The organism is Leptospira haakeii (assembly GCF_002812045.1).
GTDB classification, from domain to species: Bacteria; Spirochaetota; Leptospiria; order Leptospirales; family Leptospiraceae; genus Leptospira_B; species Leptospira_B haakeii.
On sequence record NZ_NPEG01000005.1, the window covers coordinates 57,672 to 173,014 of the forward strand.

Below are 115,343 nucleotides of genomic sequence, written 5' to 3' on the forward strand. Positions count from 1 at the left end.
ACATCCTAGAATAATAATAAAAGATCTGCCCGTCATAACCTGCACCAAGGTTCCCCTCCTCTCCTAAGAATACAATCGCACCTGGAGGAGTTTGTTCTTTGTTTTGGTCTGCAAATTCTTTTCCAAAATTTACTTGGGAGCTTGGACTCCAAGAGTATTTTTTCCACACACAAAATGAGGAAAAGGAATATAGAACGATAAAAAAAACGGTAACTAGTTTAGGATTTCCTAAAACACTGATCCACTCTGCTTTTAGCTTATCATTCGGTAAAAATTTAGATAAGAATCGGAACATCTACTTTTCCGTTAATGTTTCTAAAATCCAATCAGCATACAGATCTGAGGATTTTTCGGAAGCCTGATAGGTCAAATGGTGAGGATCCAAGAAGGATTTTTTATCTTCAAAATCAAAAACTGCATTTTTAAAATGATATTTGGTTTTTCCTAAATTTTCCAAATAGGAAATATATCCTTTGTACCAAGGACTGGATTCATATACTTCTCTCTCAATAGGATTTTCGGGAGAATTTACCAGGACCACTTGAATTCCTTGTGATTCTAAATACTCAATTGCTTTTTTCAAATATTCCAATTCAGACCAAGTAAAAAATTTGGGAGAAGAAGCTAATTTGATCTTTGCCATTCTAAGAGTGACAAGCCTGGACATTTTGGAACTTTCTCCCTTGTATCCGTAGATCCTTTCCGTATAATCCTTTGAATAAATAGTATCATCCATTTTAGAAAGTCTAGAATCATCTAAACCTGGAATTCGAATATAAGAGATATGTTTTCTGATCTCGTTTCTGCAAAAGTTTTGAGAAAGTCGGATCCCATAAATTTCTTCTGTTCCAAAAATCCTGGAATCCACTTGTAAAGAAGAGATCTTTTTATCGGAAGCAATTCTGAGTTTAGTTCGATCGGATTTTTCCGGAACAGCGAATTTGATCGTATGCCAGCCAGATTTAGGGAAAGTTTTATCGAATAAGATCGGTTTACCTTCCCCCCAAATTTTTAAATTGGTATCTTTCTCTTGGAAGAACACGCTCTGTTCGAAAATCCCGTTTTTCAATTCACAATCGATTGAAAATTCAGGTTTGGCCCATCCTCTTAGATAGATACCTTCTTCTGGAATTATTCCAGTGTAATAATGGTAGGATCTTCCACTTCTGAGATGGTTTTCTATCCAAGCATCCATCGGATCATATAAAAAACTACGATATCGGATCACTAAGAACAAAGATCTGGAAAGAAGGGATAAAACCGCGGATTTGCCAGTTTTCAAAATATCCTGATACTTCTCTCTTAGATATTGGGCAGGATAGATCATCCTATTTTGGTGTCTTGTTTTTGCAGAAACATCATCCAATGCTTTTTCAGAATATTCTAAATTCTGAAAGCCAATGATGGACTTTTCTTGATAGAGAAGATTTTGTTTGTATTGAGCGAGTCTAGCTTCGCTTTCTTTTTCCGTGATCAGGAAATCCAATTGAAGATCTGCCGGATTTAGAACGAAAAATACAAGTTTGGGCTTTTTAGAAGCTATATCTTCCTTATAAAAATAAAAATCGGAAGGTGTCAAAGCAGGATGAGAATAAAATTCCGTACGAATTGATTTGTCTTTTAGTCTCTCATTCATTCTTTCAGGAAGAGAAGAATATAGCGCCACACTACTTCCAACAATCAGCGTACCTTTTTCGTTTTCTGAGAATTCGATCCTTCTTCTTTTTTCCAAAAAGTTGAACCAAGGGGAAGTATCCCATTCTAGCTCGTTCGGAAATCCAAAAAGTAAATTCTCCAGCACGATACGATCGATAAAGGAGAATAATGCGATAAATAGAATGCTTAAATATAGTATTTTAAATTTTAGTTTTTTTTGATTCATTTGGAGGAGGTATTACATTCGGAACAAATGCCGTATAAAATAATTTCATGAGAATCTAATGTAAATCCCTTAGGCAGATTTTCCATAGGGAAAGGACAGATCTCCACATCAAACACGCGGTCACAAACCTTACAGTGGAAATGGTGGTGATGATCCAGATGACTGATCTCGAAACGTGAAGATTCCCCAGGCAATTGAATCTCGTGGATCGAACCTGATTCCAGCAAATGGTTCACTGACCGATAAACGGTTGCGATCCCAATATTCTGTATGGATTTTTTGGAGATATCGTGGATTTCCTTTACCGAAAGAGGACCTTTCGCGTCACGGATGACTCTCAAGATCTCGCCCTTTTGCTTGGTGTTTCGAGAGGCGGATTTTTTATCTTCTTCCATTCAGATCGGCTTCGAATCTTATCCTGCTCCAAAAAGGAAGCATATGTCAACCCGATAAATCCGCTTTTAAAACGCTTGTAGGAGTCCCGACATACGAACCGAATTGTGTTTTCGAAATTCTGAATTCGAATTTTTGGTTTTCTTCTTTATTGAATCCAAATAGATTCGATCTAATGAGGAAAATTTTCCTAGTCCTCTTTTTCTTATTCGCCTGTTCTCAATCGAATCATCTTATCTCAGTAAGAAATTCCGAAGGTGAGATCTTAGGTAAATATCCTAAAGAAATTCGATGGTTGGGATTCGAAGATAATCCTACTTGGGAAGACCTGACTCCATTCTCTAGATTAGAGATCCTAGAATTAAATTCTAAAGATGTGAAGTCTCTAGAAGGTTTGCCTGATCTTCCTAAACTTAGATATATTCAGCTATCTGGATCTTCTGTAAAAGATCTTTCTCCTTTAAATCGTTTTACAAAGTTGGACAGTTTGGTGTTGAACCAAACAGAAATCGCAGACAAGGATCTGAAAAATTATTTGTATTGGAACAGGCTCACTCGAATAGAACTAACCGATTCTAAAATTTCTAATTTGGGATTTTTGGGACCGGGCTGCAGTGTGAGGCATTTGCAGCTAAAACATACTAAGATCACAGATCTTAGGCCTTTAGAGAATTGTTCAAAACTAATGGAATTATACCTGGGTGGTACCCAAATAAAGGATTTAAGTCCTCTATACGGTCTTACAAATCTGATCCATTTACAACTGGATGGTTCAGATGTATCTGCGAAAGAAATTTCTGATTTTAGAAAAGTCCAACCCTATGTAAAAATTATTCCTGGCCTGCGTAGGATCTTGAATTCGGAGAATGGATTAGATTAATCTATAGTCGCTTCGCTCCTGAAGCCCGCATAGCGGACTATAGGGCGAGAGGTTTTGCTTCTCCTGGATTTGTGTATAAAATCATATCTCCCGGTTCCGAACGACTAGACCTTTCAGTTTTGATCTCTCCAGTGGTCTCCACGGTTTTCAAAGTATTCAGTTCTGTTTTACTTCCATCTTGTTTTTCTAATATAGCTTTAGCGCCCTTTCTCACTCTGGAAAGACGAATCCCCCAAATACTTGTAATACTAGAATCCTTTTTAAGTATGATCGCAGAAATTTGGGAAATATTAGAAGATTTGGATTTTTTAAGTAGGATCCCCTCTTCTTCTCCTTCCGGGCCTGGAGTTAAACGGATATCTTCCGGACCTGATTTCCATATTAGAAATTCGAAATGATCACATTCGTAAGCTCTAGTTAAAGTCCAACGAGCTCCTGGATTTTTACTTGTGAACATCCTACAAAGTCTTGGACGAAATCTAAAAAATTTTCCGGACTCGTCTAAATTTAGTTTCCCCTCAAACCTTGTCTCTTCCCAATTTTTAGATTCACTTACTGTTAGTTGGCTGATCAACATTTCTTTTTTGTTGGAATGATTTAGATAAACCTGTCGGATATAAAACCCGGTTGGGATTTTTTTGATCTCGGAAAAATATTCTCCGCTATTCGGAATAGAATCGAATGCCGGAATTTGTGGACCTGAGATCGGATCTTTTTGTAAGGGAGAAGGACGAAATCCGCAATTATATCCTAACGAAATAATTACGATATATTGAAATTTTTTGGAAAAAAATTTCCAAATCTTCGGAACCTTTTTAGTCAATGATCCTTGCTCCCATTCGACCCTGAATAATTATTGACCTTAACAAAAAGGATCAAGGCGTAAAGCTAGTTTCCTTTTTCGGCAGGAAAGATCATGAAGGTTTCGACCGGAGACGGTTTTTGGAAGTCCCTTTGTATGCCAATAGGCAGATCTTTATATACGTTTGTACTTTCAGTTTGTTTGATATTCTTACTTTCTGACTGTATAGTTAGCAACGACGCACTTGGCACACAAGATAAAACAGAACCTAATATCAACGATCTACTTTCCTTAGCCAAAGTATCTAGTTCCTGCGGCGGCAATAATACATTCTGGATCCGTAATCTTGTAACAAATAGCTCCAACTGTGTACAAACGACTAAGGTTGCTTCTGGCACTCACGTTAATATCTATGTAACTAGCGGTTTAGAATCCTCTTTAGATTACCAATATATCTCCCAGGAATTCGATTCTAAAATTTATCCTAAATTAGGCGAAGCATTCGGATTTTCAGATGATCTGGACGGAGATGGAAAAGTTGCGGTAATCGTATCGGATATCCATGACGGAAGCCAAACAGGTTCTTCTTTTGTGGCAGGATTTTTCGATCCGGTGGATTATTTTCCGGATAATTCCGGTTATGCGGTCCGTTCTAATTATGCGAATATAGTGTATATGGACGGGGTGGAACTGGTTACAGTCCGTAACTCGGACCTTACCCAAGGAAAACCCGATACATTCTTAGCAACACTCGCCCACGAATACCAACATTTAATCCGATTCCAGTATGAAGCCAGGATCATGAGCCAAGGCGGAGGAAGAGACGAGGCTTGGATCAACGAAGGGACGAGCGAAGTAGCGGCAGATATCGCGGGTTATTCTCCTCAGATTAACAGGATCAATTGTTATAGAGGTAGGAATTCAAGCTCATGTTCCAGAGGTGTAAACGGAAATAGTATATTTGGAAGTTCTAAATTTAACTCACTTGTAGACTATGCATTCGCCTATTCCTTTATGAAATATTTATATATGATTTCAGGGAGTGATGCGGATTCCAGAAATTCATTTTTCAGAACCGGAGTCCAAGGTCCTAAGGGTTATAGAGCTTCGGATGCAACAGGATTATTCCATCTATTCAAAACAAACTCGGATAATTATCTAAATTCTTCTCAAGAAGTCAAAAATGCGCTCGGAACAGATGGCTCTGCTATCTTCATGAAAATTTATCCTGCATTCTTATGGCAATCCTTAGGAGATGTCTCTCCAGAGTTTGCGCAATCCGGAACGGATACAAACGGCGCTTCCGGGTTTTTACAAGATATCACTAAAACAATCCAATCTTTCCCTTTCCCTGCTGCGGGAACTGATGGGGATGTTCTCAGAAAATTATACGATCCACTCAGAATACCTGAGATCACTCCGTTAGGAGAATTAAATCCAGGGCAGATCCAATTCGTAAAAGCGGATCGTTCCAATGTCAATGCCATCGGAAGATTAGTATTATTAAAAAAGAATATAGAGGGGAGCCTATATTCTCTGCAGATCAATACAGAGATGAAAAGGACGGGGGATATTTCGATTTCTTTAGGAATTGCTGAAAATGACGACGAGGGTGGAGAAGAAGCAATCGTTCTTCCGGAATCTAATGATTCTCGTCCGATTTGCCCTCATGAATTTTTTAAACTCTCTCGGAATCGGACGAAACAGAAAATTTTTAGTGAATATAAAGGTCCGTAATCAAGGCATTCCGGAAAGAAGAGATTTAAATTCTCCCATTCTTTCTTCTGCAACTTTTTGTGCCGCTTCCATTGATTGGTTCACAGCCTGCTTTATACTTTTTTGAAGTAATTTTTTATCATTCTTAGCAAGTAAAGAATCTTCGATACGGATCTCTTGCACTGTTTGTTTACCATCGGTAATGCAGACCACTAATTCGTTCTTGGATTTTCCCTCGAAGGTTAAAGCCTCCAGTTCCTTCTCCAATTTTTTCATACGAACCCGCATCTGGTTCATTTGTTTTAGATTATCTAAACTTTTGCCGAACATCGAACACTCCCGGTCTTTCTTGATAGGATTTTCAGACCTGGAAGCTGAGCAAGAAATTAAACCAAGCTTGGTCCGGTTTCTCCCTCTCTCTCTGGCAGATCTCGGATTTGTTCCGAGCTTGGTTCCCAAGTAAATTGGTCGGGGATGAGTTCTCTTAAGACCGGTTCGTCGCTTAAAAAGCCTCCGGTCCTCACTGGGGCGATTCCCAAACTGACTAAAAATCCCATACTAGCAACCAAGGTTACCAGTAGAGAGGACTCAATATTGATGTTTGCCCCGCGTTTCATGACTGTATATAAAGTATCGGTCATTTCGGGGGAGACTGATTAGAGGAATTCTGAGAAAAAATCAGGCTTTTGAGCTATAATTGGTCTCACACAAAGGATGTGAAAGAACGGGAAGATATTGGAATCTGGTCTAAGCTCTCTGTGTGCTTCGTGCCTCTGTGCGAAACGTTCTTTTACAGCTTAATTTGCGCACGGAGACCACAAAGTTCACGGAGAATTTTAGTTTTCTTCCCCGTCTCGTTTGCGATCGATTCGTTCTTCTATGATTCTAAAAAGTGAGTCGTTCGGATATTTTCCTGATTTGGAGATCCTACCGGCTGGAACCCCGAAAATATCCGGGATCAGATCTTCTACATGTGAGCAGGAGAATATCTGGAAATTCCCCTTTTTCATACTTTCCCGGATCTCCCGTGGAAGATTCAGGTCCCTCATATTATCTTTAGGGATATAAATTTTGTATTTTTCACGAGTAGAACCAGTGAGCCGGATCACATCAAACCAGGCTTGGATCTTAGTATTTACTGAACCCACTGGAAGAATATCCCCATACTGGGAAAGAGCACCGGTCACTGCAATATTACAAGGTATCTCCAAACCGGAAAGTGCAGAAAGAAGTGCCAAAAGTTCCGCACAGCTTGCCGAGTCCCCATCAATTGGAGAGCTATTTTGTTCAAATAAAATAGAAGCATCCAAACCAAAAGATTGGGTATGGGAAAACATTCCTTTGATATAAGATTGAAGGATAAATACTCCCTTATCATGAAGACTGCCGGAAAGATTTACTTCTCTTTCTATATTGATTAGATTTCCGGAACCCAAAGAAACTCTGGCGGATACTTGGTTTACCTGTCCGAAATCCAAAAGAGATGACTGCAATAGAATTACAGAAAGTCCGTTGATCCGCCCTGTCTTTTTTCCTTTCAGTGGAACTGAGATAAGACCTTCCTTTATATTCTCGATATATTTTCTTTTATGGATAGCGGTTCTTTTTTGGATGAGTGAAGGGCCTGCTTCTATCTCTGCCCTTCCCACAGACTTCTTACCCTTATTATTAAATGCTAATACTTCTCTCACAAAGGAACGAAGTTCCGAAAGATGTAAAGAAAGTCTAGTCTGGCTATCGTTCCATCTGAGTGCAAGTTCCAGAAGTGAATCCAAAGCTGCTTGGTCCAAAGGAGGATACCCTGGCTTCTCCCAAGATTTAAGCAGTCCCGAAAAAACCGGAAGCCAAGATTTTTCTAAACTGATCTCGTAGGGCATATGGATCTTAAAATCAAAACTTCCGTAAAAGTCAGCGTCTATTTGGGAGATAGAATCCACTTCAGTTTCTTCTCCTACTAAAATAAGTCTGAATCTGGAATCTATACTTGGATGAAATCGATTGATATTAGTGGAATCGGATCCTTCCGGAAGAGAAAGAAAATCTATCTTACCGGTTAGAAGTACACCTTTCAGAAAATAATAAAGATCCGGGTCTTCTACAAATGGTTTGATCGGAAGAAGTAATAGTCCGCCGTTTGCTTCTGAAATTTTTCCAGGTCTATACTTGTTTTCAAAAGGAAAACCTGCCAGAGATAATAAAGTGGGATTTGGTTCTGCGACTACAGGCTGGTCTTTTACGATCTCTTCCAAATATTGCCCAAATTGTAGAAGGTTTGCTTCTATCTCTGGGCCGGTGATTAGAATATGTCGGAAGAGTCCCGGATTCCCCAAAGCTTGGCGGAACGTTCTCACCTCTTCCTTATGAAATACTAAAAAGTCTGGCAGTCCGTTCAATTTGGCCGGCTTTGCCGCTTTAAATCTGATTTCAGTTTGAGAAGGGAGAACCTTTTTTAACACCTTTCCCATTTTCCGTTTCGGCTTAGAATTCCTCAATTAAATAAGTAAGGATCAGATTTTTTCAGGATCCAAAATCAGCATGGAATCTCCGTAGGAAAAGAAACGAAACTTTTGTTCTACGGCGAATTTGTATGCATTCAGTATTTTTTCTTTTTCTGCAAACGCGCTTACTAATAAAAGTAAGCTACTTTGAGGAAGATGAAAATTAGTGATCAATCCTTCGCAGCTTAAAATAGAATCTTCCGGCTGTAAAAACAGTCTAGTTTTACCTTCTCCTGATTTGAAAGTTTTGGTTTTTGGATCATAAGCAGATTCCAAGGCTCTAAGTGTCGTAGTGCCTACAGAAATAATCCTTTTACCGTCCTTCTTAGCCGAATCCAAAATATTTTTAGTTTCAAGAGGAAGTTCGAATTCTTCTTCATGTAATTTCTTATTCGTGAAATGATCTTCGTTCAAGGACTGGAAAGTTCCATAACCAACTTTCAATTCTAGTTTTAAAAATTCTATGTTTCGATTTTTCAGTTCTTCTAAGAGTTCGGATGTGAAATGTAAACCCGCCGTAGGAGCTGCAACGGAACCTAAATTTTTAGAATACACAGTTTGGTAGCGAACATCATCTTCGGATGTACTTTCTCTTTTGAAATAAGGAGGGATCGGAGTACGGCCTATTATCTCAAATGAGTTTTCGTTGAGAGGGGTTTCGGCTTGAAAGAAGGTAAATTCTTCTTCTTTTCGTCCAACTGAAAAAAGGTATTTTCCGGTCTCCTCATCTGAAACTGTATCTCCTAACTTCAGTTTTTTGGAATTTCTAGTGAGAGTTTTCCAAACCCCAGGTTCGGTCTCGGAAAGAAACATTGCCTCATGTCTTCTTCCTGTTTTAGTAATTAGGAACACTCTTCGCTTGGAGACTCTAGTTGCATTCGCTACTAGTACATCTCCTTCTTTGAGATAGCCGAGTATCTTTGAAAACTCTGTTTCTTCTTTTAAGAAATTCTGGGTCCTTCCTAAAACAAGTAGCCTACTCTTATCTCTTTTAGCTGCAGGAAATTTCGCGATCTGGTCTTCGGGAAGTTCGAAATCAAAATCGGATAGATCTTGGAATTCCATTCTTCCAATGAATCCGATCCGAAGAATTCGGGAACCGATTTTTAATTTCTTGGCTTTTTCAGGCGGACAGAAAAGAGTACCTGAATGCGGATCGACCTCAAAAAATCCGGCCCTGTTTTAGTATTCTTTCTATTCTTAGCTTTTCTTTACGTAAACGGGTTCAGCCGCACGGACCAATCTTCCGATTTTTCGGACTATTATGAAGCCTCCCGTAACTTTAAACAAAGTAAGGACTTATATAGCCTAGACGCTCTGTCTGAAGTGGTTAAAGAATTTGAAAGCGGCAAATTAAAAATAGACCAAATATTCGATCCAGAAGTGTTCTTTAGGGTCAAAGCGAAAATAGAGAATGTAGGCTCTTACATTTATCCGCCAACTTTTGCATTCTTACTCATCCCGATTTCAGGTCTTCCTTTTGGAGTCGCCTCCGGGATATTTTTCACCGTCAATTTTATAGCTCTGATCTTAAGCCTCTTATTGATCGGAAAACTTTTAGGAAGAGAAAAATCTTTTCTATTCTTATCTGCGGTTTTACTTTTATCTCTTAGATTTGTAGAAAATCACCAAAACAATAACCAAGTGGGGTTCCTGCTCTTATTATTGATCTTGGTCTCCGTATCAGTAAAAAAAGATTGGCTGTCCGGACTTGTTTTAGCACTCGCAATCGTGATCAAGATCACTCCTGCTGCTTTCTTATTCTATTTCTTATACAAAAAAAGACCGATGGTGATCGTTTACACGATTATCTTTGCTTTAGGTTGGATCGCATTGCCAGCATTGTACAATCCAGAGTTTACTTGGAAGATGAACCAAACCTGGTACGATTTGGTTTTAGATAAATATCTAAAGTCTCCTGCTCTACGCGCTTGGAAGAATAACCAGAGTTTGAATTCCACCCTAGCTAAATACTTTTTATCATATTCCGATTTGCTAAATCAGGCAAGATTCGGAATGCCATTTATAACTTTAACTGTAAGTCAGGTTAAGATCATCTCGGCAACTTTAAGCTTAGGAATTGCGGGTCCTTATTTGTATAGAGTTTACAAAGGGGCTTCGGAAGGATTTGTTCTATCCGGGCTATTTTTCTTTTCTATAATTTTTAGCGGAATTTCCTGGATACATGCATTCGTTTTCTTATTATTCCCAACAGCATTTGTTCTCTCCAAACTTTGGCCGGAACAAGGGCAACCGCTACTTATCTGGGAAAAATGGAAATCAAAACTAATAGAATATAGATCTGCTACGATCTTTATTTCCATATCCATATTGGTATTACTCTTAAACAGAAGTTTTATAGGGAATATCGCGGAAGAAGTAATACTGATGTTCTCCTTCTTATTATATACCTCTTTAATACAATATGTATGCACTTTCTATTCGGATAGAACTAGTTAGTAATTTTGAACAATATGCTAAAAAAGGAAAATTTAAAATATAAGCCGAGAGTCGCCGTAGATGCGAGGCCGTTGTCTTACGGGATCACCGGAAATTCTAGATACCTTGCAGAAGTTTTAGAAAGACTTTTGCGCCCAGATTCTCCTTTAGAATATTATCTTTATTCAAATAAACCAATTCATCCGGTTTTTAATCATCTGATAGGACTCACTCCTACTTTTATCCCGAGTAAACTTCCGGGAGTTCTGTGGCTAAACTTTACCATACCGTCTTTGGTAAAAAAACATAGAATAGATCTGTTTTGGGGAACATTACAATTACTTCCGGCATTCGGATTAAAAATCCCTACTTTAGTAAATTATCATGATCTAAATTTTAAATCCGCACCTGAGACGATGACCACTGCAAATTATTGGCAGCATAAGATCATGTCACCGATCACTTTAAAAAAAGCGGATAAGGTTCTATGTCTTTCTCAGAATACAAAGAATGATATTCTGAACTTTTTACCCGAATTAGAACCAAAATTAGAAGTAGTATATCCGGGAGTCCAAGGTTTTGGATCTGTTTCTGCACCGGAAAAGACCCTGCCTAAAAATTTTTTATTCTCCGTCGGAACATTAGAACCCAGAAAAAATTTAAACACTCTTGTAGAAGCTTATCTTTCCTTAAAAAAAGAAGAACCGAACTTCCCCTATCCTCTCGTTCTTGCAGGAAGACTTGGTTGGAAATCAGAAGGTCTAACCGCTCTTTTAAAAGAAGGAGATTTGGAGAAGGACGGCGTGTATTTTATAGAAAATCCGGATGATTCTAAGCTGGGTTGGCTTTATAAAAATTGTTCTTATTTTATTTTCCCTTCTTTGCATGAAGGTTTTGGTTTACCTTTGTTGGAAGCCATTCGAGAAAACAAACCTTGTATCGTTTCGGATATTCCTGTATTTCACGAGGTTTTAGACGAGTTTACCGATTCTTTCGTTTCCCCTAAGAATTTAGAGGCTTGGAAAAACGCACTTTCCTTGACCGGCAAAAAAGGGATCTATGGCAGAAAGCCGAGTAGAAACGATTGGTCTTGGGATTCGACTGCAAAACTAGTCGAAAACTCACTCGTAGAACTTTGGAAATCCAGAAAGAAAAACTCCTAGGCCCTCAAAGTATGAACAAATCCGATATATCCAAATCCGTATGGTGGAATTGGGAGAACTCCGAACCTGAAATCAGATCCTCCAGGATCAAAAAAAGCACATTAAGGATTAATTATATACCTCCTTTCTTTGCAATCTTGGTTTACGGAATATTTTTATTTTATCTATTCCCTTTAAGGACTTTAGTTTCGACTTGGATTTTCAAATTTGTAGAACTACTACAAATTACCAAAGTGCTAAAACTTTCTCTTTTAACTGATAAAAGATTATACGATTATACTGCACTTTTTGTGATCTCTTATATCGCATTTGCTTTCTTTTTGGATCTGGTTCGTTTTTTGCGCAAAAATCTCTTCCAAACTTTCATTACGGAAGAAAATAGACTCGCAGTTACAAAATGGGGATTTTTAGGAAAAGAAACAATTCGTTGGAATCCAGATCAAACCGGTTTACAGATCCATCATAAATCAGGATGGTTTCGTTCACTCTTAGGTTTGGAAAAATTATCTTTTAGAATTCATCTTTCCGAAACCGAAAATTCAGTACTTGCGGAATCTCCTTATTTCTTTTCTAAAAGTAATCAAGATTTTTTATCTTCCGTATTTAGATCCGTTTAATGTTCAAACGTTCTCTAGAAAGCCTGGAGTTCCTTAAAAAAGCAGAGAATATATTTCGTTCTCCTTCTATTTGGGCAGGCTTTCTATTCCTGGTTTGTTTTACCGGAACATTATTTTTATTCGATCTTAGATTTTTATCCAGACATTACGATTGGGATTCGATCGTATACACTCATAATATAGTTACTAATAAATACTGGAAAGTATTCTTCAATCCTCATCATATCGGTTTCGAAAGTACGGGATTATTGTACTTAAAATTTTGGTATTGGTTTCATGGGCCTGACTCTGCAATGTTCGGACTCAGGCTTAGGGTTTTAGTAGTCGCATCCTTCTTCATTTTTATACTCATGCTCTCTTATTGGAGATTATATAAGGACATGGTTGGTGCGATTCTTTTAGGACTTGCAGTTCATTGTTCCCAAGGGTTTTGGTTTTATGCCCAACACAATGATACCCCATTAATTCATTCCTGTTTTACCACTGCACTGTTTTTACTCTGTGTTTGGAATTCCAAGAATGGTTGGTCTCCCGGAAAACTGTACATCGCAGGCTTTTTACAAGTTTGGAATGTTTACTACCACCAATCAGATACAATTTTTCTGACATTCGTGCCTATTTCCGTTCTTCTCGCGAATAAATGGAGAGGGAGAAGTTTCGAATATTCTTATAAACTAAAATTGATCTTCGTATATTTATTCTCAGTTATACTAATTCTTACACTCTCTTATTTGTATGTCGGATTTATACTTTTAGAAAGGAATTTAACCGCCCCAATCGAGAGCGAAAAAAATTTCGCGAACTGGTTATTCTTATATGCCTCTCAGGAAAAATGGGGAGCAGCTCCTGGTCCTAAAAATTATATCATGAATTTTTATAGAGGGATTGGAGATGCATTCCTAAATTTCGAAGGCGTGAAGAATGGACTCAGGATCAACGCAAACGATCTCATATCTCTCAAAAGTTTCCCTTATAATTTAAATCTAGGATTTTGGATCGGGATCTTATTTTTGGCATTCTTAAATTGGATCCGCCTTTGGAAGTCTTACAAAACAGAACTCATTCTTCTATTCTTTTGGCTCATCCCTTCTTTTGTATTCTACACTTGGTGGGAAGGTTATTTTTTCGAATTTTGGGTCTCTTCCGTGATAGGACTTCTGATCTTTGCCGCCTTAGTATTTCGTTCTTTAGAATTTGAGAACTTCAGATTTGGAATAAGATCCATCTCTCATATTATTTTTTTCTCGTATGTGAGCTTACTTTTTTTAGTTAATTTCACTTATTCTACTCTTCCTAGATCAGAAAGATCACACAAAAGTTTTATAGAAGGGATAGAAGATAAGTATGAGCATATTACTCCTGAACCGGTGTATCGAAACGAATAAATAAGTGCTTGTGGGTTTCTCTCAGTCCAAAAAACTGCACAGGAGTCGAGGATAAACGAACGAATGCTGTTCAATTCAGCCCATTTTCTCGTATTTTTGCCGATCGTTTTGATCCTAGCAAAAATCTTAAAAGGTACATACCAAAGAGTTTTCCTTCTTCTTGCCAGCCTCTACTTTTATAATGCTTGGCATCCCGCTTCTATAGTTTGCAACGATATCAGGACCTCTACATGGTACGAGAACTGGATCGATTTATCCTTCTGTAATTTTAATATTAACTTATACATTATCATTCTGATCGTTTCCATGATCGTGGATTACGTTGCAGGAAGAATAATGAGCAAAGAAGGAGTCTCTGAACAATTCAGAAGACTTTGTTTGATCGCTTCTTTGATCACAAATCTTGGTATCTTAGCTTATTTCAAATATACGAATTTCTTATTAGAAGTTTTTGCAGATCTATTCAACCAGATCTCCACAGGTGAGCCTCTTAAGATAGAACATCTAAAGATCATTCTACCTGTCGGTATTTCATTTTATACATTCCAGTCTATGAGTTATACCATAGATGTGTTTCGCAGGAACCTGGAAGCTCGTAAGTCCTTCTTGGATTTTGCACTTTATGTTTCCTTCTTCCCCCAATTGGTAGCAGGACCGATCGTTCGTGCTCATACTTTCTTCAGGGACTTAGATGATACTCCTAAGGTTACTGCAGAAGACGTGCAGATCGCCTTTGCTCAGATCTTAATGGGATTTACCAGAAAGATAGTATTCGCAGATAACTTAGCAAAGGTGGTAGACTTTACATTCAATAATTATAAAATTCTAAACCCTGCCGAGATCTGGGTGGGAGCAATGGCTTTTGGTTGGCAGATCTATTTCGACTTTGCAGGTTATACCGATATTGCGATAGGAACAGCAAGACTTTTCGGTTATAAATTCGATCCGAACTTCAATTTTCCGATGGTTGCCAGAAATATCGCAGACCATTGGTCTCGTTGGCATATCTCCTTCTCCACTTGGATCAGGGACTATATTTATATTCCTCTTGGCGGCTCTAGGGTAGGAGTTTTAAAAGGATACAGAAACCTTTTTATTACCTGGTTATTCGCAGGTATTTGGCACGGGGCAGCTTATCACTTCGTTTGTTGGGGGCTTTGGCAAGGTGTCATGTTAGGCATTCATAGAGAATATTCCAAAACCAAGATTGCCGCCTGGCTAAACGAAAAAGGTGGTTTGAGTTACGATATAGGTGCGAGAGTTTTCACTATGTTTTGCCTTTCCTTCGGATTCATTTTGTTCCGTGCGAAAACGATGCAGGCTTCCTGGGAAATGATGAAATCGCTTGTATTCGCCGTTCCTGGCGGGGTATATTCAGTCAAAACATTCGTAAATTATGATTACGGAATATTGCTCGTGATCTGTTTCATTCTTTCCTATTATTTCTCCCGAAACCCAATAGAAACAATTATTGAAAACAAGAGAAAGTTCGGGGTATTCGTTACAGCAAATCTATTTATCATTCTGTTCTTCGGAGCAGGAGGCCAAAACTTCCTGTATTTCGATTTCTGAGGCAAATATGAATCCATATATCAGTTTGATCCGTCAGAGAAGTTTTTGGATTCCAATTTTAGTATTGGCTTTATTCGATCTATGCCTACAAACAGGAGTTTATAGGCCTTATCTTAAAAAAGGATCTTTTGCGGCAAACGTTATCCGAAACACAGACTATGTTTTGGAGAAGAAGGCTGAATTCGAACCTACGATACTACTTCTTGGAACTTCTGTGGCTCACCAAGGGCTTTCTCTCAAAACTTTAAACGAAACTCTGGAACCTTATGGAGAAAAGATCCAATCCATCGCAATGGAAGGAACCGAGTTAGTGGTCCAAGACGCGCTTGTACGTAACCTTCTTCCCAAATTCCCCAAAGTACATACCGTTTTACATATACTCGAGATCTCTACGCCTTGGGTAGACCAGGCAGATCTACAAATCCATACTCTTGCGATGTTAGGAGAGTTGGATAGAAGGTTGGCATTCCCTTTAATCTACGAATTCAATTATAATGTGCGTTATGATGATCTTGGCTTTTTGGCATTCAAGAGTATCGCATACAGAAGAGATATCCGTGACTTTATTCTAGATCCTTCCAAACGACTCAAGGATATTGGCAGAAGAAAAAAAGAAGCCAAACTCACTCCTTGGCCTCATGAGAATACGAATCTTCCAAGTATAAGCATGTTCCCGGAAGTGAAAGATATCAAATCCTGTATGAAAATCACTAATCCCGGAAATGGTATCGCTGCTCCCGAAGGTTCGGATCAATTTCATAAAAAGGCGATTTGGGATACCTGCGCTTTAGGAGAAAGAACTCCAGTGAAAGTAGAAAAGACCAAAGAAGTGAAGAACTACTTTCATAGATTAAAAATCCTGCATAATGATATTCGCCAAGTTGGTTTGGAGAATGGACAAAAGATCAAGATCATAGGAGTGATCGCGCCTTATAGTGAGATCATTAAAAATTGGAGAAGTCCGGACAGAAATCGTATCTGGGAAGAAGAGATCCAAAAGATCGATCCGGCAACTCCTCTACTGGATTACCAAGCTAGCTTGGACGGGCAAAATAATGGGGATTATTATTACGATCTGATCCATTTGAATAAGGCCGGAATGGAAAAATTTTCCGCAATATTCGCAGCCGACTTACCTTCTATTCTCGGACTAAGCCGGAAATAAAGATGATCTTTACCTCCACTTTATTTTTTGTATTCTTCCTGATCGTTTATGTTCTGTACTGGTCCTGGGATAGCCGGAAATACAGAGAATGGATCCTATTAATTGCATCCTTAGTATTCTATGCTTCCTGGAATCCGCCCTTTCTTTTACATCTATTAGGAATCATATTCTTAAATTATCTTTTCCTAAAGCCGATTGCAAAAACAAAAAGCAAAAAACTTCTTACGATCATAGTCTTGATCGACCTGATCAATTTAGGAATATTCAAATATTTCTATTTTGTTTCGGACAATCTTTTCTACGTCACAAACTTATCCTTGTTTAATACAAGCACGTTCTCCTTTAGGATCATTCTTCCTTTAGCGATCAGCTTTTACACATTCCAGGTAATGGCATTCGTGATAGATGTGTATCGTGGTAAAATGGAAGAACTTCCTAATTTCTTCCATTTTACTTTGTTCTTATTATTTTTCCCTCAATTGGTTGCGGGACCTATCATGAGGGCTAAAGATTTTTTCCCTAGACTGGAAAATTTAAGAATTCATAAAACTGCAATTTTTACGGGACTATTCCTAATTGGGCTCGGCGCATGTAAGAAGATCTTAATTGCAGATAATTTGGGCGGTTTAATCGATCCTGTATTCTTAAGGCCTAGGGAATATGGAAGCGGCTCCTTACTCTTAGCTACAATCGGATTCACTTGGCAGGTATATTCGGACTTCTCCGGTTATACAGACGTAGCAAAAGGTTGTGCTTTATTATTTGGATTTAATATTCCAAGAAACTTCAACGCTCCATTCTTCAGTAAAAATATCCACGAGCTTTGGAGAAAATGGCATATCACCCTTGGAACCTGGCTTAAGGATTATATCTATATCCCTTTAGGCGGAAGTAGAGGCTCAGAGGCCAGAACGAATATCAACCAAACAATCACATTTGCTTTGGGTGGACTATGGCATGGAGCCAATTGGACTTTCTTAGCTTGGGGACTTTCTCATGGACTGTTCCTGTTTGTAGAAAGGACCTTTGAAAGAAAAGGAATCAGGACCCTACCGGAATCCGGAAAATTTTTCACGGGGATTCGGATCATTTGGACCTATACTTTATTTACCCTTGCAGGTGTGTTCTTCCGAACTATTAATATAAGCGATTCTTTTTACTTTTTCGAAAGTTGGTTCTATCATATTCGCCCGGAACAGGTAAATACTCTATCTTTCAATTTAGTAATTCCTTATATTATAGGTGGATTTATTTTCCATTCGGCGGAAGCTCCAGCGCGCTATCCTCTTTGGTTCCAAAGAAATAGAACCAAACTTTTACTTGCCTTCCTATTAATCGGAGCTTTGATTTTCGGGAATTACGCGGGCAAAGGGCAAGACTTCATTTACTTTGCATTTTAGATTATGAAAAGAATTCCTTTGTTATATCGCAAAATTCTTTGGATCCCTCTTGGGATCGCTGCCCTACTCCTAGTCTGGGACCGACTTCTTTCCTCGGAGAAAATCAGGCCTTATACGGAAACGGGAGCAGAATATTATTTTTATAATATGAAAGATAAGGTTCTTTCTACGATGAAGAAAGAAACCGATTCTAAAAAAGAAGATCAAAAGGTGCTTACGTTTTTCGGAACTTCCCATATGGGAGAATTCTCACTCGAAGAATTTGAAAAAGAAAGCCCGGGCCTAATCGTATACAACCTTTCGGGACCTTCCGCACCTTATTCTTTCCATAATTTCACTTTGGAAAAACTGCTTTCTAGGAAAATCCCTTTAGACTATGCAATTTTAGAATATTATCCCGACTCAGGAACGGACTTCGCAAATAGATATCCATTACGTTATTCTTATGATTTTCCGTTTTTCCTAAGATATTGGAATATATTCTCTACGAATGAATGGGATAGTTTTTTAAAAGCAAAAGTATTCCGAACTTCCGTATTTCCTCCAAGATTTAAAGAAGCTTTTTCTAGGATCAAAAATCCAAGTGAAGTACAACAACTTGTATTCATTCGAGATATTCTGATCAATGAATCTGATAAGTTTAAAGGTGGGATCCCGAACGGGCTTCTCGCCAACACCCCTGAAGATAAATTGGGATCGGAATCAGAGAGAATTTTTAACGAGTCTTATAAAAATTTCAAAAGTTCTAAAGTACAAGAATACTTTCTTAGGAATTTTTTAAATACTGCGAGAGAAAATCATATTAAAGTAGTTTTATGGACTCCTTTATTATATTCTACATTTTCTGAAAAAGTCAGATCGGCCCCATTCTTCCAAGAGTGGATTGATTTAAGAAATAAACTTATCCAAGAATACCCGGAAACTTTGGTACTAGATATGGAAGAATATCGTTCCAGAATGAAATGCCAAAAATTCATAGATCCGCATCATCTCAGTGGTGGATGTTATGCGGAGCCTACTAGATTTCTGGTGGAATTTTTGCAGGAAAAGGGAAATCTTCCTAAAAAGAAATGAACTTCGACGAGGCCCAAAAGACTGTAGACGATTGGATCAAAACCATCGGGGTTAAATATTTTTCTGAACTTACAAACCTAGCAATCCTAATGGAAGAAGTAGGAGAATTCTCCCGCTTGGTCGCAAGAAAATACGGTGATCAATCTTTCAAAAAGGGAGAAGATCCGGAAGGCCTATCCAAGGAACTAGGGGATATACTTTTTGTCCTAACCTGTTTGGCAAACCAAATGGGAATTTCAATGGAAGAAGCTTTTAAGGCCACCTTGGAAAAGAACACTACACGAGACAAGGATCGTCATAAGAACAATCCTAAGTTAAAAGATCCTTAATATTATTTCTGTCCCTGGACAGCAAGTTCCAGAGAAGAAGCCCCAGACCTAGTTAACAAATCTAATAATTTTACGATCTCTTCATAGTTTGCGGTTTTATCTGCGAAAAAACGGACTTCTTTTTCTTTCACAAGTCCATGCCTTAATTTCTCTTCTAAAACTGCTCTTTGGACTTTTTCTTCTCCGATCCGATAGGAACCGTCCGGTAGAAGTGCAAATTCCACTCTTTCACCTTTCGGATCTTCTCCCTGTCCTACTTTAGGAAGTTCCAATGGAATAGATCGGATCTCTTTTCGGAAGCTGACCGCTAACATCACGAAAACTAGAAGTATAAATACTACATCTATAAAACTGGTCAGGTCTATTCCTGGATCTTCTTCCTTTAAAATCGACTTTCTCATTTGTATTTATCTAGGAGGGATCTTTAACCAGGATAAGGCTTCTCTTTCCAAGTCCAATAATCTATGTTTTAAAAATTGGAATCCGAATAAGGAAGGAATGGCCACGAATAACCCTAAAATCGTAGTCACGAGTGCAAGTTTGATCCCGCCTGCGAATGCATCCAAACTAACTGTCCCTGCTTCTTGCAAAGAAGAGAATGCTTCGGAGATCCCGAGAACTGTTCCTAAAAGTCCAAGCATTGTAGAAATTCCTGCCAGATGTTTCATCCAGGAAAGTTTGGTCTCAATCGGAAATAATACTTCTGATAGTTTTTCTTCCCAGATGGAGGGATTGTTTTCAGCTAAGAAGTTTTGTTTTAAGGATTCTTTTCTTTTAGGAAGAATACTCCATACATGGATAAAGGTTCCGAGATTCCAAACGGAAAGAAAAATGATCAGGCTGGAAACCCAATCCAATCCTTGTAGAAAGCTTAGATCTTTCATCGTTTCTCCAAAATACGGGAACTTCTAGTTTCTGTCATCCGAACAAAAATCCAAATCGCTCTTGCGCCCTAGAGATTCGTCAAAATCCTAAGGGAAATGGCCTCTTTTCAAATGCCTTCTTCAGATACGAAGGCGGATTTCGTTCGAGTAAATTTCAACAGGATCGCTTCCAAGTACGATCGTTTCAACGATTGTAGTAGTTTTTTCTTACATAGATCTTGGAAGAATAAATTGGTCGAAGAGATCGAAGCTGAGACCAAAGGGCCAATTCGAGTTTTAGATCTATGTTGTGGAACTGGAGACATCTCTATTCGTCTAGAAAGGTCCCAAAGAGTGGAATCTTTACTGAGCTTGGACTTCTCCGAAAACATGTTAGAAGTCGCAAAGACTAGACTTGAAACACCGATCAACCAAGGCAGAGTAAAAATAGAATGGGGAGATGCCACCAATCTGTCTCAGATCAAAAGTGAAAGTCTGGACGCGGTCAGCATCGGTTTCGGTTTAAGAAATGTGAACGATCTAGACAAGGCTTTATCAGAAATTTATAGAGTACTTAAGCCAGGTGGAGTATTTGCAAACCTGGACGTAGGAAAGGTTAAAAATCCGTTTATAAAAGCATTCGCTGATTTTTATTTTTTCAGGATCGTTCCTCTTTTCGGTTATGTACTTTGGGGAGGCAAAAATGAGATGTTCGATTATTTACCGGTCTCTTCTCTTTATTACCCTGACCAAGAAGGTTTAAAATCCAAATTGGAACAAACAGGTTTTGAAAAAGTCAAATATACCAATTTTGTATTCGGGAATAGCGTTCTCCATATAGGAAAAAAACCTAATAGACCGTAGTACCAATCCTTTTCACCCCGTCTTCTAAGGTAAAGAGATTAGAGTGGGGAGACCCTTCATGAAAAAGTTCCTAGCCTTGGCGATGATTGCCGGGTTCGTTTATAACTGTGGCCATAAGAAAAATGGCTTATTACTACCGTTTTTTTTCTTAGGTAGCCAACACACCGCAACCGGAGGAGTTCCAGGAAACAGCGGTAGCCCTGGGGTAGTATTTGTTCCAGGAGATGGTTCCGGAAATCCTGTAACCCCACCTGCAGACAATACTAATAATGGCGGAGGTTCCACCACTACTCCATCGGATTCCAATTCTAATTCAGGAAGCGGAAGTTCAAATAGCGGATCCTCCGGTTCAAGCGGGTCTTCTGACCAAACTTCTTCCAATTCAAACGGTTCGAATACTTCAGATTCTTCTAATACATCTGGATCTTCTTCTTCCGGAAATTCAGGAAGTTCTAATGATTCCAATTCTGGATCTAGTTCTTCTCCTTCTGATACTGCAAGTGGAAGTAGTAACTCTGGGTCTTCTGATTCGGGTTCCAATTCGTCTTCTAACTCCAGTTCAGGAGATAATTCAGCTTCCAATAGCGATTCCGGTTCTGGTAGCTCATCCAGCGGTTCTTCAAGTTCTTCCGCTGGAGGAGATTCCAATGGATCCTCGAATACAGGAAACTCAGGATCTTCTTCTGATAATACGAATAATGGTTCTAATAGTGGATCGGGAGCTAACGATTCTTCGGGAACTCCTACTGTAGCTGTAGTAGTGGTAGAAGATCCGAAGGGAGATTCTACTTTTAACTATAATACTACGATCAATATTCCTCTGAACCTTACCGTATTGGATAAAAAGTCCAACGTGGTTTCTGGAGCTACTGTCCTAGTATATGATGAGAATAATAATATACTATTCCAAGGTGTTTCAGACTCTTCCGGAAAAGTAACCGGAACGCTGACTGTTCCGACTTCCGTTGGAAATATCACTATAGATATTTCGATCGGAGGAGAATCCATTTCTCAATTTATTAGTTTAGAATCTGTCCTTGGGATCAATAGAACGATCAGATATGAAGTCAATCTTCCAAGCACTCAGATTGTAGATACAGACGGAGATGGAATTCCTGACGAAACCGATATTTATCCGCATGATGCGACCCGTTCCACAGAAGTTTCTTATCCTGCTGAGGGAGTATTTACTGTTGCATTCGAGGATCTTTATCCTTCTCCAGGCGATGCAGACTTTAACGACTATGTAATCCAATTCAAAAATGAAGAAGATCTAAACTCTTCCGGAAAGATCGTAAGATTAAGAGGAATTTACCAACACGTAGCAAAAGGTGCCGGCTATAGACACCAATTGTATATTAAATTACCTGTTGATGTAGGAGCTTCTTTAACTTATAAACTTACTCAAGCAAATGGAAAAGTTGAGGTCGCGACTAATACTGTAAACGTTAGTGCTGCGAGCCTAAAATCAGGTTATCAGATCTTTGAAGATTCCAACAAAACCATTCGTGGACAGAACGCCCACCCTGGAGATGTATTCAAACCTGGATTTATCGCAACCGTGGAGATCGTTTTCAATGCTCCTGTAGAAAGGGCAAAATTGGGATCCTTCCCTTACGATCTGTTCGCGTATGTGATCAATACAAAACAAGAGATCCATTTCCCTGGATTGTATAAAAACAATAATGGAACGGATAAGTATTTGGACAATACTGGATTCCCTTGGGCGATCTTAGTGCCGGGCACTTGGAAATATCCTTACGAAAATTATGATATTAGAAAACCTTCCGAAACAGGATACTCTGAGTTCAACCTTTGGGTGTCTTCCGGAGGAAAAGAATACAAAACTTGGTACTATGATGTGACCAACGAATCAAAAGTATTCCCTGTTCCAAGTGATAGTAACTTACTAGGTTATCTGTTTCTTTCTGTTAAAAAATTCGCCATCTTCTATGCGCTGGGATTAGTCATCGCAGGCGGGATCGCGGTTTATTTCCTGAGAAAAAAACAAAGTTTAGTCGTGTAAAATACAAACACCCGCTTAACAAATATTGCGGATTGAAAGGCGTCGCTTAAAATTGTCGGGCGGCGCCTTTTTTATTTAAGCGAATGGAAAACTGGATCTTATTAGGCAAACCAATTTCTGCGATTCTCGCCGCATGGTTTTATTGGGACTTTTACCGTAAGACCTACTACTCCGGACAAGGAAGTACATTCACAACATTTGCGTTCTTTTATGGAATGATCGCGACTGGGATCGCTCTTGCTTGGGAAGTAGGAGTATTCGATCTATTCGAAAATTATTCCGCGTTCTCCAAGGCAATGCTTATAGGAGCAATCCCGGAAGAAACTTCCAAAGCTATCCTTATCTTTCTATTCTTAAAGCAGATGAAAAATTCCTCCAATCTTGCGGACGGATTGTATTTCGGTCTTACTTTAGGAGCTTCTTTCGGTTGTATAGAAAATGTATTCTATTCTTTTAGATTGGATTTCTGGCAAGGCCTGCTCAGATCCGGGACTTCTTTGCCGCTCCATACTTTTTCAGGAGGTATATTAGGATTTTTTATTTTAAAATTTCTTCAATCCAGGAAAGGGAATCTTTCCGGATTAGATCTGATCTCTGCATTCTCCTTTTTAATAATTCTTCACGGGTTTTATAACTTCTTACTGATACAAGGAGGATTGGGCACAGTTTATATTCCTTTAATTTTGGGACTCTCCTTTTTGACCTTAGAATTACTCGTGGTCCAAGCAGAAGTGACTCTTCCATTCGAGTTATTACAGGCAGAAAATCTATATGTCGATGATTATTCCATGATCCGTAAATTTTCCAGATATGATTCTTGGTTAAGAGCGGCCCAATCAAAAGAGAGTATAAAAGAAATCCCATTATTAAGAGATCTTTCTACGATTAGATCATTTATCTCAGTTTTACTTTTTGGAGTTCCTATCTTCTGTCTAAACTTCTATCTATTTGTCCCGGAATGGATCCCATTCTATTTAGCAAACATTAGTTCTTTAGAATTTATCACTCTATTCATGGAATACCCCGCTTGGCTTGGATTTTTATTCCTGCTTAGAGGTATGATCAACCCTTCTTTCTTCCGAGAGAGAATTTTAAAAATTCCATTATTCCTTTCCGTAAACTTGGGGCCGGAAGGAGACGAGGAACCGAGTCTTGCCTATTCACTTTCCAGAAAAGGTTTTTATTCACCGGTAATCCGAGAGCCGGAGCTAAATAAAGAAACCACAGTATCATTTTATATAGCTGGAAGAAATTTTGAGAAGATACCTGTTATTCCAGTCTGGAAAAATTTCAGACCAGAAGATCCAAATCATGAAAGTGGTGCGCTGTATAGATTCCCTAAAATCCCCTGGGGACTTTTAACCTGGAGATGGTTTATTCGGATAAAACAACAGTATAGAAACACATTAGATGCGTTTTCCGGGATAAAAACTTAAAACTGCAGAAAGAACGGAAAGATAATCCGAATAATCCCGAAATACATGTTGGATCTTCTGCTTTTTCCATTCCGAAAGAAGTTCGTGATCTTCCGTAATACCTATAAATTCGAGACCTAAGTTTCGAGCTGTCTTGGAATCCCATATTCCGTCACCGAAACAAATTGTTTTGGAAAATTGTTTAGAATATTTCTTACTGGATTCTTCTATTGCGGACTGAACGATGGATTCTCTCTCATAAAAGGAAGATGCAGTTGCAAGAGGAGCATCCAATGGGAGATCACAATCTTTTAATTTTAAGAATGCAGGTTCGTAAAAAGATCCGGTTGCATAAGCAAAAGGGATCTCTTCCGATCTTAGTTTTTCTAAAAAAACTCTCGCTCCTGAAATTTCCGAAATTCTGTTTTGAAATTTCTTTTTTATGTTTCGGGCTAATTCTTCTTCGAATTTTTTAGAGATCTCATCAGTCCAATCATCTCTGAAAGAGGTATAAATCTCTTTGAATATATTCGAATCCGTATGATGTTTATATTCTTTCACTTCCTGACTTAAGCCAGGAAGTTCAAAAGAAATCAGGACCTCATGAAAAGCCTTTCTGTGTAAAGTGACAGTGTCGGTTAAGGTTCCGTCTATATCAAATACGACTAAGACAGACATTCTATAATTCTAACGAATCCGATTTAAACCGTCAAAATCATCCGTCCCGATATAGAACTCGGACGGACCGGCTTGGTACCAAGAAATCCTCATCACCTTCGCAGTTAAAGTTTTGGCTCCTGCAGGAACTCCTAAATCTACTTGGTTTACTGTAGTATTTAAAGGAGTACTTCTGGATTGTAATTCCACTCCATTCTGATCAGAGAAGATCCAACGAATATATACCGGCTTTCCTGCCTTGGGAGCCTCGTCCAAAGTAATTCGAAAACTGATATTTCCTTTATCGCCCAATATCCAAGAAGTCCCGGAACGGAAAGAATGATATCTTCCCCCTGCCTTCTCTTGGAATTTTGTCTTTGCGGAAAGTTGGTAGGTCTTTCTTTCTTCGTATCTGAATTCGGGCCCTTGTAATTGAGAAGATTGTCGGATGAACGCTTTCGCAGTTAATCCTAAACCGAATAATAAACAAACTAGATTGAATGCAGGCACCATCCACCATTTAGGCAGGGTTCGGGTAGAAGGTCCCGAGGCGCTTAATAACCATATTAAAAGAAAACCTAATATACCTGCACCGCTTGTCCAAGGCTCATAGAAAGTGACTGGAAAGAATAGAAGCGGTAAAAACCAATAAGAAGTTCTGGTAAATGACTCCAAACCAATCCAAACAAAGAACAGAAGAAAGAATAAGATCCCACCTTCTGAAAGTAAGAATACCCAAGAAGTTAATGCAAAGTCCTGGGTTCCGTTTGGAGGATAAGCCCCTCTAGGCCCGGATTCGATCCAATGAAGTGCAAATCCGCCGAATCCCTGCCCGAATACTGGAGCTTCTTTAAACCAATTCCATGCGGACAAGGTTTGGACCCATCCATCCTTCCAGAAAATTTCCAACATTTTGGAGAATGTTTTTCCCTTAGTCCATGCGTTAGACGTATCCTCTCTGATTAATTGCCAAGGAGTGAAGGACCAATCCATCCCACCTATAAAGAATACTCCAGCCAAAACGGAGATTGTTCCAAGCACAACAAATGGAATAAAAGAATATTTCCAGATCGGATTTCTAAATCCTCTTTGGTAAGTAAGCCCGATCACTAATGTAGTTTGGAAAATAATCAGAAGCCAATAGCCAGAACTTTGGTATTTTCCGGCAAGCCCGAGTGCAATAAATACAGCTAAACTTAATAGAACTCTAGACGAGATTCTCCAGTTTCTACTATGGATCTGATAGAAGAAAAATCCGAATAATATCGGCATCCCTATTCCAAAAGAAGAAGCATCCGGAAAGAATGCAGAGACTCCGAATGTTTCTGCATTTCCTGCAGTAAAAGGAAAATCGGTAGAAGGAGCAAGTCCCTGGATAGCGCCCAAAATTAAATTCGCAGTAAAACCTGCAGTGATCCCTGTTCTCCAATGTTTTCCAGGAGGATCGGTATCATGAGAACTTGTTTCCTCTGCGAAGAAGTATAAGAATGCGGATAACCATGAACCTATACTATCCAAGCTCAATGCGAACGCATACTTTGAAGAGATCCCGGAAGAATATTCAGTATCCTGCAAGATCCAAGAAGTCAAAGGATCTGTTCCAAAATATGCAAGTAGCCTATCTAAAAGCAAAAATACCGCTAAGATCAAAAATGCGGTTCTAGGATTTTTTGTGAATTCGAGAGAATTTTTATAAGGACGGTTTATATAAAAATATCTTAATACTGGATCGTCATCGTTCGCAGGGTGTCCGTAAAAAGTGGAGATATATTGTCTTAGGAAAATCCCAAAAATCGCTCCGGCAAATAAAGCGGATAAATATAAATATCCACCTTCTCCATAAAGCAATAATCCGGGAGAAAGTAATGCAAAAGCTGCAGTGAACATTCTACCTGATTTTCTATGATGAAGGTTCGGAAGTAATCCAGCCAGAAACTGGATCCATACAATTCCGAGGTTTCCATCCGGATCTCTTACTACAAGTGTCCAGCGTAGCAATAGGTAGGACAAGATCACTGTTAAGATCAGTGTAAGAAAGGTAGGAGTTTTAAGAGGCCTCAATCGGGCGAAAAGATTTGGCACGAATTGGAAATGCTCGCCGAAAACGAGTAGATTTCAATCCAAAAAAATAGGTCGAATGAGGCGCGAAGAATTAATCGTCCAGAGAATCTGGATCTGACGGAATTTTATAGGTCCCGGTCAATGTAGCCGAAAGTGGACCTTTTTTGCCGGAAGCCTTGTGTTTGGAAACAGCCTCAGCGTATTCTACAGTATAACGAGTCCAAGGAATTGCCTTCAGTCTGGCTAAAGGAATTTTTTTGCCAGTCCCCTCGCATATGCCGTAGGAACCGTCCTCAATTTTCTCGAGAGCCACGTCGATTTCTCGGATGGTCTCGATCTCTGACTCGGTTAGAACGGAACTCAACATCTCTTCGTTGATTTCCGACGCGATATCTGCGATATCTCCCATTTCTTTCAGGCCGGAAGGTTTGCTATTATCTTCCCACTTCGCATACTTCTCCAATAGAGAGTTTTTTCTCTCTAAAAGAAGGTCCGATATTTCACTCAGGACCTTTTTGTCGTATGCAGCTTTTTTAGTCACCATCTGGATTCGGAATTATACCTTAGATTCCTTATGTTCGACGTGGGCACGGCAAAATTTACAGAATTTTTTCGTTACCAATTTCTCGGATTTCGCCTTTTTGTTCTTGGTTTGGAAGTAAGAATTTTTCTTACAAACTTGGCAAGAAAGCTTAATGATCTCTCTCATGACGGATGATACTCTTAGCTAAGATTGGTCTGAACAGGAATGAACCGAGTTTAGACCAAAATAATGGCCGCTCAGTTTACACTATTCGGACTGATTATGCTATAAAAAAAAAGAACGGCCAAAAATCAAGGAAGATCGGCTGAAATTAGCGATTTTTCCCTTTCTTCCTGCGGAACGGACCTTCTCCAAATACCCGCCAGAACACTTCCAATCAAAGAATGCACAAAACTGGAAATTGCTGCCGGAATCGCCACCAAAGGATCTGAAAAATTGTTCCGAGACAGAACCGCTCCCAATCCGCTGTTTTGCATCCCCACTTCTATGGAAACTGTACGAGCTACTACAAAAGATTTGGTCCCAAAGTAAGCCGCCCAGTATCCGAAAAAATATCCGGAGATATGGAGCAGAAATACGGAAGAAATTAAATGAAGTCCTGAACTAATCACTGCTTCTTTTCCGGAGCCTATGATAGAAGCAACGATGAGTGTGATCAGTATGACTGCGATTAAAGGAGAAACGATTTTCACCTTCTCCGCAAATTTAGGAGTATAACGATTTAATAAAATTCCTAGGATCACAGGAAGGATCACTACTTGTACTGTATCAAAAAATAAACCGGAAGCATTTGCACCCACACTATTCCCCACTAAAAATAATGTGAGAAGAGGAGTCATGATCACGGATAGAACCGTGGAAATCGCAGTCATTGTAACTGACAACGCCAGGTCGCCTCTTGCTAAAAAGGAAACTACATTAGAAGCAACTCCTCCTGGGCAACAGGAAACTACTATGATACCTACTGCTAAAGGAGCAGGGAGTTGGAAGAAGTTCCCCAAAAACCAGCCGGTCAAAGGCATGATCGTATATTGACCGATCACTCCGATTAAGATTGGTTTAGGAGCCTTGAATACTCTAGTAAAATCTTCCATTCTTAGGCTGATCCCCATTCCGAGCATTGTCAGCCCTAGGCTGTATGTGATCCAAGGTCCCTTAAATCCATGAAGTACCGATGGAAAAAACCAACTGAATGTCACACCACAAATGACCCAGAGTGGGAATAATAAAGCTGCCTTTTCAAAAAGTGAAGCCAAGTTCTTATCTCGAGACTAGATCCACTACCCTGTCCAATTGTTCTTTGGCCAGATAAATATGTGGAGAGAATCGAACCCTTCCTAAACGAAGTGCACACATAACTCCGTTCTTTTTGAGGTTGGAAACTACATTTTCCATGGAGAGTCCTTCTTTTTCTGCGACCACGATCCCGGTTTTAAAATCTGGAAAATGATCAGATGCAAGTTTCCAACCTGCATCCCTCAGTTTATCAGAAAGATAATCTGCGAGTTCATAGATCCTTTCCATAGAATTATGGAAACCAACTTTATGAAGCATTTCTAATGTGGATTGGAAATAGACCCAATCAATAAAATTCACTGTGGAAATTTCGTATCGATCCGTGCCTTTTAACTCTTCTCTATAAGGTAAATAGACTTCATCATTTACTACGGAGCCGGTTCCCTTGAACGGGAAATTCAGACCTTCTAACTTTTCCTTAGCAATGTATAAAACCCCAAGTCCTAAAGGCCCGAGTAACCATTTCCAAGCCGGGAAAGCCATATAAGAAATCCCCATTTCTCTAGGTCTTACAGGAAGAAGTCCGACTCCTTGGGCACCATCCAGAACAAATTCAATTCCTTTTTCCGCGAGAAAACTTCCGATCTCCTCTAACGGGAAAGGCATTCCAGTGCACCAATGTACTGCAGAAAGGCTCACTACTTTTACATCAGGTGTGATAGAAGATTTTAAGTTTTCTAAAAATCCGTCCGGAGTTTCTGCCATTGGGACAAAAGAAATGGAAACTCCTTTTTCTTTCCAATGCTCCCAAGGATAAATATTAGAAGGATATTCGTTTTCCAGAAGAAGGATACGATCTCCCACTTTGAGTTTAAGACCCAGGGAAATAAATCCGATCCCTTCGTTTGTATGATGAATTAAAGAAAGTTCTTCCGCTTCGACACCTAATAATTCCGCGAGAATGGTGCGGATCACTTTTTTAACAGTTGGATATTTACGTACTTCAGTACTGCCGCCTTTGGCAGCGTAACCTTGCAGGTATTCATTGACTGCATGTAAGGTGTCCGTGTTTGCAGGAGTGGTCCCACAATTGTTTAACCAGATCATTTCCCGATTTACCGGGTACAAATGTTGTAGTTTGGTCCAGTCCGGACTAGGATTCGTTTTCATCTCGAGGCCAGATTGGATCTATCCTTAGGAGGGAAAACTTCTTTTTTAAGAACATATCCAAAAGGTTTAAACTCTTAAGCCCGAGAATGCAAAACCGGGAATCGAATGTTTCCCGGTTTTTTAGTTCTTACTTTTTCTTTTTGGCTGCCTTTTTCTTAGGAGCTGCTTTTTTGGCGGCAGTTTTTTTCTTAGCTACAACTTTTGCTTTTTTAGGAGCAGCCTTCTTCACTACTTTTTTAGCCGCAGCTTTTTTGACAGGTTTAGAAGGTTTTAGACCTTTAGAACTTTTACCGCTCGGCTTAGAATTTCCTACTGCTTTAGCTACTTCTTCTGCCTGTTCGTCCCAGAAGTATGCTCCTCCTGCAGAACGGGTCTGGTCGAATGTATTCAACTCAGCTTCTAACAAAGATTGGTAATTATGGCTATAATCCATGAGCTTAGAAAACAATAATTTAATATTCGAATCTTCGAATTTAGTGGTGAGCTTTTCGTAGAATGCCACGGAATTCTCAGCTTCCCTGATTGCGAGCTCTAACGCCTCGTGAGCGTCCTTAGAACCGGAACCAGTGATAGTTCGTTCCACCTTATTCATGATTTTTTGGAGAGTACTTTGGTGGAATTTATGGATAGCAGCCAATTGTTTGAGGTTCGGAAGTTCTGCGCCTTCTGCTACTTGATAGATCTCAGTGATAAACTTAATATGTTCATCTACTTCTTCCGCAAGTCTTTCGAATAATTCCCTAGTTCTTCCCGGAGGAAGTTTTTCATACGTATCCATATAAAATTCGAAGTAGTCCTTCTCATGCTGGATCGCAGCTGCAACAGCTTCCAAAAATGTAGTTTCTTTTAAAGGTTTAATACTCATTCTGCATACTCCGGTCGCGACAATTCTAGGGGATTTTCAAGTCGGTTCAATAATATTTTTTCTATTTTATTCCTCTTCTTCTTGAGAAAGGAAGATTAAAAATTGAGCTAAATAGTAAGTAGACATCACCCAAACTCCGTGGAATGGAAGTTTGTTCGGAGTGAATTGTCCGAGTGCGATGATTGAATCGGAAATTATAAAACTGATCGCTCCTAAAATTCCAAGCCATCTGTCTCTGGAAGAAACTTCTCTAGCTGCAGATCTCCAACCCATCACACAAATTGCGGAAACGTAAACCGCTACAGGAATAGTCAAGGCAGGCGCAATCCCAGGAAGAAGCCAATAAAAATAAGACGCACCAAAAATTACGTATGGAACCAATCTAAGAAAATGTACTGGATTTCCCCAAGAAAAACTAACGGAATACGCTACCTGAGCGATCAGGAAACTGCCCAAACCGAAAACAAAATATTTGTCCGGAAAAGCTAGAATAGTATCTCCTCCGAGTGAAAATACCAAACCGATCCCGAGCCAAATTCCTGCGCGGGTTTTCCATCTAGCCTCTCCCACACTTAACGCAATTAAATATAGAATGGGAACAATTTTGGAAATCAAACGAACTAGAAATATGTCCGAGCCTAAAAATAGAACTCCCAAATGAACAAGGGCCAAAATCGGGAATATAATATAAATCATTAAGAGCTCCTAATCTCTAAACACCCGGTGATTTGGGATTGTCTTCCAGACCAAACCGAGGAACCTGTCTTTCAAAGGCCCAAATAGGGCCTCGGAAGCTGCGATGATCTCGTTTAGCCAAAAAGATTCTACACTTTTTCTTATTTTTTCCGTTGTAGTAGGCCTTTTGATTTATTTGGACCTATTCGTAATGAATAAAAGAGCCCATAAACTCTCTCTCAGAGAGTCGGGATACTGGACTTTGTTCTGGGTAACTCTTGCTTTCAGTTTTTCTCTTTTAGTTTATATTTTTCACGAAGATCCGACTAACCCGGGACTTGCAAAACAAAAAACCCTGGAATTCTTAGCCGGATATCTTCTAGAATATTCACTTTCTGTGGATAATCTTTTCGTATTCATCATGATCTTTGGAAAGTTCAGGATACAATCCCAGTACCAACCCATGATCTTAAAATGGGGAATCATAGGTGCATTGATCTTCAGAGCAGCAATGATCTTCTCAGGTGCGGAGCTAGTCTCCAGATTTGAATGGATACTTTATCTTTTCGGATTCTTACTCCTCTACTCCGCTTGGAAAATGTTCTTCCACGACGAAGAAGAGGATTTCGATCCGGAAGAAATGAAACTTTTGAAGTATGCTCGTAAAATTCTTCCAATGTCCAAAACATTCCATCCGGAAAAATTTTTGGTAAAAGAACATGGAAAGACCCTTTTTACTTCCACATTCTTGATCTTGATCGTTGTGGAATTCAGCGATATTCTTTTTGCAATCGATTCTATTCCTGCAATCTTCTCCATTACCCAAGATAGTTTTATTATCTATACTTCTAACGTATTCGCGATATTAGGACTCAGATCTTTATTCTTCTTACTCGGTGGAGTAATGGAACTGTTTGTGTATTTGAAAAAAGGAGTCTCTATCCTACTTGCATTTGTGGGTGTAAAACTTCTTCTTCCTGCATTTTCAGGATACGTTTTCGGAAGAGTGATCCATGTATCTATCGAGATCTCTTTGATAGTGATCATTGGAACTCTTACACTTTCCATACTCGCTTCTATTCCTCATTATCTTAAAACGAAAAAAAAAGGAGCCTGACGGCAAATCGAATGGCATCAGAAAAACTTTTCTCCGAATTTCCACCGGTTTCCACCGAAGAATGGACGAACCTAATCCAAAAGGATCTGAAAGGTGCGGACTTCGAAAAAAAACTGGTTTGGGAAACCCAAGAAGGATTTAAGATCCAGCCGTTTTATAGAAAAGAAAATCTAAAAGGAAAGGAATGGCTCCTTTCCAATCTTCCCGGAAAATTTCCTTATCTTAGATCCACTCGCAAACTTACAAATGACTGGAGTATTCGACAAGATATCGATACTAGTGATCTAAAAACCGCTAAAGAATTAGCAGTTGAAGCCATCTCTAACGGAGTTTCTGCATTGGGCCTTGTGCTTGCAGATGTTGGTTCCGGCAGAAAAGGGATCCAAATTAAAAATGAAAAGGATCTGGCTTTCTTATTGGAAGATCTACCTCTAAACGAGATCACTCTTCATTTTGTAGCGGAAGAAAAATCCCCAGAACTTTATTCCTGGCTTCCTAAAAACAAAACTCTAGTCGGTGGACTAGGTTACGATCCGTACAGAATTCTCGCAAGGCAAGGTCATTCAGGTGGTCATAGCCCGGAAACTCTGAAGCCGATCCTGACAGAACTTGCGGGCAAATGGAAAAATTTCCGCGCACTTACAGTCCATTCTTCCACGTTTAGAGATAGCGGTTCTACAATTGTTCAAGAGCTTGCTTATACTCTGGCGCTTGGTTCAGAATACTTGTATCGTTTGGGAGAATTAGGTGTTTCTCCTGAAGTAGTAAATTCTCAGACAATTTTCCAATTTACGATCGGTCCTGATTATTTCTTAGAGATCGCAAAGTTCAGAGCGGCAAGAACTTTATGGGCTGAAATATTTTCTTCTTATTCTTCTGATAAGGGAGAAGCTTCTCTTCCGTTTATAGAAGCGGAAACCGCAAGGTATAATTACGGGATCTATGATCTTCATAATAATATTTTGAGAGGAACCACTGAGGCAATTTCCGCTGCGATCGGTGGTGCCGAGATTATCAATGTTCTTCCATTTGATCATCTATTACAACCTGCGGATTCCTTCTCTCTTAGGATTGCAAGAAATGTGCAATTACTCTTAAAACACGAATCTTATTTGGATAAGGTTGCTGATCCTTCTTCCGGTTCTTATTATATAGAAACTATCACCGACCAAATCACCGAGCAAGCTTGGAAATTATTTACAGAAGTGGAGAAGGACGGCGGATTCTTAGAATGCCTGAAATCCGGCAAGATCCAATCTTCCATCTTAGAATCCAAAAAGAAGAAGGAAGAAAATTACTCTACTCGTAAAGAGATCTTCCTGGGAACCAACCAATATCCTAATTCTAAAGATAAGATCCAAAACAAAGATCTAAATAAGAATATCAAGTCTACCTCTCTCCCTCCTGCTTCTGACGAGCTCAAAGTGACTGCACTTCCTGAATTTTTCGCAGGAGATGCAATCGAAGAGATCCGGATGAAAACGGAAAGTTACGAAACCAAAAACAAAACTTCTGTAAAAGTACTTCTTCTTCCTTTGGGAGACCTAAAAATGAAGAAGGCAAGAGCGATCTTCTCTTTGAACTTCTTAGGATGTGCTGGATTTAATGTAATCGACCCGGGAAGTTACGAAACTTCCGAAGAAGCGATTGCTGGCATCCAAAAAGAAAATCCTCAAATGATAGTCTTCTGTAGTTCCGACGAAGAAGTAACATCTTATGTGAAGGATATTCTTCCTAAATTAAAATCTAAACCGCTTGTTTATGTGGCCGGTTATCCAAAGGAAATTATCCCTGAATTGGAATCCTTAGGTGTGAACGGATTCCTACATGTTCGATCCAATCTATTAGAAACACTTTCCGATCTTCAAAAAAGGGTGGGAATCCAATGAAAAGACCTACATTTTCCCCTAACAGAACTCCGGTAACAGGAGATACTAAATTCGAATCCTGGTCCAAAGAGGCTTTGGACGAATTAGGACTTTCTAAATTAGAAGAAACGATTTGGAATACTCCAGAAAAAGTTCCTGTCAAGCCGGTATACGTTCCTAAAGACGTTGAGTCCTTGGAACATTTAGATTATGCAGCAGGAATTCCTCCATTTTTGAGAGGACCTTACTCTACTATGTATGTCCAACAACCTTGGACAATCCGTCAGTATGCAGGATTTTCCACCGCCGAAGAATCAAACGCATTCTATCGTAGAAACCTAGCAGCAGGACAAAAAGGTCTTTCTGTTGCATTCGACTTAGCAACTCACAGAGGATACGACTCAGATCATGAAAGAGTTTTAGGAGACGTAGGAAAAGCGGGAGTGGCGATCGATTCGGTTCTGGATATGAAGATACTCTTCGACCAGATCCCTTTGGATCAGATGTCAGTTTCCATGACAATGAATGGAGCTGTTATTCCGACGCTCGCTTTTTATATCGTCGCTGCAGAAGAACAGGGAGTAAAACCGGAACAACTTTCAGGTACCATCCAGAATGATATTCTAAAAGAGTTCATGGTACGGAACACTTACATTTATCCTCCTGAACCTTCTATGAAAATTATCGCTGATATTTTCAAATATACCACTGACTTCATGCCTAAGTTCAATTCAATCTCCATCTCCGGCTATCATATGCAGGAAGCAGGAGCTACTGCGGATATAGAACTCGCTTATACATTGGCGGATGGGTTGGAATACCTACGCACTGGTATTAAGGCAGGAATGGACGTAGATAGTTTTGCTCCTCGTCTTTCCTTCTTCTGGGCGATTGGTATGAACCATTTTATGGAAATCGCTAAGATGAGAGCAGGAAGACTTCTTTGGGCAAAACTTGTAAAAACATTTAACCCTAAGAGTAACAAATCCTTAGCTCTTCGAACTCATTGCCAAACTTCTGGTTGGAGTTTAACTGAACAGGATCCTTTTAATAACGTAGGAAGAACATGTATAGAAGCTCTTGCTGCAGCCCTTGGTCATACTCAGTCTTTGCATACAAATGCACTCGACGAAGCGATTGCATTGCCTACTGACTTCTCCGCAAGGATTGCAAGAAACACTCAGATCTATTTACAAGAAGAAACAAATATCCACAGAGTTGTGGATCCTTGGGGTGGCTCTTTCTATATTGAATCATTAACTTCTCAACTTGCTGAAAGAGCTTGGGAACTTATCCAAGAAGTGGAAAAACTGGGCGGTATTGCAAAAGCGATCGAAACCGGAATTCCTAAAATGAGGATAGAAGAAGCCGCTGCCCGTAAACAGGCAAGGATCGACTCCGGTAGAGATGTGATCGTAGGTATCAATCGTTATCGCCCTTCTAAAGAAAATCCTTTGGATATTCTAGATATCGATAACACTGCGGTGAGAGAATCTCAGATCCGTAAACTAAACGAACTCAAGAAGAACAGAGATAATGCAGCGGTTACTGTAGCATTGGAAGCAATCACTGAATGTGCTAAAACAGGAAATGGAAACCTGCTTGCACTTGCCGTAGATGCTGCTAGAAAAAGAGCAACTCTTGGCGAGATCTCTTTCGCTATGGAGAAAATATTCGGCAGATATAAATCCGTCACTCATATGATCAAAGGGGTGTACTCGGAGGAAATCATGGACGATCCGGATTTCAAAAAGGCAAAAGAACTCTCCGCAAAATTCGCAAAGTTAGAAGGAAGACAGCCTAGGATCATGGTCGCTAAGATGGGACAAGACGGACATGATAGAGGTGCAAAAGTAATCTCCACAAGTTTTGCGGATATGGGCTTCGACGTCGATATAGGCCCCCTATTCCAAACTCCTGGAGAAGCAGCAAAACAAGCCATTGAGAACGATGTGCATGTGCTTGGAGTTTCAAGTCTTGCAGCAGGTCATAAAACCTTAGTTCCTCAGGTAATCCAAGAACTCAAAAAATTAGGAAGAGAAGATATCCTAGTCATCGCAGGAGGAGTTATTCCTCAGCAAGATTATGATTTCTTGTATAAGTCCGGAGTGAACGGGATCTTCGGACCTGGAACTAAGATCTCCAAAGCAGGTGCAGAAATCCTAGAACTTCTGATCAAGAGTGTAGAAGGTTAATCTTACTATGCCCGAGACCGAGGGAAAAGAAGAAGCCCAAATCCGAGGCTCTATTAAAAAGAAGAGCCTTCCGGATGCAGAAACTTTTTCCCAAGGAATTCTCTCAGGAGATATAGTTCTATTAAGTAGAGCAATTACTTTAGTAGAGAGTACCTTACCTTCTCACCAAGAATTGGCAGAGGCTATATTAGAAAAATGTTTACCTCATTCAGGTAAAAGTATCCGAGTTGGTATCACTGGAATCCCAGGTGTAGGTAAAAGTACGTTTATCGAATCTTTCGGAAATCATCTGATAGAACAAGGTAGAAAGATCGCAGTTCTTGCAGTAGATCCTACATCACAATTATCTAAAGGATCCATTTTGGGAGACAAGACCAGAATGGAAATTCTTTCCCGTAAAAAGGAAGCATTCATTCGCCCTTCTCCGTCCGGAGATTCATTAGGCGGGGTCGCACGTAAAACTAGAGAGACCATCTTTCTTTGCGAAGCAGCAGGCTTCGACACGATCCTTGTAGAAACAGTTGGTGTTGGACAATCAGAGACTGCAGTCAATTCCATGGTGGATATATTCCTTCTTCTTTTAATAGCGGGAGCGGGAGATGAACTACAAGGAATCAAACGTGGGATCATGGAAATGGCGGACCTGATCGCGATCACCAAAGCGGATGGGGAAAATACTGCCAGAGCAAATCGTGCAAAAGCGGAGACAATTTCCGCAGTTCATTTTCTCCCTTCTCATGAATCAGGAATAAAAACCGAAGTTAGAACATGCTCGGCAGTTACCGGAGAAGGTATCTCCGAGATCTGGACTGAAATTTTAAACTTTATACAAGCTATCAAAGATAAAGGTTACTTAGATAAAAAAAGAAAAGAACAAGCCAAACATTGGTTACATGAATCAGTTCAATCCATGTTATTAGATGATTTCTTTTCTAAGTTAGGAAATGATTTCCGTAAGGCCGAAGAACTTGTAACCCAGGGACTGGCAGGTTCTTACCAAACCGCTCGTAAACTTGTGAAGTATTATAAGAACGAAGGCAATCAAATTTAATCATTCGACGAAACCAAAGAATCACGGTTTTGTAATATATTCTCCTTCCTAAACGATATTTGTCCCGACCACATCATCCCGATTCTAGTTCCGAATGGAATTTTTTTTCTTGGAAAATATGTCTTTTGGGAGATTGATGGTGGATACAAAAGATTGAACTTCAATCGTGCAACGCCTCTGCTTTGGCAAGAAATTGACTTAGACCAGAGTCGGTATTGGAAAAGGAAAAAACATGAAATCTCGCATTTCCGGACTAATCTTATCTCTTCTGTTAGCCGCTTCTATCATCTCTTGTGCTACTTCTAGCGCTGGACTTGCAACAAGCACTGTTCCGGTAGCGGATAAAAAGTATAAAGTGATCTCTCCGGTAGAAGGAACAAAATACTGGTATACCTTTGATATCGCAATCATTGGGATCCCTTTAGGCGAACCTCCTATTGATCGACTATTAGAGGAATTAACTAAGGAAAAAGAGGCTGATGCTTTGATCAATGTCCGCTACTGGACAGATAAATCCATCTTCGTATTTTTAACTGTAAACCGTCTTCATATCTCTGCAGAAGCGATCAAATTCGAAGACGAGATCCCGGATCTTAAAAAGAAAACACGCTAATTCAAAATTGTATGATTCTTCTCAGATCTATCATTCTGTTTTGTTTTTTATTTTTTACGTTGTACTCATGCTCAGGTTCTTTTAATAGAGCTGATGTGGGCGGCAGAGTAACTAGTACTCAACTCATTGACTCTGCTAGTATCATTCGTTCCAAAGATTATATGGAATTAGGAGTTTCTAGCGGAGAAAGTTCCGTTTTCTTTTTATTCGGACTCATCCCGGTCACCAATCCATTAAATATGGATTATGCACTTAGTGAAGCGGTTCAAAAGATCCCGGGAGGGAAAAGTTTGATCAAAGTAAAATACTGGCATGAGACTCATCTATTTTTCCCAGTTGGTACAATCAGTGTACTAAAAGTAAAAGGTACTGTGATCGGTTCTCCTTCTTCTACAACTCCGAACGAGGCGGGTAAAAGATGAAAACCCGCGTATTTGCTTTCAGCTTCTTTTGTATTCTTTTGGTAGATTGTGTTCGGGAAGATACTGTTCCTCAGGGAGACGCAAACAGCCAAATTTATGCTGCAACAGAGTATCTTTCCAAAAAATGCGGAGATCCTATTCCGCCACATTTTCCAGTTGCGATTGGAGATGTACAAAGAAGGAACCTAGATCTTTGTAGTATTGCGATCACAAAAGCGGACTGCCCTTTCATATCCTATCCGGCAGTTTGTCTTTGGATCTATTATGATAAACCTGCGGGAGAGATCCCTTGGTATTTGAATTTTAAAGACGTATTTGTGGATCCTAAATTGCCATGAAGTTAAAAAAAGTCCTGATCAAAATCGCTTTTCTCGCGGCAATCGCCCCGTTGGATTTATTTGCAGAAGTAACTTTTAAAGCTAGGTTATTCTCCAGACAAAAAAACCAAGGAGAAGCTAAAACACAAGTTTTACTTTTCGAAACCAAAAAGATCTATAGAACAGATGCAGAAGGCTATTTCGATGCCGTAGTACCTTCTCCAGGAATTTATACCTTCCGTATCTTAAAAGTAGAAGATATGCAGGATATCAAAGGTAACGTAGAAGCTTCCGGCCAAACAGTTACTCTTTATACGGATGGAGGTCCTGATGCATCTGTAGGATCTCCGAAAGGAAAGGTCCCTAAGGGTACAATCACAGTTGCCGCAGAAAGAGATAAACCTATTCTTTCTAGAACCACGATCAAATACGAAGAGATCAAGAGGATGCCTGGAACCTTTGGGGAACCATTACGCGCATTGGAAACAATTCCAGGTGTGGTTCCTTCCGCAGCATTCGGTGGTGGAGCGAACAATTATGTGATCCGGGGTTCTGATCCGAACTCAAACTTATATTTAGTGGATGATCTTCCTATTCTATATCCGTTCCACTTCGACGGATTGAGCGCTGTAGTAAACGCCAACCTGATCAAATCTATTGATGTTTATACGGGTGTATTCCCCGCAAACTTCAATAACGCATTGGGCGGGGTCATTCATATCGATACAGTAGATAAGGTGGACAAGTCTCAGAAAAATCTGATCATCTCCGCTTGGTCCAGTAGTATCAGTTATATGAGCCCTACTTTCGGCGGAAAAGGTTATCTGATTGCTTCTGCTCGTGTGGGATACTTAGACAGATTTGTACAAGGTTTAACTTCCGCCTTGGGCGCTGACTTTCCGGAAGGTTTAAGACTTCCAAGATTCGTAGACTCTCAGGTTAAATTCGTTCATAATTTTAACGAGCATCACCAAGTATCTTTTCATTCATTTTATTCTAAAGATGATTTTGCAGCGAATCTTCCTGCAAAATACCAAAATGACCCTGCGAATGATGCTACTGCTGCATTTGCAGGAGCAAGTATTTCCTCAGGACAAGGATTTAGGACACAAGCATTACGTTATACTTGGAAACCGATAGATACATTCTCCAATCGTGTAACTCTGATCAGTTATGATCCGTTCACCGACTTTAACGTGTCCTTCGGTTCTATCCAAGGAAAGAATAGAGCAAGCGGTGCATATAACGGTGTGCGCCAGGATGCTTTCTGGGATCCGAGTAAATATTTTAGCGCTGAGTTCGGAACAGAATACAGGCTATTAAATTATTATTCTACAGGTTCCAGCATCATACAATCAGATCCGAACAATTTAAGTCCGAACCCTTATGATACCCAAAGCCCTGACTTTACTACTATCCCTACGAATATCACTGCGAAGGGAGCTTATTATAACGGTTATCTAACCACCAAGATCCGTTTAGGAAATTTGCATATTGAACCGGGAGCACGTTACGATTATATTCCGTACGTAAATAATAGCGCATTCGGGCCTAGAGCTCAGGCATCTTATAAATTTGAAGGTATAGGAAAAGGAACTACCATCTTTGGAGGTGGAGGTAATTTCTTCCGCTTCCCTTTAGATACCAGGTTTAATAAGGATAGTGGGAACCCACACTTGGATTTCGAAAAGGTATTCAAGTACGGTGGAGGGATTGAACAACTATTAGAAGGTGATTACCAGATCAAAGGAGAGATCTTTAAACAAGAATACTCCAGCTTGATCGTGGATGACCCTTATATTACAGAACCGATCGGAACAAATCCGGACCCATATTCCAGGATCGCTCAACCTTTTATCACAAACAAAAAACTGAACTACTCCAATAGTGGAACCGGTTGGTCCAGAGGTTACGAATTAGTACTTCGTAAGAACTCACGCCCAGGCACAAGGAACTGGTTCGGTTGGATTACCTACACTTGGTCCCAAACATTCAGAAATAATAATATATTCACGCCTGACCCAGGCTCGGCTCCTTTAAACGCTCAAGAGACCCAAATCGCCGCAGAGTTTTATAAGAATTCTAAAGAGACATTATACGACTACGATAGGACCCATGTAATCAATATGGTCTTCGGTTGGAGGTGGAGCCAAGAGTGGCAGTTCGGTGCAAGATGGTCCTACCTGACAAGTAGGCCGTTTACGCCTATTGTAGGGGATGACGGGGGAAGGTTCAGTAACCCTGCAAATGGCCAAACCTATTGGGTGCCTCAATACGCCAATAACCCGGCCCTTGGAGAATATATCAATAGTCGAAGATTAAAGCCTTATCATCGACTTGACATCCGTTTCGATAGATTTTTCAATTATGAATGGGGGTATGTGAATACCTTCCTGGAGATAGTAAACGTATACCTAAGAGAGAACGTGGGTGGAGAAGATTTCGATAATACGAAACCTTATTCCAAAACGAACCCAAGTCCTAGCCCGACATTTGGAACAATTCCTTTGCCAGGCGGTGTGATCATTCCATTCTTCAACGTAGGTATCGAGGTTAAGTTCTAATGCAGGTCCGGAGTATAGGAAAAGTTTATACACACTGGTTCGGAATATTGTCCGCCCTAGTTATATTCTCATACTGTTCCCAATATTCTCCGGAAGCGTCTAACGAAAGCACTTTGGTCTTACAATCTCTCTTAAATTATTCTGCAAATCCATCTGCAGCCTGTAAGTCTTCCATGCAAGAAGCAGAAGATTGTTTAAAAACTTCCCAAGATTTGAATGGAAGTGGAGAAGTTGAAATTTCCGGACTCTTCTCCGGAGGAACTGCTAAGAGTTACGAATCATATTGCAGCCAAGTATTAGCCCAAGAGCAGATGTCCGGTTTAAATTCCAAAGTCCAAGAATGTATTTTTAATTGTAACGAGGCCTATTGGTCCAGGGTCGGATCTGAAAACGATTGCAGCGGAGAAGGTTCCGAAATCATTTCTAATTCCGGGATAGAAACCTTAAATTGTGTTAGAAATTGCAAAGAACTTTATTCACCAGAACCAGAACTTTAAGTCCGAAATTTCGGAACAAAAACAGAATGACTGGGATCGTATCAGACAAAAAAACAGAAATTAAGAAGGAATTATAAAATGAGTTTTGAAATTGCTATCGGGTACATGGAAACAGCGATCTTTGTGATCATGGCGATCGCGAGTGTTCTTGCAGTAGCCGTTGTAGTAGAAAGAGCGATCATATTCGTTAAAAACACGAAAGACTCCGCCTTCGTATTACCTGAAATCATCCAAACTGCAAGAAAAGGAGAACTTTCAGGGGCTCCTAAGTTTTCAGAAAATTATCCAGAGAATGTTTACGCGAGATTTGCGGACTTCTCCTCAGAACATTCCAAGGGTGGAAAAGAAAGCCTGGGTGAATTGATGGAAGGAAAGATGATTGGAGAAAGAGTCGGTTTCGAAACCAGACTTTCTATTCTTAATACATTAGGAAACAATGCTCCATTTATCGGACTATTAGGAACAGTATTCGGAGTAATCAGCGCATTCTATAAATTAGGAACTTTGGGGAACGCAGCCGGAGAAGTGGTAATGAGAACCATTTCACAAGCTCTACTCGCAACTGCGGTAGGTCTTGCCGTCGCCATCCCGGTGGTAATGGCGAATAACTACTTCACCAGAAAATTGAAAATCATCCAATCCAATCTGGAAATTCTTTCCAAAGAATTTTTAGCAAGCCTGTCTCGGAAAGGTTAAACCGAGGATTTCTAGAAAGGAGAATTTATGGCAGGTCAAAGTTCTTCCGGAGACGGAGAAGAAATCGGCAGTATTAATATCACTCCGATGGTGGACGTAATTTTGGTTCTTTTGGTGATCTTTATGGTTACTGCGAACTTCTTAAAAAAAGAATCCATCAATATCAATCTTCCTAAAGCGGACGCGGTGGATGCGAATCTTGCCAAAACCGTTCAGGTGGCATTATCTAAAGACGGAAAAATTTTCTTAGAAGGAAATGAAACAGATTTTCCTAGATTAGAAGCTCAACTGCAAAGAGAGACTAAGATCCGTCCGAATATGAGAATCACGTTATCCGCTGATTCTTCCCTTCCTTACGGAAAAATAGCAGAGACTATGGGAAAGATCAAAAAAGCTGGCGTGCACCAAATCGCATTATCTGTTAAAAGGTGATCCGGAGAAATGAATCCTACTCTGGAAAAAGTAAAGACTGATGTAATCCAAAAACTCAAAGAACTTTCTCTTTGGGAGATTTGTGTTTACGGATCACTTGCTTTTCACCTATTTTTATTCTTAACTTACTACTACATCACTCACAAAGAAAAGGAATTCGTAGATTCTGAACAATTGGAGATGAACGTAGAAGTTGATATCCAAGATATTCCTCCGGAATTACTCGGAGGAGAAACTTCTCCTACTCATAAAGATCCAAACGAATGGGTAGAAGGTGCCAACGAAGAAGGAAAAGATCCGGACCCGAACGAGATCAAAGAAAACGAGATCAGCGGAGAAGGTACTGACAAAGACGGATTCTTATTCGCTTTTTACGGAGACAAAGCCCCCACTCCAATCATTGATTTTTCTTTGAGAGATTATTTTCCTGAGAATGCACGTGCACAAGGAATCTCCGATGCAATGATCTACTTGGAAGTACAAGTAGACGAAAAAGGAAATTTGATCAATGCAAAGGTAATCAAATCTTCCATTCGCGGATATGGTTTCGAAGAAGCAGCAGTTAAAGTAATTCGATTAGCTCGTTGGAGCCCTGGTTATGCAAAGGGAAGACCTACTCGTATGAATCATAGGGTCCCAGTCCATTTCGAGCTGGACGATAACTAATCTTGACGATTTAAACCGCCTAAATATTTCCATATTTTACACAAAGGAAATATTTTTCTGAATAAGATTCCTTATATATTCAAGGCTATATTCTAAGAATATAGCTGCGGATTTCCGTTTAGTTTTCGTCCATTGTAACTAGAGATGGAATCCGGGGCTTGGAAATTTTTTATGACTGGTGTAGTTGCCAGTCTGATCATAGTGTTCTTCTTTTCTCATTCCGATCCTGGAATGATCCAGGCAGAGAAAGATCTCCCTGAAGAAACGGTAATCCTCGCGGATAAACAAGAAAATATTCCCCTAAAGTCCATTTTCTCAGGCAAACAAAGTTTCTTATATTTCGGATTTTTAGATTCTTCTAAAAACAACTTAGACGAAGTGGAGATATTCCTAAATTGGTTTGATAGATCAGCACCTATTGATTCTCAATTTGTGTTTATCAGTTTAACTCCGGAAAAAGACGAATACAAAGATCTAAAAGATAGATTCGGAAAACTAAGTGAGAAGATACTTTTACTCAAACCTGCAAACTCAAGTGCAGCATTGGAACTAGCCAGATCGTTCGGGATCCAAGCATATATCCAACCTGATAGTGGAAATGTAAAATTTAAGACTGCACTCATCTGGGTAGATGATTCTCCTAAGATCAGAGGGATCTTTCCTAAAATCCCGGAGAAACCGGATTCGATAGATCTGCCTTCCCTACTCGTCCGAGCAAAATAAGTTCCCTAAAATCCTGCAAAATACCTCCTCTTGTAAATTATTTTCCAAAAATTGGAATATTCTAAATTTCATTTTGAAAGGAAAATTCTTGAAAAAGGTCCCAGATCAGAAGTAGAGTGGAAAGCCGCGTTAACAAATTGTTTCCGGAGTTATTCCAAATGCAAAAACGTTTCGTATCGGTCCTATTCGTACTGATCCTATTATTTTTCTCACCGATTTCAGCATTAACACCACCTCCTAGTCTGGAATCTCAGGTGAATTCTTCTAACTTTATCGCTCTGGCGAAACTTTCCAATGTGAAAGAAAGTAAGATCTCCTCTAATTCCATTTCCGTTACGGCAAATGTAGAAATTCTAAAATCCTTAAAGGGTGGGAAAGAACTCCCGCAAAAATTCGATATCGCCTTCTTAATATTTCCCGAACTATTCGGGAAATGGCTTAAAGCCGCTCCTCAAGAAGGAGACTATATACTTTTTCTAATTAAGAAAAAGGTAAAGGATAGCAAAGGAATGGAAACCGAAGTGATCAGTCTATACGAGCCGCATCCTTATGCATTCCGTGAATACAACAAACAACTAGAAGAAAATATTTTATCTTTAACTAAGAACTAAAGGACAAATAGATGAAACCGAATTTACGTTTATTATCCGCTCTATTACTTTTACTCTCCGCTGGCGGCCTATTCTCTCAGACTCCTCCCGGCCTGGGAATGAAACAAGAACCTGCGGAACTTTTAGCATCTTTTAAAGAAGCTAATCCGAACAGGATCTCTCATAGAGGACTTTCTTCTTCTGTGGATTTGTCCCAGTATATGCCTCCTGTAGGTGACCAAGGACAACAAAGTTCTTGTGTGGCATGGTCCACTGCTTATGCTACCAAATCTTTTCAGGAATATATGGAAAGAAAAGACAGAGGTTGGAAGTTAAGCGACTCTTCCGGAAGTCCGAACTATTCCAATATTTTCTCACCTGCATTCATCTATAACCAAATCAATGGTGGAAGAGACAACGGTTCTTTGATTTCAGATGCAATGCGTATAGTCGTGGAAAAAGGGGCAGCTCCTTGGTCTTCTATGCCTTATAACGAAAGAGACTATTTGACACGCCCTCCTCAAGATGCTTTTAATACGGCATCTTCTTATAAAGCAAAAGAATTCTTAAGGATCAGACAAACAGACCCAAATGAATTGAAAAACCAACTCGCTCTCGGAAGACCTGTCGTTGCCGGAATTATAGTTTATGAAAACTTTATGAATTTAAAAGGAAAAGAAATTTATAAAGAAGGAGTCGGTAAAACCTACGGGGGACATGCGATCGCAATCGTAGGTTATGATGATTCCAAGGGAGCATTCAAGTTCATCAACTCTTGGTCCACTCAATGGGGAGACAATGGTTACGGTTATATTGATTACAGATGGTTCACTAAGGTTTGCCAATCCGCTTTTGTTCTTGTAGATGATGTTGCACCTGCAACCACGACGAACACAACCACTACTACCACACCTGCAACGGATGTAAAACCGGTCCCGCCTGAAAAAGTAAAACCAATCGCTCCAAAAGAGATCGCAGCGACTCAAGGTTCCTTTTCGGACAAAGTACTTTTAACTTGGGCATCCGTTCCGCTTGCGATCGGATATGAGATCCATAGAAAGGGTCCGGGAGATTCTTCTTTTTCTAAGGTGGGACTTTCCCAAACAAATGGATTCACGGACGACGGAGTCCAAAAGGATATCGCTTATTCTTATAAGGTCGCTACCCTAACTGATACTGATTCTTCTGATTTGTCAGATGGAGAAGCGATTGGTTATGCAAAAACGGAAGAAGTTAAAGCTCCTCCGAAAGTTGTAGGAGTCAAAGCAAGTCAAGGACAATATCCAAACAAGATCGATCTAGATTGGGAATCCATAAGCGGTGTTACTGACTACTACGTATATAAGTGGAACTCCAACCAGAAAAAATATCTCTCCGTTGGAAGAGTAAAAAATACAAACTACACTGATAATGCTGCCACTAAGAACGGAGTGACTGAGTTCTATGTGATAGCTGCAATTAGTAATGGTAAAACTGGAGATGCTTCCGACGCAGTTTCAGGATTTACAATGAAGGCAGAGGCAAAACCTTCTAAACCTTTCGGGCTTACCGCTACTAAAGGATTATATAATAGCAAAATAGAAGTACAATGGCAGAAGGTTTCAGGTGCTTCTAAATATCTGGTCTATCGTTATGATGTGAGCGGATTATTCGGCGGTGGTGCTTGGTCAAAAATTGGAGAAGAAGCAAAAGAAGCATTCATTGACGAAAAACTCAATGGCCAGTATGCATTCTATGCTGTTGCAGCAGTGAATAAGGACGGACAATCCGGACCATTCTCCGATTACGCTTATGGATACATAGATCCGAACAAACATAGAGCCGCAAAACTTCCTACCCCTACGAATTTGAAAGGAACACTCGATTCTAAAACAGGAAAAATTTCCTTGAAGTGGGACTCTGTAAAAGGAGCCAACGAATACTATGTGTATCGTAAAAAAAGAGGCGTTTCTTCTTGGGATTTCGTTGCCGGAACAAATGAAAAGACCACGAACTTTACTGCGGATGTTCCTGAAAAAGAAATTTTGTATCTATACTCAGTAACTTCCAAAACGGATTTGGGAGGAGAAAGTGATAAGGCCACTCCAGTCTCGGCGGTTCTTTCCCAGGCAAAACCGGCCAAGGTAATGCGCTCATTCGGGGGAGATTCCAGTTTAGAAAAATTTAAAGGACCTTGGACTGCGATGTCTTGGGATGGTTCCAAAGGTGTGAACCAAGTTCTCCTCGAAATTGAAAGCCAAGATAATGTGAACTACGTCGTGAAGTTCAATAAGCAGAAAATTTTCGAAGGACGATACATAGAAAATAGTCCAATCATCGACAAAGAAGGCAAGTTCCGAATTGAGATCGAAAATGCGGGAGATGCTCTGCAGGTAACTCTGAAAGATAATGGGATTATCAATCAGAAGGCGACTTTAAACTTCTTGAAGGAGTAATAGAAAGCTTGTAGGAGCTCCTACATGCGAAGTCGGTGAAAGATCTGCTTGAGTTGGTGACCGAAGGTCAAACGAGGTCTTAGACCAAATCGACACGCTTCATTTTATCGAAAGTTTTTCTTGGTACCACCGCACCGGCCCCCACCCAGAACAAGGGTGGGGAAACCACGGCCCATGTTGGAATTCCAACAAATTAAAACAGATCTACTTCTTTAGCTAGAACAAAAATATTCCCGACTTCTTTTAATCTTTGGGTAAGCTCGGGAGAACTTAAAACCTTAGTGACTGCTGTTTCAGGAAGTTTTTGCATTTCTTTAAAACGTTCCTGATAATCTTGGATCCAGATTTTTTTACAGAATAGGTTGGCTTGGAAATAGTACACTTGGTGAGTGATTAAGAAGTTTAAAGAATCAATATCTTCTAATGCTTCCGCAGTGATGATTGCTTCCCTGTTATCCGAAAGTCTTCTGCAATAATCTATAAATGCAAGGTTATCCAAAAATTTAGTCAAATCCTGGTCTGCTTTGAATTTGAAACTAATTGGATCCAGTTTAAATTCTTTGATCATCTCCCCTAAGTCCAAAACGACTTGGTGACTTTGGCTTTTTACTCCGAAGTCGTCTGCAGCAAAACTGATCCCGAAATTCCAGAATCTTCTGCATACGGACTTGAGAGTTGCCTCACCTTCTTCGTAAGGTTTTTCGATCAACTCCATACGAACATTTTGAGGATTCAAGTTTTGTTTCAGAAGAAGTTCATGAAAACGTGTAACCTTCTCATCCGTATCGAACGTATCGATTAAAGTTTGAGGAGAAATATTAAATTTCAGAAGACCAGGAGAACCGTTGCAGGACATGATCAACTTCTCTAAGATCAGAAGTTCTATTCTGTTCAGATCTTGGTCATGAGGAATATCACGAATAAGATCCGCGTAGCCTGCGTATGCCTCTCCACCCACGAAAACTTCTCCACCTTTCATGGAAAATGTATGGTCCCTATGATTATAATGAATGATTGGCTGGATAACCGCATCTGCGCGTTCGCTAGCAAAGTAATCGTTTACACGATTCAGATAAGTCCAGCTCCAACGAACTAAATTGTCTTTTAGATTTTTTAAAGAAGAAGTCTCCAGCTCTCTAAAGATCTCTTCTACATAGGAAATAAAATTACACTGAGTTCTTCCGATCCCGAAATCAAAATTGAGAGCTCCGGTTCGAATTGCTTGGTCATGGAATCTTCCCATGGCAGCATCAAAATTAGCGAGACTGATAGGCCCCGAATTATCTAAAGGAGCTACTCCTATCAATAGGTTCTTTTTATCACCATAGGCATAATAACGAAATAATTCACGATGAGACGGCTCTATGTCAGAGATCCTCTGAGGGATTAATTGTATGAATTCTACTAGGGAAACTGTGGAAATATTTTGAAATCTGAGGAGGAAGATTGGCTTTCCTCGATTTTCATTGATGAATACCGTCTTAAACTGTTCTAGATCCCCCATATCGAAGGATCTTAATTTTAAGTTATAAGCATCGGTCATTTCGTTTGCGACATTAATCGGCATAGGGTGGGCTTACAAACTCGAAAGCCCGTGGACTGGATTTTAAACGACTGTTGTTTTATGTAAAGCGGAAACGTAAACTATCGTTCGAGATTCGGTCCACACCTAATTCGGACAATTTTCTTTGTCCTGGTCCGGGGTTTACTAATATAACATCTCCTTCTATAATTACTTTCTTATCAAACAAAATATCTCCTTCTACTTTCAAGGAGGTGCAGCGCACTAAAGAAGGAATCATTTGTATACGATCAGTAAAATCTCTTACTTTCTTATAATATGTTTCATCTAAGGAGATAACTAATTCTCCGAGTCCTGCCTTCTTTCTTTCCTCCGACATAGTCACAGAAAAATCCGGATTTAAAGAATATGCATCAGAACGTCTGACTAGATAGTCTTCACATTTTTTTACAGGGGCAAAACGATCTCGTGGAATGATGAGGCCTTTTGTATTGGAGAAGTTTTGGATGGCAGACCCCATCGCAGTCTCTAACTGTAGGACCTCCTTACCTTCTACCTTTTTAGGATTTACGATCAAAGATAGTTTGAAAGAACCTTCGAGTAATTTTTCTTTTAGTATATCTAATCTAATCCATAGATTATTAGTGGAGAATGTTCTAAATTTACCCAGGCCCTCGAACTCATGCATATGATCGGAAGGCACCTGAGCAGTTTCTAATAATTGTAAGTTCCTTTTTTCCCCGCCTACAACCCTTCTAAAAATCGCTCCGCCTTTTTTATCAGCGAGTGTTTTAGGAGTCATCTCCATGCAGAAGTCCAGATTTTCTTTCAGAATATATTCTAATATTCCGGGATGAACAGTCGCACCTAAATTATCTCCGTTAGAAACGAATGCTACCTTATATCCGTTTTCTATAAGTCGATCTAATAGTCCTGTTTCCAGAAGTGTGAACCAAATATCTCCATGACCAGGAGGACACCATTCTTCCGAATTCCCTTTAGAAATTTCCAAAGGTTTTAATTCAGGAACGACTAGTCTTGGTACCTTATGTTGTAAAAAACTTGTAGGATAATTTTGAGAAAATTTGATCTTTTTCAGCTCTGCTTGGCTTTCATCCTGAGTGCTGAAACTATCCATCAGAATGAGAGGAATATCTAAATTATATTTTTGTCGGATGTACTCTACCTGTTTGCAGACCACTTCTAAGAAGCTCATTCCATCCTTGATCTCTATCAAAGATTTCGGTCCGGAAAGCCCCATGCTGGTCCCAAGGCCTCCGTTCAATTTGATCACTACCAATTCTTTTAAGAATTTAGGATCACCTGGATATTCTGATTCAATCTTCTCTAAAGAGATCTCGTCTTTGCTCGGGTCCAGATCCCCTACTTCTTCCCATTTTACGATCCCGGTTTCACCATTGCGAACTTCTTGGATCTTGGAAATAAAATCGGAGATAAACTCTTGAGAGAGTCCTTCTCCCAACATTTTTTCTCTAACCAATTTTTCAGATTCTGCAATCATCGAATCCATCTTATAATTCCTTTCGCATCGTACATTTCGTCAAACTCACCCAATTCAATTGTATATTTTTCATCTTTAGAAGAAGGATCATAGATCAGTTTTAATTTTACTTCTCTTCCGTTATCGTCCTTTTTTACAGGTTTCTCATTCTGTTCCACATATAAAGGCAAGAACACAGAATAAGAGTAGATATACACAGATCTTTTGGAGTTCTTTCTATAATACAAAACCCCTTTTTCGGCAAGGTCTCGCTTTAGGATCTTTGTATAAGGCACCGGAAAAGTTTTATTCCAAGTGGCAAGAAGTGTCTTATCCATCTCGGAATGTTTAGGCACCTCCGAATACAAATTGGTTACGGAAAAAAGAAAAATGCTTAATGCCAGGAAACGAAAGATGGCTTTCATAAACTTACAGACAGATTAGGAACCAGCAAGTATTCTTCAAGTAATTACTTAACGGATTCCTTATATTTGGAATAGGTCTCGTTATCCGAATCGAACACTATATCCGCAGTGGCACAGATCACCCCACCCAGTGAAACGATCCTGATATTTAGCAAAAATTCCTGGTCTTGGAAAACCAACTGACCTAAAGCCAAATATTCCGCTCCGGAAAGTTTTCCTATAGAAACGATCTGATCATTTAACACTAGCCCGCTCGCCTGGAAATCTTGTTCTCCTATGACACGATTTAATCTATCTCTTTCCAGCAATTGGAATGTTTTAGGATCGAATAATTCTTTTCCGAGTCTGTCAGTGATTAGTTTTCCTAACTGGGAATTGGCCCCATCTTCGTTGATTATATTTAAGATAGCGAGTCTTGCAGGAAGTTTACCACCCTGAGCTTTGAGAGAAGACAAAAATTGGTATCTAAGTTCGGAAGCGATAGTTGCGACTGCCGCATTCGGATCTTTCGCTTTCTTTTTTAGTTCTCCCAAAGAAACGCAGGAACCTAATAAAATTATAACTGTAAATAGGAAGATCCGAATTTTCATTTTCCCGCCTATATTAAAAATATTTAACTAATGTAACTTGGTTTCCGGTGCTATTAAATTTCACCAGATCGAATGTGGCTAAAGTAAGCGTGAGGCCTCGTCCATGAGTAACCCCTTCCGAATTCAACTTTTCCATACTGGCTTTTTGTAATCTAGCATGGTTAAATCCCTTTCCTTCGTCCGTGATCCTGATACCGATCCTATCTCTGGAAAGGGAATATTCTACTTTTACTTTTTTGGATTTATAATAAGGGTCTTTTTGCCTTTCTTGAACGAATCTGAAATAATTTCCTTCCGACATTGCCCTGGTTTTTTCATCAAAACTGATATTCAGGTTCCCATGTTCAATTGCATTGATGATCATTTCTCTAAGACAATTCCTCATTGCAGTAATCGTGCTTGGATCCACAAATCTGTATAAGTTTGCAGTCATTCTTTGGCTTAAAAGTTCTGCGTTTTGCAAATAATTATTCGCAGTGTAGACAGTCTTCTCGTCATCCACATACCTAGACATTAAATCTTGGTCCGGTTCGTAAGCTCTTCCTAAAATTTCTCTTTGGCCCTCATATTCCAAGATCTGAAATTGGACCTGTAATTCTTTAGGTTCTCTTAAATATTTTTGTAGAAATTCCCCTAAGAATCGAACAGGTTTTCCCTCGGAAGCAAGTTCTTCCAATTTTTCTAATACGTAAAGTTTCTTGTACGCGTCTTGTAGCTCTCCAGCCTTGTAGATCAGCTCCATAAAATTTTTGCCGATCACTTCCTGCGGTTTGAATCCAATATGTTTAGAGACCGATCTGTTCGCCGCGAGAATATTCCAGTTTTGGTCTAAGGAAAATAGGAAGTCCTCTTCTACTTCGAATAAACTTCTGTATTTTGCCTCGGATTCTTCTGCGTAGTTCCGTATATTCCCGAGTTCTTCTACTCTTTGTTTCAATTGATCGGATAATCTTTTGATCCTATCAGCAAGTCCTAAGGATAAAAGGCTCACTTCCATCACAGAGCCTACTTGTATTCCCCACAAAGTGAAAAAGTTATTCGGAAGTATTCCGAAAGATTTTAGGCCGAATAAAAAGCTGAAAAATAAAAAAGAAGACCAAGCGAATAAGAAGTATTTTGCCTCTCTTCTTCCTGCCAGTAGACATTGTATTCCATTGGAAATTAAAAATCCTAATGTAAAGAACATTAGAACTAAACTGCTCATGATCGCTGTTCTATATTCCCAAATGAATAATGTGGAGATCATTCCACCAAAACTAAGAGCAAAAAGTAGATAATATAATTTAGAGGTCTTAGGAGTATATTCAGGAGCATTCAAAAAGGATCTACTGAATGCACCTGCCGTTAGAATCACAGAAAATATAGAAAACGGCAGACTATAATTTGCCCATAGAACGGAACTTCTCCACAAATATTGAAAAGAGAGCCCGTTCAATGTAAACTGAAAGAGTATATAAGTTAATATATAAATAACATAATATAGATAACTTTTATCTTTAGTGGAAAATAGCAGAAATAGATTATAAACCACCATGATCAACATGGAGCCGTAATATAACCCAAGCGCAAGCTGCTCCGTGGAGGTATGTTCTATAAATTCATTTTTCGAAAATGTCAAAAACGGCAGTAGAATGGAGCTAGAACTTGCGATCCTAAAATAGATCTCTCTTTTGGATCCAGGCTCATCCGAAAAAGGATACGCAAAATTCCTATGGTCGATTGGACGAGTGCCGAATTCCCTTAGATCTCCCGAATGGTTGGCCGCAGAATCGGAGGTTCTCCCAGCATAAAGGTCCACAAAATCTAAAAGAGGATAATCTATTTCTAAGATCCAATCTACAACTTTCTCAGTTTGGTTCTCTGTGCGAAGACGAACCCAGATAGCAGATTTAGAATATCCTAAACTGTTTTGCGATATTTTCTCAGATCCACCTTGATCGAATATTTTTAATACTTCTTTAAAAGACTTTTTACCGGTTTCATCTTGGTAAACGGAGAGATAAGGAAGAAGAGAAGAGCCATCCATCTTCTCTTCCAGAAAAAATCGGTCCTTTTTTTCATAAACCTGACCTTCTCCCCAAATTGAAAAAGAGAAGATGATCAAAAGAAAACTAGAGAAGATTATAGATCGAGTCTTGATTTCCTTTCGCATGGGCTACAAATCGTATGCAAATTTTAGAAAAAAGCGCCTACAAATTTTAACATTTTATCAAAAATCTGTTTAGATACTATAAATGTTCCGATGCTACTTCCGATCTGAGGGAGCATAAATACTAAGAAGATACGAGTTACTTTATTCTTCCAATATCCGCTGAAAGTTTCAGTATCTTCTCCCAATCTTTCGAAATCTTCTACCAACGGTTTTCTAAACCAGGATTCGGATAAAGCTGCTACCCAACCAGGTTTGATGATCGGATTAAAATTCCCGATAGGAGCTGCGATAAATGCAAGAAGGATGGAGACAGGATGTGCAAGTGCGATGATCGCACCGATTGCAGCGAGTGTTCCCTTAACCAAGATCCATCTGATTAAGAATTCCTGGCCTTCTTCTTTTCCTCCGAACCAATAAAGTGCGGTGAATGCGGAGATAATGATCGCAGGAAATAATAAAGGACGAACTCTATCCCAGAAACCTTTAACAGGTTGGACATCCAAATGATCGATATCCTTATCTTCCACGATATGTTTTACGATACCTTCTAAGTGTCCTGCGCCAACTACCGCGAAAATTTTCTTACCTACTGCAGCTTGTTGTCTAATCCTTTGAGCTAGATACGCATCTCTTTCATCTATGATCACATTTTTAACGGATTGGTATCTGGAAGGAAGTTGAGAGAATAGATCCTTGAGAACGTCGTCAGATTTCATCTCTTCTATTTTTTCAGGAGAGATCTCTTCCTTAACGATGAGTGAACTTACCAAAGTGGAAAATAACATCATCCTACTCCAGAAGCCCACATTCCACCAAGCTCTTTTAAGAGTAGTGGAAATCTCACGGTCGACTGGTACGATCTTAGCGTGGATCTTATTTCCTTCTTCGATCGCCTTTCTCATTTCGTCACCGGGACGAATATTTCCATAGCCTAACTTTTTCTGGAAAGAAGAAAGGATTAGGCTGGAAAGCAGGAGCCACATCTTCCTTTCCTTAAACACTTTGAAAATATCTAATTTTTTCCAATGATCCGGATCTTGAACGGATCTCATCCTGGAAGCACAAAGTTCCACACAGACCGTGTCCGGTTTTTCTTCTTGGATAATCCTTTCAACTTCATCTATACTTTTTTGGCTGATATGAGCCGTTCCCAAAATAGTGATCTGGGAACCGTTTAATTCCAAGGTGCGGATCGGTTCTGAGGAGGCGATTGTTTGCAAGAGGGTCGATTTCCTTTCTTTACATACAGTTTCCTTTAAGCTGGATGATATGAAACTCTATTTTTCCAAAAAGAGTGGGAATTCCCACGAGATTTTTAGAAGGTAAAATCGTCACATAATTCGATTCCGGTCCGGAAAATTTTCCGGGAAAAAAGATTTGAAGGAACTTGGATGATCCTAAAATACTACCCGGTTATTACTGACAGAAAGTATGCTCAATAAAGACGTAAAAACTATAAACGTCGGGATTGCGGATATCCAAGGCGGCCAGTCCCCTTCCATGATCCGCACCACATTAGGTTCCTGTATCGGAGTCGTTTTTTACTCTCCGGAAAAGAAGGTAGGAGCTATGGCTCATATCATGCTCGCCAAAGACCCTTCCGGAAAAGATTCCTCCAAAAATCCCCATAAGTATGCAGAGACTGCCCTTCCGGAATTGGTGAAAAGAATGACGGAGTTAGGTTGCGGTAAGGGAGAATATTACGCTCGTCTATTCGGAGGAGCTTCTATGTTCAAGGGAATGAACTCAAGTTTCTTGCAGAACATTGGCGACTTGAATGTAAGTGTCGCAAAAGAATTTTTAGATAAAGAAAAAATAACGTTACTAGTGGAAGACGTCGGTGGCCATGAAGGCAGAACGATTAGTCTCTATTTGGATGATGGCAGGATCCTTTTAAAGAAGGGCGGATTCGAAAAGTACCTTTATAAGGTCAGGTAACGGAATGAAAGAAAAGATAGATCAACTTTTTGAAAACGAAGCCCAGCTTCCTAAAATCTCCTCCGTAGTAAGTAAAGTAATGGAGTTGGCAGGAAAACCGGACGTAGCCATCGCAGACCTGGCCAAGGAAATTTCTAAAGATCCTGGACTTACAGCTGCAGTAATCAAACTTTCCAACTCTGCATATTTCCGTCCTGCTAAACCTGTAAAAACCGTGCAAGAATCCTTGATGACTCTTGGAATTAAAACAGTACAGGAAATCATTCTTCTAAATGAAACCAAAGGTATTCTGAAAAAAGAACTGAAAGGTTATCAGGTCGATGGAGAATCCAACTGGATCCATTCTTTAATTGTGGCGGAACTTGCAAAAAGGATCGCAGTCCAGAAAAAACTAAAAGTGGATAAGGACGTAGTATTTACTGCGGGACTTCTCCATAATATCGGAAAAGTAATACTCGCAGATTTCTTTCCTACCGTACTCGTACAATTCAGAACCGAATTACAAACCTACCAAGGACCTTATACGGACTTGGAAGCTAAGTTTTTCGGATACACTCACCAAGAAGCCGGAGCAAAACTTCTAGCTAAATGGAATTTCCCAGAGGAATTGATAGAAGTAGCCAGACATTATACTGAACCTGAAAAGGCCACACAGTTCCCTGAAATAGTTTCTATCATACATATCGCGAATTGTATCGTGATCCTAGGTGGAATGGGAATTGACATAGGCGGTTTGAAAATTCCACTCTCTACTAAAGCCTTACAGAACGTAGGCGTGACAGAGGGAGATCTACAAATGTACTACACTCTTTTACCGGAGATGGCTAAACATATCGAAGAGTTGATCTCGGTTTGAAAAATATCGCCCTGATCGGCCCTAGAGGTGTCGGAAAATCTAAAATCTCCCGTAAACTTTCCAAACTCACAGGCAAACCGGTAATCTCTACCGACATGATAGCTGTCTACCTGACAGGTGGAGTATCTATTCCAGACTTCGTAAAATCAAATTCAGGAAATTGGAAACCTTTCCGTGACCTAGAATTCCAAATCTTAAAGCAAGTTTCCGGCTCTCAAAATCTGATCTTGGATTGTGGTGGTGGGATCTTATTCGACCAAGACGAATCAGGTAAGGAGATTGTAAGTGAAAGAAAGACAAATATACTCAAAGAAACCGCATTTGTGATCTCTCTTTCCAGAAAATCCGAATACTTGGTAGAAAAAATCCAGAATGATCCCACTCGTCCTCCTTTAAGTAGCGTTCTTTCTTATAAAACAATTTTGGAATCCAGACTACCGCAATACAGGGCTCATTCAGATATCCAGATTGCCTTAGATGACCGCAATGCGGAAGAAGTCTGCGAGGAAATCCTACGCAGATCCGGCTGGGTCTAATACAAATAGGGCGTTCTGCCCTTTCCTTAAACGCCCAAATTCATAAGATATTATGAAAATTATAAATATCTTTACGACTTTCTAATGGAATTAGAATCTTCGTTATAACCGGATAACAAAAATATTATTCTAAATAGTTCAAACCCGATGTTGGAACTCCAACAAATCGCGAAGTTCGGACTTTTAGGACATCCGGATAAACAAAATATAAAAATGATACAGTTAGCACTAGAGGTCCGAGATGATAGATACGGAGGTCCCGAAGAAGAATAAATCTTCCTTCGAGAAACTAGTAAAGGTAATTCGGCAAAGAAATTATAAAAAGGCGACCGAATACACTTACCTAAGATATAATTTGGACTTTCTTTTGTTCGCGGACAAACCCGCGGAAAAAGTAGTTACGAAAGATATCGAAAAATACATAGAATATTTAAGGAAGAAGAAGGTTTCATCTTCCACGATCCAGATAAACATCAGTTCTTTAAAAATGTTTTTTGAAGAAGTTCTGGATATGAACGTATTCGAAGACTTTAGAAGACCTGCAAGGGAGTACAAAACCCCTAAGGTCCTGAACCAAAAAGAGATTTCACTTCTTTTAGAGACTGCATCAGAGTCTCCTAGATCCCATCTTCTCTGTGCGTTAGCATATTATGCCGGCCTACGAGTGGGAGAGATCATTCGTTTGAAATGGGGTCAATTCGATCTTTCTAAAAAAACGATCAAAGTGGACTCCCCTATTCCAACTCAAAACAGAACCGTTTTGATGGATGGAGAATTACAAAAGATCTTGAAGAAGTTCGAAAAGGAAGTTGGAACCGAGAAGTCCTCCTATTTGTTCCCAGGTAAATACCAAGGCACTCATTTGACTTCCAGAAACGTAGAACGTTTAGTAGGAGATCTGGCAAAGTATGCAGGGATCAAGGCACAGGTTACCTTGTTCACTCTCAGACATAGTAGAGCAATCCACCAATTGGCAGAAGGCAAAAGTCTGGAAGATATTAGAGAGTTTTTAGGTCATAAAAGTCTTGCGACCACGGAAAGTTATCTTCCGATCCGCAAAAACCTAAGGCCTCAGGTCAGACAAAAACATATCCAAGACGCTTTGAAAGAAATTAAGAAGAAGTACAAATACTGAAACTTATCCGGCCGGAGTGCCGGAATTTCTTCTTTTACGAATATTCCTTTTTCTTGATAGAAGTTCCTGTATCTTTGCATGAACTTCTGAAGTTAGACCCATTCTAGTAAAGATCAAAGATGCTATAACAAAAAGGCTTCCTACAATAGGCCCAAATATCAAAGTTAATCTCCAACCAAGCTCTGGGTCCTGTGCCTGTGCTCCAGCTTGGTATCCGATCGTTTCCAATAGAAATCCTAAAAAGGCAAATCCTATGGCTCGAATGATCTTGGTTGCCATCTTCCAGAATCCGAAATAGGCACCTTCTCTTTTTTCTCCTGTCAGAAGTTCGTCATAATCAACTACATCTGCCACCAACGAATCGAAAAGAAGAATGGACCCTGCAAATATCCCGCCAAGAAATGCGGCAATCAACGGAGCCTCATAAGATCCTTGGGGCAAGATAGGATATAAGACGATTGTCATAACTCCAAGTAGGAAACTTCCCCAAAATGCAGGCCCTTTCTTCCCGAATCTTTTTGCTAAGTACACCCAAAGTGGAATAGAGATGGTAAGAAAAAATACAAAAGGAAGAAGGATACGTACCACCACTTGAGAGTCTTCAAGCAATAATCTTTCTTTATAATACAAAAGGCCCAAGGAAGAATTCAAAGTCCTTGCAGCGGTAGCGACTATAAATGCTAAAAGTAAAGGAAGAAAATAACGGTTTTTTAATATAAAACTTGCAGATCGGAAAAAGGATAAGATATTCTTTCCGACAGAATTCGATTTTGTTTCGGATCTTTGGTAAGGAAAATCTTTTCCCTTTGTAAAAATGTAAGAAAAATAAGATACAAAGCATAATAAGATCCAGACACTCATTGAAGAAAAACTCCTGGAATCAAATCCATCTTTTCCTAAAGAAACCCAAATCGCAGGAAGAAGTAACCCAGATAAAAGACCTAGATTCGCAAAAAATAATCTCCAACCAAAAACTTTATTCCTTTCTCCAGATGTATGGCTGATCTCACCTCCCAAACTAATATGAGGAACTGCAATCATTGTCATAAATGTATTCGTGAGAAAGTAAGCGATTACCAGGTATAAAAACTTAAGACCTTGTGTTTCCAACTTAGGAGGAGTGAAAAGAATGGTAATTCCTAACCCAAGTAAAAATCCCCCGACTAAAATATAAGGACGTCGTCGTCCATTTGTGAAACTAGTTCGATCCGAGATATATCCCATAATAGGATCACTGATAGCATCCCATAAGATGGCGATCAACATAGCCAAACCGAATAAAGAAGGTTTTAATCCAACTGTAGAAACATAAAAATCCAGAAGATAGATCTGGGCCATGGTTTCCACAGCGGTGATCCCCACTTCTGCGGAAGCATAACCTGCCATAGTTCCATTCGAAAGAGTTTGTGCTTTCATAGAATGAGTAGTTTCCGAGTGCTACTTTAGGAATTAGTAATCCTATCTTAATTGATAAAGGTTTTCCAGGTACCGATCAATTTGCCCGAACGAACTAAATGTATTTCTCCCATTTCTGCCATTACCTTTTCACTTTGTGTAGGCCTAAAGAATACATGATCATCGGGCTCTAAGGAAGTTGCCTTGGACCCATTTAAGATACTTTGGTTGGTACTTGTACCAAATAGAGAATTATCTTCGAGTCCCTTAGGAGATTCTTTTTTGGCAGAGAATGCGCCACCATAGATAAAGTAAGTCACTTCTTGGTTTGGATTCCAAAGTGGAAATAGGAAAGATAAAGATTCTAAAAATGGGATTTTGGTTCCCTCTAGTTTTTTCAAAACTGGAGTGGCGATATAAACTGCAGGACTATGTTCTTCTAAACTTTCTACATCGAAGTCTGTAGGTTTTACCAAAGCAGAACCCAGGGACACATCATTCACTACTCCCGGATTTTTTTGATAAAAACTGTAAGTTTTACTCCCTCCTCCATTGAACACTAGTTCCTTTTGGAATAAATTCGGGAACTTCTCTTTTCCTAGTTTTATAAAATTAGAATATTTATCCAATGAATTTTGGAGAGATTTTTCCATCGCCGAGATCTTATCACCAAAGGTCACAGGAACAGAAGCGACATGCGGTTCGTATCCCATATATCCGGAAAGTTCTAGGTTTTTAGGATTCGTTTCTAGTAGTTCCAACGGAGTAAGAGAATCCTCGGGTTTTAAAAATCCTCCTCTGTGCAATCCTATATCGATCTCCAAACTTAGTTTTAATTTTATATCCTTCTTCTTTGCAAATTCTAAGTATTGACTGACGCGAGTAGAAGTATCTACCAGCCATTGTACATTTTGGAAATTCTCTTTTTTTGTTTTAGAATATATATTCTCCAAAGCTGCGATCGGCATAGGTTTTCCCAAAAGAATATCAAATTTTTGGAATTCTGGATCATTCAATAACATGATGATGTCTCCGGAATGAAATACCATCAGTCTTCTGGAACCTGTTGTGTTTACGATATATTTAAGTAGATCCAAAGAAGGAAGAGACTTTACGACCACTCTATAAGATAAAGGAGGTTTGATCTTTTCTTTTAGAAGTTTTAGATTAGAATCCAAACGATCTAGATCGAGAAGGACGATCGGTTTTCCGGGACCATTTTGTTTGAGTTCGGAATTTAGATCCTTAAAATAAGAAGTGTATGTGGCCCCGTTATCTTTCGGTTTGATATAAACGATCAGTAAAAGTGCGACTGCAAAAATCCAAAGTAATCCATGATTAGACCCTTTTCTATACATCCAAGATTCTCCTTCGAAAAACCAGATCGGATTTTAGAATATTAGACTATTCAGGCAAACGGAATTTAGGAAGAGATAGATTAAATCGTACTGCGATCATTCTAATAAGTATCACAAGTAAGGCGGAGACGGCAGTGTTTAAACTTCCGTTCACTTCGAATTTATCTAATACAATATACAAGATTGCTCCTGCCAAACATGCAGTTGCATAAATTTCTCTTCGGAAAATCATCGGCACTTCGTTGATTAGAGTATCTCGGATCACTCCACCGAAAACCGCAGATACCATTCCTAGGATTGCAGCTGCAAAGGGATTTACTCCACTGAGTAATGAGATCCTGGTTCCAATAACAGTGTAGATCCCGATCCCGACTGTATCGAAAAAGAAAATCCCAGTTTTCATTCTAATCAAGAGTCTAGGAAATATGAATGTGATCGCAAAGCCGGCAAATATCGCCCAAAGAACATTTGAATCAGAAACCCATGAGACTGGATAATTTCCGAGTGTAATATCTCTTAAGGTTCCACCACCAATTGCAGTGATAAAGCCGGTGAAAAACACGCTGAATGCATCAGCGTGATAGGTCTTTTTTTCCGCAGCGGCCAAAGCACCGGACACCGCAAACACTGTGACCCCGGCCAAATTGAAAAAATAAGAAAGGTCCACCTTAATTCTTTTTGTAGGTCTTCTGTTTTTTCTTTCCTTTGCCCATAAGAGAAGGACTGAGCAATGCATTTAGACCGGGCAGGAAACTTCCTACCTTTGCCAAAAATCCTCTCGAGCCAGGGATCAAAACTTCCATAGGTTTATTTGGAATCACTTTATTAAAGATAATATCAGTTACTTCTTCCGTTTTGAGATATCTATTCCCGGAGAATGTCATGGAAGCTTCTTCATAATCTTTTTGAAGATCAAGCATTGGTGTTTGGATCGCATCCGGGCAAACCACACTTACGAATACTTTTTTAGGTCTTAATTCTTGGGCGACTGCCAAGGAAAATCCTCTGACTGCAAATTTAGAAGTAGAATAAAGAGAAATCCCAGGAATTGGAGCAACACCCGCCAAAGATGCAATATTTATAATATGCCCTCCGCCTTGTGCAATCATTCGGATAGAAGCTTCTCTAGTTCCGTACATCAAACCCTTTGCATTAATGTCTATATGCATATCTATATCTTTTGGACTTACATTTTCTATATAACCAGGGAGAAGGTAACCTGCCACATTCATTAGAATATCCAGTTTGCCCCATTTTTTATAAGCAAGATCCATGACCTTCTTCCAATCGGAAGGAGAAGTTATATCTAACTTTGAGATCAAAACCCTATTCTTATCAAACTTTTGTTTAGTGATGTAATCTTTTAAAACTTTTTCACTCAAATTTGTAAGAAGTAAATTATGGCCGAGAGCATAAGCTTTCTCCGCCAGATTTTTGCCTAAACCACCGCTTGCACCAGTGATGAGTATATTCATGTATGTTTCCTAATGGGTAATAATATTACCGAATTCTAATTGTCCGAATGAGAAAGTAGGACTCGTTCCAGGGAAAAGCCAGAACCCACTCATTTCAGAAGAAGGCATCACATTATAAAATTCAGGATTTCGCAAAGAAGGACCAGCAATCTCTTTTTCTAAAACCATGGAAATATACTGATCAAGACCGATCTCCAAAGTATTTCCGTTTAAGATCACTTCCATTCCAGTATTTTTAGCATATTTACGCACACCAGGGATACTAGATTTGAGTGGATTATAATTGTCCGCACTTACACCATTCTCACTAGTTACAAAAATTCCTTCAGGAGTATTTGCGACTAAACTATGGTTTCCATAAGTATGTCCAGGAGTCCTGATCAAAGCAACTCCCCCGCCCAGTTCGGTATCCGAATCTAAAAGAACAACTCGATCCATAGAAATTCCGCCGGAACCGTTTGGACAATACCAATCGGACTGAGGAGGAAGAAGTCCTTGGATAGAATCCCATTCTTCTTTCATGACTAAAAGTTTTGCATTTGGAAAATATCCAGGCTGTCCATTTGCTCCCAACCATTTGCGCAGATCCTGAGTATGCAAATGATCGAAAGAAATATAATCCACCTTCTCCGGGGGAAGTCCTACTTGTTTCAAACATTCCTCAACAGTATTCAAGGTTGGAGCCATGATCTTTCTTCCTATATTCTGAAAAGGGCCAAAACTTTGGGAAAGCCTTTTGAAAAACGGGGTCTCTGAATTTGCATCCACATCGGAAGGAGAGAAAAGAAGAGTTTTAATTCCTTCTGATGTTTTGTATTGGATGATAAACAATCGGTTGATTATATGCAAAAACGGCGTTGGAAGACTAAACGCATTTAATAAAGCATATTTAGTAGGATACGGCACTCGAACCAAATCAAAGGATTTATAATATACTACTTGTGGCCCCGATAAAAATTTATCTCTAAATCTTCTCGCTCTTTTGCGAACATCTTCCAAACGATCCACTGGAGCAGGAAGACTGCGAGAGCCTAAAAAATCTTTGATTGGTTTTATGCTAGTATCTTTTTTTGAAGATGGTTTTTTGACTGATTTAGAAATATTTACCTTTGCCATAAGTTCATCCCTTCCTATTTATTTTTGTAGCCCCATTCTCAGAAGATGAAACGGAACTCTGATAAAACTTTTTTATAAAAACTTAAAACGGTTTATACAATGCTAAATAAGCTGAGAATGTACCGAGCACCGGGAGACCAAACCAAAGTATTTTTGCGAATTCTGGCTTTTTATAATAAGCAGTCAATAGTCCACCAAAGATCAACCAAATTGCAATTTTAGCAATTACCCAACCAGGAAAACTAGTCAGAAGTCCAATTCTCGCTAACATTCCAAATCCGCCCAAAAGAATGAGTGTCATACCAATTCCATGAGCGGAAGCGATCAATTTTTTAGGAGCGTTCTCTTTTGTGCCTCCACCTAATACGTGAAGCGCTAGACCACCGTATGCGGAGAATAAGAATAAAATGCCAAGGATATGAATGAGTTTGTACACCGGATAAGAAATCATAAGGTGCCTATTCTCAAGATCCTCAGTTCTTATGGAAAGCGAAAAACGATCTTCTACTTTTCCAAAAGATGTTGTACTCCGACCCAATTCCCAACTGGAGGAGCTTCTATATATTCCTGGCAACGTTTTCTATATAAAATCGCTACTATATCTTCCGGATAAACTTTTAAGGCTTGCTCGAAATTCTGAAGAGCTTCTTTAAAATTTCCTACCTTATACAAGATAATCCCTCTGGAGATCAAAGCTAAAGTCGCATCTTTCAGTTTGCGGATATGAGGATCGTCTGATTCATAAATTTCATAGATAATAATCGGTTGGCTTTTCCCTTTAACCACTACTGAGTCCACTTCTCGGATCGCAAGTTCGTCTGTGATCGTAAGACTAGACAAAGTATTTTGAGTGATTAATATATCCGCCTTATACAAATTCGTAAGACTTTCCAAACGAGATGCAACGTTGACTGTGTCGCCTATCACAGTTGTATCTAGTCTATCAGAAGATCCTACTGTTCCGAGCATCAGATTTCCGGTATTAATGCCAATACCGATACGAACACCTTTTACATGTCCGTGATTACCCTTAACTTCTTCTTCAAGTTCTCGGACCCTTCTTCTCATGTCAATGGCTGTTAGAACTGCTCTATCCGCGGCAGACTTACCTTCCCAATTATTCTCAGAATGGATTACTCTTTCTGCGGAGAATAAAGCAAGGATCGCATCTCCCATAAACTTATCCACGAAACCTTCGTACTTTTGGATCAGAGGTTCCATCTTAGCAAGATAGCCGTTGATAAATCTGAAATTTTCTTCAGGTGTCATCTTCTCAGAGATAGTAGTAAAAGAACGAATATCAGTGAATAGGACACTCATTTCCCTTAAAGCAGAATCGCCTAATTTTACATCTACAGCTGAATCTTTTCCAAGCACACTTAAGAATTGCATCGGAACGAAACGGAAGAATGCATTCTTCTGCCTTGCCAATTCCAGTTTTTGATGGCTAAGCTCAATGTTCAAATCTTCAGATTGTTTATATAGGTCTATAAATCGATTTGCAAGAATTGTAGTTAAAGAAATTACAAATAAAAGATAAGCAAACTGTGTGAATCTGATCCCTGATTGGAAAAACATAGAGTCCAAAACATCGTAACCTGAAATGAATACAATGATGAACATACTGATCGCCATGAGAGAAGCGTCTTTCTTTCGGAGATAAACGGCTTTTCCCATGAAGTATAATAGATAAATAAGAGAAGGTAGAATGGAGATCTGCCATGCCCTCAAACTGATCATCAAATATTGAAATGGAGCAAAGAAGGAAAAGAAGAAGATACCAAAACTCCATCCGGAGATCGCAAGGATCGCCTTATTCGGCAAAGTGGATCCATAAAAATAATCATGCAGAAATAGTAAAAACAACGGTGCTAGCAAGGATACCGAACCGTATTCGATTCTTGTAATCCAAGTACTATCTTGTATAAAATCAAAAATGATCGTGGATCTACTCAAAGAGTAAACCGCCATCGAGATAGAAAAGATCCCGAAGTACAGATTATATTTGTCCGTTCTTCTTTTGGAAAAAATGAGAAGGTGATAAAGTCCGAAAAAGATATAGATCGTATTTAAACTTAAATTGATCAAGATCCCGATCTTCTTGGAAAAATCGTATTCAACCCCTAAGGTATAATCTCCATCCAGATAAAATCCAAGATCCACATTCGTAGGTGTGAACACTGGAGAAAGTACAGGATATTCTTCTTCCGAAAGATGAAGTGCAGGTGCATCTCCCAACATACGGAATACCAATTTGTTTTCTCCCGCTTGTAAAATACTGGAGTCAACTTGCACTTCCATATCCCGAAGAGTTTTTCGGATCTGCATTTTCCCATTCGAATCCAAATGGATCTCTTTTTGGAGGAGATGACCGTTTAGGTAAATTTCCCAGTTCTCTCCTATAAAATTCAAATATAGTCGGATCGGACTCAAGAAAACCTGGGCCTTAGGATCAAAACCTAAATTGAATTTTGTCTGAATGGTAAACTCTTGGACCTTGTCCGATACCGGAGTTTTATAGAGTTGGTTTAGAACGATCGGGAATTTTTCTATTTTTAGATATCCTGGCTCGCTAGACTCGAAACCGGATTTGAATTCGGGTTTAAATCCTTGTACGGATTCCCATTCTAATCTTTTTAGATCCAAGTCCTTCCAACCCGGAATAGGTTCGTTTTCCTGAGAACCCAGAGAGTAAAAAGAGAATAAGAAAAAAGAAATGAAGATTAGAGATTTGAAAGGTAAAGCCGGAAATTTTTGTTTTTGCACCATGCGTTATTCGACAGCAGTAATTGGATGAGAAAAACTGCGAGATTTCAACTTTTTTAACGGATTTTTTCCTTTTCCCAAAAATGTTTTCGGTAGAAACTATCCGGAAGGGAAAATAGGAGGAAAACTTTATGTCCGACTCATGGGAAGGCAAAAAATTACCGGAAGTAAGTTTATCTAGCTCTGCAGGAAACACCGTAAATCTACCGAAAGACTCAAGCGGTTCTTGGACCTTATTGTATTTTTATCCAAAAGACGATACCCCGGGTTGTACAAAACAAGCCTGCTCTTATAGAGATAATCTGGAAAAGTTCACCCAGGCCGGAGCAAAGGTCTATGGTATCAGCTCAGATTCTTTGGATAGTCATAAACAATTTATTGACAAATTCAATTTGAGTTTCCCTCTTCTATCCGATCCAAAACAAACCTTGAGCGGCCCCTTAGGAGTTTACGGAGACCAAGAATGGCAAGGTAGAGTATTCAAGGGGCTTTCTAGAGATAGCTTTTTGGTAGGACCTGATGGAACCATCCGCAAAGTATGGAGAAAAGTAGATCCCACTAAAACAGTCGCAGAGACATTAGAGGAGATCTTAAAAGAGGCCGGTGCCTAAGGCGTGATCGTAAAATATACTCTAGATACATACCAACCGCATAGACATTTATTAAAGGTGGAAATGGAAGTCCACCCTGACAAAGAGGAAACATTTCTTTGTATTCCGAATTGGTCCCCTGGCTCTTATAAGATCCGAGACTATTCCAAATCCATCCACCAAGTCCAATTTATACAGTCCAAACCTGGCTGGAATCTCGAACAAATAGATCTAGATACTTGGAAAGTTTCCTCCAAAGGAGAAACATTCAAAATTTCTTATCTAGTATATGGGTTCGAACATACTGTAAGAACCAATTATTTCACTAGTGATTTTATTTTAGTTCATCCTCCTGCAACATTCTTATATCCTAAAGATAGACTCGATTTAGAACCCGAACTTAGCTGGAAGAATTTATCACCTTTTCGTTTTTGTTATACAGGATTAAAGAAGAAGGAAGGTTCCAAACAAACCTGGAAAGCGAAAAACTTCGACGAATTTTTCGACTGCCCTATTCTTCTTACCAATGAAAAACAGATCAGTTTTAATGTAGAAGGATGTGAATTCGATCTAGTTATCCTGGGAGATATAGAAACAAAAGATAAGAAGAAGATCTCCAAAGATCTGGCAACCATTGTAGAAACTCAGATTAAACTGATGGCTGGAACGGAAAATAAGTATTATTTATTCGTTCTGGATATGAGTGATAATCTATACGGCGGGTTGGAACATCTCAATTGTAGCATCAACCAATTCGATCCGAATGGATGGTCTAATCCTGATAATTATAGAACTCTTCTAGAACTTTTATCTCATGAATACTTCCATCATTGGAATGTGAAAAGAATTCGTCCGATCGCGCTTGGCCCTTTCGATTACCAAAAGCCGAACTTAACAAAAGAATTATGGATCGCAGAAGGGATTACGAGCTTCTTCGATGCATATTTTCTACTTCTTTGCGGAATTTACTCTCCTCAACAATATTTAAATAAACTTTGGAAAGATATACAAGAACTGGAAGAATCACTAGGCGAATCCTGGATGAGCTTAGAGGATTCCAGTTTTACTGCTTGGACTAAATATTATAATCGTCCATTCGATCCAAATTTTTTGAATACTGGGATCTCTTATTATACAAAAGGTGCCATTCTATCTTTAAGCATGCATCTTTATATTCTGAAAGAAACCAAGGGCAAAAAATCCTTGGTGGATATTATGACTGGATTGAATAAGCAATATCATCAGGAGAAAAAAAGAGGATTTACCAAAGCTGAATTTTTTCAAACTGCGAAGAAGGTTACCGGCCTGGACCTAAAACTGGAGTTCGAACCTTATATCGTAGAACCGAAACGAATTCCTGTAGAAAATTATCTACATTTGATCGGAGTCGAAAGAACCGCCTCCAAACCTAAAATAGAATCAGGGTTTAGGGTAAAGGAAGAAAAAGGGAGAATGATCGTAAGTAAAATCCTTCTCTCCAAATCAGTAAAAGAAACGGATATCAATTTAGGTGATGAATGGATCGCTTTGGATGATAGAAGAATTCTTCCGGGCAACTTTAAAGAATTATTAAACCAGTATCAGCCTGGAAAAAAAGCAGACCTTCTTCTTTCCAGAAGAGGTAAAATCTTAAAAAGAAAGATCAAATTTGACTCTTCTCCTTCCGGAAATGAACTATGGATCGATGAAAAGGCAAAGGATTCAGTTAAAGAATTGAGAGAAGTATTTTTGAATTTGGGAAAAGAATCTAAAACTTCGAAACCTTCTTCTAAAAAGACTAAATCGAAGTAATTCCTCCGTCAACAGTCCAGTTCGCGCCGTTGATATAACCCGACTCGGAAGAAATTAAAAAAGTAACCACTCTTGCAATCTCTTCCGGAGAAGCGATTTTTTTAACAGGTGTCATCTCTATTATCTTTTTGCGATGGTCATCCACCTGATCTTCTTGGATCCCCATCTTGGTTTCCATATAACCTGGACTCACTGCGTTAGATGTTATTCCCTTCTCTCCCCATTCGGCAGCGATAGATTTCATAAACCCTATGATCCCATGTTTGGAAGAAGAATAAGCCACAGACAATGCACTTCCTTGCACTGACAAAGAAGAAGCTATATAAACGAATCTTCCGAATTCTTGTGAGCTGAAAATTGGAAGTAAAAATTTTGTAATTTGAAAAGCAGAGCGAAGATTGATGGAAAAGATCCTGTCCCATTCTTCTAAAGAAACTTGGGTGATCTTATGATAAGGACCACCATAACCCGCACAATGTATAAATCCTCGGATGGAAGAAGTCTCAGATTGGACGTTTTTGCAGGCATTCTCCAATTCATCTGAAGAAGTCAGATCTATTTTTTGGAATATTTCATTTGGATGAAGTTTATCGGGAGAAACCAGATCCCAATTTAGGATCTTATATCCAGAATTTCCTAATTCGGAAACAAGTGCTCGGCCAAGGCCTCCACTTCCTCCAGTGATTAAAATTGTAAACATTTCTGAATCGACGTACAAGCGGGGAACGATTTCTCTGTTTGGTATGGAACATTCCTTTGAGAGGGTCAACAATATTCTGGAGGCCCTTCCCTATATTACAAAATACTCCGGGAAAACTGTGGTGATCAAGTATGGTGGAGCCGCAATGGCGAAGGCCGACTTAAAGGAATCTTTTGCAAAAGATATCGTTCTTCTAAAATACGTAGGCATCCATCCGATCATCGTTCACGGAGGCGGGCCGGAGATCAATAGACTCTTAGATAGTTTGAATATTCCGACTGAATTCGTTCACGGGCATAGAGTCACAAACGAGGAGACCATGGACGTGGTGGAGATGGTCCTCACAGGAAAAGTAAATAAACAGATCGTATCCATGATCAATAAAGAAGGCGGAAATGCAGTAGGACTTTCCGGAAAAGACGGAAATCTAGCGGTCGCTTCTAAGACAAAAATAGAAATAGATGTAGAAGGAAAAAAATCCGAGCTAGTCGATGTAGGTCTTGTGGGTAAGATCGACAAAATAGATCCTACAGTCATTCTATCTCTCCAAGAAAAAGGTTTTATCCCAGTCATTTCTCCAGTGGCCGAATCTGAAACTGGAGAATCATTAAATATCAACGCAGATACTTTTGCAGGAGAATTGGCAGGAGCTCTTAAAGCGGAGAAGCTGATCCTTCTTACAGACACGAGCGGGATCCTGATCGACGGAAAACTTGTAACAGGTTTGAACAGGGCCTTAGTAAAAGATTATATTCGAAAAGGAGATATCACCGGAGGAATGATCCCTAAAGTGGAATGTTGTCTTTCCGCGATCGATCAAGGAGTGAGAAGGACTCATATTATTGACGGAAGAGTCCCCCATTCTATTCTGATCGAAATCTTTACTGATCAAGGGATCGGTTCCTTGATCGAATAAAAGGAAATTCCGAATCTCCTTGACAGGAGTAGGATTTGGGCTGGAATAAGCCCTCCCGATTTGAAAATCTTTCAAAAATAGAAGTATTCCCGGACCAAATGAGTTTCAAACAGCTCTCCTTAGCTCTTATTTCAGACATTACCGCCAGGATCAACTCCACCGATGATCTGGAAGAACTTTTGGGAATTATCATAGAGACCACAAAAGATGTGCTCAATACGGAAGGATGTTCCCTTCTACTCTATGATCCGGACGAAGATTGTCTAGTATTCCAAGTTGCAAAAGGTGATAAGGGAGAATCCCTCACTGAATTAAAAGTCCCTAGAGGAAAAGGGATCGCTGGAATGGTGTTAGAAAGTCTCGAGCCGGTCATCGTAAATGATGCAGCAAACGATCCAAGAATTTATAGAAACATAGACGATGCTGTTGGATTCACGACAAAGAACCTGATCTGCGTTCCAATGAAGGCACAAGGTGAGATCCAAGGAGTTCTGGAAGCAGTAAACTCTTTAGAAAGGCCCGAATTCACAAATAAAGATATTAAAATATTAGAATATCTTTCCGACCTTGCTGCGATCGCCATCAGAAACAGAAGGTTAATCCGCGACTTAAAAGACCGAGCAAGAGAACTAGACTGTCTTTATCAGATCAGTCAGGCAATCTCTAATATCAGCGAATTAGATCAGTTTTTAAATCTTACAGTAAACTCTATTTCCGATGTTTTAGGAGCAGAAAGAGTTTCTTTAATCTTCCAAAATCCTAGAACAAAAGCATTCGAACTTTCTAAATCCATCGGTTTCAGCTTAGAAGAAGAATCCCACCTAGTCGATGAGTCCCGAGGGATCTTGAATGAAATTTTGTCCCTAGGAAAAGCAATCTTAGTACAAGGACAAACGGATATTAATCCGAACCTTCTCACACCGAATCGTTATAAGACCAGATCATTCGTCTCTGTTCCGATCCGTCAGGATGGGACAATCATAGGCGTTTTGAATGCTGCAGATAAGATGAGCGGAGACAGTTTTTCTCATCAGGATCTTTCTATCTTAAGCACAATCTCCAACCAGATCGCTGAGGCTTATAATAGTCTTTTGGCAAAAAACCAAAAAGAAAAGTTAACCTCTATCCGAAGAGATATGCAAATTGCTTCTCAGATACAGATCAACTCTTTACCTAACATTCCTAAGAAGATGCATCTTTTGGAGATTGAAACTTCCTATACCGCATCCAAGGAGATCGGTGGAGACTTTTATGATCTGATCTATCATAATCCTGATGAAGTAAGTATCTTAATCGCGGACGTTTCCGGAAAAGGGATCGCTGCCGCACTCTTTATGGAATTTTCCAAGACGATTATAGCGGGGGAAGTAGCGCGTAACTCTTCCACAAGTATCAGTCTCATGGGAGCAAATCGGATCATCCAGGAGAAGTCCGGTTATTTTATGTTCGTTACCGTGATGCTGACCCGTATCAATATGCTCAAAAAAAGAATCCGCTATTCTAGCGCTGGCCATAATGAGCAGTTATTATATAAAGCTAAGGAGAAGAAGGTACTACTTCTCTCCGGAAAAGGAATGCCTCTAGGCATCAAAGAATCAGAGATAGAAGAACATGAAGTGGAATACCAGCCCGGAGATCTTCTAGTCCTTTACACTGATGGTGTAAGCGAGACCACGAACAAAGACGGAGAAATGTATTCTTTGGAAAATCTCGCAAAACTAATAGAAAGAAACGGCGACATGCCGGTAGAAAATCTAAAAGAGCTGATCTTAGATACTACCGACGCATTCAGAGGAGAAGCAGATCCTCATGACGATTACACTTTAGTAATGGTCAGACTCAATTAGAATTATATAATCCGATCATCCTGATATCTATTTAATCTCGGAACTTCTCCGGCTATAATACTATTCTGCCACCATATGAGCGGGCTGTCCTGTTGAAGCCAATAATGTTCTCCACAAAGTACTTTTAGTAGGTTGAAGCACTTTTCTTTCTTGGATAGCAATATCAATCGGAAGATGAGTGAACACATTATTCCACATTCCGATCACTATATCAGTCTTACCTGCCATTGCAGCATGTACTGCATTCTGTGCCAAAAATCCACAGAAAATAGAATCCTCAGGATTTGCAGGAATGGAACGAATGATATAGCTCGGATCTATATATTTCACATTCACTTCTATTTTCTCCGCTTTGAAAAAGTCTTGGATGGAATTTTTAAGATAAACGCCTATATCGCCTAACTTAAGATTTCCGGATGCGTCTCTTTCTTCCGTTTTACCGAAAAACTTTTGCCCAGCTCCTTCTGCCACTATGATAACTGCATGTTCTCTGGTCTGTATCCTATTTTTCAGAACATCTAAGAAGGAACCTTTTCCCTTCAGATCAAAATCCACTTCAGGTATTAAACAATAGTTTACGTTTTGAGAAGCGAGAGCTGCGTTCACTGCAATAAAACCGGAATGTCTTCCCATTAACTTTACTACACCGATACCGTTCGGCGCACCTTTTGCTTCCACATGCGCACATTCCACAGCTTCCATCGCTTTGGAGAAGGCAGTGGAAAATCCGAAAGTTTTTTGCACATAGTTGATATCGTTATCTATCGTTTTAGGAACTCCAATAACGGAGATCTCTTCTCCCCTTCTGTCTATCTCGCTTACAATCTCTTTGGCTCCTCTTAGGGTCCCATCTCCCCCGATACAGAATAACATCTTCACTCCATACAAAGAAAGCCTGTCTACCATATCAGAAGCATTTTGGTTTCCTCTGGAAGAGGCGAGAATGGTCCCTCCGTCCCTCCCAATATGGGCGACGTTTTCCGGATTCAGCTCGATTGGCTTGTGATCAAATTTTTTGACAAGGCCCTGGTAGCCATAAGGAAATCCAAGGATACGTTTGACCCCGTATCTATAATTTAATTCCATTACGATCCCTCGAATCACGTCATTGATCCCTGGACATAACCCACCGCAGGTTACAATCCCAGCAGTCACTTCTTTTGGGTCGAAGTAGATATTCTTTCTGGGACCCGCTTGTTCGAAAAATTCGGCACCTTCTCCTATATATTCCTTCCAGCTTTCTTCCGTTTCGAATACTGTCTTAAAAACCACCTTGGATTCGTCTCCGGTGTAATATTCGTAAGCGGCTGGACTTTCAATTTTGCAAGGTCCGAAATTTCTGATCTTTGTGTTCATTTTTACCGATTCCAAGTAAATTATATAAGGTCTTATTTTTTGGTAAATATGACGGAATTTTCATTGGCAAGGAAGAATATTCCGTCATATATCAATAAATATAGGATGAGAACCGAGAAGATGACATATGATTCCAAATCTCTTCCTAAACGTAAGCGCTCGCTCCTTAGAAAGACCTTCCCGGCCCTCTTGCAGGTGATTTTTCCTTTTGTAGCAAGCTTGTCCGTAATATACGGAGAAAACAGTTCTACTTTTTTCTGGGATTCTTTCGACAACTTTTCCAAAAATACGACCCTATTTTCCCAAAAGGAAACATCCGGGGACAAAGTTGAAAAGGAAGAACATAAGGTCCAATTTTTCTCTTCTCTTACATTCAAATATCCTTATGAAATGAAAGTGTTTCAGGAATATATCCCGACCGAATCTACATCAGCATCTTTTAATTCTATCCCTGGGCTTCCTAATAAATTACCAAACCAACCTAGGATACTTTTACAAAAGAGAGAATTTTTCGCTCTATATCCTTCACTCGGGAGAGAAGAAGTTTTTGTAATGGCAATGAGCATGAGCCAAAACAAGGACAATAAATCCGAGGCCTATGTAGGAGCTAATACTGAAAGAAGAGCGTTCGATGGTTTGACAGACGTAAGAGCCACTTCTTCTGTTATGCCTGGTTTAGGTTCCAATCTTTCCAGAGGTTTAGACAACCAAGCTGGAAATTTACTCTTCGGATATTTGCTTGGAAGAGCTGGGATCCAAATGGATTTAGGCTGGAGAATGGCAGGAAATAACGTAGGTTTGGCGATCCCTGAATCTGCGAAATCATCTATCGGTATCAGTTACTCATTAATCTCTAATTCAAGTAACTTGAATAAAATGGATTTTTTTCTGCAAGTTTCGGGAATCAAAAGATTCAATGATAGAAGTCTTTTACAGATCGAAACCCCGCAGGCCTTCAAAGGATGGCAACAAGGTTATGAGTATTATGTAAACCCTGGATTTTCCATCTCCACAAAGAACTTAAGCTTTGAAGGTTTAGTACGTTTACCTCTGCACCAACCTTTCCCGAATACAGATGGATTACTCACTCCGGAAATCCAAGGTATGCTCGGAGTGAAATATAAATTTTCGGATAGCTCCCCTAGTTTACAAAAATAAAAATCAAGTTTTCCTAATATAATCTCGCCTATCCTCAGTAAATTTTTCAAAGCCAGGAGAAAGTCCTATGAAAAAAATCAAGTTGCTAATCTTATTCTGCGCCGCCACCGCTACATTCGCCGATGAAGTAGTTTATACTAAAACGGGAAAGAAGATAGTTCTCAAAGAAAACTTCACCTGGCAATACGCACCTGAGCCAAAAAAAGATTCTGCTAAAAAATCGGATATAGGTAGATCTATTCTCAAAGGAACCGACCAAACAAGCCTGATCAAAAGTAAATCAGGAATATATTCCGTTTATTATAACTCTACTCTTTGGACAAGCGTGACCGAAAGCCATGAATTCGCAGAATTTCATTTTATAAACCAAGCGAGAACCGGAAATGCAATGGTAATCTATGAAGGTTTAGAAATTCCCTTAGAGTCATTTCCTGAATTAGTTTTATTGAATGTAGTTAAAACAGATCCGGATGCAAGGATCATTAATATTGAAGATTGCTCCGTAAACGGAGTCGCGGGAAAAATCGTCACTTATACCGCTCAGATTAAAGGTCTTAGATTTATTTTTTATTCCTTTTTAGCTAGCGGAAATTTCGGTTCTGTTCAGTTCTCTACCTTTACTTTGGAGAGCCAATTCGAGAAAGAGAAGGCAAACTTCGAGAAGGTGATTTCTGGATTTGTTTTGAATTAAGGGTTTGTAGTAACTTCGACGGGATTTGGGTCAGGAATCTGGATTCAGGTGTAGATTTAGTCGAAGTTACTACAGAATTTGCATTTTCTGAAAGGAAAGTTGCAGATCTAGCTTGTTAATTTGCTCTTTCTTTCTGCCAAATCTCAATAAAGTAGTAGTTTTGCCGGACGTAGTATCTATGACTTCGATCCTAGTCTCCATTACTGGGCAGGCAATATCCTCACAACTGATCTCGCTTAGTTTCAGGCGTAGATCTTCCCTTCCTAACTTCTCCCTAATCTTAGATGCCAACCAAGGATGGAATGGAAACTCCGTTCCAGGCCCCGATTCATCCTGGTATTCAGAATGAACCGGATTTGTAGTAACTTCGACAAATCGTTTCATTAAAGGTTAGACTCTCGAAACCGCCTCTTGGGGGTCATAAGCCAAATTCGGAGAAAGCCATTTTTCCACATCGGAAACGGTCATTCCTTTCCTCTTTGCATACTCCTGGATTTGATCCTTATTGATCTTCGCCACTGCAAAATATTTCGCATCCGGATGAGCAAAATATAAACCACTTACTGAACTCGCTGGCATCATTGCAAAATGTTCCGTGAGGGTGATCCCTGTATTCTTCTCCACTTCTAATAGATCGAATAAGGTTCTCTTTTCAGTATGATCCGGACTTGCAGGGTAACCCGCAGCAGGACGAATCCCCTGATAACGTTCCCGGATCAATTCTTCGGTAGAAAGATTTTCATCGGCAACATAACCCCAAATCTCTTTTCGGATCTTAAGGTGCATATATTCAGCAAAAGCTTCTGCAAAACGATCGCCCAAGGCCTTTGCCATGATGGAATTATAGTCGTCCAGGTTAGAGTCGAAGATAGAAGCAAACGCCTCTACTCCATGGCCCGCGGTAACTGCAAAACCGCCGATATAATCCGCAACTCCGCTTTCTTTAGGAGCTATATAGTCCGCCAAACAATAATTAGGTTCATCTTTTTCTTCTTTGCTGATCTGCTGGCGAAGAGTATGGAAAACAGTTTTAATATTTGTTCTCATTTCATCCTCGTAAACTTCAATATCGTCGCCTACACTATTCGCGGGGAAGACACCGATTACTCCTCGGGTTGTATATCTTTTATTAGAAATGATATCTTCTAATAATTTTTGAGCGTCTTTGAATAATTCTTTGGCTTGTTTACCGTAAGTTTCACTTTCAAGAATAGAAGGATAACGTCCTTTTAATTCCCAAGCTTGGAAGAATGGAGACCAGTCAATATAAGGAACCAATTCCTCCAAGGAGATCTCGTTATCAAAAACTCGAACTCCTACAAAATTCGGTTTAGTTACCTTAGTCACATTCCAATCGGTAACGTATTTATTTTCTCTAGCGTCTTCGATAGAAACAAGTTTACGATCACTTCTAGTATTAAAATAAATTTCCCTTTGGATCTTTTGTTCTTCTTTAATCTGTTTTATATAATCCGGTTTCAAAGAAGGACTCAAAAGTTTTGCGACTACGTTCACGACTCTGGAAGCATCAATTACGTGGACCACAGGTTGGTCATATTTTTCCGAAATTTTTACGGAAGTATGAGCTGAACTTGTAGTAGCTCCTCCAATCAATAAAGGAATATCGAAACCTGTCCTTTTCATTTCAGAAGCGACATGAACCATCTCATCTAGAGAAGGAGTAATGAGACCAGACAATCCAATGATATCTACTTTCTCTTTTCTTGCTTCTTCTAAAATTTTCTCACAAGGGACCATCACTCCAAGGTCAATCACTTCATAGTTATTACAAGCAAGCACAACGGCCACGATATTTTTACCGATATCATGAACGTCACCTTTCACTGTAGCTATTAGGAATTTTTGTTTTGTGGAAGCCTGAGCATCTTTGCTGTTATCTTCTTCCATGAAAGGGAGAAGATAAGATACTGATTTTTTCATCACCCTTGCACTTTTAACAACTTGAGGAAGGAACATTTTTCCGGATCCAAACAGATCGCCCACAACTCTCATTCCGTCCATTAAAGGACCTTCGATCACCTGAAGAGGTCGGTCATATTTAAGCCTTGCTTCTTCCGTATCCTGGTCTATATATTCTACGATTCCTTTTACTAAAGAATATTCTAATCTTTGCTCTACTGTCCCGTCTCTCCAGGCTTCTTCTTTTTTCTCAGCCTTCTCTCCCGACTTAACTGATTCAGCAAAATCGATTAATCTTTCGGTAGCATCCGGTCTTCTATTCAGGAGAACGTCCTCTACTCTTTCTAAAAGATCCTTAGGAATTTCTTCATAAACTGCAAGCATACCTGCATTTACGATCGCCATATCCATTCCGGCCTTGATCGCATAGAATAAAAATGCGGAGTGCATTGCTTCTCTTACTGGATTATTTCCGCGGAAAGAGAAGGAGATATTACTTAAACCACCGCTGATCTTTGCACCTGGGCAAACAACTTTGATCTCTTTGATCGCTTCTATAAAATCGACTGCATAGTTATTATGTTCATCTATTCCAGTTCCGACAGTGAGAATGTTCGGATCAAAGATGATATCAAACGGGGAGAAGTCCGCCTTCTCCACTAATAGATCATAAGCTCTTTTACAAATTCGGACCTTATCGTCTTTAGTAGCAGCTTGGCCTTGTTCATCAAAAGCCATTACGATGACAGAAGCACCGTACATCTTAATCGTTTTTGCCTGTTGTAAAAACTTTTCTTCTCCTTCTTTTAAGGAGATGGAGTTTACGATCGGTTTTCCTTGGATACATTTTAATCCAGTTTCCAAAACGGACCATTTGGAACTGTCTACCATAAAAGGGACCTTTGCGATATCCGGTTCCACCGCAATCAAATTCAGAAACTCTTTCATGGAGGCCTCTCCATCTAAAAGAGCCTCGTCGAAATTTATATCTATTACGTTAGCACCTGCTTCTACCTGCTGTAAAGCAACTGACACTGCTTCTTCAAAGTTTCCTTCTAAGATCAATTTTTTAAATTTAGGAGAACCTGTTACGTTAGTTCTTTCTCCAATTAAGACGAAACCGGTTGTCTCATCTATATTCAAAGGTTCTAATCCGGATAATCTGGTCTTTCCTTCTATTTCCGGTATGATCCTAGGCTTTTTACCTTGGACGGCTTTGGCACCTTCTTTAATGTGAGCAGGAGTAGTTCCACAACATCCTCCCGCAATATTCAGCCAACCTTGGTTAGAGAAATCGTTCAAAAAATTCCCGAATTCTTCTGGAGTCTGGTCATATCCTCCGAACGCGTTAGGCAATCCAGCATTCGGATAACAACTGATATAACAACCCGAGATCCTGGATAATTCTTCTATATAGGGTCTCATCTCCCCTGCACCCAAGGCACAATTGATTCCTACAGAAAGAGGATTCGCATGATAGATAGAATTGTAGAATGCCTCAATCGTCTGCCCTGACAAAGTCCTTCCGGAGGCGTCAGTAATAGTAACGGAAAGAGATACAGGAATTCGTACATTCAAATCTTTGAATACGTTTTCAATAGCTACAATAATCGCCTTTAGATTTAAAGTATCGATGTTTGTTTCGGAAAGTAGAATATCGACTCCTTCTTCCACTAACGCTCTGACTTGTTCGTAAAATGTTTCTACTAATTCGTCAAAGGTTACTGCGCGGAATGCAGGATTATTTACATCCGGAGAAAGAGAAGCTGTTCTGGTTGTAGGTCCTATAGATCCAGCAAGAAATAATGGTTGGTCAGGATGGGTTTGGGCGAACCTTTCCATTGCAGAACGAGCAACCTTAACTGCTTTTCTGTTTAATTCATCTACATAGGATTCTGCATTATAATCCGCTTGAGAAATTCTGTTGGAGCTGAATGTATTCGTTTCTAATATATTCGCCCCTGCTTCCAAAAACTTATAATGTATTTCTTCGATCACTTCAGGTTTAGTGATCACGAGTAAATCATTATTCCCCTTCAGCGCAGAAGGATGGTCTTTGAGGCGTTCATCCCGGAAGTCTTCTTCCCCAAGACCATATCTTTGGATCATGGTCCCCATTGCACCATCAAGAACTAGTATCCTTTCTTCCAATAACTTTAGAAGTTCTTGTGCTTTCGGGTTTGTATATGTGGGAAATTTATGTTTCATAATTCTTTAATATTGCAGTGTTTATCTAAAAGAGGCTTTTTAAGATCGTTGATCATTGGTAACGTTTTTGATTCTTTTGCGTTCAAAACGATCCAATCTTTCCATATCACCGGCACCTCATCCTCCGGGAAGATGGCATTCACCGGACATTCTCTCAAACAATCATTACAATTGATGCAAACGTCCGGATCTATGACTAAGTAATCCTTTCCTTCTCGGAAAGCTTCTACAGGACAGGAAGCGGCACAGTAAGTAATTTTACATCCTACGCAGGGCTCAGTTACTACGTATGCCACAACCTCTCCTTTATCGATTAATAACGATAGTGTTCCGGTTTAAACGGACCTTCTACCGGCACTCCGATATACTCAGCTTGTTTAGCGTTTAATGTAGTTAGGCGGACTCCTAATTGCTCCAAATGTAACGCTGCAACTTTCTCATCTAATTTTTTAGGTAATCTATAGACGCCGATCTCGTACTTATTGTTCCAAAGTTCGATCTGAGCCAATACTTGGTTCGTGAAAGAACAGGACATTACGAAAGATGGGTGACCGGTTGCGCAACCAAGGTTCACTAAACGACCCTCTGCAAGAACGATAATTGATCTACCATTCTCGAAAGTGTATTTGTCTACCTGAGGTTTGATTTCCTTCTTCACTACACCTTTCTCAGCGTTCAATCTGGACATTTGGATCTCAGTGTCGAAGTGTCCAATATTGCAAAGAATCGCGCCGTCTTTCATTGCTTTCATGTGTTCAAGGGAAATAATGTCGTCGTTTCCGGTCGCAGTTACTACAATATCAGTAAATTCGATCGCATCTTCTACCCTTAGAACTTGGTATCCTTCCATTACTGCCTGAAGAGCACAGATAGGATCGATCTCAGTAACGATCACGCGAGCTCCAAAATTGCGTAAAGAAGCCGCAGAACCTTTTCCAACGTCTCCGTATCCACAAACAAGAGCCACTTTTCCAGCAAGCATCACGTCAGTTGCACGTTTGATACCGTCTGCTAATGATTCTCTACAACCGTATAAGTTGTCGAATTTAGATTTAGTAACGGAATCGTTTACATTGATCGCAGGAAGTTTTAATTCTCCTTTTTTGAGGAGTTTCTCGAGACCTTTTACACCTGTAGTAGTTTCTTCAGAAACTCCTTTGATCTCCGCGAGAAGTTGAGGATATTTCTCATGAATATACATGGTCAGGTCACCACCGTCGTCCAAGATCATGTTCGGACCTTTTCCACCGTCGAAAAAGATCGTCTGTTCTACACACCACCAATATTCTTCTTCTGTTTCGCCTTTCCAAGCAAACACAGGAACGCCGGTTTTTGCGATAGCAGCTGCTGCATGGTCTTGAGTGGAGAAGATATTACAAGAAGACCAACGAACTTCTGCTCCAAGCTCAGTCAGAGTTTCGATCAGAACTGCAGTTTGGATAGTCATGTGAAGGGAACCCGCGATACGCGCACCTTTCAGAGGTTGTTTTCCCTTATATTCTTTACGTAAGGACATTAGACCCGGCATTTCTTTTTCAGCCAGAATGATTTCTTCGCGACCCCAGTCCGCGAGTGAAATGTCTTTAACCTTATATTTTAAACCTTTTTCTTGTATTGTAGCGGACATTAAAGTCCTCCTCTTTTCTTAGCTTTAATTATTAATACTTTGAAGTATTTCTGAGATTCTACTTCTTCAATGGATTCAAGGCTGAAACCTGTGTGGTCTAGCCAATCTGTGAGAAGTTCCGACTCGAATCCGAGCCATAAGTCGGCGAAATTATCGCGCATGATTTCTTGGTTATGTTTCTTCAGATCTACGATGATGAAAACGCCATCGTCTTTTAGAACTTTATGTATTTCTTTCATAGCCTGAGGGGGATTGGAAAGGTGGTGTAGGACCATCGAAGCTACGACTGAATCTGCAGACTGAATCAAATTTTCAGGCAAAGTTTCAATCTCAGATGTAAGCAAATGGACTTGGGAATTATTTAAAAAGGAACTCTTCGCCTCTTTAATCATTCTTTCCGAAGAATCGATCCCGATAACTTCCTGGCTCTTCATTAATAAGTAAGGAATTAAACCACCAGGACCACATCCAAGGTCTAAGATCCGACGAGAATGTTCCGGAAGTAAATCTAGGATCTTATTCCGATATAAAACCGGATCCAGAACATCGCTTTGAATGCTTTCCCAATTTTGGGCCACATCATCGAAGTATTTTGATCTTTTCAAGTCTCTCTGCTTGAGAATATCCTTAGTCTTAACTAAATCTTGTTCCGAATAAGGAAGACTCTTTTCAAAATCCAGAAGAAGTGTATGAAATCTTGCAGAAAAATCCTGCGAATCATCATTTGAAACCTTAGGGCTGTAATACACCCAAGAGCCTTCACGTTGAGATGTCAAAAATCCGGCATCTGCCAATATCTTTAAATGCCTAGAAATCCTGGATTGGCCCATATCCAGAACTTCTGTTATTTCCTGAACATTTAGAGGAGCAATCGAGAGTATTCGAAGAACCCGAATTCGGGTTTCATCAGACAATGCCTTTATCGCGAGCAGAATATCTCGGTCCTGAAACGCCCCTTTTAATGCAGAAGGCGCAACAAGCATTGAATCCGTGTAAGTTTCGACAGATTCTCTTTCTAAAGATATATCCTTTAACGACATTTTCAAAGCCTTCTCACAAGATATCAAGATATCTTGATTTCTTCAAGCAAAAATCATCACATTTCTTTCCATAATTATGTCTTATAAGCAAAGCCAAATCATACCAGGGCTAACTCCACTTTGGAGATCCCCTTTCAAGGGTAAATTTTCGAGGCCATCCTACTAAAATGATCCTGACCTCTTTGGTTTCCAAATTCAAAATACGACGAATATCTATAATTCTTGAAGTAGGAGGCTGTCGATTTCGCCAAAAGTGAGAGAGAATTCTTTCGTCCACTTCAAGTGATTCCCAATGAATCATTAACACGATTATATAATTCATAGAAACACCGTGCGCGAGAGCTACATTTCTTAGTTCTTGGTAATTTTCTTCTCTCGGACGATAACTGTGACGAACCAGGTTTTGGCCTTTCGCCTGAAAAGAAGTTCTAAGCGGATTTCTTCTCATATATCTCTGGGACTGGAGCAACAAACCATACTTTTCTTGCAAACGTCGCAAGTATCGCGGAAAGTTTCGTTTGCAATCAACAGGCACTTTTCTCCACAACCTTTCTGGAATCAATGTCGTAGAAGGATAAGGATGTTTAACAATCTTTGCTTTTCGTTTAAGTTTTTCATTTTGGAAAACGGTAGAATTCATACTCTTCCCGTTTCCCAAGTTTAAGCTAGTGAGTGAGGATTTTTATTTTTCTTATTTTGTAGAAGTTACTACAGCAGGATAAATTATATATCTTGTTTAGTCTGATTTAATAACTCCTGATTCTGAAGTTTTTGGTCTCGAAGAATTTTGTAATTCTCTTCCATAATCTTTTTGAAGCCATCTAAAATCTTCATTTTCTCGCGCATAAATTCTTCCAATGGCTGCTTTAGAAGACCTTGAGGAGATACGACAGCTTCCTCATCTCGTTTTAGTGGGAAGTTCTTTCCATTTTCTGTAGTAACTCCGACTTCTCCTTCTTTCACAAAAATTCCATTTGGTACGTCGGAGTCTTCGTGATCTGGATTTTCTTTACGCTGAACTTCATTCTCTTCGCAAACTACAAATTGTGTTCCTCGAACACCAGCGTTGTAAGAAGGCGCTATGATTGTAAAATCTTCTTTTTTGGATCCTTTATCTACCCGAGCGAATACCTTACCGGAAACAAGTTCCAATTTCGATTTATTCGACTTTTTGTCGGAACTCAGCTCAGCAATTTTAACTTTCGTGAAGGCTGCGACACGAACAACAACAGAAGGACCAATTTGAAGGTCGACCTTCCCCTCTTTCGTTTCAAGCTCATCCTGCTTTTTTAAGATCGAATTTTTTTTGAGACTTACCTTTTTTCCATCTTGGGTTCCGGAAACCTCTCCCACAATGAAAAGCACGATCGCAATTTCTTCTTCAGCGAATAAAGAAGATGGCAAAGAAATTAAAGTAGAGAAAATGATGAAGGCAAATACAAGCGCTCGGTTTTTCATAAGAGGGTTTTCCTGTCACACTAATTTATTCAATAAAGCTGTAATAAGATCTACTATATCCATTAGAATAGCAACAATTTGAAACTTACTTTTTGGAAGAATTTTGCAGATTAAATTGAGAATAACGAGCTTTCAAAGAGAAATCTTCACTTTCGAGTGAAGATTCTACTGATTCAAAGGTCAATTCTGTCTCTTGAGAAGTAATCACTGGAAATCCATAGTATTTATTCTTATGTGAAATCTCTTTCTTCTGTTTTTTCCGATCCGAAATGAAATCAAGATGACTTTGTAGTCTATTTTGTAGTATCTTCGACGAAACATTCACTGCGGCAAGTAGCTTCTTTCTCGCAATTTCAAGAATTCCCTGATCCACATCATACCCAACACTGTTTCGAGCGGAAAGAAGAGCCGCTAATGATGTAGTACCTGTTCCTAAAAATGGGTCCAAGACTGTATCGCCCTTTATGGAAAACATATTCACTAATCGATAGGCAAAATCGAGAGGAAATGCCGCAGTCCGTTCCCGTGAAGCTCCGACATCTTTGAAAATCTGCCTTTCCCCCTTCAAGTCCCATACATCTGAAAACCAGACATTTCTTTCTTCCCAGAAAAAGGCACTATTTCGTCGGATCTCCGTCTCAGATTTAGAATATTTCCTCAGTCCCCCTTTCCGAAGGATTAAAATATACTCATGCTCGTAGGTAACGTAGGCACCTACTGGATACATTCCGGAACCCATAAACTTAGTTGGGGAATTAGTTTGCTTTCTCCAGAGTATATCTGGCAAAGAAGTAAAGCCGAAGTTACGACAAGCTTGCAAAATCCTAGAGTGGTTCGAAAATAAGCTAAATTCTCCCCCAATACTTCTAGTAGCATCTCCTATATTGATAAGCAGTGTCCCGCCTTCCTTCAAGACTCGAAAGCATTCTCCCCAGACCTTGTCCAATTGCAAATGCATTGCCTCGAAGGCCTCGTTTCCCAAATTTTTGGCAAGAGCATTCTTGGTATTTTTATCCCAACTTTTGAAGAGATCATCCCACATTTCTACCATGGGATAAGGAGGTGAGGTTAATACGAGGTTAACGCTTTCATCTGAAAGCTTATCCATTTTTCTCGAATCGGAATTATATAATATATGAGAAGTTTCCGGAACGAGTATTTCCTTCATACACGTTCCGCATGTTTCAAGAGTGCCCTAAATTGGCTATTCAAATTTAGAAAACGAAGATAAGTCGAAGATACGACAAAACCCCTCCTATTAATTTTTCTTGCCGTGGATCTTTTTATCGATCAATTCATTCAGAAGATCTGCAAGATCCTGGAACTCGTCACCACTTCGAATCCTGATCTTGTCTACGTCTTTGCCTTCCAGTAGCAATTTTAGATTCTTCTTAATATTATAGATCGGCCCGGCCATTTTATGGGAATAGACCAAGACAAAGATCGCGGAAAGCAGAAGATACAGCATAGAGAATAGTAGAATTCCTTTAAATTGGATCGAAAAAAGATCCAAACCATGATCGTAATCCGGAAGAGCAAGTTCCTTCTCCACGAACTTGTCCTTCTCTTCTCCATTAACGACTTCAAAACCCTTCTGATATACTTTAACGGTGTCTTGGCGAAGTCTGAAAACGACTCCTTTGTCGTATTTGGTAGAATGGATCCAAAATAAAAATCCTAAAGTAAGAAGTAACCCGAAGATAAACAATAAAGAGAAATTTAAGAAGAACCTTAATTGGAAGTCCTTATCTATCAGATAATTGGCAAGATGTCTTTTATAACGAGGGGTCTTTGCGGAGGGTTGTGCTGTTTCTTCAGACATGGGAATTAGCCTTCTTTGGTAGAATTTCTTTAAAATTCTCCACATGTCAAAAATAATTCGTTTTTAGCGAAGTTGAATCACTTCCATAACTGAATCTCTTTGGATTTTTATTTCCTTCTCAAGAGTTTGCAAATACATAAAATTTTCGTCCATGTCGACGATCACGCCTTCTAACGTCTCACCATTGGAGAGTAAGACCCTTTCCAATCTTTGGTATTCGTTAAACAGATCATCTTTATTGGAGAAGGATTTTTCAGAACTTCTTGCAATCTCATCTACATGAAGTTCTGAAAATTTAGACCCAAGGTCTTTATGCTCAGCTGAAGATAGGAAAGTTCGCTGAAAACCCTTTGCCTCCAGGCGAATCTTTTGGCCTGGCTGTAAAACTTGCTCTCCACGGTTCGGTTCGCTGACACTCTTTGTGGCTACCCTACCCTCTAACACGGAGACTATGGTTCCTTCTTTCAAACTTTCTCTTACTTCGAATTTTGTTCCTCTGACTTCTACCAAACCTGTTTCAGTTACGATCCTGAACTCATCTTTTTTGAGGTTCTTGTGTAGATGAACTAAGATGCTTCCATTACGAAGCCGGAAAGATTGTTTTCCTTCTTTCATGATCTCGAGCTCTGTAGATTCTTCCAAGATCATACCTTCTCCCTTTGCAATGCTCAGGAAAAGTTTAGATCCGGGTTCAGTCTTTAAGATCTGGCCCGAACCGACAGATTCGCCTTCGTTTAAGGCTAGAAGTTTTTCGGAATCAGAAGAGAATAAGTATCCTTTTCCGATAATTTTAGTTACGGATATTCCAAGTTCATCCTGTACCGGAGCAACTTTAGGATTTTGTAAAATAAGAAACGTAAATGCTCCGATTAAAATCGCAGCTACAGAAGCAATAGTATATAATACCGGTTTTTTAAAGCTGATAACCTTAGAAGCTTGGGCCTTTTCGTAAATTTCTTCGAAAGATATATTGGACGGAGGGGAAACCCAAGATTTGGAAAGCATATCGGATAATTTATCGATAGAAGAACTGTATTCGTTCTTCTCACCTTCGATCGCCTTCCTAATTTTGTGTTCGAAATTTTCGTCCATTCTTCCCTTCAACAGTCTTCTTAGTATTATTCCATCGGCAGAATTTGTTTATTTTTTGCGATCTCTACGAGCTTTCCGGTCGCCTTCACAACCAATCTTGATGCAGTTGCAATCGAGATCCCCATGATGTCCGCAATATCAGCCAACGTATATTTTTCTATATTCTTTAATACTAAAGCGTATCTTTCTCCTTCTTCTAATTCGTCCAAACAATCCATTAATCTGGACTCCAAGTCGGAAAGTTCCGTTTTTCTTTCGAAACTTTGTCCTTCTTCTCTATAAGTTCCCATATCGTCCGTTCCGGATTCTTTCACCGTAGAGAACTTCTTTGCATAGTTAATCGACCGATTTCTTGCGATCGTATATAACAGCTTTAGGGCTTGTTCTTTGTTTAAGTCGGAATTGGAATACTTCTTAAAAAAATTAAGAAACGTATCCTGCATGAGGTCTGAGGCAGTTTCTGGATTTCCGGTATACTTATACAAGAAATCAAAAATTCTCCCGTTGGATTCCCGGTACAGGGTCTCCATAAAATCTTTTCGGGATGCCATTACACAAAGATTCCAACTCGAAACGCTTAATTCAAGTAATTTCCGGCGGCTGTTCTAAACTATACCCTTTTCTCCTCTTCGCGAATGGGCTTTGATATTGATAACATATCGTGTCAGACTTTTTTACATGAATGAGAAAAATTTGTAGGAAGGTTTACATTTTTTCTGCTCTCCCAATTTAGAGAAGGAGAGCGCTGATGTAGATCGAACCTAGTTCGGGGAATTGGTTTCGCAATCGGGATGTGAGATAGGGTTTTGTAGTAACTTCGACGAGAGAAGAATTGATCATATTCACCTGTCGAAGATACTACATTTCATAAAATACACCAATTAAGAATGTGACATAATTTTATCCATTCAAACACTCCAGATCCTTCTCAATCGAACCGATAGAATTCGTATCTACCACCCAAGAATCCAGTTTCGAATGAGTCGTGCCCTTCAAGTCTTAATCCTTTTTGTAGTAACTTCGACCATCCTATACACGCCCCTCCTCCATCCATCCCCAGAGGCCTCCTTCCCGAATGAAACTCCTGAATCAAAACCTCTCCTAAGAGTTCTCCCCGCTTTCAGAAAAGAAGAGTGTGACTGGGCAATTCGCTGGGATGTTTGCCTTCGATGTGTTTCTAGTAGATACAGGTATGCTCAAAGGATACATTTTTATCCTTCTGGACTGTACAGGGAACATGGATGTTATTCTGAAGAAAAAGGTTTCTTTTTGATAAAAGAAGATTAGGTAGGTGATAAAGAGCCGGAGTATTTTCCGGCCCTCTATTATTAGAAATTACTTCTTACAAGTAGCAAGAGCTGCAAGTGATTTAGAAGATTTTAAACAAGTAAGATCGTATTTTCCAGTCATACACTCTTTGAGTAGGTGGCCGGAAATTTGACCTTGCATAGCTTTCAGTTTCTCTGCTTGCTCAGGAGTTTGACCAACAGCAAGATTGGAAATCAATTCGTTTACAACTGGATCACATTCTGCTTGGCTCACTTTAGCTCCGCCGCAAGAAATAAGACCTGCAAAAATTAGAATCGTAAGGATCGAAAAAAACGTGTTTTTCATGCAAAGACCTCTGCGAATTTTTAATTCTATGTCGCTAATATTAGCCCGAGTCGAATCTCTAACTAGATAAAATCGAAAAATTCCAAAACGTTGGAGAATTCCGACAGTTTAACGACGAAGGCCATTCTAACGATTCCCATTCTATAGAAAAGTTATTTTTTAGTTGGAAAAATAGTTATGCCGTAATACGAAACGGACTTTTCTCCCTTGAAAGTGAGTATCCTTTTTTTGGAGTCATACTTCCAGCTTCCCGCGTTTACCAGTACATCAAATCCTTTTCCGTAATGTATTTCAGGAAGAAAAATTTCTGCTATTGGAATTTCATCTCCTTCTTTTCTGAAAGAATATTTGAACATGGATTTTTCCATATCGAAACTGATCGCTTCCGGATTTCCTTTGGTTCGGATCGGATAAGGCCTGGAGAAGGCTCTGACTGCCCTTCCCCCATCTTCATCTATACTTTTAGGAGTGTCCAAAGAATAAAGAGAAAGGTCTTCTTCATTCCATCTATCTCCTAAACTGTGAGTATTATCAGGAGTATAATTCCAAAGTGTATAATGTACGAAATTTTTCTCGATAGAAGTTATAATACGATCTAGAGAAGCTTCCAAGTGAGAATAATTTTTTGTTCGGAACGCCAAACGGCCATTCATGTCCATTGGGATCCCTGTTTCTCCAATCACCGTAGGACAGTTATTCATCTTTTTGATAGAAACTTCTTTGATCATTCTGATCGTGTCTTCGTAAGCCTTCTCTACATTCTTCTTTCCGAATATTGGGATTTGTTTGAAGATATGAACTCCGAACCAAGGAATAAAACGTTTGAACATCAAAACGGAAACATCATACCAATGAGTCGCGTTGATTACAGTTCCTTCTCCCTTTTTTGGTTTTTCGTCCCAGTCCAATTCTAAACTTCCCGGGTCCGATTCCACGAAGATGGAGAATTTTTTCTGAACGGATTGAATTCTGGTCTTGAATCTTTTGATAAAAGGAAGCATGAATTCAGGATAGAATTCGATTTTTCTTCCTCTATACTTATTGAAATAATCAGGACGAAGTAACATAGGAGCGCCATTCGGGTCGTAATCCCAAACTCCATGTTGTCTCCAAATACAATATTTTCCTTCCTGCCAAAGAGGAACAGACTTAAGATTTAATTTGGTTTTTCCTAAATTGAATCCGGTAAATCCAAGCATATAAGCATTATTTGCTCTTACAGTTCTTCCTTCAGACAAAAACATTTCTTGAAAAGGAGAAGTAGTCAGAACTTTACCAAAACCAAGTCCGGAAAATTCTCCAATATTCTTTTTACCGATCCATCCAGGAGAAGGTTCATTCAAAGAATCAAATCCTAATACGTTTTTGTATTTAGCGACTTTCTTCGCAATTCTACACATTGCTTCTATATAATGATCTTGTAAAAAGGTTTCTACATTTTTACCATGAATAGATAATTTAGGCGCGAATGTTTTTCCCCCAAAGAATAATGAGAACATTGTAGCACAGGCATACTTTTGGTAATTTAAAGGCCAGGACATTCTTCTATAATTCCTACCTTGAAAATGATGAACAATTGCAGTATCGGAATCTTTAATGTTCTCTATATTCATTCCGACTTCTTCCAAAGTCCAACCGGGAGCTCCGTCCCCTCCTGTAAATCTGGACCAAACATCTTGGTGAGGATCTATAAAAACGTAGAACCCTTTCTTGTCGGCGAGTGCCACCATTCTTTCAATATAATCTAAATATGCCTGATCGTATTTTCCTGGGCCCAAATGTTCCACTGCTTCCCAAGTAACAAGAAAGCGAAGAAAGTTAAATCCCCACTTCTTCAAACGATCTAAATGTTCTGCAGCTTCCTTCTCTTCTAAAGGTCTTCCGACGAAGGAAACTTTTCTATGATCGTGAAATGTCAAAGACTGATCAAAATGTGTAGTTCCATCCGGTTTGAATGGAAGTTTAGAACTTCCGGAAAGATTCACTCCTCTTAACTGAAGAATATATCCTTCTGAATCTATAAAATTTCCGTCTTCTACCTTGATTTCCAGCATTGGATCTTAATCTTCCCCGAATTGGATTTTTGCGTCTTCATATCCGCGGCTGATCAGATAGTCCGCTTGCACTTGAGAGAAATTTAATATACTTCCAAAACCGAGAGAAGTCCGCGGCCCGATCACTCTTATCTTATAATCCGTTTTTTCGGGTTCTGAGAAAGATAATAATGATTTAGTGAATCCCTTCTTCTTATTATCCTTTTGTTTCTTTTGATATTGTAAGTTTGCCATAATAGTCTGGAAAGATCCAATCAAAGAAAGTTCGAACACCCTCTCTAAACCGTCCCTTCTGTTGCGTGGAAGCCCCATATTCACTCCTCCCACAGGAGACAACAATACTACTACTATCTCTTTTGCGCCTCTTTCTACGGCGGGAAGGATCGGGACATTCGCCATCACTCCTCCATCCCAATGAGGTTTTCCATCCACATATTGCCAAGGAAAGATCAAAGGTATGGCAGAAGAAGCCATCACATGTTCTATATCTATATCTTTGTTCCCGAAAAAAACAAGTTCTGCGGTCAGTATATTTACCGCTGTGATGATAATCTCCATCGGATTCTTTCTCATATTACGAAAATCTAATTGAGAATAGAGTAAATATTTTAAGGGGGTTGTGTCCGCTAATGGAGAAAATCTACGAAAGATTAGGTCCAGAAAATCGTTCCAGATAGAATATTTCATCACCTTCTGGATTTCAATGGATTTCCAAAGGTCTATGATCCTTGCTGCATTCATTCCGCAGCCTAATGCAGAGGCTGTGATCGCTCCCACGGAAGTTCCGCAGACTACATCCGGTTTGAATCCGATTTCTTCCAAATATTTTAGGACCCCGGCATGATATGCGCCACGTGCGCCCCCGCCGGATAATACTAAAGCCCGCTTCATTCCAAATATGATCCTGCCGAAGTCAGTCTTAGGTTCCTCAGGTAAATTTCAAGACGGAATATTGATTTGGAAGTTTGTAGTATCTTCGACGATTTCACACGAGTTCGTCTTAGAGCAAGTATAGTTAGCTAATATAGGCTTAAGATTTGGGAGAAAGATTGAATTTTGGAATTGATGTCGAAGTTACTACGGAATTAGCATCAGGGAATTCCCCCGAACCTTCAGTAACATCTAAAAAGGAAGAAATTAAAACCTCCTGAGTGTCTGCGTCTAGCTATGCTAAATGCCCGAAAGTGACCAATTCTCGGAACTCAGAAAGGCCAGTGGTCTGATGGTATTGCAATAGGTCCAAGAGGGCCTTTTTGCAGGGGCCTGGGCTATTGCTCAGCCACCTCACAGGTCATTTTCTTGCTGCAACTGTCGCTACTCAACTAAACCACCTCCTTTAACGTGTGGCCAGACAGTATTCTGTCGCATTAAAAAGTCAAGAAATGTCCGTATTTTTTTACGGATTTCAGAAACAAGTTTCCTAAACGTAACTTAGGAAACTATTTTCACCTTTCTGGATAGATAGAGAGCGAGAAGATTAAAACCTACCGCGAAATAACCTACTATATCAAATCTTTCGAAAGTTCCATTCGGCAATTGGATCAAGATCGCTCCAGCAAGAAGTGCTCCTATACCTGTAGCCACACTCTGTAAGCTAGAATTCACGGACATGAAACTTCCCCTAACCTCAGGTCGAATAGCAGAAGTTAACATCGCCATCGAAGGAATAACCCGACCGGATACCAGTACCATGAAAACTGTCGTAACTCCGAGAGCCATGTACACCGGCAAATCCTTAGGCAAATGGGTAATCGCAAGAATAGGAAGTAAAGCAAGAAGAACTAAGATCAGAAATACCTTATGCTTTCCAAACTTATCCGACAAGAACCCTACGATCCAAGAAGAAACAAAAGTACAGATCCCACCGATCTCATAGATATGGCTAACCTGGGTCTTTGTGAAACCCATATTCCTTTCCATATAGACAGCTATCGAAGTTACGACAGTAAATCCACCCAAGATCACGCTCATAAAAAACGCCAGAGCGACCAAATGATCCCTTTTAGAAAGCACACCAATCAGTTGGCTGAAATCCGCTACCTTCTGTTTTTCCATTTTAGAAGGAAGACTAGGTAAATATAGAACAGCAAGAACCAGGATCGGAAGGCCTAATACCACGATAAATGCAAATGTATAATTCCAACCTGAGGTCATAGCTATCCGTATACCGGAAGGAACTCCTAAAACGGAAGCGGCAGAGAATGCACCCATTACCCCTCCCATAGCCTTCCCTCTCTTTTCGATCGGGAAAACATCACCTATGATAGAAAGAATAACTCCACTAACCATTCCTCCAAAAATCCCCGCAACAATCCTTGCAAAAAGAAGAAATGAATATGTATGAGCAACCGCGCAAAGCGCAGTTCCTACCAAAAAGCCTACATATAAAAAGATAGCAGCAGACTTACGGTTGAAACGATCTATAAAGTTAGCTCCAACCAAAGCCGCAATTGCAGCAGCAAAAGAGTAAGAAGAAAGCACTAAGGAAAACATCGCAGTATCAATCTGGAATTGCTTCAAAAAATAATCCTGAAGCGGGAACATGATCATAAAATCCATGATATTCGTGAATTGAATACTCGCAAGAAGCAGGATTAGGAATAATTCATGACGAACTATTTTTATTTTAGGAAGTGAAGCAACGGATTCCATATACTTACCAAGGTTTTTTAGGCGAGTTATAAAGAGATAATTTTTTAGAAGATCCTAATTTTGCTCATATAAAATTCTTCTTACAAAGTTTGGAGCCTAAATAAATCCGGACTGATCGCCTAGAATCGAGTTCAATAAATTTCTGAACAAAATAGAAAGGCGATTTTAAAGCGGATTTGAATGACGAATCGACACCCGAGTTTATTTCCACGCTAGATAAATAATTTTCCGATTTTTGTTACTCGGATTTTTCACTTCCTTTTTCAAAAGCGTATAAACCCAAATCTTCATCCGTCTATCTGAATATCTATTATGAAGATCAGAAGATATCTTTCAGAAGACTTTTCTTATTCGAAATCCGGAGAAATCCGTAAACTTCGGACCTTTGACAATGACAAGTCCATCAGGATCCTGAGTATTTTCGCTCTTATAGTTTCTTGCATTCTTTTAACTCAAAATACGCTTTCACCGGGAACCCCTGATGGAGGACATCTTCAATTCCTTTACAGCATAAGTTTTGGAAGTTCTGCATTATTCTCAAGTTTGATGTTAGCGGTTCTAGCCTTAAAGGACATAAAAGGTAAAAAACTCTCTTACTTCGCAATGATCGGCTATGTGGGCATTCTAACTTTCACAACAACTTTTGCGACTTTAGTCGATCAGTATCATACTTCCGATTATTCCGCTTTTTGTTTCGGATTACTTCTTCTTCCACTTTTCCTAAGGGCAAGTTTTTCGACTTACGTGATAATTGTTCTTATCAACGTAATTTTTTTCTCGATCGGTTATAATTACATGATAGAGAGAGAACTGAGTTCCTCTGTCCTAACTCCAATCATCGCATTCTCCATTGCAAGCGTAGGAGCAGCTATCAATGTAGAAGGTACCAGATTAAAAAGTAATCTTCTGCAGCTACAATTGGAAGAATCTAATAAAAATCTAAAAGAATTATCGCATAAAGATTCCCTAACTGGCCTTTTCAATAGAAGACATTTAATGGAATCCTTAAGCACTCTTATGGCCGCTTCTAAAAGATATGATTTTCCTTTGTCAGTCCTTTTGCTCGATTTAGACCATTTCAAAAAGGCAAATGATTCCTTAGGGCACCAAGTGGGAGATAAGTTACTCGCAACAATCGGTAGATTATTGTCCGGATTAGTAAGAGATTGTGATGTAGCTGCACGTTATGGTGGAGAGGAATTCTGCGTAGTACTTTCTAATACTAACGTAGAAGGAGCTAAATTTGTAGCTGAAAGGATCCGAGCCCGAATAGAAACCGAAACCTTCGAAGAAATCCCTTGGACAATCACAGTAAGTATAGGTGTTGCTTCAAGAGAAAGTGATGAAACTCCTGAAGATTTCCTAAAAGCGGCAGATAAGAAATTATACGAATCAAAGGCCGCCGGAAGAAACAGAGTCTCCGCTTAATTCCAGCTTCGGCTCAAATAAAGAAATTTTAATATATTTTCCCAAATATTGGCCTAAAAAGCTGACCCCTAAAGCCGGAATAGTCGGCGGCAACCATCCGGGGCCGAAAAATTTCAGGGATAGCCAAACGATCATCCCAGAGAACATAGCATAAACCGCGCCGGTTGCATTTGCCTCTTTCCAAAAAATGGCAGCAACTAAAGGAACAAAAAGAGAAACTAAACTAATGGAAGAAGAATCAGCAACTAACTGATAAATATTCGTTTCACTCAATGCCATTCCAGTAGAAACAATCGTGACGATCAATACGGAAGAACGCATTACTCTTAATAATAGTTTTTCAGAAGGATCTTTCAAAGTAGGTCGGATTAAATTTTCCCCTAAAACGGAAGCGGGAGCCAAGATCGCACCAGAAGCAGTGCTTAAGATTGCGGAAAGTAAAGCCCCAAAAAATAAGATCTGTATAAATAAAGTAGAATGTACTAATACAACATGTGGAAGTATCATCTGATTGTCGCCGGCCGCGATCTCAGGATATACTCTTCTTGCGAAATATCCCGCGAGCAAAGGAAGAAATGCTACAGTCAGATACATTCCTCCCCCCAAAAAAGAAGAATATACGGCGACCTTTTCAGATTTAGAAGACATTACTCTTTGGAAAATATCCTGCTGGGGAATAGAACCTAATCCTATTGTCATCCAAGCCGCAATGTATGCGAGAACCGCTTCTGTTTCTAATGGAGGGAAGAAAGAAAAAAATCCAGGCTTCGCCGTCGCAATCACAGTTTGGAATCCACCCGCCTTACTTTGCAGATCCCAAACTAAAACTAAAAGCCCGACTATGATTAAAATGGTCTGTAAAAAATCCGTAATGGAGATCGCCCACATCCCTCCGATGTACGTGTAGATCAACACAACAACGGAAGCCAATAATATCCCTACATACATATCGAATCCGAATAAAGAATGGATAACTATACCCATTGCGACTAACTGAGCCGCGATCCAACCGAAATAAGAAGGGATCATAAATAATGCGGAAAGAAATTCTACCTTTCGACCAAAACGATTTTTGTATAAATCACCGAAGGTGAGAATATTCATTCGATACAATGGCTTAGCGAAAAATATACCTACTAAAAAAAGGCAAAGTGCTGCTCCGAAAGGATCCTCGATCACAGCCAGGATCCCTCCGTCCACAAACTTGGAAGAAGCTCCCATCAAAGTTTCCGAGCCGAACCAAGTAGCAAATAAAGCGGAAGATGCGAGTACTAGAGGAAGTCTTCTTCCCGCTAAAACATAGTCTTGGGAACTATTGATATATCTAGACGCAAATGCCCCGATCAGAATAGTAACAAAGATATATAAAATTACGAAAAGGCCGAGCAATTCAGAATGTCCTAACAAAAAACTTCTTAATTGTGAACTTGAAATTCAGAGAATCAAAACGCAAGCGTTAATAAGAAAGATGATCAATCTATATCCAAGATCAAAAGAGTGATATCATCCTGGATCGAACTTTTAGAAATGAAATTTTGGAGATCTGAAAGTATCCGTTCTGCCTGGATCTGAGGTTCAAATTGAGCATTAGATCTAATCGAATGCAAAAACCTTTCCTCTCCGTATTCTAATTTGTCCTCATCGAACTGTTCGTAGATCCCATCCGAAAAGAGAAAGATCCTAGCTCCGGATTCTATTTTATATTCTTCGGTTCTATATGGATAATCTTTTACAAACCCTAAAATAGCACCTGTCTTAGGCATTTCTTCCGTTTGATAAGAGCGCACTAAAAATTGAGAGATATGACCTGCGGAGGCAAAATATACTTTTTTCTCGGATAGATCCACATCACAGATCGCTCCGGTAAAATAGAGTGTTTTATATTTATTTAAAATAGAATTATTTAATCCGGAAAGTATTTCTCCCGGCTTTTCCAAAGAGGATTTTAAGCTCTCGTATTCTCCCTTGATCGCCATCGTAACCAGTGCCGCTTGGACTCCGTGACCAGTTGCATCCGCCAAGAAAAATCTATATTTTCCATTACTCAATCTGCATATATCATAGAAGTCACCTCCTACCTCATCCATAGGCAGGTAATTGACAGAATATCTCATACCCGGAATACTTTTTAATTCAGGAAGGATACTTCTTTGGATCTTTTGGGAATACAACATATCCTTTCGGATAATGGAAAGTGATCTAGCCAACTCCTCCGTTCTTTCGTTTACTTTTCTTTCCAGTTCGGAGTTCATACGAGTGATATCCTCATATAATTTTGCATTCTCTAATGAAATTGCAGCCTGAGCAGAGAGTATCTCCAGAATTTCCAATCTATGCTCATCGAAGATCCCTGCGGTAAGCCGATTCTCTAAATAAAGAACACATAATGTTCTTCCTTGTTTTGTGATCGGCATACATAATAAAGATTTGGGCTTACTTCTTTTAATATAAGGATTTACCGAATAAAACGAGTCCTTAGCTGCATCTGAAATCAAAACCTTCTGCCCGGAACGAAAACAGAAATATACTACTTCCAAAGGAAGTAAATGTCCTGCCTCATCCAGAGAGATAGGCTTAGGTAAAAATCCAGGCTCTTCTATATCTGAGCCTGCCATCAAAAACAGCTCTTTGTTTTGAGGAAGAATTAAGAAACCCCTGGTCGCCGCAGCATTTTCCATAATAGTACGGATAAGCTGTCGTAATAATTCACCTAGCTCAATTACTCCTGAAATACTTTGAGAAGCCTTAAGCACAGTCCTTAAATCCAAACTGAAAGATGTGGAAAGCATAGAATCTGCTAAAATTTTTTCCACAGAACGTTTTGGAGTCCCTTGAGGACGAAGTAATTCTCCGTATTCATCCCGGAGTAAATTTACGATAGATTTTGCTCCCCAAGATCCGTAGAGTCGAACTGCATTTTGCATTAAAAACTTTCCGTAGGAGGTCCTACCTTGCGTTAAACTCCATTCTGCTACATGTTGGTATACGACAGCCTTTCTAAAATCGTTAGGTTCTGACTCTACCTGCTGCATAGCCATATCAAAGTACTTGGATGCATTCTCATTTCTTCCTGCGTAATCTTCGTAAAGCCCTGCCAATACAAAATAGAATAATTGGAAACTAGGCGGATAGATCCTTGACCAAAGTTTAAATAAATATAAAGAATATCTGAAGAAAAATTTTTCAGTTATCTTTAACTTCCTCTTACGTAATTTCAGAAGCCCTAAAGACCTATAAAATCTATATTCCGAATAGATAAACATGATCCTGGATTTTTCAAGATCAGGATGGTACTTTTTAAAAATTCTCTCAGCTTCTAAATAATAACCGGAGAGATATGCCAAAGATCCAAATAAAGTCGCATACCAAGAATTAGCAGTTCCATTTCCTGCAGATTCCAAAACTCTGGATTCGAATTCCTGATCCGTGTATAAATTGTCTTTGTATCTTACTGTTTCGGTAGATTTTCCTTCCAAACGATCCAGATATGAATCTGATGAATGAAGCATAATCATTAGAATATCGTAATTTAGTTTAGAGCCTCTATCTAGATTTTCTCTAATCTTTTCCCTATAGGAAATCGAATTTTCAGAGGAGTATAATTGGTTTGTGTTCTGAGAAAAAAGTGCAAATGCGGCCCAGAGATAATCTCCGTACTGCATACATTTATGAAATGCTTCTTCCGTATAGTCCACTATGGAACGGAAAGGATACATAAAATAATCTAAAAGAATGGTACGACCGAATACGAATCTTCCGTAAAGTTCATCTGATTTAAACTTTTTTAATATCTTTTCCGCCAGCGTCCAATATCTCATGGATTGCTGGAAATTCCCATTGATGGAAAGAAGGATAGAACCAAATCCGGCGTAACCGAAAAAGCTAAATGGAGCATTTCCTTCTTTTAGGGTAAGGTTGATCAGCTTTAAATAAATGTAAGCCATCACCTTCATATCCATATGTTTTCCGTAATTCAGAAGGTTCACTAAAATGTTTAAGGCTTCTGTTTTATATGGATCTTTGCTATCTTTTGCATTTACCAATTTTTCAGGAGATCTTCCTCTGCTGTAAAAGACCATCTTTAGTACTTCACCGAATACTGCCAAAAACCCCGGCTTCTCTTTAAAACCTATTCCAAGAGATTGTAATGCTTTGATCCCGATCTTGGAAGCAGAATCCAAATCGTTATAAACGTTCATCACTTCCAGTTGCATTAGATAAACGTCTGCTTTTTCGGATGGACTATTGAGTTTGGAAAGTAGATCGGATACTATCTTCTCCGCCTCTTCTCTCCTGGATAAATAATATGCGGATTCAGCAAGGGACTTTAAGATATGGATCGCATTCTTTCTATCCTTCTGCCAATAAGAGTCTTTAAGTTGAGATGCAAGTAAGCTGAAAAAAGAATAGGAAGATTCGTAAGCAGCGCCGGATTTTGCGGAATTACCTGCGAGTATCGTATAATGGAAGAAGTCCTCATTCTCTTGTCCGTTTGTGTATAATTCCTTGGAACGCAGAAGATGATTTGCAATATCTAGGATTTGTTCGGACCCGCCTGAAGATTTTTCACGTTCTATTAATAATTTCGCAAGTGTATTATGGATTCTTGCTTTTTCTGCGGAGTCCGTTGCATCCAAAATACTTTGGATCATTCTATCATGTGAAAAATGGAATTGAACATTCGAAAGAGAAGAATACATTCCGGACTCTTCTATCCTTCTTTGAGAAATATACTGTAATGCCGGGAACAACATGTTTCCCGATTCTCTATAAAATACGATCCCTTCTCTAACCGCTTCTCGAATTCCTCTAGACAAAACTCCAGGTCTAGTCCTGAAAAAATCGTACATATCTTTCAAATCGAATTTTGCGCCGATACAGGCTCCTACTCTCAAAACCTCCAAGGTTTCATCCGGGAGTTTACCGACCTTGTCTAAGAATAAGTCTAAAACGTTATCCGTAACCGTCCTTTGCAAAAGCCGGTCCCAATCCACTCGATGATAGGCAGTTTTTGGATCGAAACTCAGACATCCTTCTTCATATAAGGATCTCAAGAATTGATGCAAAAATAAAGGATTTCCTCCGGTTTTAGAAACCAAAACTTCCGCAAGCCTATTCGCATCTTCCGCAGAAACATGAATACTATCAGACACATATTTAAAAACACTATGCTCGTTCAGAGGAGAAAGGCGTATCTCTTTCAAATCTAAACCCGGGGAACCTTGTTTTACATTCACATTCGGGAAGAAGTCTGCGTCTTCTGAACGACTGGTAAGGACAAATAATAATCCTTCCCAATCTTCACTGCTCAATATAAATTCAAGTAACGCAATGGAAGCAGAATCCGCCCATTGCAGATCATCCACTAGAATGATAGCGGGATTTTTTCGATCAAAACAAAGAGTTAAAAATCTGAGAGCGACTGCAAATAGGATCTTTTCATCCTTCTGTCTTTTATTTGTTTTTGCAGGTATTTCTATTCCTAAAGTTTTTCCTAGATCAGGTAAAAATTGCGTTAGGATCTCTATATTATCCCCTAAAGTTTCCTTTATAAAATTCTTAAGTAGAATGATCTCTTCTTCTTTTTTCTGGAGAATCCTCCTTAAAAGATCATCCATGATCTGGCGAAATGCGTAATAGGGGATCTCTTTTTTATCTTCTTCGAATTTACCGCGCAATAGAACTACGGAATAAATATCCAGATAAGTGATCGCATCTTCTACTAGAGCAGTTTTTCCAGTACCCGATTTACCTCCGATGAATATTGCGGACCTTCTTCCGTTAGTTACATTTACTATTCCGGATTCGATCTCTTTTCTTTCTCTATCCCTATCATAGATACGAGGAGAATCCCGAAAGCCTACCTTTCTTTCATAAACTCCCGGAACAAACTCGGATAATTTACGTTTGGACTTTAAAGAATCCTTAATACTCTTTAGATCATGTATAAGGTTCTCCAAAGAGAAGTATCTCTCTTCCGGCATCTTAGAGAGCAATTTGTCCACCAAAGTGGAGATTGCAGTAGGAACATCTTCCCTCTTCTTCACTAGGGAAACGGGAGATCTTGCGATATGATAATGGACCATCTCTAATGGATCTTCCGTTTCGAATGGAGGAGTTCCGGAAATTATCTTATAGAATAAAGCTCCTAAAGAATATGCATCCGATCTGAAATCGACCGGACGATTCAGCCTTCCTGTATTCTCGGGAGAACAATATGGTAAGATATCGAATGTATATCTGAGAGGCGCATAACTTCCCTTCTCGGAAAGAAGAAGAGAAGCTCCACCCAACCAAGCAAGTTTTGTCTCTCCTGTATCCGGGTTATAAAAAAATGCTCTCGGAGAAATTTGATTATGAACAATTCCGAAAGAATGTAATTTTGCAAGATTCTCAGTGATCGCTAATGCTATTTCTAAAAAGGTTTCTAGTGAAATCGATTCTGCCAAACTTTGGTGGAGAAGTTTAGAAGGAATATTTTCGTACACCAAACAGATACCATCGGAATTTTCAAACATATCTTCCGGTTTGAGAATACCAGGATCGCTAACCAATTTTCCCAATTCGAATTCATTCAAGAAGTACACCGAAGAGGTTTCTCTCCCCTCCGGTCTTTGTACTCGAATGATCTTTGGTTCTCTGGTCCTGCCGAATTTTCCTCTATATGTTTGAGAAAAACTGTCCTCGTACAATAATTCCCCTAATTCATAAGGAACTCTGTCTGTGGACAAATCCTGAGTAGTTTCCAATTTTATCTTTTTCGAAACCTATGGCCTCGAAACCTCACCCGAACTAAATTCTAAAGTTCACACTTTAGAGGGCGAATACTTTTGGCGTGTAAAGATCCAAACATAATAAATGTCTGCTATAGTTCCAAGCCCGCTCAGTACTTGAACAAAGTACTTATCCGGAAAGTATAGAAAGATGAAGATTGTAAAGAATCCGTTGCCTAAAAACTTTGCCCAAGAAACAGGATAGGAGAACATGTTCGGATCTCCAGTTTTTAAGAAAAGGATCGGATACATTACCGAAATGATCAGGCTCAAGATATAAGCCGAATTAGATCCGGTAAATAGATCATAACCTCCCTTATAGAAAGTATAGATCAATAGCCCCCAAGACACCACCAAAATGCCCAAAAGGAATTTATATCCCTTGTCCGTCATTGGCAAGGAAATTTGTTTTTTACCGAATCGGATTACCTGATAGAAAATCACTATGTCCAATACGAATCCAAGTCTATAGCCCCAAAGTAATATCGCGCCCATTGGCTCTTTGAAGCAAAAGCCCCATAATAATTCCCAAATAATGTTCCCACAGGCGATAAAAACGGGCATCTCGACGAATTTTTTCTTAAATGGTTCTATTAAAAGAACTGCATACATATAGGCCCAAAAAACTACACCTAGTAGCAGGAAAATATTCTCAATAAGCGTATAACGTCCGAAATACTCCGGATCCGTCGCTAAGGTCTGCCAAAAACTCATCCTTTATAGTCTCCAATTCTCTCTTAATGAAGGCGGGATCCAGAACCTGGCTTTTTTTCCGCCGTAATAAAAATGATCCATAGAAAAAAGAAGTTTGGAAGCAAAATAAGCGACTAACTTGCCGAAACCTTCATCGTCATCTACATGAGAGTCTATATCCTTAAAGATCTTTTCCATAAAATAACCCAAAGGATTTTTAGGAGGCCATCCTAACCCAAGCACTTCACTTGTTTTTTGTCCCATATATGTTTGCAGAAAAAATAATGGAAGATTATCGAATAAATTTCCCGGAAGCATATACTCCATAAAGTCCAGCAGGGATTTTGCAAGTATCTTGCCTGCATCCGAAGGTTTTTGTTGATCATTAAATATCGACTCGCCTAAAGAATGTGCGACATCATATCCTTCCGGACAAAGTTCAGGTTTTACTCCAATAAAATGTCCAACTACTCTCCATAGATGAATGTAGGCGTCTTTTTCTTCCTGGCTGAGTTTTAAAGAGGATTGACCAAGACCTTCTACCACTAAACTTGAAAAAGATTGTAGAGTTCCCGCCATATCTTCTTGGTTGATCGGTTGTCCCCAAGCAGGGTCCCAGTCTTTTCCTTTTCCAAGAAAATATCTAATAGATGCGTGCATTAATCTTACTTTTTGAGCGGTGCGAATCCCTTTCCCTTGAGGTCCCAGTCCATTTTCTTGAGCAACAGAGATAACAAACTGAGTTGTTTCCATCAATCTTCGATTAACTCCGTCTATTACACCATTCTGTTCTATTAATCTTCCAGTTTTGTAAAGTACCTGTGCCCCATCTCCACAAGAGTATGCCATGGGAAGAGACTTAACACAAAGCATCATTAAGATCTGAGGACCATAAAGGGTAAATAGCTGCTCTCCTTTTGCTATCTTACTTTTATCCGCCCAAGAAGGAAGATCTTCCGTCTCATAAAAATATTTTTCAAGATAGTCCGGTAAACCGGCAGGAATTGGATCCGAATTCCTGGAAAGCGCATCAAAAAAGAGCATCGTTTTTTCTCTATCAAAGGCGGATTCAGTAAAATATTTTGTGACTATTTCATCCGCCAACGGATCAGTTTCTTTTCGTAATGCGCGTAACTCGCTCGAATTCATTCTAAAGCCTAACCTTGTATCAGGAATGCGCCAGTTTTATATTTTGAATTTTAAAAAGAAAGCACTTGTAAAAAAAACCGTAACGAATTCCTTGAAGCATGCTTTTTGGATCTAGAGTATATAAAAAAATCTCCCTGTTTTTTTTAGCTATAATTTCTTTCCTAACGCCCAAGTTAGAAGCTGTTGGACTTTTTCAACCTTCACATAATGCGAGATACGGAGGTATGGGAGGAGTAAATTTAGCGATTGGTGGATCTCCTATGGACATAGGGACCAATCCAGCTAACTTAAGTCTCAAAAACCGAAAAGAGTTGGAATTCGGAATTTCTTTACCGTACATCCGTACAGTATACAAAGACAAGTTCTCAGATCCGGACCCAAATCTTTCTTACGAAAACTCTGAATCCTATAACGTGCTCGCCCCGCTTCCTTATTTCGCTATCAGAATTCCAATCAGTGAAAAATGGACATACGGAGGAGGAATTTATATACCTGGAGGCGGAAATGGAGAAGTTTCCGGGCTCACAAGGATCACACCTAACGGCCAAAGTTTGAACGATTGGTCAGGGATGAAACTCCCGAGTCCGATCGGAGATTCCAGAAGAATACAGGAAAGTTATTCTTCTACTTTCTATCTAGTCAAATCCACTCATGCACTCTCATATAAGATCGGCGGACTCTCAATAGCGTTAGGAGTAGAAGGAATTTATTCCAGGCAGATCGCATTCCAAAAGTTTCATGATATTACGGGAAATATCGAAGTCCCTGGCCAAGGTTTTGATTATAAAAGTAAAAATGCGTATGCTTTAGGCGGAATATTCGGAACCACTTATCAGATCACTGATACATTAAAAATCGCTTATTCTTACCAAACTTCCGCAAAAATCCCTTTGGACGGAAGTATGCAGGTCGGTTCTTATCCGAGTCGTACCGGAGTTTCCGCAACATTTGCGGTTCCAGAAAGACATGGTTTAGGTTTTTCTTATGGAACAGATACGTTCAAAATAGGAGTAGACGCATTATATTATAATTATGCTTCTTATACTTCTACTTATAAACAAACATTAGCTGCCCCGGTTTTCCCAACCGCATTCGGACAAACAAATGTGATCCCTCAAAATTTAAGTTATCATGATTCTTGGGCTTTAGGAATCGGAGGAGAATGGATCGTAAACGATTGGACTTATAGATTAGGTGCAAGGCATAACTCTGGGGTTTTAAGATCAGAAGGAACAAACGCACTCCAAGCAGGCATCATGGTCCAAGATCTTGTCTCGGGTGGATTCGGATACTCGACCGGAAAGTGGAAATTCGATTTTACACTTTTATATTATCTTCCTGTGAGAGTTTATAATGGAGGTTCCGCAGATTGGAACTTCAACCATGCGGTATTTTCAAAAGATGATATCCGAGTAAATGAGTTCAAACATTCATTGAGATCGGATATCCCTGCGATATTATTAGGGGCCAGCTATTCCTTTGATTAAGATTTTTGAATAGAATCTTCTGTTGTAAAAAGAATGGAACTTACCAAAAGGCAAAATGCGATCAAATCAAAACTAAATGCTCCGACTTGCCCGAACTGCCATGCGGATCTAATACTATTCCAATGTTCTGGAATTGTATTAGTAACTGTCCATTCTTTGATTTGAGAAGCGGCAGGTGCCACAAAAAAGAACCAAACTCCTAAAGAAAAAATAAAGGAGAATGCACTCAAGATCGTATAACGGAAAGACTTTGTACCTTTAGAAAGATATGCAATTGTAAAAATAAGAAGAATGGAACCTATCTGAACGATTGGACCAATAATCGCAAAATACTTATACAAACTAGTCTGTACTTGAAAATATAATTCAGCTTCCCAATGCAATTTGGGTGCTGCTTCCATCACATGAGCAAATCTCATTCCAAGAGTTAGTGCAGCTAAAATTAAAGCAAAAAATCGGATCTTAGATAACATAGCGAGCTCCTTTCATTTCCTTTAGTTTCTACTCCGAACCAAAAAGGTTACCGAATTTACGCAAAAAAAGAATCCATTTTCATTTGAATTTTTAGAAATAAGCCTTATCAAGGCTCACTATGGATTACAAACATCTAAGTGTAGAGAATAGAGATGGATTACTGATCGTATTATTGAACCGCCCGGAATCCAATAATGCGTTGAATATAAGGATAAGAGACGAATTAGAATACGCTTTTTCAGAATCCAAAAAAGATCCTAAGATCAGAGGAATACTTTTAGGAGCAAATGGCAAAAACTTCTGTAGCGGGTATGATTTAGAAGAAGTAGTCGAAACAAAACTAGGTTCTTTTAAGCATCGTATTTTAGAATATCATTATGAACTTTATTCTTTTCCAAAACCTCTAGTCTCCGTATTAAAAGGTTTTTGTTCTGCCGGAGGTTTTGATCTAGCACTTTCCGGAGATTATATTCTTTCAGAAAAGAAAACATTCCTATTCCGACCAGAAATTCGATTCGGAGGTCCTCCTTTAATTACCACTCTGGCTCGAAAAGTTGGTCCTACAAAAGCATTATCCCTAACATTACTTGGAGATCCTCTACGTTCCCAAGACGCATTAGAATTAGGAATTATAGATGAAATAGTAACAGAAGGTGATTCAATTGCAAAAGGTTTAAAAGTCTTGGAGAAACTCTCTCAATGGGATCCTAAGCTGATCCGAGCGGAAAAAGAGATCTCAAATAATTTCTTCCAAGGTAATCTTTACGAAAACTTAAAAAAGGAATTCGATTTATTCAAAGAATTTTTAGAAAATCCGAACTTCTTAAAGATAGTTACAGAATATGCAAAATCGATTAAACAGAAAGCCTGAATTTATTGATTGTTCTGGATAAATTCGGAGAGAAGTTCCGCAAGTAGTTCACCCTTCTCTTCTTGAAGGAAATGCCCTGCACCTTGGATCACTGTATGCTTCTGCCCTTTTGCGCCTGGAATAGTCCGTCTAAAAAATATATCCCCACCTTTTGTGATAGGATCCGAATCGCTAAACATCGTAATAAAAGGTTTTTTGAAATTTTTATAAAACATCCAAGCTTGGCGATTTCTTTCTGTCTCGGGATTATCAGGAGATATCGGAACAAGAGTCGGGAATTTTCGAGCTCCCGCTTTATAAGATTCATCCGGATAAGGAGAATCATATGCATGAATAATATCAGTACTCAATTTAGTTACACATCCGTTTTGGATGATCTTTCCTACAGGAAGTTTACTCACCTCTTGGGAAAAACGAAGCCATTTAAAAAAATCATCTTTAGGAGGAATATCTCCGGTAGGTAAAAAAGTATTCGCAGCGCATACTCTCGCAAAACGAGAATCCAATTCAGCTACCGCTCTTAAACCTAATAACCCTCCCCAGTCTTGGCAGAAGAGGGTGATATTTTGTAAATCTAAACCGATAATAAAATTTTTCAGCCATTCCACATGGTTCTTATATGTATAAATTTTCGGATCAATCGGCTTATCCGATTTTCCAAAACCGATAAGATCAGGTGCGATCACTCTATAACCTTTTTCTGATAAAGGAAGAATCATTTTTCTATAAAGATAAGACCAACTTGGTTCCCCATGTAATAATAAAATCGTTTCTTTTGCATTATTAGGACCCTCGTCCACATAATGCATTTTGAATTCTCCTACGGAAATATAATGAGGGGAAAAAGGATAATCCTTTAGATGAGAAAAACATTCAGGAGGAGTTTCTAAATAAGTTTGCATACCAAATCTACCGGGACGGATGTAATTTATACAAGGGCCCAGATCATAGTTTCGCTGAAAATCTTGTCAAACTTCTTCCCAAAAAAGTCTGCTAACTCAAATTTTCTGATTTTAAAAAATTAGAAAATAAGATCTTGTAGGATCTCCCACAAAGAGAGTTTTTATGTTCGGTAAAAAAGCACAGAAAGTCACGGTATACACTTCTTTCGCTCTATTCGGTTTATTCTTATTGGTTTTATGCCAAACAGCTTGTTTGAGTTCCTTCGGAGGAAATCCTAGCGGAACCAGGCTAGAAAGAATGAAAACTTCTAAGATGTTTCATGGTGGTAAGTTCGAAAATGATCCTTTCGTTCCTATGCTTAGCTCCGGAGATTATATTGGCATTCTAAAAAGACAACTTTTTGGCTCGGAAGTCAGGATCCCCCCTGCCCCAATTCCTGTTCAGAAACCCGACTTGAAAACTTTTTCAAATCCTGTGTCGCCGGGGCTCAGGGCAATCTGGTTTGGGCATTCTTCCGTATTGGTCGAGATAGACGGGATACGTATCTTTACGGATCCTGTATTTTCAGGGAAAGTTTCTCCTTTCGAAAGTATTGGACCTGGAAGACTTTTTCCTTTACCTATAGAACTATCAGAACTTCCTAATATAGACGCTGTTGTGATCTCCCACGATCATTACGATCATCTGGATATGAATGTTGCTCAATTTTTGGCAAAGAAGGGCACAAAATATTTCGTACCTTTAGGTATTGGTGCTCATTTGGAATCCTGGGGAATTCCGGAAAATCAGATCATAGAATTGGATTGGTGGGAGAAAGGGAATATTAAGAATATTGAAATCATCTGCACACCGGCGGTTCATTATTCCGGACGAGGTGTATTCAATGGCAAGTCCACGCTCTGGTCTTCATGGAGCCTGATCGGACCTAAACATAAATTTTTCCATAGCGGGGATACAGGTTATTCCCCTCATTTCTCCGAGATCGGTAAGAAGTTGGGACCTTTCGATCTTACTTCCATAAAAGTGGGAGCCTATGATTGGACCTGGGAAGGAATTCATATGAACCCTGAAAGTGCTGTCCAAGCTCATTTAGATCTAAAAGGCAAAACTATGCTTCCTGTGCATTGGGCAACTTTCAACCTTGCAATTCATTCTTGGGATGAACCTATTCTAAGAACGAAACAAGGAGCGGATCAAAATGGGGTTCGTTTGGCGACACCTAAACCGGGAGAATGGCTGGATTTACAAAAGGATCTGATTTCCGAATCTTGGTGGGAAAAAGTAAAATGAGAAATCTAGTGTGTCTAGATTTCTCCAAAACATATTAATAATTCTGCATATTTTCCTTTGGGTTCCAGGCGGAAATATTCTGATTACGTCCACTTCTATCAATGTACCCCTCCTTTTCCGTTCTAAAAGGAAGAAGCAGAAGTCGGATCAGACTCTTTTCTCTTTCTTCTGAATCTGGAAGAACATCTACTCCGAATTCAATTTCGGATTTGAATCGGATCGTGCCAAAAATTCGATCCCAAAAGGAAAACACAGTCCCGTAATTCGAATCCGTCCAAGGAAGAGTTTTATGATGATGTACCTTATGTAAACCGGGGGTAATGAATATTTTAGAAATTGCCTTTTCCCAAAACTCAGGCAAAACACTGTCGGAATGGATCCATTGAGAGAATAAAAAAGTAACAGCTTGATAAAACACCAGGCTTTCTGTTGGAACTCCTACAAGGATCACAGCTAAAATCGTAAATCCTACTCGTATCAGCGCTTCTAAAGGATGATGACGTAATGAAGTCGTAAAGTCCATCTGAGTATCCGAATGATGAACTATATGTAATTTCCAAAACGCCGGAATTTTATGAGCCAATCTATGATGAAAATAGACAGCAATTAAATCCGTAAGAACAAAAGAAAATATTATTTTAAGATAAAAAGGTAATTCAAATAGATACAATAATCCTAACCTATATTTTTCTACAAATACACTTGCTCCAGTAATCAAACCCGCAAAAATTAAATTAATCCCCAAAGTCCATGCCCAAAAGAACAAATTGATCTTTGCATGTTTATATTTTCCTGTTTTAAAAATACCGAAAGCAGATTCCAAGGACCAAAAGAATGCAAACTCTATCAAAAGAATAAGTGCCTTCTGCCAAACATTTAATTTAGCAAAGAAAATCACCACTGATTCCATACATAACCTCATTCGTGAAACATCACTGTCTCAGGATACGAGTTTTTTAGATTTAAGTCGTCCGGTTTGATAAAACCGGATCAGTTTTCAAGTCCAGGATGATCAAACCGAAGTTTTCTTTTTCCTGTATTCGGAAGGACTTAGTTTGAATCTTTTTTTAAAAGCATCATGAAACGCTGATTTGGATTGAAATCCGGATTCGAAAGCAATTTTTAGAACTGGCCAGTCTGGTTTTTCTTTCATTAAAAGAATAGAATGATCTAATCTAAATTCATTTACAAATTCACTAAAAGATCGGTTCTCTTGAGTGTTCATATATTCTGAAAGTTGATGTTTTGAAATTTTCAATTCTTCGGAAACGGAACTTAAGGAGATTTGATCATCCAAGTATATTTCTTTGGTCTCGAATAAGTCTTTCAAATTCACTTTAATTTGTTCCAAGTCTAATTTTCCGAGCTGGCTAGTTTTATATTTTCTTTCTTCTCGGATAATTTGTTTTACATCTTCGAACAAGGTCGGATACCGAAGTTGTAAGATCAAAATGCAGGGAACTAATAAAGATAAAAAGAAATAAGTCACAAAATAGCCGACCTCTATATCTCCGAAGGAAATTAAAACCCCTCCCAGAGCGGATAAACAGCTTCCTGACAATAATAGAATAACGATTCTTAAACTTTTAGTTTCCCAGAATTTTCTAAATCTAAAATCCCTAAACAAAAATCGAATCGTTAAAATTATATAAACCCCCAAATGAAGAATGGAAAGAAATGGACCCCAATTGTATGGAAAAGGCCGGATATAATTCTGGGCAATCCTGATCTTTTCTTCAGGACTTTCTAAAAATAAGGGTAAATACAAAAAAATGGAAATTATACCAGGAAGGTAATGTAATCTAGAAGACAAATATTTCGGAATATCTTCTTCCATAAAAAGCAAAAGAGATCTAGATAAAAGTGGTCCAAGCCAAAGTAAAATAGGAAGATGAAAAGAATATAAGTAGGGAAATTTTACAAAAAGCGGAGAATGAACATAAGGGTAATGGATTAAAAAAGATCCTATTATAAAAAATTCCCAGGCAACTATATTTCTTTTTTCAGAAGGTTCGGAATGGCGAATCTGAGCGATTGCACAAAAAAATGCCAAACAGCTACTGAAAAATGTGAAATGATATAAAAATCCCATAACTCTTCGATCATTTTTACCATAGATCCAAAAAGGTAAAGAAAGATAAACTTCTGATAGTTTAAGAAAATTTCCTTACTAATTCCAATCTAGAATTTACATGCAATTTTCTGAATATACTTTTGATCTGCACTCTCACAGTTCCTTCTTTAGTGCCTAAAGAAGTTGCGATCTCCTTGGTTTTTTTTCCGTCTACGATCATATCCAACACTTTTTTTTCTCGATTAGACAAAACTTCTACTTCCTTTTGAGAAGTTTTACGGAAAGAATGGATGACTCTGGCAGCAAGTCCTGGAGAAAGTATACCTCCTCCTTCTAATAGAATTTCCGCTTTTTCTTGGATATCTCCTACATCTTTTTTTAATATATATCCAATTGCCCCTGCCTTTAAAGCCTTGAATAATGCTTCTTCGGATTCAAATGCGGATAAAATCGCGTAGTTTGTTTTGGAATCGGTTGAGTGTCTTTCTAAAATAAAATCCAAACCACTTTTACCAGGAAGATCTATATCCACGAATACTAAGTCATAAGGAAGATCCCCTTCTTTAGGAAATTCCTCGGCAGAATTATAAACTTCTACCTTAGTAACTCTATCCATTTTTTTTAATCTTTCTTTGCACTGGCTCGCAAATGCAGGATCATCTTCTAAGATCGCAATTTTGTATAATTTCACGAATCAAATTCTCCGTAATTGACGGATCGGAATCTCCAGAAGTCCTTTAAAATCCCGATTTTCTAGATTTTCTTTCCATTCTCCGTTGATAACGGAGGTCCTGAATTGGATGGTTTTATTTCCCTTGGAGCCAATCCTCATCTCTTGAAAATTTGTGCGGGTTCGAATTGATATCTCTATAGAATCTTTTCCGGGAGAAAAGATCCAATGAGAAGTCCCAGAGCCGTATTTTAGATCGTTGGAACATATCTCCGTTACTATTCCTAAAATTTGTTCCGCCTTTTCAGTATCTATATTAAAATCTTCTTCTCCTTCTCGAGTAAATCTAACTTTTCTTCCGGCGTTTCCATACCTTCTCAATAATAATACCCTTATGCCACTCCAGATATCTTCTGAGATCAGCTTAACGTCTGCGATACTTGCAGTGATCTCTCTGATCCCTTTAAAAATATCCTCGGATAATTTTTCTAGCTGAAGAAGTGCGTCCGTATCTCCATTTTTATAACCCTGGATGGAGCGAACTAAAAGATTTAGATCGGTTACTTTTGCTCCAAGATAATCATGAAGGTCTCTAGTGATTGCTTCTCTTTCGTCGTACAATCTTTCTTGAAGTTTTTTGGTCTTCTTTAGATGTTCAATTCTATATCCGTACCACCAGGTATTACATAAACAAATAAACAATTGGAGAGCGCTCATATTGCTGAGCTGCACCCACAAAGTCCTGTCGGAAAAATATCCGCTTCCTTCCGGAAAGATCCTAAGAATATAAAATGTTACGACTGAAAAAGAATAGATCGTATAGAAGATTGGCCTTCCGTTAAAGAACAGGCTCACCAAAAAGAGGATCACTTGGTTGGTGATCCACATATTATTATCGTAAAAATAATATTCGTTATCGTGGAACTGTGTCTCTACTTCCAAAACTAATAAAATGAAAAGTCCACCGAATACGATTAAGTTCTTTCTGAAATAATTTTCGGAGTAAAATCGTATCACTCCCAGACTAAACAAACAAATAAAGGCGGAGATCAGATCCAAGTTAAGTAATAGAAAATTGGATCGAAGGTATTCTAGGATAGCTCCCCAGATGGTGATCGCACAAACTATCCCGAAAAAATATGAGGCTATCCTATAATTTTGGGAATAGAACTCTTCCCTTGCAAATCTATCTATTTCCTTTTCTTTCACAATTTCCATATTCGCTTCAGGCTAAATTACAGACATCGTTTGGCACATGGTATCGATCGGAGAATAAAACTCTATTCGAATATTTGGCTTTATCGGCCTTTTAGTGACATATAATCCAATTTTTGGCTTAGCACTTAAGTTACACTTCAATGGTTTTCCGCTTCGGATACTCACAGGGAGCGCAAGTGCACTTCTTTCAAAAGAGACGTATATGATCGAAACTTAATATTTTACCTTAATCATCCACAAACAGTTCGTCGCAAAACGGGCTTTCTTTCGTGATCCTGCTCTCCAAAAGATTGAATGCAACTCTTCTAAAATAAGGGCGAATTAGTTTTTCATAATACTTTTTGGTTCTTTGATGGGCATAAGGATCCGTAAAGTAGATCTCTTTTTTCATTCTTGTGTAATCGTTTTTGGTAGGAACCGTAAAATAGAGATAGTTTACGATCTTATGTAGTTTTTCAAAAACCTTAGGCAGATGTTTATCTTCTATATACTGAACCACTGAATTACAAATACCAAGGGTAAATGGAGGGAGTTGGATATGTTTCAACTCCAGGTCCTGGATAGTAGAATGCAAAAAAGAAAGATTATAAGAACGGATCCATTTCTGTTTTGCAATCGCATCTATCATTTCTTCGGAAGGATCTACAGCAAATACACGATTCGGTTGGAATATTTTTACGAATTCTTTTAGGAGAAGCGCCTTCCCAAAACCGAAGTCGGCGATACTTCTAGGATGGACCTGCATCAGATCAAAAACGGATTTTATGTATTTTGCATGTTCTTTCGCGTTGAAAGAAGCATCTACATCCTTCCCGCTTCCATAAATCTCATCCCAGTAGGAAGTTTCGAATGGTAGACCGTTAGCTCCGTAAGCGATATAATCGGAGTCTTGCGGTTTTTTACTCATACATCAGGGGCCTTGGAGGAAGAAAGCCAAGATATGAAGAATGCTTTCAGGTCATCATAACCTTTTTGATCGGAAAGTTCCGATTTAGCTTCTATAGATCTGGCTTTTAAAGTTTTTAAACTAGGATCAGTCTGTATTCTTTTCCATAGGAATCCATTGATCAGTACTCTTTCTCCGGATAAAAATAGATAAGGAGTATTCTTCGCTTTTACTTCTCTTTGTAAAAGTTTCCTGTCAACTGCCCAAACTTCAGATAAAAGAATATAATCTTTTTCTCTTATTTCAGGATAAGAAGTGAAGTGAGTCTTTTGTTTAGAGATAAAATACAAATAAGCGGAAGTTTCAGGAGAAACATATATCCTTTCATCCTGATCTACGATCAATCTTCCTTTTAAAGATGTTACGTCTTTAGCAAGAGAGTTTAACTTTATTTTATCCACTCCTAAAATAGGGCGAATCGTAAAATATCCGGAGATAGCGATCAAAGCAAATATTCCGATAGAAGCAGGAAGTGAATTTAATTCTTTTTCGGAACGAAGTAAAAAATTAGCTACAAACAGAATTAAAATGAAAGATCCAAAACCTAAAAGATATTTCCAAACCGCTTGGCCCATAAATCCAAAAGAATGAGCCCCGTAAAAATTAAGATTTCCTAATAGGATAATTCCGAGTACAAGAACGGAAAGATAGCCGAATAGAAAAAGTTTAGGTAGATTCCTTCTTTTGAAAAATACGGATTGTTGCTTCTTCTTCTCTCTAATACCTACAGTTCCTGCCTTGATCACGAAGATCGTAAATCCGATCAGGAAAAAAGTAAAATGAGAGAAAAACCCAAGCACTGTACAGGAAACTAAGATCAAAAGATCCACTACTGTTTCCATTCGGAAGGAAAGAAATAGAACTAATAAAAACGAAAAGCTAACTAACTCTCCCAACATATTCAGAGGAACTAAATAAGAGAAAGGATTGATCGCAGCTAAATAACAGAACAGATAATGATTCAGTTTCCAAGTCTCTCTTTCCATTATGTAAGCGCAAAGATGGATCCCTAAACTCAGGAAAAATGCTCCGAAAGAGAGATAAGCAGGTATATAATTCAAACCGAAGATCGATTTCCAAAAGGATAAAAGCAAAAATGGAAAAGGTTCGCGAAAGGAGAAAAATTTTCCGTCTTCCGAAAGAGAGCGTAATTCTGCCAGTGTCCGGAAACTTTCTCCGTTGGACGGGTCACCATGCCAAGAATAGAGAAGGGTCAGTAGACCGGTGAGAAACAGAGTCGAGAGTGAAATGAGCGCGGGGTTTGCTTTTCTGTTTCTTTCCAAGTCCATGCGGCGGAATTCTTCTCCTACGGATTTCGGAGCTACGTTAAAAATTTAGGTGAAATTATACCAACACATTTTGAACTAAACTAAGAGGCATATTCCGAGGGCAAGAAGATGGAAAAAAAAGACCATATCCTTTACGATAAGACCGGAAATCCTAGCAAAGAGCCGGCTTGGATTTTTAGAACTTACGCGGGTCATACAAACGCAAAGGAGTCCAACGAACTCTTTAGAAAAAACCTGGCAAAGGGTCAAACGGGCCTTTCCATCGCCTTTGATCTTCCCACACAATGCGGTTATAGCTCAGATCATGCTATTGCAAGGCCGGAAATCGGAAAAGTAGGAGTTCCAATCAACACTCTCGAGGACTTCCGGATCCTTTTCGATCAGATCCCAATCGAAGAAATGAACACTTCCATGACCATCAATGGTACTTCCATGTGGTTACTTTCGCTATACGTGGCTTTGGCGGAAGAAAGAGGAGAAGATGTTTCTAAACTCCAGGGAACCACTCAAAACGACATAATCAAAGAATACCTGGCTCGCGGGACTTATATTTTCCCACCTGAACATTCCATCAGAATCATCGTGGATATGTATGAATATTGTTTGAAAAGAATTCCGAAATGGAACCCATCCAATATTTGTTCTTACCATTTGCAAGAAGCAGGAGCAACTCCTGTACAAGAGTTGGCGTTCGCACTCGCAACAGGAATGGCCATCTTAGATGCAGTGAAGGAAAGAAACTGTTTCACTCACGAAGAATTCGAACAATGCGTTGGTAGGATCTCCTTCTTTGTAAATGCAGGTATCAGATTCATCGAAGAAATGTGTAAGATGCGCGCCTTCTCCGATATGTGGGAAGAGATAACTGTAGGGATCTATCAAGTTAAAAACGAAAAATAT

General features: G+C 39.3%; 104 protein-coding genes and 1 pseudogene (2 of these 105 cut by a window edge). 45 read left to right on the forward strand and 60 right to left on the reverse strand.

Annotation, left to right across the window (positions count from 1 at the left end; genetic code table 11):
• The 3 genes in view from CH377_RS10315 to CH377_RS10325 are tightly spaced (each overlapping or abutting the next) and all read right to left on the reverse strand, a layout consistent with a single transcriptional unit that may run on beyond the window.
• Window positions 1-295, reverse strand: the 5' end (the start) of a protein-coding gene (locus CH377_RS10315; protein ID WP_100723722.1) for an AZOBR_p60025 family cell surface glycopolymer formation protein. Its footprint begins 944 nt before the window's first position; only the first 295 of its 1,239 coding nucleotides appear in the window; it begins with the start codon at window positions 293-295; the stop codon falls past the left edge of the window.
• The gene (locus CH377_RS10320) at window positions 296-1,882 is read right to left on the reverse strand and encodes a hypothetical protein (protein ID WP_100723723.1); all 1,587 of its coding nucleotides are present in this window, start codon (window positions 1,880-1,882) and stop codon (window positions 296-298) included.
• Window positions 1,879-2,277: a Fur family transcriptional regulator gene (locus CH377_RS10325; RefSeq protein WP_100723724.1), complete on the reverse strand. Its 399-nt coding sequence runs from the start codon at window positions 2,275-2,277 to the stop codon at window positions 1,879-1,881. The genes CH377_RS10320 and CH377_RS10325 overlap by 4 nt, the downstream gene beginning before the upstream one ends.
• A 173-nt stretch (window positions 2,278-2,450) precedes the next feature.
• On the opposite strand from CH377_RS10325, the gene CH377_RS10330 reads away from it, so the two are divergent.
• Window positions 2,451-3,155, forward strand: a complete 705-nt coding sequence (locus tag CH377_RS10330) for a leucine-rich repeat domain-containing protein (protein ID WP_100723865.1) — start codon at window positions 2,451-2,453, stop codon at window positions 3,153-3,155.
• Between the two features lie 37 nt (window positions 3,156-3,192).
• Here the strand turns inward: CH377_RS10330 and CH377_RS10335 are convergent, their stop codons facing one another.
• On the reverse strand, window positions 3,193-3,978 hold the full coding sequence (locus tag CH377_RS10335; RefSeq protein WP_100723725.1) for a hypothetical protein: 786 nt from the start codon (window positions 3,976-3,978) through the stop codon (window positions 3,193-3,195).
• A 93-nt stretch (window positions 3,979-4,071) separates the two neighbouring features.
• Between CH377_RS10335 and CH377_RS10340 the strand changes: the two genes are divergently transcribed.
• On the forward strand, window positions 4,072-5,694 hold the full coding sequence (locus tag CH377_RS10340; RefSeq protein WP_100723726.1) for a peptidase M30: 1,623 nt from the start codon (window positions 4,072-4,074) through the stop codon (window positions 5,692-5,694).
• Here the strand turns inward: CH377_RS10340 and CH377_RS10345 are convergent, their stop codons facing one another.
• From CH377_RS10345 to queA, 4 genes are all read right to left on the reverse strand, one after another.
• Complete coding sequence (locus CH377_RS10345; RefSeq protein WP_100723727.1) at window positions 5,695-6,003, reverse strand: YbaB/EbfC family nucleoid-associated protein; 309 nt, start codon at window positions 6,001-6,003, stop codon at window positions 5,695-5,697.
• Window positions 6,004-6,059: 56 nt separating this feature from the next.
• On the reverse strand, window positions 6,060-6,290 hold the full coding sequence (locus CH377_RS10350) for a hypothetical protein (protein WP_100723728.1): 231 nt from the start codon (window positions 6,288-6,290) through the stop codon (window positions 6,060-6,062).
• 219 nt (window positions 6,291-6,509) lie between these two features.
• A complete protein-coding gene (locus tag CH377_RS10355; RefSeq protein ID WP_100723866.1) occupies window positions 6,510-8,129 on the reverse strand; it encodes an AAA family ATPase in 1,620 nt (539 codons plus the stop codon).
• Window positions 8,130-8,180: 51 nt separating this feature from the next.
• Complete coding sequence (gene queA, locus CH377_RS10360; RefSeq protein WP_100723729.1) at window positions 8,181-9,236, reverse strand: tRNA preQ1(34) S-adenosylmethionine ribosyltransferase-isomerase QueA; 1,056 nt, start codon at window positions 9,234-9,236, stop codon at window positions 8,181-8,183.
• An 84-nt stretch (window positions 9,237-9,320) separates the two neighbouring features.
• On the opposite strand from queA, the gene CH377_RS10365 reads away from it, so the two are divergent.
• From CH377_RS10365 to CH377_RS10405, 9 genes are all read left to right on the forward strand, one after another.
• Window positions 9,321-10,631 (forward strand): glycosyltransferase family 87 protein, encoded by a 1,311-nt coding sequence (locus CH377_RS10365; RefSeq protein WP_100723730.1) that lies wholly within the window; start codon window positions 9,321-9,323, stop codon window positions 10,629-10,631.
• Window positions 10,632-10,645: 14 nt separating this feature from the next.
• Complete coding sequence (locus CH377_RS10370) at window positions 10,646-11,773, forward strand: glycosyltransferase family 4 protein (protein WP_100723731.1); 1,128 nt, start codon at window positions 10,646-10,648, stop codon at window positions 11,771-11,773.
• Window positions 11,774-11,784: 11 nt separating this feature from the next.
• Window positions 11,785-12,390, forward strand: coding sequence for an LIC20162 family protein (locus CH377_RS10375; RefSeq protein WP_100723867.1), 606 nt, complete (start codon window positions 11,785-11,787; stop codon window positions 12,388-12,390).
• On the forward strand, window positions 12,390-13,775 hold the full coding sequence (locus CH377_RS10380) for a hypothetical protein (protein ID WP_100723732.1): 1,386 nt from the start codon (window positions 12,390-12,392) through the stop codon (window positions 13,773-13,775). The genes CH377_RS10375 and CH377_RS10380 overlap by 1 nt, the downstream gene beginning before the upstream one ends.
• Before the next feature lie 63 nt (window positions 13,776-13,838).
• Window positions 13,839-15,347: an MBOAT family O-acyltransferase gene (locus CH377_RS10385; RefSeq protein ID WP_100723733.1), complete on the forward strand. Its 1,509-nt coding sequence runs from the start codon at window positions 13,839-13,841 to the stop codon at window positions 15,345-15,347.
• A 7-nt stretch (window positions 15,348-15,354) separates the two neighbouring features.
• Complete coding sequence (locus tag CH377_RS10390; RefSeq protein ID WP_100723734.1) at window positions 15,355-16,512, forward strand: SGNH/GDSL hydrolase family protein; 1,158 nt, start codon at window positions 15,355-15,357, stop codon at window positions 16,510-16,512.
• A gap of 2 nt (window positions 16,513-16,514) precedes the next feature.
• The gene (locus tag CH377_RS10395; protein WP_100723735.1) at window positions 16,515-17,912 is read left to right on the forward strand and encodes an MBOAT family O-acyltransferase; all 1,398 of its coding nucleotides are present in this window, start codon (window positions 16,515-16,517) and stop codon (window positions 17,910-17,912) included.
• Window positions 17,913-17,915: 3 nt separating this feature from the next.
• The gene (locus CH377_RS10400) at window positions 17,916-18,986 is read left to right on the forward strand and encodes a DUF1574 family protein (protein WP_100723736.1); all 1,071 of its coding nucleotides are present in this window, start codon (window positions 17,916-17,918) and stop codon (window positions 18,984-18,986) included.
• Window positions 18,983-19,315 (forward strand): nucleotide pyrophosphohydrolase, encoded by a 333-nt coding sequence (locus CH377_RS10405; protein WP_100723737.1) that lies wholly within the window; start codon window positions 18,983-18,985, stop codon window positions 19,313-19,315. Before CH377_RS10400 ends, CH377_RS10405 begins: the two co-directional genes overlap by 4 nt.
• Window positions 19,316-19,317: 2 nt before the next feature.
• Here the strand turns inward: CH377_RS10405 and CH377_RS10410 are convergent, their stop codons facing one another.
• Window positions 19,318-19,716, reverse strand: coding sequence for an ExbD/TolR family protein (locus tag CH377_RS10410; protein ID WP_100723738.1), 399 nt, complete (start codon window positions 19,714-19,716; stop codon window positions 19,318-19,320).
• Between the two features lie 6 nt (window positions 19,717-19,722).
• Window positions 19,723-20,199, reverse strand: a complete 477-nt coding sequence (locus CH377_RS10415; protein ID WP_100723739.1) for a MotA/TolQ/ExbB proton channel family protein — start codon at window positions 20,197-20,199, stop codon at window positions 19,723-19,725.
• 96 nt (window positions 20,200-20,295) lie between these two features.
• Between CH377_RS10415 and CH377_RS10420 the strand changes: the two genes are divergently transcribed.
• The 3 genes from CH377_RS10420 (at window position 20,296) to CH377_RS10430 (ending at window position 24,504) form a co-directional block, all read left to right on the forward strand.
• Window positions 20,296-21,042 (forward strand): ubiquinone/menaquinone biosynthesis methyltransferase, encoded by a 747-nt coding sequence (locus CH377_RS10420; RefSeq protein WP_100723740.1) that lies wholly within the window; start codon window positions 20,296-20,298, stop codon window positions 21,040-21,042.
• 58 nt (window positions 21,043-21,100) lie between these two features.
• Window positions 21,101-23,068 (forward strand): LruC domain-containing protein, encoded by a 1,968-nt coding sequence (locus tag CH377_RS10425; protein ID WP_100723741.1) that lies wholly within the window; start codon window positions 21,101-21,103, stop codon window positions 23,066-23,068.
• An 83-nt stretch (window positions 23,069-23,151) separates the two neighbouring features.
• Window positions 23,152-24,504 (forward strand): PrsW family glutamic-type intramembrane protease, encoded by a 1,353-nt coding sequence (locus CH377_RS10430; protein WP_100723742.1) that lies wholly within the window; start codon window positions 23,152-23,154, stop codon window positions 24,502-24,504.
• Here CH377_RS10430 and CH377_RS10435 read toward each other — a convergent pair.
• The 8 genes from CH377_RS10435 to CH377_RS10470 form a co-directional block, all read right to left on the reverse strand.
• Window positions 24,475-25,161 (reverse strand): HAD family hydrolase, encoded by a 687-nt coding sequence (locus CH377_RS10435; protein ID WP_100723743.1) that lies wholly within the window; start codon window positions 25,159-25,161, stop codon window positions 24,475-24,477. The genes CH377_RS10430 and CH377_RS10435 overlap by 30 nt on opposite strands.
• A 9-nt stretch (window positions 25,162-25,170) precedes the next feature.
• Window positions 25,171-27,138, reverse strand: coding sequence for a hypothetical protein (locus tag CH377_RS10440; RefSeq protein WP_100723868.1), 1,968 nt, complete (start codon window positions 27,136-27,138; stop codon window positions 25,171-25,173).
• Between the two features lie 154 nt (window positions 27,139-27,292).
• Complete coding sequence (locus tag CH377_RS10445) at window positions 27,293-27,745, reverse strand: TraR/DksA family transcriptional regulator (RefSeq protein ID WP_086445833.1); 453 nt, start codon at window positions 27,743-27,745, stop codon at window positions 27,293-27,295.
• A 12-nt stretch (window positions 27,746-27,757) separates the two neighbouring features.
• Complete coding sequence (rpmG, locus tag CH377_RS10450) at window positions 27,758-27,910, reverse strand: 50S ribosomal protein L33 (protein ID WP_010514486.1); 153 nt, start codon at window positions 27,908-27,910, stop codon at window positions 27,758-27,760.
• A gap of 125 nt (window positions 27,911-28,035) precedes the next feature.
• Entirely contained in the window at window positions 28,036-29,001 is a 966-nt protein-coding gene (locus CH377_RS10455) for a bile acid:sodium symporter family protein (protein WP_100723744.1), read from the reverse strand.
• A gap of 4 nt (window positions 29,002-29,005) precedes the next feature.
• Window positions 29,006-30,151: an aminotransferase class V-fold PLP-dependent enzyme gene (locus CH377_RS10460; RefSeq protein ID WP_100723745.1), complete on the reverse strand. Its 1,146-nt coding sequence runs from the start codon at window positions 30,149-30,151 to the stop codon at window positions 29,006-29,008.
• A gap of 127 nt (window positions 30,152-30,278) precedes the next feature.
• On the reverse strand, window positions 30,279-31,016 hold the full coding sequence (locus CH377_RS10465) for a ferritin-like domain-containing protein (RefSeq protein WP_100723746.1): 738 nt from the start codon (window positions 31,014-31,016) through the stop codon (window positions 30,279-30,281).
• A gap of 66 nt (window positions 31,017-31,082) precedes the next feature.
• A complete protein-coding gene (locus CH377_RS10470; protein ID WP_100723747.1) occupies window positions 31,083-31,712 on the reverse strand; it encodes a lysoplasmalogenase in 630 nt (209 codons plus the stop codon).
• 103 nt (window positions 31,713-31,815) lie between these two features.
• Here CH377_RS10470 and CH377_RS10475 point away from each other — a divergent pair, with 103 nt between their 5' ends.
• The 15 genes from CH377_RS10475 to CH377_RS10545 all read left to right on the forward strand — a co-directional run bounded on the left by CH377_RS10475 (window position 31,816) and on the right by CH377_RS10545 (window position 47,877).
• Window positions 31,816-32,808, forward strand: a complete 993-nt coding sequence (locus CH377_RS10475) for a TerC/Alx family metal homeostasis membrane protein (RefSeq protein WP_100723748.1) — start codon at window positions 31,816-31,818, stop codon at window positions 32,806-32,808.
• Window positions 32,809-32,819: 11 nt separating this feature from the next.
• Window positions 32,820-34,697: a methylmalonyl-CoA mutase family protein gene (locus CH377_RS10480; RefSeq protein WP_100723749.1), complete on the forward strand. Its 1,878-nt coding sequence runs from the start codon at window positions 32,820-32,822 to the stop codon at window positions 34,695-34,697.
• Window positions 34,694-36,871, forward strand: coding sequence for a methylmalonyl-CoA mutase (gene scpA, locus CH377_RS10485; RefSeq protein WP_100723750.1), 2,178 nt, complete (start codon window positions 34,694-34,696; stop codon window positions 36,869-36,871). The genes CH377_RS10480 and scpA overlap by 4 nt, the downstream gene beginning before the upstream one ends.
• Window positions 36,872-36,878: 7 nt before the next feature.
• Window positions 36,879-37,922, forward strand: a complete 1,044-nt coding sequence (gene meaB / locus CH377_RS10490; protein WP_100723751.1) for a methylmalonyl Co-A mutase-associated GTPase MeaB — start codon at window positions 36,879-36,881, stop codon at window positions 37,920-37,922.
• A gap of 232 nt (window positions 37,923-38,154) precedes the next feature.
• Window positions 38,155-38,535: an LIC20211 family lipoprotein gene (locus tag CH377_RS10495; RefSeq protein ID WP_100723752.1), complete on the forward strand. Its 381-nt coding sequence runs from the start codon at window positions 38,155-38,157 to the stop codon at window positions 38,533-38,535.
• Between the two features lie 11 nt (window positions 38,536-38,546).
• A complete protein-coding gene (locus CH377_RS10500) occupies window positions 38,547-38,957 on the forward strand; it encodes a hypothetical protein (protein ID WP_100723753.1) in 411 nt (136 codons plus the stop codon).
• The gene (locus CH377_RS10505) at window positions 38,954-39,295 is read left to right on the forward strand and encodes a hypothetical protein (RefSeq protein WP_100723754.1); all 342 of its coding nucleotides are present in this window, start codon (window positions 38,954-38,956) and stop codon (window positions 39,293-39,295) included. Before CH377_RS10500 ends, CH377_RS10505 begins: the two co-directional genes overlap by 4 nt.
• Entirely contained in the window at window positions 39,292-41,838 is a 2,547-nt protein-coding gene (locus CH377_RS10510) for a TonB-dependent receptor plug domain-containing protein (protein WP_100723755.1), read from the forward strand. Before CH377_RS10505 ends, CH377_RS10510 begins: the two co-directional genes overlap by 4 nt.
• 47 nt (window positions 41,839-41,885) lie before the next feature.
• Window positions 41,886-42,335, forward strand: coding sequence for a hypothetical protein (locus CH377_RS10515; RefSeq protein WP_243402030.1), 450 nt, complete (start codon window positions 41,886-41,888; stop codon window positions 42,333-42,335).
• Window positions 42,336-42,413: 78 nt separating this feature from the next.
• Entirely contained in the window at window positions 42,414-43,031 is a 618-nt protein-coding gene (locus CH377_RS10520; RefSeq protein WP_100723757.1) for a MotA/TolQ/ExbB proton channel family protein, read from the forward strand.
• Window positions 43,032-43,058: 27 nt separating this feature from the next.
• Entirely contained in the window at window positions 43,059-43,463 is a 405-nt protein-coding gene (locus CH377_RS10525; RefSeq protein ID WP_100710793.1) for an ExbD/TolR family protein, read from the forward strand.
• A gap of 9 nt (window positions 43,464-43,472) precedes the next feature.
• A complete protein-coding gene (locus CH377_RS10530; protein ID WP_086445817.1) occupies window positions 43,473-44,129 on the forward strand; it encodes an energy transducer TonB in 657 nt (218 codons plus the stop codon).
• A 171-nt stretch (window positions 44,130-44,300) separates the two neighbouring features.
• Window positions 44,301-44,852 carry an SCO family protein gene (locus CH377_RS10535; protein WP_243402029.1) on the forward strand — a complete coding sequence of 184 codons (552 nt, stop codon included), beginning with the start codon at window positions 44,301-44,303 and terminating at the stop codon, window positions 44,850-44,852.
• 158 nt (window positions 44,853-45,010) lie between these two features.
• Window positions 45,011-45,463 carry an LIC_20196 family exoprotein gene (locus CH377_RS10540; RefSeq protein ID WP_100723869.1) on the forward strand — a complete coding sequence of 151 codons (453 nt, stop codon included), beginning with the start codon at window positions 45,011-45,013 and terminating at the stop codon, window positions 45,461-45,463.
• Window positions 45,464-45,474: 11 nt separating this feature from the next.
• A complete protein-coding gene (locus CH377_RS10545; RefSeq protein WP_100723759.1) occupies window positions 45,475-47,877 on the forward strand; it encodes a C1 family peptidase in 2,403 nt (800 codons plus the stop codon).
• 193 nt (window positions 47,878-48,070) lie between these two features.
• Here the strand turns inward: CH377_RS10545 and CH377_RS10550 are convergent, their stop codons facing one another.
• From CH377_RS10550 to CH377_RS10575, 6 genes are all read right to left on the reverse strand, one after another.
• Complete coding sequence (locus CH377_RS10550; protein ID WP_100723870.1) at window positions 48,071-49,420, reverse strand: EAL domain-containing protein; 1,350 nt, start codon at window positions 49,418-49,420, stop codon at window positions 48,071-48,073.
• 79 nt (window positions 49,421-49,499) lie between these two features.
• Window positions 49,500-50,930 carry a UTP--glucose-1-phosphate uridylyltransferase gene (locus CH377_RS10555; protein WP_100723760.1) on the reverse strand — a complete coding sequence of 477 codons (1,431 nt, stop codon included), beginning with the start codon at window positions 50,928-50,930 and terminating at the stop codon, window positions 49,500-49,502.
• Entirely contained in the window at window positions 50,918-51,325 is a 408-nt protein-coding gene (locus CH377_RS10560) for a hypothetical protein (RefSeq protein ID WP_100723761.1), read from the reverse strand. Before CH377_RS10560 ends, CH377_RS10555 begins: the two co-directional genes overlap by 13 nt.
• Window positions 51,326-51,369: 44 nt before the next feature.
• On the reverse strand, window positions 51,370-51,915 hold the full coding sequence (locus CH377_RS10565) for a CsgG/HfaB family protein (protein ID WP_100723762.1): 546 nt from the start codon (window positions 51,913-51,915) through the stop codon (window positions 51,370-51,372).
• A gap of 13 nt (window positions 51,916-51,928) precedes the next feature.
• Window positions 51,929-54,067: a 7TM diverse intracellular signaling domain-containing protein gene (locus CH377_RS10570; protein ID WP_100723763.1), complete on the reverse strand. Its 2,139-nt coding sequence runs from the start codon at window positions 54,065-54,067 to the stop codon at window positions 51,929-51,931.
• 23 nt (window positions 54,068-54,090) lie between these two features.
• The gene (locus tag CH377_RS10575) at window positions 54,091-55,287 is read right to left on the reverse strand and encodes a TraB/GumN family protein (RefSeq protein ID WP_100723764.1); all 1,197 of its coding nucleotides are present in this window, start codon (window positions 55,285-55,287) and stop codon (window positions 54,091-54,093) included.
• 211 nt (window positions 55,288-55,498) lie between these two features.
• Between CH377_RS10575 and CH377_RS10580 the strand changes: the two genes are divergently transcribed.
• From CH377_RS10580 to CH377_RS10595, 4 genes are all read left to right on the forward strand, one after another.
• Window positions 55,499-56,005, forward strand: a complete 507-nt coding sequence (locus tag CH377_RS10580) for a chemotaxis protein CheD (protein WP_100710783.1) — start codon at window positions 55,499-55,501, stop codon at window positions 56,003-56,005.
• Window positions 56,006-56,009: 4 nt separating this feature from the next.
• On the forward strand, window positions 56,010-56,861 hold the full coding sequence (locus tag CH377_RS10585) for an HDOD domain-containing protein (protein WP_100723765.1): 852 nt from the start codon (window positions 56,010-56,012) through the stop codon (window positions 56,859-56,861).
• Window positions 56,858-57,397 (forward strand): shikimate kinase, encoded by a 540-nt coding sequence (locus CH377_RS10590; RefSeq protein ID WP_100723766.1) that lies wholly within the window; start codon window positions 56,858-56,860, stop codon window positions 57,395-57,397. Before CH377_RS10585 ends, CH377_RS10590 begins: the two co-directional genes overlap by 4 nt.
• Before the next feature lie 241 nt (window positions 57,398-57,638).
• Window positions 57,639-58,532, forward strand: a complete 894-nt coding sequence (locus tag CH377_RS10595; protein WP_100710780.1) for a tyrosine-type recombinase/integrase — start codon at window positions 57,639-57,641, stop codon at window positions 58,530-58,532.
• Between the two features lie 3 nt (window positions 58,533-58,535).
• Here the strand turns inward: CH377_RS10595 and CH377_RS10600 are convergent, their stop codons facing one another.
• The 7 genes from CH377_RS10600 to CH377_RS10630 form a co-directional block, all read right to left on the reverse strand.
• The gene (locus CH377_RS10600; protein WP_100723767.1) at window positions 58,536-59,948 is read right to left on the reverse strand and encodes an MFS transporter; all 1,413 of its coding nucleotides are present in this window, start codon (window positions 59,946-59,948) and stop codon (window positions 58,536-58,538) included.
• Between the two features lie 47 nt (window positions 59,949-59,995).
• Entirely contained in the window at window positions 59,996-61,285 is a 1,290-nt protein-coding gene (locus CH377_RS10605; RefSeq protein WP_100723768.1) for an alanine racemase, read from the reverse strand.
• Between the two features lie 46 nt (window positions 61,286-61,331).
• Complete coding sequence (locus tag CH377_RS10610; protein ID WP_100723769.1) at window positions 61,332-61,952, reverse strand: trimeric intracellular cation channel family protein; 621 nt, start codon at window positions 61,950-61,952, stop codon at window positions 61,332-61,334.
• A gap of 1 nt (window position 61,953) precedes the next feature.
• On the reverse strand, window positions 61,954-62,760 hold the full coding sequence (locus CH377_RS10615; protein ID WP_100723770.1) for an SDR family oxidoreductase: 807 nt from the start codon (window positions 62,758-62,760) through the stop codon (window positions 61,954-61,956).
• Between the two features lie 9 nt (window positions 62,761-62,769).
• Entirely contained in the window at window positions 62,770-63,876 is a 1,107-nt protein-coding gene (locus CH377_RS10620; RefSeq protein ID WP_100723771.1) for an MBL fold metallo-hydrolase, read from the reverse strand.
• Between the two features lie 82 nt (window positions 63,877-63,958).
• The gene (locus tag CH377_RS10625; protein WP_100723871.1) at window positions 63,959-64,327 is read right to left on the reverse strand and encodes a hypothetical protein; all 369 of its coding nucleotides are present in this window, start codon (window positions 64,325-64,327) and stop codon (window positions 63,959-63,961) included.
• 53 nt (window positions 64,328-64,380) lie between these two features.
• Window positions 64,381-66,645 carry an adenylate/guanylate cyclase domain-containing protein gene (locus tag CH377_RS10630; protein WP_100723772.1) on the reverse strand — a complete coding sequence of 755 codons (2,265 nt, stop codon included), beginning with the start codon at window positions 66,643-66,645 and terminating at the stop codon, window positions 64,381-64,383.
• 128 nt (window positions 66,646-66,773) lie between these two features.
• On the opposite strand from CH377_RS10630, the gene CH377_RS10635 reads away from it, so the two are divergent.
• Both CH377_RS10635 and CH377_RS10640 read left to right on the forward strand, forming a co-directional pair.
• The gene (locus CH377_RS10635) at window positions 66,774-67,253 is read left to right on the forward strand and encodes a peroxiredoxin (protein ID WP_100723773.1); all 480 of its coding nucleotides are present in this window, start codon (window positions 66,774-66,776) and stop codon (window positions 67,251-67,253) included.
• Window positions 67,254-67,256: 3 nt separating this feature from the next.
• Entirely contained in the window at window positions 67,257-69,023 is a 1,767-nt protein-coding gene (locus tag CH377_RS10640; RefSeq protein ID WP_100723774.1) for a M61 family metallopeptidase, read from the forward strand.
• Here CH377_RS10640 and CH377_RS10645 read toward each other — a convergent pair.
• Complete coding sequence (locus CH377_RS10645; RefSeq protein WP_100723775.1) at window positions 69,010-69,723, reverse strand: SDR family NAD(P)-dependent oxidoreductase; 714 nt, start codon at window positions 69,721-69,723, stop codon at window positions 69,010-69,012. The two genes, CH377_RS10640 and CH377_RS10645, sit on opposite strands and share 14 nt — an antisense overlap.
• A gap of 43 nt (window positions 69,724-69,766) precedes the next feature.
• On the opposite strand from CH377_RS10645, the gene argB reads away from it, so the two are divergent.
• Window positions 69,767-70,639 (forward strand): acetylglutamate kinase, encoded by an 873-nt coding sequence (gene argB, locus CH377_RS10650; protein WP_100723776.1) that lies wholly within the window; start codon window positions 69,767-69,769, stop codon window positions 70,637-70,639.
• A gap of 98 nt (window positions 70,640-70,737) precedes the next feature.
• On the forward strand, window positions 70,738-72,486 hold the full coding sequence (locus tag CH377_RS10655; protein ID WP_100723872.1) for a GAF domain-containing SpoIIE family protein phosphatase: 1,749 nt from the start codon (window positions 70,738-70,740) through the stop codon (window positions 72,484-72,486).
• A 60-nt stretch (window positions 72,487-72,546) separates the two neighbouring features.
• Here the strand turns inward: CH377_RS10655 and CH377_RS10660 are convergent, their stop codons facing one another.
• On the reverse strand, window positions 72,547-73,842 hold the full coding sequence (locus CH377_RS10660; RefSeq protein ID WP_100723777.1) for an ATP-dependent 6-phosphofructokinase: 1,296 nt from the start codon (window positions 73,840-73,842) through the stop codon (window positions 72,547-72,549).
• Window positions 73,843-74,061: 219 nt separating this feature from the next.
• On the opposite strand from CH377_RS10660, the gene CH377_RS10665 reads away from it, so the two are divergent.
• Window positions 74,062-75,000, forward strand: a complete 939-nt coding sequence (locus CH377_RS10665) for an LIC_20087 family outer membrane protein (RefSeq protein ID WP_244283710.1) — start codon at window positions 74,062-74,064, stop codon at window positions 74,998-75,000.
• 67 nt (window positions 75,001-75,067) lie between these two features.
• Window positions 75,068-75,691: a hypothetical protein gene (locus tag CH377_RS10670; RefSeq protein ID WP_100723778.1), complete on the forward strand. Its 624-nt coding sequence runs from the start codon at window positions 75,068-75,070 to the stop codon at window positions 75,689-75,691.
• A 69-nt stretch (window positions 75,692-75,760) separates the two neighbouring features.
• Here the strand turns inward: CH377_RS10670 and CH377_RS10675 are convergent, their stop codons facing one another.
• The 11 genes from CH377_RS10675 to CH377_RS10725 form a co-directional block, all read right to left on the reverse strand.
• The gene (locus tag CH377_RS10675; protein WP_100723779.1) at window positions 75,761-76,075 is read right to left on the reverse strand and encodes a hypothetical protein; all 315 of its coding nucleotides are present in this window, start codon (window positions 76,073-76,075) and stop codon (window positions 75,761-75,763) included.
• Between the two features lie 6 nt (window positions 76,076-76,081).
• Window positions 76,082-79,819 carry a methionine synthase gene (gene metH / locus CH377_RS10680; RefSeq protein ID WP_100723780.1) on the reverse strand — a complete coding sequence of 1,246 codons (3,738 nt, stop codon included), beginning with the start codon at window positions 79,817-79,819 and terminating at the stop codon, window positions 76,082-76,084.
• A complete protein-coding gene (locus CH377_RS10685) occupies window positions 79,816-80,115 on the reverse strand; it encodes a DUF362 domain-containing protein (protein WP_100723781.1) in 300 nt (99 codons plus the stop codon). Before CH377_RS10685 ends, metH begins: the two co-directional genes overlap by 4 nt.
• A gap of 17 nt (window positions 80,116-80,132) precedes the next feature.
• Window positions 80,133-81,446 (reverse strand): adenosylhomocysteinase, encoded by a 1,314-nt coding sequence (ahcY, locus tag CH377_RS10690; protein ID WP_100723782.1) that lies wholly within the window; start codon window positions 81,444-81,446, stop codon window positions 80,133-80,135.
• Complete coding sequence (locus CH377_RS10695; RefSeq protein ID WP_100723783.1) at window positions 81,446-82,486, reverse strand: ArsR/SmtB family transcription factor; 1,041 nt, start codon at window positions 82,484-82,486, stop codon at window positions 81,446-81,448. Before CH377_RS10695 ends, ahcY begins: the two co-directional genes overlap by 1 nt.
• Window positions 82,487-82,595: 109 nt before the next feature.
• Window positions 82,596-83,126: a DUF1564 family protein gene (locus tag CH377_RS10700; RefSeq protein WP_100723784.1), complete on the reverse strand. Its 531-nt coding sequence runs from the start codon at window positions 83,124-83,126 to the stop codon at window positions 82,596-82,598.
• An 83-nt stretch (window positions 83,127-83,209) separates the two neighbouring features.
• Window positions 83,210-83,944 (reverse strand): FecR family protein, encoded by a 735-nt coding sequence (locus tag CH377_RS10705; RefSeq protein WP_100723785.1) that lies wholly within the window; start codon window positions 83,942-83,944, stop codon window positions 83,210-83,212.
• 85 nt (window positions 83,945-84,029) lie between these two features.
• The gene (locus CH377_RS10710; protein ID WP_100723786.1) at window positions 84,030-85,112 is read right to left on the reverse strand and encodes a DNA-methyltransferase; all 1,083 of its coding nucleotides are present in this window, start codon (window positions 85,110-85,112) and stop codon (window positions 84,030-84,032) included.
• A 90-nt stretch (window positions 85,113-85,202) separates the two neighbouring features.
• A complete protein-coding gene (locus CH377_RS10715; RefSeq protein WP_100723787.1) occupies window positions 85,203-85,766 on the reverse strand; it encodes a hypothetical protein in 564 nt (187 codons plus the stop codon).
• Window positions 85,767-85,829: 63 nt separating this feature from the next.
• A complete protein-coding gene (locus CH377_RS10720; protein WP_207797610.1) occupies window positions 85,830-86,858 on the reverse strand; it encodes a FecR domain-containing protein in 1,029 nt (342 codons plus the stop codon).
• Between the two features lie 26 nt (window positions 86,859-86,884).
• Window positions 86,885-87,409 (reverse strand): RNA polymerase sigma factor, encoded by a 525-nt coding sequence (locus CH377_RS10725; protein WP_100723789.1) that lies wholly within the window; start codon window positions 87,407-87,409, stop codon window positions 86,885-86,887.
• A gap of 535 nt (window positions 87,410-87,944) precedes the next feature.
• Between CH377_RS10725 and CH377_RS10730 the strand changes: the two are divergent.
• Window positions 87,945-88,145: pseudogene (locus CH377_RS10730) on the forward strand (hypothetical protein); the annotation flags it as partial.
• A 48-nt stretch (window positions 88,146-88,193) separates the two neighbouring features.
• Here CH377_RS10730 and CH377_RS10735 read toward each other — a convergent pair.
• The 4 genes from CH377_RS10735 to CH377_RS10750 all read right to left on the reverse strand — a co-directional run bounded on the left by CH377_RS10735 (window position 88,194) and on the right by CH377_RS10750 (window position 93,178).
• Window positions 88,194-88,472 carry a TIGR04454 family lipoprotein gene (locus tag CH377_RS10735; protein WP_100723791.1) on the reverse strand — a complete coding sequence of 93 codons (279 nt, stop codon included), beginning with the start codon at window positions 88,470-88,472 and terminating at the stop codon, window positions 88,194-88,196.
• A gap of 152 nt (window positions 88,473-88,624) precedes the next feature.
• Window positions 88,625-90,526, reverse strand: a complete 1,902-nt coding sequence (locus tag CH377_RS10740; protein ID WP_100723792.1) for a glycoside hydrolase family 5 protein — start codon at window positions 90,524-90,526, stop codon at window positions 88,625-88,627.
• Between the two features lie 6 nt (window positions 90,527-90,532).
• The gene (locus CH377_RS10745; RefSeq protein ID WP_100710752.1) at window positions 90,533-91,417 is read right to left on the reverse strand and encodes a patatin-like phospholipase family protein; all 885 of its coding nucleotides are present in this window, start codon (window positions 91,415-91,417) and stop codon (window positions 90,533-90,535) included.
• Window positions 91,418-91,957: 540 nt separating this feature from the next.
• Window positions 91,958-93,178: an MFS transporter gene (locus CH377_RS10750; protein ID WP_100723793.1), complete on the reverse strand. Its 1,221-nt coding sequence runs from the start codon at window positions 93,176-93,178 to the stop codon at window positions 91,958-91,960.
• Window positions 93,179-93,490: 312 nt separating this feature from the next.
• On the opposite strand from CH377_RS10750, the gene CH377_RS10755 reads away from it, so the two are divergent.
• The gene (locus CH377_RS10755) at window positions 93,491-94,606 is read left to right on the forward strand and encodes a GGDEF domain-containing protein (RefSeq protein WP_100723794.1); all 1,116 of its coding nucleotides are present in this window, start codon (window positions 93,491-93,493) and stop codon (window positions 94,604-94,606) included.
• Here CH377_RS10755 and CH377_RS10760 read toward each other — a convergent pair.
• The 4 genes from CH377_RS10760 to CH377_RS10775 all read right to left on the reverse strand — a co-directional run bounded on the left by CH377_RS10760 (window position 94,571) and on the right by CH377_RS10775 (window position 103,221).
• Entirely contained in the window at window positions 94,571-95,995 is a 1,425-nt protein-coding gene (locus CH377_RS10760; RefSeq protein WP_100723874.1) for a high affinity choline transporter 1, read from the reverse strand. The genes CH377_RS10755 and CH377_RS10760 overlap by 36 nt on opposite strands.
• A gap of 83 nt (window positions 95,996-96,078) precedes the next feature.
• On the reverse strand, window positions 96,079-101,355 hold the full coding sequence (locus CH377_RS10765; protein ID WP_100723795.1) for a trifunctional serine/threonine-protein kinase/ATP-binding protein/SpoIIE family protein phosphatase: 5,277 nt from the start codon (window positions 101,353-101,355) through the stop codon (window positions 96,079-96,081).
• 57 nt (window positions 101,356-101,412) lie between these two features.
• A complete protein-coding gene (locus CH377_RS10770) occupies window positions 101,413-102,093 on the reverse strand; it encodes a transmembrane-type terpene cyclase (RefSeq protein ID WP_100723796.1) in 681 nt (226 codons plus the stop codon).
• Between the two features lie 3 nt (window positions 102,094-102,096).
• A complete protein-coding gene (locus tag CH377_RS10775; RefSeq protein WP_100723797.1) occupies window positions 102,097-103,221 on the reverse strand; it encodes an oxygenase MpaB family protein in 1,125 nt (374 codons plus the stop codon).
• A 98-nt stretch (window positions 103,222-103,319) separates the two neighbouring features.
• On the opposite strand from CH377_RS10775, the gene CH377_RS10780 reads away from it, so the two are divergent.
• Window positions 103,320-104,708, forward strand: coding sequence for an OmpP1/FadL family transporter (locus CH377_RS10780; RefSeq protein WP_100723798.1), 1,389 nt, complete (start codon window positions 103,320-103,322; stop codon window positions 104,706-104,708).
• Here the strand turns inward: CH377_RS10780 and CH377_RS10785 are convergent.
• Window positions 104,705-105,181, reverse strand: coding sequence for a hypothetical protein (locus CH377_RS10785; protein WP_100723799.1), 477 nt, complete (start codon window positions 105,179-105,181; stop codon window positions 104,705-104,707). The genes CH377_RS10780 and CH377_RS10785 overlap by 4 nt on opposite strands.
• 119 nt (window positions 105,182-105,300) lie before the next feature.
• Here CH377_RS10785 and CH377_RS10790 point away from each other — a divergent pair, with 119 nt between their 5' ends.
• Window positions 105,301-106,053 (forward strand): enoyl-CoA hydratase/isomerase family protein, encoded by a 753-nt coding sequence (locus CH377_RS10790; protein ID WP_100723800.1) that lies wholly within the window; start codon window positions 105,301-105,303, stop codon window positions 106,051-106,053.
• 2 nt (window positions 106,054-106,055) lie between these two features.
• On the opposite strand, the gene CH377_RS10795 is transcribed toward CH377_RS10790, so the two are convergent.
• Window positions 106,056-106,955: a haloalkane dehalogenase gene (locus CH377_RS10795; RefSeq protein WP_100723801.1), complete on the reverse strand. Its 900-nt coding sequence runs from the start codon at window positions 106,953-106,955 to the stop codon at window positions 106,056-106,058.
• 163 nt (window positions 106,956-107,118) lie between these two features.
• Here CH377_RS10795 and CH377_RS10800 point away from each other — a divergent pair, with 163 nt between their 5' ends.
• Window positions 107,119-108,246, forward strand: coding sequence for an MBL fold metallo-hydrolase (locus tag CH377_RS10800; protein WP_100723802.1), 1,128 nt, complete (start codon window positions 107,119-107,121; stop codon window positions 108,244-108,246).
• A gap of 34 nt (window positions 108,247-108,280) precedes the next feature.
• Here the strand turns inward: CH377_RS10800 and CH377_RS10805 are convergent, their stop codons facing one another.
• The 6 genes from CH377_RS10805 to CH377_RS10830 form a co-directional block, all read right to left on the reverse strand.
• Complete coding sequence (locus CH377_RS10805) at window positions 108,281-109,156, reverse strand: sterol desaturase family protein (protein ID WP_165780470.1); 876 nt, start codon at window positions 109,154-109,156, stop codon at window positions 108,281-108,283.
• Between the two features lie 102 nt (window positions 109,157-109,258).
• Window positions 109,259-110,338 carry a helix-turn-helix domain-containing protein gene (locus CH377_RS10810; RefSeq protein WP_100723804.1) on the reverse strand — a complete coding sequence of 360 codons (1,080 nt, stop codon included), beginning with the start codon at window positions 110,336-110,338 and terminating at the stop codon, window positions 109,259-109,261.
• Window positions 110,339-110,399: 61 nt separating this feature from the next.
• Entirely contained in the window at window positions 110,400-111,011 is a 612-nt protein-coding gene (locus CH377_RS10815) for a LuxR C-terminal-related transcriptional regulator (protein WP_100723805.1), read from the reverse strand.
• Between the two features lie 3 nt (window positions 111,012-111,014).
• Window positions 111,015-112,208 (reverse strand): sensor histidine kinase, encoded by a 1,194-nt coding sequence (locus CH377_RS10820; protein ID WP_100723806.1) that lies wholly within the window; start codon window positions 112,206-112,208, stop codon window positions 111,015-111,017.
• A gap of 226 nt (window positions 112,209-112,434) precedes the next feature.
• On the reverse strand, window positions 112,435-113,115 hold the full coding sequence (locus CH377_RS10825; protein WP_100723807.1) for a class I SAM-dependent methyltransferase: 681 nt from the start codon (window positions 113,113-113,115) through the stop codon (window positions 112,435-112,437).
• Window positions 113,112-114,443 (reverse strand): hypothetical protein, encoded by a 1,332-nt coding sequence (locus CH377_RS10830; protein ID WP_100723808.1) that lies wholly within the window; start codon window positions 114,441-114,443, stop codon window positions 113,112-113,114. Before CH377_RS10830 ends, CH377_RS10825 begins: the two co-directional genes overlap by 4 nt.
• 108 nt (window positions 114,444-114,551) lie before the next feature.
• Here CH377_RS10830 and CH377_RS10835 point away from each other — a divergent pair, with 108 nt between their 5' ends.
• On the forward strand, window positions 114,552-115,343 hold the 5' portion of the coding sequence (locus CH377_RS10835) for a protein meaA (RefSeq protein ID WP_100723809.1). 1,224 nt of this gene lie beyond the right edge of the window; the window shows 792 of its 2,016 coding nt (coding positions 1-792); it begins with the start codon at window positions 114,552-114,554; its stop codon lies off the right edge, out of view.

Excerpts from the sequence above, each read along its gene's own strand:
- CH377_RS10320 (WP_100723723.1), bottom strand. The coding sequence starts at position 1,882 with ATGAATCAAAAAAAACTAAAATTTAAAATACTATATTTAAGCATTCTA.
- CH377_RS10325 (WP_100723724.1), bottom strand. The coding sequence starts at position 2,277 with ATGGAAGAAGATAAAAAATCCGCCTCTCGAAACACCAAGCAAAAGGGC.
- CH377_RS10330 (WP_100723865.1), top strand. The coding sequence starts at position 2,451 with ATGAGGAAAATTTTCCTAGTCCTCTTTTTCTTATTCGCCTGTTCTCAA.
- CH377_RS10340 (WP_100723726.1), top strand. The coding sequence starts at position 4,072 with ATGAAGGTTTCGACCGGAGACGGTTTTTGGAAGTCCCTTTGTATGCCA.
- CH377_RS10345 (WP_100723727.1), bottom strand. The coding sequence starts at position 6,003 with ATGTTCGGCAAAAGTTTAGATAATCTAAAACAAATGAACCAGATGCGG.
- CH377_RS10350 (WP_100723728.1), bottom strand. The coding sequence starts at position 6,290 with ATGAAACGCGGGGCAAACATCAATATTGAGTCCTCTCTACTGGTAACC.
- queA (WP_100723729.1), bottom strand. The coding sequence starts at position 9,236 with ATGGAATTCCAAGATCTATCCGATTTTGATTTCGAACTTCCCGAAGAC.
- CH377_RS10365 (WP_100723730.1), top strand. The coding sequence starts at position 9,321 with ATGCGGATCGACCTCAAAAAATCCGGCCCTGTTTTAGTATTCTTTCTA.
- CH377_RS10370 (WP_100723731.1), top strand. The coding sequence starts at position 10,646 with ATGCTAAAAAAGGAAAATTTAAAATATAAGCCGAGAGTCGCCGTAGAT.
- CH377_RS10375 (WP_100723867.1), top strand. The coding sequence starts at position 11,785 with ATGAACAAATCCGATATATCCAAATCCGTATGGTGGAATTGGGAGAAC.
- CH377_RS10380 (WP_100723732.1), top strand. The coding sequence starts at position 12,390 with ATGTTCAAACGTTCTCTAGAAAGCCTGGAGTTCCTTAAAAAAGCAGAG.
- CH377_RS10385 (WP_100723733.1), top strand. The coding sequence starts at position 13,839 with ATGCTGTTCAATTCAGCCCATTTTCTCGTATTTTTGCCGATCGTTTTG.
- CH377_RS10390 (WP_100723734.1), top strand. The coding sequence starts at position 15,355 with ATGAATCCATATATCAGTTTGATCCGTCAGAGAAGTTTTTGGATTCCA.
- CH377_RS10395 (WP_100723735.1), top strand. The coding sequence starts at position 16,515 with ATGATCTTTACCTCCACTTTATTTTTTGTATTCTTCCTGATCGTTTAT.
- CH377_RS10400 (WP_100723736.1), top strand. The coding sequence starts at position 17,916 with ATGAAAAGAATTCCTTTGTTATATCGCAAAATTCTTTGGATCCCTCTT.
- CH377_RS10405 (WP_100723737.1), top strand. The coding sequence starts at position 18,983 with ATGAACTTCGACGAGGCCCAAAAGACTGTAGACGATTGGATCAAAACC.
- CH377_RS10410 (WP_100723738.1), bottom strand. The coding sequence starts at position 19,716 with ATGAGAAAGTCGATTTTAAAGGAAGAAGATCCAGGAATAGACCTGACC.
- CH377_RS10415 (WP_100723739.1), bottom strand. The coding sequence starts at position 20,199 with ATGAAAGATCTAAGCTTTCTACAAGGATTGGATTGGGTTTCCAGCCTG.
- CH377_RS10420 (WP_100723740.1), top strand. The coding sequence starts at position 20,296 with ATGGCCTCTTTTCAAATGCCTTCTTCAGATACGAAGGCGGATTTCGTT.
- CH377_RS10425 (WP_100723741.1), top strand. The coding sequence starts at position 21,101 with ATGAAAAAGTTCCTAGCCTTGGCGATGATTGCCGGGTTCGTTTATAAC.
- CH377_RS10430 (WP_100723742.1), top strand. The coding sequence starts at position 23,152 with ATGGAAAACTGGATCTTATTAGGCAAACCAATTTCTGCGATTCTCGCC.
- CH377_RS10435 (WP_100723743.1), bottom strand. The coding sequence starts at position 25,161 with ATGTCTGTCTTAGTCGTATTTGATATAGACGGAACCTTAACCGACACT.
- CH377_RS10445 (WP_086445833.1), bottom strand. The coding sequence starts at position 27,745 with ATGGTGACTAAAAAAGCTGCATACGACAAAAAGGTCCTGAGTGAAATA.
- rpmG (WP_010514486.1), bottom strand. The coding sequence starts at position 27,910 with ATGAGAGAGATCATTAAGCTTTCTTGCCAAGTTTGTAAGAAAAATTCT.
- CH377_RS10460 (WP_100723745.1), bottom strand. The coding sequence starts at position 30,151 with ATGAAAACGAATCCTAGTCCGGACTGGACCAAACTACAACATTTGTAC.
- CH377_RS10465 (WP_100723746.1), bottom strand. The coding sequence starts at position 31,016 with ATGAGTATTAAACCTTTAAAAGAAACTACATTTTTGGAAGCTGTTGCA.
- CH377_RS10470 (WP_100723747.1), bottom strand. The coding sequence starts at position 31,712 with ATGATTTATATTATATTCCCGATTTTGGCCCTTGTTCATTTGGGAGTT.
- CH377_RS10475 (WP_100723748.1), top strand. The coding sequence starts at position 31,816 with ATGATCTCGTTTAGCCAAAAAGATTCTACACTTTTTCTTATTTTTTCC.
- CH377_RS10480 (WP_100723749.1), top strand. The coding sequence starts at position 32,820 with ATGGCATCAGAAAAACTTTTCTCCGAATTTCCACCGGTTTCCACCGAA.
- scpA (WP_100723750.1), top strand. The coding sequence starts at position 34,694 with ATGAAAAGACCTACATTTTCCCCTAACAGAACTCCGGTAACAGGAGAT.
- meaB (WP_100723751.1), top strand. The coding sequence starts at position 36,879 with ATGCCCGAGACCGAGGGAAAAGAAGAAGCCCAAATCCGAGGCTCTATT.
- CH377_RS10495 (WP_100723752.1), top strand. The coding sequence starts at position 38,155 with ATGAAATCTCGCATTTCCGGACTAATCTTATCTCTTCTGTTAGCCGCT.
- CH377_RS10500 (WP_100723753.1), top strand. The coding sequence starts at position 38,547 with ATGATTCTTCTCAGATCTATCATTCTGTTTTGTTTTTTATTTTTTACG.
- CH377_RS10505 (WP_100723754.1), top strand. The coding sequence starts at position 38,954 with ATGAAAACCCGCGTATTTGCTTTCAGCTTCTTTTGTATTCTTTTGGTA.
- CH377_RS10510 (WP_100723755.1), top strand. The coding sequence starts at position 39,292 with ATGAAGTTAAAAAAAGTCCTGATCAAAATCGCTTTTCTCGCGGCAATC.
- CH377_RS10520 (WP_100723757.1), top strand. The coding sequence starts at position 42,414 with ATGAGTTTTGAAATTGCTATCGGGTACATGGAAACAGCGATCTTTGTG.
- CH377_RS10525 (WP_100710793.1), top strand. The coding sequence starts at position 43,059 with ATGGCAGGTCAAAGTTCTTCCGGAGACGGAGAAGAAATCGGCAGTATT.
- CH377_RS10530 (WP_086445817.1), top strand. The coding sequence starts at position 43,473 with ATGAATCCTACTCTGGAAAAAGTAAAGACTGATGTAATCCAAAAACTC.
- CH377_RS10535 (WP_243402029.1), top strand. The coding sequence starts at position 44,301 with ATGACTGGTGTAGTTGCCAGTCTGATCATAGTGTTCTTCTTTTCTCAT.
- CH377_RS10540 (WP_100723869.1), top strand. The coding sequence starts at position 45,011 with ATGCAAAAACGTTTCGTATCGGTCCTATTCGTACTGATCCTATTATTT.
- CH377_RS10545 (WP_100723759.1), top strand. The coding sequence starts at position 45,475 with ATGAAACCGAATTTACGTTTATTATCCGCTCTATTACTTTTACTCTCC.
- CH377_RS10550 (WP_100723870.1), bottom strand. The coding sequence starts at position 49,420 with ATGACCGATGCTTATAACTTAAAATTAAGATCCTTCGATATGGGGGAT.
- CH377_RS10555 (WP_100723760.1), bottom strand. The coding sequence starts at position 50,930 with ATGGATTCGATGATTGCAGAATCTGAAAAATTGGTTAGAGAAAAAATG.
- CH377_RS10560 (WP_100723761.1), bottom strand. The coding sequence starts at position 51,325 with ATGAAAGCCATCTTTCGTTTCCTGGCATTAAGCATTTTTCTTTTTTCC.
- CH377_RS10565 (WP_100723762.1), bottom strand. The coding sequence starts at position 51,915 with ATGAAAATTCGGATCTTCCTATTTACAGTTATAATTTTATTAGGTTCC.
- CH377_RS10570 (WP_100723763.1), bottom strand. The coding sequence starts at position 54,067 with ATGCGAAAGGAAATCAAGACTCGATCTATAATCTTCTCTAGTTTTCTT.
- CH377_RS10580 (WP_100710783.1), top strand. The coding sequence starts at position 55,499 with ATGCTCAATAAAGACGTAAAAACTATAAACGTCGGGATTGCGGATATC.
- CH377_RS10585 (WP_100723765.1), top strand. The coding sequence starts at position 56,010 with ATGAAAGAAAAGATAGATCAACTTTTTGAAAACGAAGCCCAGCTTCCT.
- CH377_RS10595 (WP_100710780.1), top strand. The coding sequence starts at position 57,639 with ATGATAGATACGGAGGTCCCGAAGAAGAATAAATCTTCCTTCGAGAAA.
- CH377_RS10600 (WP_100723767.1), bottom strand. The coding sequence starts at position 59,948 with ATGAAAGCACAAACTCTTTCGAATGGAACTATGGCAGGTTATGCTTCC.
- CH377_RS10605 (WP_100723768.1), bottom strand. The coding sequence starts at position 61,285 with ATGTATAGAAAAGGGTCTAATCATGGATTACTTTGGATTTTTGCAGTC.
- CH377_RS10615 (WP_100723770.1), bottom strand. The coding sequence starts at position 62,760 with ATGAATATACTCATCACTGGTGCAAGCGGTGGTTTAGGCAAAAATCTG.
- CH377_RS10620 (WP_100723771.1), bottom strand. The coding sequence starts at position 63,876 with ATGGCAAAGGTAAATATTTCTAAATCAGTCAAAAAACCATCTTCAAAA.
- CH377_RS10625 (WP_100723871.1), bottom strand. The coding sequence starts at position 64,327 with ATGATTTCTTATCCGGTGTACAAACTCATTCATATCCTTGGCATTTTA.
- CH377_RS10630 (WP_100723772.1), bottom strand. The coding sequence starts at position 66,645 with ATGGTGCAAAAACAAAAATTTCCGGCTTTACCTTTCAAATCTCTAATC.
- CH377_RS10635 (WP_100723773.1), top strand. The coding sequence starts at position 66,774 with ATGTCCGACTCATGGGAAGGCAAAAAATTACCGGAAGTAAGTTTATCT.
- CH377_RS10645 (WP_100723775.1), bottom strand. The coding sequence starts at position 69,723 with ATGTTTACAATTTTAATCACTGGAGGAAGTGGAGGCCTTGGCCGAGCA.
- argB (WP_100723776.1), top strand. The coding sequence starts at position 69,767 with ATGGAACATTCCTTTGAGAGGGTCAACAATATTCTGGAGGCCCTTCCC.
- CH377_RS10655 (WP_100723872.1), top strand. The coding sequence starts at position 70,738 with ATGAGTTTCAAACAGCTCTCCTTAGCTCTTATTTCAGACATTACCGCC.
- CH377_RS10660 (WP_100723777.1), bottom strand. The coding sequence starts at position 73,842 with ATGAACACAAAGATCAGAAATTTCGGACCTTGCAAAATTGAAAGTCCA.
- CH377_RS10670 (WP_100723778.1), top strand. The coding sequence starts at position 75,068 with ATGAAAAAAATCAAGTTGCTAATCTTATTCTGCGCCGCCACCGCTACA.
- CH377_RS10675 (WP_100723779.1), bottom strand. The coding sequence starts at position 76,075 with ATGAAACGATTTGTCGAAGTTACTACAAATCCGGTTCATTCTGAATAC.
- metH (WP_100723780.1), bottom strand. The coding sequence starts at position 79,819 with ATGAAACATAAATTTCCCACATATACAAACCCGAAAGCACAAGAACTT.
- ahcY (WP_100723782.1), bottom strand. The coding sequence starts at position 81,446 with ATGTCCGCTACAATACAAGAAAAAGGTTTAAAATATAAGGTTAAAGAC.
- CH377_RS10695 (WP_100723783.1), bottom strand. The coding sequence starts at position 82,486 with ATGTCGTTAAAGGATATATCTTTAGAAAGAGAATCTGTCGAAACTTAC.
- CH377_RS10700 (WP_100723784.1), bottom strand. The coding sequence starts at position 83,126 with ATGAATTCTACCGTTTTCCAAAATGAAAAACTTAAACGAAAAGCAAAG.
- CH377_RS10705 (WP_100723785.1), bottom strand. The coding sequence starts at position 83,944 with ATGAAAAACCGAGCGCTTGTATTTGCCTTCATCATTTTCTCTACTTTA.
- CH377_RS10710 (WP_100723786.1), bottom strand. The coding sequence starts at position 85,112 with ATGAAGGAAATACTCGTTCCGGAAACTTCTCATATATTATATAATTCC.
- CH377_RS10715 (WP_100723787.1), bottom strand. The coding sequence starts at position 85,766 with ATGTCTGAAGAAACAGCACAACCCTCCGCAAAGACCCCTCGTTATAAA.
- CH377_RS10720 (WP_207797610.1), bottom strand. The coding sequence starts at position 86,858 with ATGGACGAAAATTTCGAACACAAAATTAGGAAGGCGATCGAAGGTGAG.
- CH377_RS10725 (WP_100723789.1), bottom strand. The coding sequence starts at position 87,409 with ATGGCATCCCGAAAAGATTTTATGGAGACCCTGTACCGGGAATCCAAC.
- CH377_RS10735 (WP_100723791.1), bottom strand. The coding sequence starts at position 88,472 with ATGAAAAACACGTTTTTTTCGATCCTTACGATTCTAATTTTTGCAGGT.
- CH377_RS10740 (WP_100723792.1), bottom strand. The coding sequence starts at position 90,526 with ATGCTGGAAATCAAGGTAGAAGACGGAAATTTTATAGATTCAGAAGGA.
- CH377_RS10745 (WP_100710752.1), bottom strand. The coding sequence starts at position 91,417 with ATGAAGCGGGCTTTAGTATTATCCGGCGGGGGCGCACGTGGCGCATAT.
- CH377_RS10750 (WP_100723793.1), bottom strand. The coding sequence starts at position 93,178 with ATGGAATCCGTTGCTTCACTTCCTAAAATAAAAATAGTTCGTCATGAA.
- CH377_RS10755 (WP_100723794.1), top strand. The coding sequence starts at position 93,491 with ATGAAGATCAGAAGATATCTTTCAGAAGACTTTTCTTATTCGAAATCC.
- CH377_RS10770 (WP_100723796.1), bottom strand. The coding sequence starts at position 102,093 with ATGAGTTTTTGGCAGACCTTAGCGACGGATCCGGAGTATTTCGGACGT.
- CH377_RS10775 (WP_100723797.1), bottom strand. The coding sequence starts at position 103,221 with ATGAATTCGAGCGAGTTACGCGCATTACGAAAAGAAACTGATCCGTTG.
- CH377_RS10780 (WP_100723798.1), top strand. The coding sequence starts at position 103,320 with ATGCTTTTTGGATCTAGAGTATATAAAAAAATCTCCCTGTTTTTTTTA.
- CH377_RS10785 (WP_100723799.1), bottom strand. The coding sequence starts at position 105,181 with ATGTTATCTAAGATCCGATTTTTTGCTTTAATTTTAGCTGCACTAACT.
- CH377_RS10790 (WP_100723800.1), top strand. The coding sequence starts at position 105,301 with ATGGATTACAAACATCTAAGTGTAGAGAATAGAGATGGATTACTGATC.
- CH377_RS10795 (WP_100723801.1), bottom strand. The coding sequence starts at position 106,955 with ATGCAAACTTATTTAGAAACTCCTCCTGAATGTTTTTCTCATCTAAAG.
- CH377_RS10800 (WP_100723802.1), top strand. The coding sequence starts at position 107,119 with ATGTTCGGTAAAAAAGCACAGAAAGTCACGGTATACACTTCTTTCGCT.
- CH377_RS10805 (WP_165780470.1), bottom strand. The coding sequence starts at position 109,156 with ATGGAATCAGTGGTGATTTTCTTTGCTAAATTAAATGTTTGGCAGAAG.
- CH377_RS10810 (WP_100723804.1), bottom strand. The coding sequence starts at position 110,338 with ATGGGATTTTTATATCATTTCACATTTTTCAGTAGCTGTTTGGCATTT.
- CH377_RS10820 (WP_100723806.1), bottom strand. The coding sequence starts at position 112,208 with ATGGAAATTGTGAAAGAAAAGGAAATAGATAGATTTGCAAGGGAAGAG.
- CH377_RS10825 (WP_100723807.1), bottom strand. The coding sequence starts at position 113,115 with ATGAGTAAAAAACCGCAAGACTCCGATTATATCGCTTACGGAGCTAAC.
- CH377_RS10830 (WP_100723808.1), bottom strand. The coding sequence starts at position 114,443 with ATGGACTTGGAAAGAAACAGAAAAGCAAACCCCGCGCTCATTTCACTC.